This is a genomic window from Gloeotrichia echinulata CP02 (genome assembly GCA_038087035.1).
Classification (GTDB): domain Bacteria; phylum Cyanobacteriota; class Cyanobacteriia; order Cyanobacteriales; family Nostocaceae; genus Gloeotrichia; species Gloeotrichia echinulata.
The window spans coordinates 1,441,196-1,556,538 of sequence record CP051187.1 but is presented as its reverse complement, the minus strand read 5'-3'; the positions used below and the strand labels follow the sequence as shown (position 1 = coordinate 1,556,538).

Annotated in this window: 72 protein-coding genes and 5 pseudogenes (2 of these 77 running past the window's edge); 45 read left to right on the top strand and 32 right to left on the bottom strand. The window is 42.4% G+C overall.

The window, feature by feature from the left end; all coding sequences use genetic code 11:
- A protein-coding gene (locus tag HEQ19_06880) for a bifunctional (p)ppGpp synthetase/guanosine-3',5'-bis(diphosphate) 3'-pyrophosphohydrolase (GenBank protein WYL99290.1) crosses the window boundary here: on the bottom strand, nt 1-263 show its beginning. The gene continues 2,005 nt to the left of window position 1, outside the view; the window shows 263 of its 2,268 coding nt (coding positions 1-263); the start codon lies at nt 261-263; the stop codon falls past the left edge of the window.
- Between the two features lie 301 nt (nt 264-564).
- Between HEQ19_06880 and patD the strand changes: the two genes are divergently transcribed.
- Together patD and HEQ19_06870 are read left to right on the top strand one after the other, a co-directional pair.
- Complete coding sequence (gene patD / locus HEQ19_06875) at nt 565-918, top strand: heterocyst frequency control protein PatD (GenBank protein WYL99289.1); 354 nt, start codon at nt 565-567, stop codon at nt 916-918.
- Between the two features lie 1,029 nt (nt 919-1,947).
- Nucleotides 1,948-2,229, top strand: a pseudogene (locus HEQ19_06870) (phycocyanin subunit beta).
- A gap of 27 nt (nt 2,230-2,256) precedes the next feature.
- Here the strand turns inward: HEQ19_06870 and tnpA are convergent.
- Nucleotides 2,257-2,658, bottom strand: a complete 402-nt coding sequence (gene tnpA / locus HEQ19_06865; protein WYL99288.1) for an IS200/IS605 family transposase — start codon at nt 2,656-2,658, stop codon at nt 2,257-2,259.
- Nucleotides 2,659-2,710: 52 nt separating this feature from the next.
- Between tnpA and HEQ19_06860 the strand changes: the two genes are divergently transcribed.
- The 11 genes and pseudogenes from HEQ19_06860 to HEQ19_06810 all read left to right on the top strand — a co-directional run bounded on the left by HEQ19_06860 (nt 2,711) and on the right by HEQ19_06810 (nt 11,707).
- A complete protein-coding gene (locus tag HEQ19_06860) occupies nt 2,711-3,901 on the top strand; it encodes a transposase (protein ID WYL99287.1) in 1,191 nt (396 codons plus the stop codon).
- A gap of 36 nt (nt 3,902-3,937) precedes the next feature.
- Nucleotides 3,938-4,156: pseudogene (locus HEQ19_06855) on the top strand (phycocyanin subunit alpha).
- 147 nt (nt 4,157-4,303) lie between these two features.
- The gene (locus HEQ19_06850; GenBank protein ID WYL99286.1) at nt 4,304-5,113 is read left to right on the top strand and encodes a phycobilisome linker polypeptide; all 810 of its coding nucleotides are present in this window, start codon (nt 4,304-4,306) and stop codon (nt 5,111-5,113) included.
- 43 nt (nt 5,114-5,156) lie between these two features.
- Nucleotides 5,157-6,029: a phycobilisome linker polypeptide gene (locus tag HEQ19_06845; protein ID WYL99285.1), complete on the top strand. Its 873-nt coding sequence runs from the start codon at nt 5,157-5,159 to the stop codon at nt 6,027-6,029.
- Nucleotides 6,030-6,043: 14 nt separating this feature from the next.
- The gene (locus HEQ19_06840) at nt 6,044-6,280 is read left to right on the top strand and encodes a phycobilisome linker polypeptide (protein WYL99284.1); all 237 of its coding nucleotides are present in this window, start codon (nt 6,044-6,046) and stop codon (nt 6,278-6,280) included.
- A 383-nt stretch (nt 6,281-6,663) separates the two neighbouring features.
- Nucleotides 6,664-7,812, top strand: a complete 1,149-nt coding sequence (locus HEQ19_06835; GenBank protein WYL99283.1) for a transposase — start codon at nt 6,664-6,666, stop codon at nt 7,810-7,812.
- Nucleotides 7,813-7,962: 150 nt separating this feature from the next.
- Entirely contained in the window at nt 7,963-8,169 is a 207-nt protein-coding gene (locus HEQ19_06830; protein ID WYL99282.1) for a hypothetical protein, read from the top strand.
- 475 nt (nt 8,170-8,644) lie between these two features.
- Nucleotides 8,645-9,163, top strand: coding sequence for a phycocyanin subunit beta (locus HEQ19_06825; GenBank protein ID WYL99281.1), 519 nt, complete (start codon nt 8,645-8,647; stop codon nt 9,161-9,163).
- Between the two features lie 92 nt (nt 9,164-9,255).
- Complete coding sequence (gene cpcA, locus HEQ19_06820; protein ID WYL99280.1) at nt 9,256-9,744, top strand: phycocyanin subunit alpha; 489 nt, start codon at nt 9,256-9,258, stop codon at nt 9,742-9,744.
- An 86-nt stretch (nt 9,745-9,830) separates the two neighbouring features.
- Nucleotides 9,831-10,646, top strand: a complete 816-nt coding sequence (locus tag HEQ19_06815; protein ID WYL99279.1) for a HEAT repeat domain-containing protein — start codon at nt 9,831-9,833, stop codon at nt 10,644-10,646.
- Between the two features lie 503 nt (nt 10,647-11,149).
- A complete protein-coding gene (locus HEQ19_06810; protein ID WYL99278.1) occupies nt 11,150-11,707 on the top strand; it encodes a PsbP-related protein in 558 nt (185 codons plus the stop codon).
- 201 nt (nt 11,708-11,908) lie between these two features.
- On the opposite strand, the gene HEQ19_06805 is transcribed toward HEQ19_06810, so the two are convergent.
- The 3 genes from HEQ19_06805 to HEQ19_06795 form a co-directional block, all read right to left on the bottom strand.
- Entirely contained in the window at nt 11,909-13,204 is a 1,296-nt protein-coding gene (locus HEQ19_06805; protein ID WYL99277.1) for a tetratricopeptide repeat-containing serine protease family protein, read from the bottom strand.
- 238 nt (nt 13,205-13,442) lie between these two features.
- On the bottom strand, nt 13,443-14,369 hold the full coding sequence (locus HEQ19_06800) for a serine protease (protein WYL99276.1): 927 nt from the start codon (nt 14,367-14,369) through the stop codon (nt 13,443-13,445).
- Nucleotides 14,370-14,406: 37 nt separating this feature from the next.
- The gene (locus tag HEQ19_06795; GenBank protein WYL99275.1) at nt 14,407-15,012 is read right to left on the bottom strand and encodes a COP23 domain-containing protein; all 606 of its coding nucleotides are present in this window, start codon (nt 15,010-15,012) and stop codon (nt 14,407-14,409) included.
- A gap of 397 nt (nt 15,013-15,409) precedes the next feature.
- Between HEQ19_06795 and HEQ19_06790 the strand changes: the two genes are divergently transcribed.
- Both HEQ19_06790 and HEQ19_06785 read left to right on the top strand, forming a co-directional pair.
- On the top strand, nt 15,410-16,231 hold the full coding sequence (locus HEQ19_06790; GenBank protein WYL99274.1) for a HEAT repeat domain-containing protein: 822 nt from the start codon (nt 15,410-15,412) through the stop codon (nt 16,229-16,231).
- A gap of 111 nt (nt 16,232-16,342) precedes the next feature.
- On the top strand, nt 16,343-16,615 hold the full coding sequence (locus HEQ19_06785; protein ID WYL99273.1) for a hypothetical protein: 273 nt from the start codon (nt 16,343-16,345) through the stop codon (nt 16,613-16,615).
- A 15-nt stretch (nt 16,616-16,630) separates the two neighbouring features.
- On the opposite strand, the gene HEQ19_06780 is transcribed toward HEQ19_06785, so the two are convergent.
- Nucleotides 16,631-16,801: a hypothetical protein gene (locus HEQ19_06780; protein WYL99272.1), complete on the bottom strand. Its 171-nt coding sequence runs from the start codon at nt 16,799-16,801 to the stop codon at nt 16,631-16,633.
- A gap of 84 nt (nt 16,802-16,885) precedes the next feature.
- Here HEQ19_06780 and HEQ19_06775 point away from each other — a divergent pair.
- Nucleotides 16,886-16,996: pseudogene (locus HEQ19_06775) on the top strand ((2Fe-2S) ferredoxin domain-containing protein).
- 55 nt (nt 16,997-17,051) lie between these two features.
- Nucleotides 17,052-17,921: a DUF5331 domain-containing protein gene (locus tag HEQ19_06770; GenBank protein WYL99271.1), complete on the top strand. Its 870-nt coding sequence runs from the start codon at nt 17,052-17,054 to the stop codon at nt 17,919-17,921.
- On the opposite strand, the gene HEQ19_06765 is transcribed toward HEQ19_06770, so the two are convergent.
- Nucleotides 17,867-18,139 (bottom strand): hypothetical protein, encoded by a 273-nt coding sequence (locus tag HEQ19_06765; GenBank protein WYL99270.1) that lies wholly within the window; start codon nt 18,137-18,139, stop codon nt 17,867-17,869. The genes HEQ19_06770 and HEQ19_06765 overlap by 55 nt on opposite strands.
- Nucleotides 18,140-18,155: 16 nt before the next feature.
- A complete protein-coding gene (locus HEQ19_06760; GenBank protein WYL99269.1) occupies nt 18,156-19,166 on the bottom strand; it encodes a folate-binding protein in 1,011 nt (336 codons plus the stop codon).
- 595 nt (nt 19,167-19,761) lie between these two features.
- Between HEQ19_06760 and HEQ19_06755 the strand changes: the two genes are divergently transcribed.
- From HEQ19_06755 to HEQ19_06735, 5 genes are all read left to right on the top strand, one after another.
- Nucleotides 19,762-21,069 carry a DUF3326 domain-containing protein gene (locus HEQ19_06755; GenBank protein ID WYL99268.1) on the top strand — a complete coding sequence of 436 codons (1,308 nt, stop codon included), beginning with the start codon at nt 19,762-19,764 and terminating at the stop codon, nt 21,067-21,069.
- A 207-nt stretch (nt 21,070-21,276) separates the two neighbouring features.
- Nucleotides 21,277-22,644 carry an aminotransferase class I/II-fold pyridoxal phosphate-dependent enzyme gene (locus HEQ19_06750; GenBank protein ID WYL99267.1) on the top strand — a complete coding sequence of 456 codons (1,368 nt, stop codon included), beginning with the start codon at nt 21,277-21,279 and terminating at the stop codon, nt 22,642-22,644.
- Nucleotides 22,637-25,939 (top strand): amino acid adenylation domain-containing protein, encoded by a 3,303-nt coding sequence (locus HEQ19_06745; protein ID WYL99266.1) that lies wholly within the window; start codon nt 22,637-22,639, stop codon nt 25,937-25,939. The genes HEQ19_06750 and HEQ19_06745 overlap by 8 nt, the downstream gene beginning before the upstream one ends.
- A 69-nt stretch (nt 25,940-26,008) precedes the next feature.
- A complete protein-coding gene (locus HEQ19_06740; protein ID WYL99265.1) occupies nt 26,009-26,854 on the top strand; it encodes a class I SAM-dependent methyltransferase in 846 nt (281 codons plus the stop codon).
- Nucleotides 26,855-27,026: 172 nt separating this feature from the next.
- A complete protein-coding gene (locus tag HEQ19_06735; protein ID WYL99264.1) occupies nt 27,027-27,773 on the top strand; it encodes a hypothetical protein in 747 nt (248 codons plus the stop codon).
- On the opposite strand, the gene HEQ19_06730 is transcribed toward HEQ19_06735, so the two are convergent.
- From HEQ19_06730 to HEQ19_06720, 3 genes are all read right to left on the bottom strand, one after another.
- Nucleotides 27,770-29,263, bottom strand: coding sequence for an MATE family efflux transporter (locus HEQ19_06730; protein ID WYL99263.1), 1,494 nt, complete (start codon nt 29,261-29,263; stop codon nt 27,770-27,772). The two genes, HEQ19_06735 and HEQ19_06730, sit on opposite strands and share 4 nt — an antisense overlap.
- Before the next feature lie 494 nt (nt 29,264-29,757).
- Nucleotides 29,758-29,925, bottom strand: a complete 168-nt coding sequence (locus HEQ19_06725) for a hypothetical protein (protein WYL99262.1) — start codon at nt 29,923-29,925, stop codon at nt 29,758-29,760.
- Nucleotide 29,926: 1 nt separating this feature from the next.
- Nucleotides 29,927-30,478, bottom strand: a complete 552-nt coding sequence (locus HEQ19_06720; GenBank protein ID WYL99261.1) for a hypothetical protein — start codon at nt 30,476-30,478, stop codon at nt 29,927-29,929.
- 130 nt (nt 30,479-30,608) lie between these two features.
- Here HEQ19_06720 and HEQ19_06715 point away from each other — a divergent pair, with 130 nt between their 5' ends.
- Genes HEQ19_06715 through HEQ19_06700 form a run of 4 tightly spaced genes read left to right on the top strand, consistent with a single transcriptional unit; the run spans nt 30,609 to nt 34,336 of the window.
- Nucleotides 30,609-31,814, top strand: coding sequence for an ISL3 family transposase (locus tag HEQ19_06715; protein WYL99260.1), 1,206 nt, complete (start codon nt 30,609-30,611; stop codon nt 31,812-31,814).
- Between the two features lie 37 nt (nt 31,815-31,851).
- Entirely contained in the window at nt 31,852-32,337 is a 486-nt protein-coding gene (locus tag HEQ19_06710; protein ID WYM03289.1) for a CHAT domain-containing protein, read from the top strand.
- A 42-nt stretch (nt 32,338-32,379) separates the two neighbouring features.
- Nucleotides 32,380-32,703, top strand: coding sequence for a hypothetical protein (locus HEQ19_06705; GenBank protein ID WYL99259.1), 324 nt, complete (start codon nt 32,380-32,382; stop codon nt 32,701-32,703).
- Complete coding sequence (locus tag HEQ19_06700; protein ID WYL99258.1) at nt 32,675-34,336, top strand: hypothetical protein; 1,662 nt, start codon at nt 32,675-32,677, stop codon at nt 34,334-34,336. Before HEQ19_06705 ends, HEQ19_06700 begins: the two co-directional genes overlap by 29 nt.
- A 154-nt stretch (nt 34,337-34,490) precedes the next feature.
- On the opposite strand, the pseudogene HEQ19_06695 reads toward HEQ19_06700, so the two are convergent.
- Nucleotides 34,491-35,423: pseudogene (locus HEQ19_06695) on the bottom strand (4Fe-4S binding protein).
- Nucleotides 35,424-36,514: 1,091 nt separating this feature from the next.
- The gene (locus HEQ19_06690; GenBank protein WYM03288.2) at nt 36,515-38,281 is read right to left on the bottom strand and encodes an SUMF1/EgtB/PvdO family nonheme iron enzyme; all 1,767 of its coding nucleotides are present in this window, start codon (nt 38,279-38,281) and stop codon (nt 36,515-36,517) included.
- A gap of 947 nt (nt 38,282-39,228) precedes the next feature.
- On the opposite strand from HEQ19_06690, the gene HEQ19_06685 reads away from it, so the two are divergent.
- The gene (locus HEQ19_06685; protein WYL99257.1) at nt 39,229-39,780 is read left to right on the top strand and encodes a hypothetical protein; all 552 of its coding nucleotides are present in this window, start codon (nt 39,229-39,231) and stop codon (nt 39,778-39,780) included.
- 361 nt (nt 39,781-40,141) lie between these two features.
- Here HEQ19_06685 and HEQ19_06680 read toward each other — a convergent pair whose 3' ends face one another.
- Complete coding sequence (locus HEQ19_06680; GenBank protein WYL99256.1) at nt 40,142-44,089, bottom strand: DUF2157 domain-containing protein; 3,948 nt, start codon at nt 44,087-44,089, stop codon at nt 40,142-40,144.
- A gap of 418 nt (nt 44,090-44,507) precedes the next feature.
- The gene (locus HEQ19_06675) at nt 44,508-44,654 is read right to left on the bottom strand and encodes a hypothetical protein (GenBank protein ID WYL99255.1); all 147 of its coding nucleotides are present in this window, start codon (nt 44,652-44,654) and stop codon (nt 44,508-44,510) included.
- Nucleotides 44,655-44,766: 112 nt separating this feature from the next.
- Here HEQ19_06675 and HEQ19_06670 point away from each other — a divergent pair, with 112 nt between their 5' ends.
- The 5 genes from HEQ19_06670 to HEQ19_06650 all read left to right on the top strand — a co-directional run bounded on the left by HEQ19_06670 (nt 44,767) and on the right by HEQ19_06650 (nt 46,596).
- Nucleotides 44,767-45,039 (top strand): BrnT family toxin, encoded by a 273-nt coding sequence (locus tag HEQ19_06670; GenBank protein ID WYL99254.1) that lies wholly within the window; start codon nt 44,767-44,769, stop codon nt 45,037-45,039.
- Entirely contained in the window at nt 45,023-45,286 is a 264-nt protein-coding gene (locus HEQ19_06665; GenBank protein ID WYL99253.1) for a BrnA antitoxin family protein, read from the top strand. The genes HEQ19_06670 and HEQ19_06665 overlap by 17 nt, the downstream gene beginning before the upstream one ends.
- 203 nt (nt 45,287-45,489) lie before the next feature.
- Nucleotides 45,490-45,708 (top strand): hypothetical protein, encoded by a 219-nt coding sequence (locus HEQ19_06660; protein ID WYL99252.1) that lies wholly within the window; start codon nt 45,490-45,492, stop codon nt 45,706-45,708.
- On the top strand, nt 45,696-46,106 hold the full coding sequence (locus tag HEQ19_06655) for a PIN domain-containing protein (GenBank protein WYL99251.1): 411 nt from the start codon (nt 45,696-45,698) through the stop codon (nt 46,104-46,106). The genes HEQ19_06660 and HEQ19_06655 overlap by 13 nt, the downstream gene beginning before the upstream one ends.
- A gap of 262 nt (nt 46,107-46,368) precedes the next feature.
- Nucleotides 46,369-46,596 (top strand): type II toxin-antitoxin system prevent-host-death family antitoxin, encoded by a 228-nt coding sequence (locus HEQ19_06650; protein WYL99250.1) that lies wholly within the window; start codon nt 46,369-46,371, stop codon nt 46,594-46,596.
- Nucleotides 46,597-46,818: 222 nt separating this feature from the next.
- On the opposite strand, the gene HEQ19_06645 is transcribed toward HEQ19_06650, so the two are convergent.
- The 3 genes from HEQ19_06645 to HEQ19_30715 form a co-directional block, all read right to left on the bottom strand.
- Nucleotides 46,819-46,965 carry a hypothetical protein gene (locus HEQ19_06645; protein ID WYL99249.1) on the bottom strand — a complete coding sequence of 49 codons (147 nt, stop codon included), beginning with the start codon at nt 46,963-46,965 and terminating at the stop codon, nt 46,819-46,821.
- A complete protein-coding gene (locus tag HEQ19_06640) occupies nt 46,959-47,183 on the bottom strand; it encodes a hypothetical protein (GenBank protein ID WYL99248.1) in 225 nt (74 codons plus the stop codon). The genes HEQ19_06645 and HEQ19_06640 overlap by 7 nt, the downstream gene beginning before the upstream one ends.
- A gap of 554 nt (nt 47,184-47,737) precedes the next feature.
- Entirely contained in the window at nt 47,738-49,306 is a 1,569-nt protein-coding gene (locus HEQ19_30715; GenBank protein WZI67125.1) for an SUMF1/EgtB/PvdO family nonheme iron enzyme, read from the bottom strand.
- Between the two features lie 520 nt (nt 49,307-49,826).
- Here HEQ19_30715 and HEQ19_06630 point away from each other — a divergent pair.
- Nucleotides 49,827-51,521, top strand: coding sequence for an NAD-binding protein (locus HEQ19_06630; protein WYL99247.1), 1,695 nt, complete (start codon nt 49,827-49,829; stop codon nt 51,519-51,521).
- A 108-nt stretch (nt 51,522-51,629) separates the two neighbouring features.
- Here HEQ19_06630 and HEQ19_06625 read toward each other — a convergent pair whose 3' ends face one another.
- The 4 genes from HEQ19_06625 to HEQ19_06610 form a co-directional block, all read right to left on the bottom strand.
- Nucleotides 51,630-51,872: a type II toxin-antitoxin system HicB family antitoxin gene (locus tag HEQ19_06625; protein ID WYL99246.1), complete on the bottom strand. Its 243-nt coding sequence runs from the start codon at nt 51,870-51,872 to the stop codon at nt 51,630-51,632.
- A 170-nt stretch (nt 51,873-52,042) separates the two neighbouring features.
- A complete protein-coding gene (locus HEQ19_06620) occupies nt 52,043-52,996 on the bottom strand; it encodes a heme o synthase (protein ID WYL99245.1) in 954 nt (317 codons plus the stop codon).
- Nucleotides 52,997-53,235: 239 nt separating this feature from the next.
- Entirely contained in the window at nt 53,236-54,219 is a 984-nt protein-coding gene (locus HEQ19_06615; GenBank protein ID WYL99244.1) for a heme A synthase, read from the bottom strand.
- Nucleotides 54,220-54,357: 138 nt separating this feature from the next.
- Nucleotides 54,358-54,630, bottom strand: a complete 273-nt coding sequence (locus HEQ19_06610) for a hypothetical protein (GenBank protein ID WYL99243.1) — start codon at nt 54,628-54,630, stop codon at nt 54,358-54,360.
- 38 nt (nt 54,631-54,668) lie between these two features.
- Between HEQ19_06610 and HEQ19_06605 the strand changes: the two are divergent.
- From HEQ19_06605 to HEQ19_06585, 5 genes and pseudogenes are all read left to right on the top strand, one after another.
- Nucleotides 54,669-55,962 (top strand): annotated as a pseudogene (locus HEQ19_06605) (transposase).
- A gap of 147 nt (nt 55,963-56,109) precedes the next feature.
- Nucleotides 56,110-57,204 (top strand): cytochrome c oxidase subunit II, encoded by a 1,095-nt coding sequence (locus tag HEQ19_06600; GenBank protein WYL99242.1) that lies wholly within the window; start codon nt 56,110-56,112, stop codon nt 57,202-57,204.
- A gap of 143 nt (nt 57,205-57,347) precedes the next feature.
- Nucleotides 57,348-59,048, top strand: coding sequence for a cytochrome c oxidase subunit I (ctaD, locus tag HEQ19_06595; GenBank protein WYL99241.1), 1,701 nt, complete (start codon nt 57,348-57,350; stop codon nt 59,046-59,048).
- 132 nt (nt 59,049-59,180) lie between these two features.
- A complete protein-coding gene (locus tag HEQ19_06590; protein WYL99240.1) occupies nt 59,181-59,801 on the top strand; it encodes a heme-copper oxidase subunit III in 621 nt (206 codons plus the stop codon).
- 808 nt (nt 59,802-60,609) lie between these two features.
- Nucleotides 60,610-60,756, top strand: a complete 147-nt coding sequence (locus HEQ19_06585; protein WYL99239.1) for a hypothetical protein — start codon at nt 60,610-60,612, stop codon at nt 60,754-60,756.
- Between the two features lie 85 nt (nt 60,757-60,841).
- Here the strand turns inward: HEQ19_06585 and hypB are convergent, their stop codons facing one another.
- The 10 genes from hypB to HEQ19_06535 form a co-directional block, all read right to left on the bottom strand.
- Nucleotides 60,842-61,549 (bottom strand): hydrogenase nickel incorporation protein HypB, encoded by a 708-nt coding sequence (gene hypB, locus HEQ19_06580; protein ID WYL99238.1) that lies wholly within the window; start codon nt 61,547-61,549, stop codon nt 60,842-60,844.
- The gene (hypA, locus tag HEQ19_06575; protein WYL99237.1) at nt 61,533-61,880 is read right to left on the bottom strand and encodes a hydrogenase maturation nickel metallochaperone HypA; all 348 of its coding nucleotides are present in this window, start codon (nt 61,878-61,880) and stop codon (nt 61,533-61,535) included. The genes hypB and hypA overlap by 17 nt, the downstream gene beginning before the upstream one ends.
- Before the next feature lie 18 nt (nt 61,881-61,898).
- On the bottom strand, nt 61,899-63,092 hold the full coding sequence (gene speB, locus HEQ19_06570; protein WYL99236.1) for an agmatinase: 1,194 nt from the start codon (nt 63,090-63,092) through the stop codon (nt 61,899-61,901).
- A 113-nt stretch (nt 63,093-63,205) separates the two neighbouring features.
- Nucleotides 63,206-64,375, bottom strand: coding sequence for a DUF6014 family protein (locus HEQ19_06565; protein ID WYL99235.1), 1,170 nt, complete (start codon nt 64,373-64,375; stop codon nt 63,206-63,208).
- Between the two features lie 130 nt (nt 64,376-64,505).
- The gene (locus HEQ19_06560; GenBank protein ID WYL99234.1) at nt 64,506-66,533 is read right to left on the bottom strand and encodes an ATP-binding cassette domain-containing protein; all 2,028 of its coding nucleotides are present in this window, start codon (nt 66,531-66,533) and stop codon (nt 64,506-64,508) included.
- 368 nt (nt 66,534-66,901) lie between these two features.
- The gene (locus HEQ19_06555) at nt 66,902-67,639 is read right to left on the bottom strand and encodes an SDR family oxidoreductase (GenBank protein ID WYL99233.1); all 738 of its coding nucleotides are present in this window, start codon (nt 67,637-67,639) and stop codon (nt 66,902-66,904) included.
- A gap of 35 nt (nt 67,640-67,674) precedes the next feature.
- Nucleotides 67,675-68,517 carry a class I SAM-dependent methyltransferase gene (locus HEQ19_06550; protein WYM03286.2) on the bottom strand — a complete coding sequence of 281 codons (843 nt, stop codon included), beginning with the start codon at nt 68,515-68,517 and terminating at the stop codon, nt 67,675-67,677.
- A gap of 3 nt (nt 68,518-68,520) precedes the next feature.
- Nucleotides 68,521-72,780, bottom strand: a complete 4,260-nt coding sequence (locus HEQ19_06545; protein WYL99232.1) for an amino acid adenylation domain-containing protein — start codon at nt 72,778-72,780, stop codon at nt 68,521-68,523.
- Between the two features lie 267 nt (nt 72,781-73,047).
- Nucleotides 73,048-87,222, bottom strand: a complete 14,175-nt coding sequence (locus tag HEQ19_06540) for a non-ribosomal peptide synthase/polyketide synthase (GenBank protein WYL99231.1) — start codon at nt 87,220-87,222, stop codon at nt 73,048-73,050.
- The gene (locus HEQ19_06535) at nt 87,212-93,688 is read right to left on the bottom strand and encodes an amino acid adenylation domain-containing protein (GenBank protein ID WZI67124.1); all 6,477 of its coding nucleotides are present in this window, start codon (nt 93,686-93,688) and stop codon (nt 87,212-87,214) included. The genes HEQ19_06540 and HEQ19_06535 overlap by 11 nt, the downstream gene beginning before the upstream one ends.
- A gap of 1,292 nt (nt 93,689-94,980) precedes the next feature.
- On the opposite strand from HEQ19_06535, the gene HEQ19_06530 reads away from it, so the two are divergent.
- The 7 genes from HEQ19_06530 to HEQ19_06500 form a co-directional block, all read left to right on the top strand.
- Complete coding sequence (locus HEQ19_06530) at nt 94,981-96,867, top strand: patatin-like phospholipase family protein (protein ID WYL99230.1); 1,887 nt, start codon at nt 94,981-94,983, stop codon at nt 96,865-96,867.
- Nucleotides 96,868-96,934: 67 nt separating this feature from the next.
- On the top strand, nt 96,935-98,026 hold the full coding sequence (gene leuB, locus HEQ19_06525; GenBank protein ID WYL99229.1) for a 3-isopropylmalate dehydrogenase: 1,092 nt from the start codon (nt 96,935-96,937) through the stop codon (nt 98,024-98,026).
- A complete protein-coding gene (locus HEQ19_06520) occupies nt 98,010-99,719 on the top strand; it encodes an aconitase/3-isopropylmalate dehydratase large subunit family protein (GenBank protein ID WYL99228.1) in 1,710 nt (569 codons plus the stop codon). Before leuB ends, HEQ19_06520 begins: the two co-directional genes overlap by 17 nt.
- An 85-nt stretch (nt 99,720-99,804) precedes the next feature.
- Entirely contained in the window at nt 99,805-100,197 is a 393-nt protein-coding gene (locus HEQ19_06515; GenBank protein ID WYL99227.1) for a hypothetical protein, read from the top strand.
- A 199-nt stretch (nt 100,198-100,396) separates the two neighbouring features.
- Complete coding sequence (locus tag HEQ19_06510) at nt 100,397-106,888, top strand: amino acid adenylation domain-containing protein (GenBank protein WYL99226.1); 6,492 nt, start codon at nt 100,397-100,399, stop codon at nt 106,886-106,888.
- 85 nt (nt 106,889-106,973) lie between these two features.
- Nucleotides 106,974-110,183, top strand: coding sequence for an amino acid adenylation domain-containing protein (locus HEQ19_06505; protein ID WYL99225.1), 3,210 nt, complete (start codon nt 106,974-106,976; stop codon nt 110,181-110,183).
- Between the two features lie 92 nt (nt 110,184-110,275).
- Nucleotides 110,276-115,343: the 5' portion of an amino acid adenylation domain-containing protein gene (locus HEQ19_06500; protein ID WYL99224.1), read on the top strand. It continues 2,630 nt past the right edge of the window; 5,068 of the gene's 7,698 nt are visible here — the first part of the coding sequence; it begins with the start codon at nt 110,276-110,278; its stop codon lies beyond the right edge, outside the window.

Sequence of the window (115,343 nt, the reverse complement as noted above, 5' to 3'; positions counted from 1 at the left end):
GCTATCATAGCAGAACTGCCTCCTAAATCACGTAGCAATCCTGCCACTGCCAGGGGATGAAAAATGTATGGCTCTCCCGATTTGCGATATTGACCTTCATGCAGTTGATAAGCAAATTCAAATGCTCGACCAATCAATGCTGCATCGCTATACCGTCGCTCATCTTCCACTTCGCCACTAGTTCCTGATGACTCGTTTAAACATTTGTGTAGCCATTCCGGAAGTGGAAGATTCATGGTGGAATTGATAACTGTGCTACTCATACAAAAGGGAATAGAGGTGATCGTTGGATTAAGTCAGAGATCAGAGATAGACAAATGACAGCATGGCCTATAAAAGATGCTGTAACTCACAGACGGATAGGAAAGGCTGAATGCGGATAATGCCCGAAATGCCGATGGTAATCATCCAGTGCGAATTTCAAGGTTCATAATTGGGCAAATACATGTCTGGAAAATAAAACCTCAAAGTCCTATTTGAGGCTTCTGGTTCTAAAAACAGGTTAAGAAAGTTTATTGTAGAAGAAAATTTTCTTGACATTAATACTATCTCAACTGGCACTGGATGTCTCTAAATAAAGAAAAATATCAGGCTTTGGCAAACTCCCTAGAGCAATTCCGCTCCGATGTCACCACTACCCAAATAGATGCAACCCAATTACAACGGCGTTTAGCCTCCTTAAAGGAATTATTTCAGGAGCAGATTGTACCAATAGCCGAGTCTAACTCGCACGAACAATCTTATCGGACGGAGATGAGCAAGCAATTGCGCCTATTGGAAATAGACGTAATGTTTTACCAAGGGGCAAGACAAGCTGCTACTGTACAAACTAGACTACAGACCATTGGCGATCGCCTGAGTACTTTAGTCCGGTACTGTGATGCTATCCTGCAGCCAGAAGACGAGACTGGGGTTTAGCCCTGATCTTTTTCTCTGGTTACTTTATCATCTCATTAGTGACTGCTAATGGACACTGACAAATAAAAAATTCCACCCACCCTCAATACTGCGTAGGTTAACTCATATCTCAATACGGTTCAGTTAAGGAAAATTGTAGGTTGGGTTTCGCAAAGCCTCAACCCAACAAACCCGCCAAATGTTGGGTTAGCCTGTGCTTCGCCCCTGCGGGTCTACGTTCCTCAACCCAACCTACATGGGTCTGCTTCCCCTGCTTCCCCTGCTTCCCCCTCCGAATTTTAGATTTTGGATACTTCTCTGCGTTCGCGTAGCGTGTCGTAGACAGAGGCTACGCCAACGACTTCCCTGCGGGACGCTGCGCGAACGCTCAGTACAAGTTTTGGATTTTAGATTTTTGGGGTACCTTGCAGATCTCATGTGTCTGTAAAAATCTCAGGGAACCATCTATCAATCTCAACCAACTTCCCACCACTACGTTTTCAGTGGGGGACTTACGGCGATTTAGTTAACAAATGTAACCAGATGTAACGAGAAATTAAGACTCAAGACAAAAGCAAAATACAAACAATCCTTGATATCACAGGGTTTCAGCATTTGCTTAATATTTTTTAACCAATTATCCGGCAAGAAAATTAAAATTGCACAAAATTTGCACAAACGGATTGCTTTAATCAAATTTAGGTTCAAAAAACCGCTGAACTCTTTGCCCTTGAAGCAGAAGGTTCAGTTTGTGAGAACTTGATCATCAGCCATTTAATTATCTGGACTTGTAAGTCTTAAAAAAATGGTTGTTGTGGATATTAGTAGTATTGATTTATGGCTGTAACCTTAGTGTATCAGAACTAGGTGACAGTGCAAAGATTAAATTACCGTTATTGTCAAGCGAGTTTAACTTGCTGGTGACTGTTCGCCTGTTTACTGATAATAGCGGAATTATATCTCAATCAATCATGCTTATTCAAATCAAGACACAGTTTTTGAACCGAATTTGAATCCACAGCATATTAATAATTATTAGGAGATGTTGGAATGCTTGACGCTTTTACCAAAGTAGTTTCCCAAGCTGATACCCGAGGCTCATACGTCACCGACGCAGAAATCGATGCATTAAAGGATTTGGTAGCTGCTGGTACAAAACGGATGGATGTTGTTAACCGGATTACCGGCAATGCATCCACAATCGTGGCTAATGCAGCACGTTCTTTGTTTGACGAACAACCCCAGTTGATTGCACCTGGTGGTAATGCTTATACCCACCGTCGCATGGCTGCTTGCTTGCGCGATATGGACATCATTCTGCGCTATGTTACCGAAAAAATGGGTAAAAGCCCCGTCCTTCTAGGACGGCTTTAATTGATTCTGTATATATCTTTTTAGTACCTCCAAGGGTGCGTCGCCTACTGAAGAGGCAAAATAAGAAGGACTCCATAAAGCGTCTTTTCCTAGCGGTTTCTTAAATCCCTCTTGTCCATAGCGACGACTCGAAACCCATTTGAGCGCGTTCACTATCTGAGAGATAAACAATTTAGGAGGATATTCAATTAATACGTGTACGTGGTCTACCTCCCCGTTAAGTTCCTGTACTTTGAAATTCATCTTTTCAGATACTTCGCTAAATGACTTTTCAATCAAAGCAAGACTCACGTTGGTGAGTATAGGCAATCGATATTTAGTAACGCAGACCAAGTGAAGTTTTAAGTCTGTAACACTGTGTCTTTCGCGACGAAGATCGCTTGACATTTTTTACAGACCAAGTTATGTTATAGATACAGACAAACTATAACACAAAGCCGTGAAAGCCAGATATAAATACCGATTCTATCCAACAGATCAACAACGAACGAGCCTAGCTCAGTTGTTTGGGTGTGTGCGGGTAGTTTGGAATGATGCTTTGGCTTTGTGCAAACAGTCCGAGAAACTTCCTAGCAATGGGGATCTGCAAAAATTAGTATTAACCCAAAGTAAAAAGACTGAGCAGCGTTCTTGGCTTAGTAGCGTAGCTAGCATTGCGTTGCAGCAATCAGTCGCGGATTTAGGAACTGCTTATAAGAACTTTTTTGATTCCCTAAAAGGCAAAAGAAAAGGCAAGAAACTAGGTAGCCCTAGATTTAAAAAGAAAACGAATCAACAGTCTGCGCGTCTTACTCGTGGCGGTTTCTCTATTAGTAAAGAGGTGGTGTACCTAGCCAAGATTGGAAATGTTAATCCAATTTGGTCTAGGCAATTACCTTGTGAACCTAGCTCAGTTACTATTATTAAAGATTGTGCTAATCGCTATTTTTTAAGTTTTGTGGTTGATATTGAGCCTGTCAGCCTTGATACTAAAAGCCAAACTAGACGCTCCTGCGTCGCTAACGCTGGCGCTATCGGGATTGATTTAGGTATCAAGACTTTTGCGGTAATGAGTAATGGTGAAAAAGCTGAAAGTCCTAGCTATAAAAAGCTTGACAGGAAAATTCGCCAACTACAAAAGAAATTAGCACGACAACATAAAGATTCAAAGCGGCGGGACAAAACCCGGATTCAAATCGCAAAACGTCATAACCAAATCGCCGACACCCGCAGAGACTTTCTGCACAAATTATCAACTAAGATTGTTAGCGAAAACCAAGCTATTGTTTTAGAAGATTTGAATGTGTCTGGGATGGTTAAAAACCGCAAACTTTCAAGAGTAATTAGTTTGCAGGGTTGGCGTGAGTTTCGGACACAATGCGAGGCTAAGTCGGCAAAATATGATAGAACTTTCCATGTCATTAGTCGATGGGAACCAACTAGTCAAGTCTGTTCTGAATGCGGTTTTAAGTGGGGCAAACTTGATTTAAAGGTGCGCCAGATTAAGTGCTTAAATTGCGGGACTGAACATGAGCGCGATGGAAATGCTGCCAAGAATATAGAAAAAGTCGGGATAGGGCATTGCCACGACTCTAAATGCACGTCGAGACGGAGTAAACCTACTTCGGTAGTATCTGTCAATGAAGCGTGAAGAATCCCCGTGCGTTCACGCCGGGGAGTATGTCAATACATTCGCATCGTCACCTACTGTCTAATTGCAGGCGGTACAAGTCCTTTGGATGACTACCTGATTGGTGGTTTGACAGAAATCAACCGTACCTTTGATCTGTCTCCCAGCTGGTACGTTGAAGCTCTCAAGTACATCAAAGCCAATCATGGATTGAGTGGCGATCCTGCTGTAGAAGCAAATTCCTACATTGACTATGCCATCAACGCCCTAAGCTAGGGTTTTCCTTTTGCCCAGAACAACTGAAGGCTGTGAATGCTAATTTTCTAGCATGGGCAGTTTTTTGGGGTTCTGGGCATGTTTTTTATGATTAACAGCGATTGGGGGTTAGGTTTTAAGACCTGTTGAAATTAAGGAAATTCAGTGATGACTAGTTCTACAGCAGCCAGTCAGCTAGGATTTGAGCCATTTGCAAGCACACCTCCTACAGAATTGCGGGCAAATGAGGATGTAAAAGCAGTGATTCTTGCTGCCTACCGTCAAGTGTTTGGCAATGATCACTTGATGGAAAGCGAACGCCTCACCAGTGCAGAATCGTTATTGCAGCAAGGTAACATTACTGTTAGGGATTTTGTCCGGGCCCTGGTGCAATCTGAACTATATCGGCAAAAATTCTTTCACTCTACGCCTCAAGTCCGCTTCATCGAATTGAACTACAAGCATCTGCTTGGTCGTGCTACCTACGATGAAGCAGAGATTGCCTACCATGTCAATCTCTATACGCAAAAAGGATACGAGGCAGAAATCAATTCCTATATTGATTCACTCGAATATCAAGAAAACTTTGGAGAATCGGTTGTTCCCTATTATCGGGGATTTGAAACTCAACCGGGACAAAAAACAGTAGGCTTCAGCCGGATGTTTCAGATCTATCGGGGGTATGCTAATAGTGATCGCGCCCAAGGTAAAAATAAAGCTGCTTGGTTAACCCAAGATCTCGCGTTAAATTTAGCTAGTCCGATTCAAACTCCGAACTTCGGACGGGGACTTGCGGGAACTGTCGCAGGCGATCGCGGACAGCTTTACCGAGTGCGAGTTATGCAAGCAGATAGAGGACGAATCACCCAGATACGACGTAGTATGAGTGAGTATTTGGTAGCATACGACCAACTCTCAGCCACCCTACAACGCCTGAATCAGCGGGGTAGTCGGGTGATCAATATTTCTCCTGCCTGAACCGATCAATTTTGCAACATCAAGTCTACAAGGAGAGCTATTCGTGGCAATTACAACCGCAGCATCTCGTTTAGGAACTACGGCTTTTGAGGGAACACCCCGGGTTGAACTGCGTCCAAATTGGACAGCAGAAGATGCCAAAACTGTCATTTGGGCAGTTTATCGTCAGGTATTAGGCAACGACTACCTGATGCAATCAGAACGTCTCACTAGCTTGGAGTCGTTGCTGGTCAATGGTAAACTCAGTGTCCGGGATTTTGTTCGGGCGGTTGCCAAATCTGAATTATACAAAACCAAATTCCTTTATCCGAATTTTCAAACTCGGGTAATTGAATTGAACATCAAACATTTGCTCGGACGCGCTCCCTACGATGAGTCGGAAGTGATTGAGCATCTCGACCGCTACCAAAATCAAGGCTTCGACGCAGATATCGATTCCTATATCGACTCTGCTGAATATGACGCTTACTTTGGAGATGCGATCGTCCCCTACTACCGTGACTTCGTAACCACAGGAGTAGGTCAGAGAACCGTTGGTTTCACACGGATGTTCCGTCTTTATCGCGGCTATGCTAATAGCGATCGCTCCCAGCTAGCTGGTGCGAATTCTCGTTTAGCAGTGGACCTAGCTAAAAATAGTGCCTCTGCAATTGTCGCTCCTTCCGGTGGCACTGAAGGTTGGGCTTACCTACCCTCCGTCAAAGGAACTGCACCCAGCCGCACTTTTGGCAGATCCTCCCAAGGCTCTACCTCGGGTCTCTACCGAATTGAAGTTACGGCTATCAGTTTGCCTAGATATCCGAAAGTTCGTCGGAGCAATAAAGAGTTCATCGTCCCCTACGAGCAGCTATCCAATACCCTTCAGCAAATTAACAAGCTGGGCGGTAAAGTTGCCAGTATCACTTTAGCACAATAGGAAATAAAACTATCATGTTGGGACAATCCGCATTGACCAGAGCGTCAAATTCAACCTCAGACAATCGCGTTTTTGTCTATGAAGTAGAAGGATTACGGCAGAACGACCAAACTCAGAACAATAGTTATCCGGTTCGCAATAGCGGTACGATTCTGCTGCAAGTCCCCTATAGCCGGATGAATGATGAAATGCGACGCATTACTCGCTTAGGCGCCAAAATTATTGGCATCCGTCCCTTGACTGAAAATTAAACTCCATCTGTATCGGAAAGCTGACCGCAATCCTATATACATCAAGTGGGCGGGGGAAATTTAAATTTTCCCCGCCCGCTTTAATTGGTAAATAATATCTGTAACGATTAACGAAATTGCTTTAATTGCTCAATTAGATGATCGAAATAGGGGGCAAGGGTTTCTTGCTGCTCTGGTTTCACCCGCTTTAAACTAGCAGCTTTGCTGACAGAGCCTCGTAGGGGCGCAAGGCCTTGCGCCCCTACCACCTGGTTTATTGACAGGAAGATGCTGTAGTAGACAAATTCTATTTTCCCATATTTTGGGGCTGATTTGAGTTCAAGTTACCAAAGAAATGGGTTTAAAGCCTCGCCCTTCTAGGGCGACTTTGATATAATATTGCCATGATTACACTAAAGTTTAAGCTGTACGAACACAAAAGGAATAGACACCTGAAACGGATGATCAACGCCGCAGGGATAATCTATAACCATTGTATTGCTCTACATAAACGGTACTATCGCATGTGGAGCAAACACTTAAACTGTGCAAAACTCCAGTCTCATATTGCCAAATTAAGAAAACGGCATCAATTTTGGCAATCAATAGGTTCTCAAGCAGTGCAAGATATCTGTCAACGCATAGAGAAAGCCTACCAATTATTTTTTAAACATAATAAGAAAGGAGTCAGACCACCGAGTTTTAAAAAGGTTAAAAAATACAAATCATTCACGCTTAAACAAGCAGGTTATAAACTCTTAAGTGGGAATAGAATTAAAATTGCCAATCGAGTTTATCAATTTTGGAAATCTAGAGAAGTAGAGGGCAAAATTAAAACATTAACCATTAAACGCACTGCAATAGGTGAGTTATTTATGGTGATTGTAGTTAATAATGAGTTAGAACCAGAAATTAAATCAACGACTGGTAAAATAGCGGGGTTTGATTTCGGATTGAAGACATTTCTAACTTGCTCTGATGGAACTTTAATTGATTCTCCACAATTTCTCAAGCAATCTCTGAATGCTATTAAGAAAGCTAGTAAGAACCACTCCAAAAAGGTAAAACGGTCAAATAATCGTGAAAGAGCTAGAAAGAATTTAGTTCGTCAACATGAAAATGTTTGTAACCGCAGACGTGATTGGTTCTGGAAATTAGCTCATGAATTGACAGACAAGTTTGATGTTTTATGTTTTGAAACCCTAAACCTCAAAGGTATGCAACGTCTTTGGGGTAGAAAAATATCAGATGTAGCTTTTGGAGAATTTATCCAAATATTGTCATGGGTAACTAAAAAGAAAAACAAACAACTTGTTTATATAGATCAATGGTATCCATCTAGTAAAACTTGTTCTCATTGTGGGCATATTTTAGAAAATCTAGATTTATCCATAAGACAGTGGCGTTGTCCGTCTTGTCAATCAATTAATGGACGTGATGAAAACGCCGCGAGAAATATTCAAATGGTTGGGGCATCAACCATTGGGTTAGGTGATGTTAGACTGGCAAGAGCCAGCAATTGCTGTTTGACTCCAGAATCTGGGCCCTTTTAGGGCGGGGAGTATGTCAAAGTATTAGAAATCGTCTACTGCTGCTATGGAACTGCACGGCGTAAATAAACCACCCATCTTAACTGCGGTACTCCCACCAGACCCCTCTTAGCGGTTGACTAAGTATTTTTGTTTGCACAATAGGAGAAAGACATGGCTGAAATTCCCACCGGCGGTCAAATGCTCTGGAAACTAGAAGGGGACGATCGCGTTTTGTACCTGCGGCATAATTCATCGGAGCCGTGGCTTCCCTATGAAGAGTTCCCAGAGTATGTGTTGCCAGATCCGCCGGGATTTTCTAAAGGTATTGCCACCTTTCTCGCACTGCTCAAGAAAAATTGGACAGCAACTAAATCCTGATAACCTAAGTTGCTACTTAGTCCCAGGACTTACACACTAGCCTATTCGTGGAGATCTGGGATAGGGAATAGGGCATTGGTTAATTTTTCCTGCCCTATGCCCTATGCCCTATGCCCCATGCCCCATGCCCCATGCCGAGTAAGTCTCCGACAGGAAAAGACAGGGTAGGCAAAACTCAGGCTGTTAATATTTCTTCATATTTTCTATCATTTTTCGCTTGAGCGTATATTCAAGAATATCTGGCTATAGTGCCGCTAGAGGCAGATAGACGCTACCGAATACTGATTAATCAGTGCTAAGAAGATAAATTCACAGTAATCAGCACAAAAAGGCTGATAAACAAACATTTAAACTCATACCATCATCTGCTTGACAATTTGTAATAAACAAATGATTCAACGATATAGTATAAACAACAAAGAAGAACTTAATAATCCAAGCCATACTCGGCTAAACAAATTAGGAGATTGAGTGTATGTTTGACGCATTTGCAAAAGTAGTCTCCCAAGCTGATGCACGGGGTGAATACCTGAGTCCTTCTCAAATCGATGCTTTGAGTGCTATTGTTGCTGATGGCAACAAGCGGATGGACGTTGTAAACCGCATTACCGGCAATTCTTCCACAATTGTGGCAAATGCAGCTCGTTCTCTGTTTGCAGAACAGCCCCAGTTGATTGCTGCTGGTGGTAATGCTTACACCAGCCGTCGCATGGCTGCTTGTTTACGCGACATGGAAATCATCTTACGCTACATCACCTATGCTATTTTCTCTGGAGATGCCAGCATTCTAGATGATCGCTGCCTCAACGGTTTGAGAGAAACCTATTTGGCTCTAGGAACCCCCGGTGCTTCCGTAGCAGTTGGTGTTCAAAAAATGAAAGATCATGCGATCGCTATTGCTGGCGACAACAATGGTATCACCAGAGGCGATTGTGCCAGCCTAATGTCTGAAGTAGCCAGCTATTTTGATAGAGCGGCTTCTGCAGTTGCGTAAAAGCGCGATTCATCGAATTTTTGCTCAGTTTCAGATAGCTGAAACAATTCCTACAAGCTATTTCAACCAACATTATAGGGAGAAAACCTGACATGAAAACCCCTTTGACCGAAGCAGTAGCTGCTGCTGATTCCCAAGGACGCTTCCTCAGCTCCACCGAAATCCAAACCGCATTTGGTCGTTTCGGCAAAGCTAAAGCAAGTCTAGAAGCTGCAAAAACATTAAGTTCAAAAGCTTCTACCCTGGCTTCTGGTGCTGCTAATGCTGTTTACAGCAAATACCCCTACACCACCACCACCTCTGGTCCTAACTTTGCTTCTACTCAAACTGGCAAAGATAAGTGCGTGCGTGACATCGGTTACTACCTCCGCATGGTTACTTACTGCCTAGTTGTTGGTGGTACAGGTCCATTGGATGACTACTTAATCAGTGGTATCGCTGAAATCAACCGCACCTTTGATCTATCTCCCAGCTGGTATATTGAAGCTCTGAAGTATATCAAAGCTAACCACGGTTTGAGTGGCGACCCCGCTGTTGAAGCAAACTCCTACATCGACTACGCTATCAACGCATTAAGCTAATTCTGACTTGAAAAGACTTTGTGTCTTTGTGCCTTGGTGGTTAAAAGTTAAACCACGAAGACACGAAGACACAAAGATACAAGACTATGGAAAACAAAGCTAATATCCAGGATGATGGTCAATTAACTGTAGAACAAGCGATCGCCAATCTCCAAGGTGAAGATTTGGGATTGCGGGTGTATGCGGCTTGGTGGTTAGGGCGCTTTCGGGTGGATGCTCCAGAAGCCATTGATGTATTAATTACAGCCTTAGAAGACGAAGACGATCGCACCCATGCTGGTGGTTATCCCCTACGACGGAATGCAGCCAGAGCATTGGGGAAATTAGGGGAAAGACGCGCAGTGTCGGCATTAATTCGAGCGTTGGAATGCTCTGATTTCTACGTGCGGGAAGCCGCAGCCCAATCTCTGGAAATGTTAGGCGACTCCTCTTGTATTCCCAGGCTAATCGAGTTACTTAATAATCAAATTCCCGGAACTTTACCCGCACCAGAACCGCCCCAACTTAGTCAACCCTTCGATTCGATTATCGAAGCATTGGGAACCTTGGGGGCTATCGATGCAATTTTGGTGATTCAACCATTTTTAGATCATTTTATTCCCCGGATACAGTATGCTGCAGCGCGGGCAATGTATCAGCTAACGTCATCGAATCAGTATGGCGATCGCCTCACACAAGCACTGGCTAATGACGATTTGCAGCTACGTCGCGCAGTGTTGTCAGATTTGGGGGCGATTGGGTATTTACCAGCAGCGGATGCGATCGCTCAAACTCTGGCAGAAAATAGCCTTAAACTTATTTCCCTCAAGGGTTTATTAGAAAAACAATTGATACTTACTACACCAGGGGATTTATCACCAGGAGCAATCAAAGTGATGCAATTAATGGATGGATTATTATAGCAGCATCTGACATTTATATAACCGTAAACCTAATATCTTAGGACTTACGCACTGTCTAAATTATAGCGGTTCTCAGTTGGATGCAATACAAAATTAGATAGTCGCGTGTAGGGGCACAGCACTGCTGTGCCCTTACGAGTGTATTGGACTCAACCGATAACTGCTATAATCATTGTATGCATTTACCAAAATCCTGAGTTTCACGCTTTGATTAATCATTACTTTGATGGTAAATAGATCCGCGCTATGCAGGGTTTAGCAGTGCTAAACCCCTACGACGAAATGACATTTGTAACTAATACCACGCTATGCAGGTACCACGCTATGCAGGGTTTAGCAGTGCTAAACCCCTAAGACAAAATGACATTTGCAAGCAATACCACTTGACATTAGGTAGCAAAATCCACTTAAAATAACCCTTAAGCAACCAATTCCTGCGAGGGAAATTAAATGCTGGGTCAAAAGCTAGGTGGACGTTACCAAATTATCAAGCAGTTGGGACAATGATGAAAAAATTTGTTGAACTATTTGTTGCTCCACTTGCTGTCGCAGTGATTGGTGGAGTGATTCTCTTGGTTATCCAAACTTCCAAAGAACCACTCTTGCAGTATAAAAATCCTGATTTGAAAGTAGAGATAAAATATCCCCAATCTTGGTCAAAACAAACTCAAAATGGTTTTGGTGAGGTAGCTAGATTCTTTCCCAAGGTTGAAAAACCAACAAATAACTGTCCTGTTGAGATAACAATTAATGTTGATTCTTTAAAGCAGGTACAGTCTTTAGATGAATACAAGGAGGATACAGCTAAGAAGAAAATTGTGGGCAATAATCCCAATTCCCAAGTGACTGATAACTCAAAGGCGAATACTACTTTGTCAAGTTTCAAAGCTTATAAGTTAGTTTATCAACGACAAGACGGGCAATGTAATTTAAAGGTTATGGAAATTGGGACGCTGAGAAATAATCGAGCTTATTATATTACTTATGCGGCTGAAGTTGGGGTATATGACAAGTTTTTGCCCAAGGTGGAAGAAATGGTTACATCATTTGATATTAATTAATTTGTGAAATTGAGTTATATCATGTCAGCTTAATTACTTACTAAACCTGAAGAACCCCACCCCGCCAAAGCTGTGCTAGCTTAATCGTAGGGTGCGTGACGGTTCGATAAATATTGTACGCAGCTTACTTGACTTGTGGCGTCACGCACCATTCTTTAAATATGACACCCAAGTAAGTGCTGATGAATATAGTCCTCATCATCATTCTTGTTGATATTTCTTAATCAAATCCAAAGACTTTTGATACCATACCGTATCTCCCTGCTTTTTAAATAATTCCGCAGCCTTTTGTAGATCGCTAATAGCCCCTTGGTTATCCTCCAATAGTTTGCGGGGAATACTCCTGGCATAGTAAGCAATGGCTAAGTTCGGATTAATTTTGAGGGCTTGGGTATAATCAGCGATCGCACCTTGGTTATCTCCCAATTCTTTGCGGACACTACCCCGGCCATAGTAAGCAGTGTCATAGTTAGGATTAAGACGAATGGCTTGGTTATAATCAGCGATCGCACCTTGCTTATCTCCCAAGTCACTGCGAGCAATACCCCGGTTGTGGTAGGCATAGGCATAGTTGGGATTAATTTTGATAGCTTGGGTGTAATCAGCGATCGCACCTTGGTTATCTCCCAAGTCACTGCGAGCAATACCCCGGTTGTAGTAGGCATCGGCATAGTTGGGATTAATTTTGATAGCTTGGTCATAATCAGCGATCGCTCCTTGCCAGTCACCTTGTTTATACTTTTGATAACCTTGAGTAAAGAACTCTACATCTTTTTTTGAGTTATTAGTATTTCCAGATTGTGGAGGATTTGTTGGCTGAGGAGTTGGCTTAATCGCCACTGGTGGTGCAGACGGTGCAAGACTTAAATAAGTGTTCAACGGAATTCCTAACACCGCAGTACCACCCCCACCAGGATCAGTTTCAGCGCGGCCGTGAATACCAACTAACTTCCCTTCCTCATCTAGTATCGGACCACCACTCATTCCTCCGAAAGCTTGCACTGTATAAAGCAAAGCATAGCCATCTTTGGGGTTTTGTACCCGACCAGAAATTTTCCCATCTAAACTTTGAAAGTTGCGTCCTGCTATATTGGGATAACCAGCAATATAAACATTTTTACCTCCTGTAACTTGGTCAGAGTTTCCTTTTTCTGCTACGCGATAATTTTGGTTACTGCTAAACTGAAACACAGCCAAATCAACATTCCCTAATCGTTTTACTTGGCTATTGTTGATTGTATATTTCCTCCCATCAGAAGTCTGGATAGTGTAGCTACCTTTTTCTTGTACTACATGCCAGCAAGTCACAACAGTATAACTATCACCTTGACGCTCAATAATTATTCCAGAACCAGTATTCGCGCCATCAATGCGAACTGTAATTTCTTGCGCTATAGAATAAACTTGTGAAGCCGTCAACGCCTTAGCGACTAACGGCGACACAATCACAATTGCTGTACCACATAAAACCGCCGCAAGTCCACCAGTAAACCTCATGATTTAACCTCTAATTGCTTGAAAAACAGGCGTTACTGAATACAACTTTTTGCCGCCTCAGTATTGTAGGGTGCGTTAGAACGGAGTTCGTAACGCACCAAATCCTTATAAACGGAGTTCGTAACGCACCAAATCCTTATAAACGGAGTTCGTAACGCACCAAATCCTTATAAACGGAGTTCGTAACGCACCAAATCCTTATAAACGGAGTTCGTAACGCTGTCGCTAACACACCCTACTAAATGCAATTTTTTGCCGCCTCAGCAGCAGCTTGCATTTGCAAAATACTATAGGGAATATACTTATCTTTTTCTGGCTCAAAATCAGATTCTATTGGCATCAATTCAGGATTTTGTTGAGTAATATTTTTTGGTTTTGGCGCAAATTTTGGAGCCAACTGCACCACTGTTTTGATTGGAACTGCCAAACTAGAACTAGTAATTAATTCCTTCAAAGGTTTACAAACCTGTGACCCATCTTTATAGAATTCAGGAGCATCCCACAGAGGATATTTATGTCGCCCATTAATACCCACAATCTCACCCCGATGGTTTAACAAAGGTGCGCCACTCATCCCTTTGCGGATATCATTGGTATAACCAATTTGGTAACCAGCCTCTAATGCTTTGTCGAGTACCAAAGAAACCTGACCGGATGTAAATACAAACCGGGTTGTCTGAGACTCCTCAATCCTCGAAGTAAATCCACCCACAAATACCTTATCTCCAATAGCCAAGCTAGAAGAATCTGCCAAATTTCCCACTTGATAAACAGCACCAGTGCTGCGAAACTGCAACAAACCCAAATCATTACCGTCCCAACTCACATTTTTAACTATCGTAGCTTGGTAAATAAGCCCATCTGGTGTTTGAATTTGATAGGGAGGTTCAGCAGTTCTCAACACATGAGCATTAGTGATAACTGTATAAACCAGTCCTTCATTTTTTAGTAAACTTCCTGAACCCAAGAAATCTTTTGCAAGTACTTTGACGGTAATAGCCTGGGAAATTTGTTGCAATTGTTGCTGACTAAGTTCCTTGCAATTAACCTTTGTACAAAGGTGAGAAATTTGTTTTTGCTTTGGTAAAGCCAAGGCGATTCCAGCAAGACAGGCAAAAAAGAGGAGTAAAGTCCAGGTTCCTTGCAGCAAACATCGCCTATTCATCTGGGGCTGGCTCCATTCATTTGCTGATATGATAAAATTAAAATCTAGGCTGTACAGGTTTTGAATTAGAATCTCCTCCAGCGTTTGCTTCAGTAGAATCTACAAGCCCCTTAACATCAAGGTAGAATTCCCCATCAACGTAGGTAACAAACTCGCTACCACTCAGTTCAATCGGTTTATCTGCTGCTCCCTGGCGGAAATCTATTATCTGTTGCAAGACTTTCCCTGTATCAGTTCCTGGCTTCAGGGTAACTAAAATGTTCTCACTAGAACAAGAACCGCCTTTGCTGTTAGAAATACACAGCACAGGATAACCCTTGAAATTGCTTCTACTAGTAATGTAAATTTCTCCATTGTCGTAGTAGCGCTGAATCCTTTGAGAAACAGTCTGACAACGTTTCTGCGGTGTATATCCCGAACGGCTGAAATCCCTAATTTTCCAGCGAATCATCGGTTCATTTCCCCGTGAGGTACGAACCATTGTTGTTGGTACCCCTTTGTTCTTACCACAGAAAAACTTGTTCCTACTTTGTGCGTGGCTGGGTTGAGTGAAAGATACAGTGCTGGTAAGTGCTACAAGTGAAGTAATGGCAAAATTTGTCGCCATTCCTACTGTTATATGGCGGAGTGAATATTGTTTCATAAATAACAATTAAAATTAGATAATCACTAATCTAGTGTAAAAAATCATACATAAAATTACAAGCTAAAACTGATACAAAGTAGGTAGATTTCGGTTGAACGTTGGCGCGGCTTCAACTTGAATAGGGCACGGCAGTGCCGTGCCCCTACGGGATCTGTGGCAATACCTTTGTCTACGGGCGGGCTTAAGTCCACTCCACAATAAAAGTTGGATGTTTTTTTATTTGGAAGTCCCATAGACCACGCAGTAGGGGCACGGCAGTGCTGTGCCCCTACGGGATCTGTGGCAATACGATTCGGTTAAAAATATTCACAATAAAAGTTATCAAATTAATGGATGAATTATTGTAGCCGCAACAGCGAAAATATAAAAGGTAGAACTATCGCTCCTCTCGCTCATGCCTGATAACCTTGAAACTCTAATTCGTGCAGTAGAAGACGCAGATTCTTCTCTGCTTTTGCAAGCATCTGTAAAAAACCTGGCTGCAACTCATTTAGAAGGAGCCGTTCCCACGTTGATTGCCTCTTTGAGCTATAATAATCCAGGTGCGGCAGTGGCAGCTGTCGATGGGCTAATCCAAATTGGAGAACCCGCAGTACCAGGACTTTTGGAGCTACTCGATCTGCATAACTACACCGCCAGAGCTTGGGCAATCCGTGCCCTAGCAGGAATTGGTGATCCTAGAGGATTAGTTACCTTATTAGGAGCAGCCACCGCTGATTTTGCCCTCAGCGTCCGCCGCGCAGCTGCTAGGGGTCTAGGAATGATGAAGTGGCACTGGTTCCCTGATGACCTTTTGGAAATTGCCCAAGCAGAAGCAATGGATGCTCTGTTATTTGTAGCGCAGGAAGATGATGAGTGGGTGGTACGCTATTCAGCGGTAGTCGGGTTAGAATATCTGGCAGATGCAATTGCCGTAACTTATCCAGAATGGCGATCGCAAATCGAGTCACAGCTTCAGCAAATGGCTATCAAGGACAAAAGTTCGGCAGTGCGTGCCCGTGTCTTGATGGCGCAGCAGCAACTCCAAGCACAGACTGTTACCATTGGCGCTCAAAAGACAGAGGAACAACCCTCACCATTGTCCTCTATGGATTGGCAAAAAATTATGGAGGGTTTATATGGGCGCAAAGGACAAGAGCGGCTGGTGTTAGCAGAAGGCGATCCACGGCGGTATGAAGAACTTGTAGTGGCGATCGCTCATAAAAGTGATGAATAATTTCGTAGTCAGTAGGACTTACGCATTGACAAATTAGATAAATAATGCAGTGAGAGAAATTAGGAAAAAACAGGCGGTACGGTAGGTGGACACAGCCATCGCTACGAACTTGTGTTGGTAACGAAAGTAGTTGTCTTGGTAACGAAAGTAGTTGTCTTGGTAACGAAAGTAGTTGTCTTGGTAACGAAAGTAGTTGTCTTGGTAACGAAAGTAGTTGTCTTGGTAACGAAAGTAGTTGTCTTGGTAACGAAAGTAGTTGTCTTGGTAACGAAACTACTTGTCTTGGTAACGAAACTACTTGTCTTGGTAACGAAACTACTTGTCTTGGTAACGAAACTACTTGTCTTGGTAACGAAACTACTTGTTTTCTTAACCAAGGTATAGCAACCGCCAAAGTGCTTAGGACATTAAATGATGATAAAACCTAGACACAATCAGACTTGTAACCCAGTCCCCAGCGATGCACTGAGCGGTCGTTGTGTCCCCAGCGATGCACTGAGCGGTCGTTGTGTCCCCAGCGATGCACTGAGCGGTCGTTGTGTCCCCTGCTATACTTGTTTTCTTAACCAATCGTTATGCACATAATAGCTAATTTGTACAGTGCATAAGTTCTATTCGGGACTAAAGTGCTGAATTTGAGATCGAACCCGACACTGGTATAGCGGCGTCCAAGTCGGTGAAGTACCTCTATTGGTAGAACAGCATTTGCTAGGTGATCAAAGGGTCAAACAGATGCTTTATTATCGGTTTCATCCCCAGGGATAAGGCCGTTTGAAAATATATACACTGTGTACTCTTGTTCACCGAAGCGAGGCATCCGATGAATATTCAGCAGCTACGTCAATCATTAAAACTGAAGTGGCTGAGTTACTACAAGCAAAATCGTTCCTGGCTGGTCAAAATGCAAATTTGGGGTACTTATGATGGTCTGCGACGTCCATTGTCTGGTTTTATTTTGGCTACTCTATCGATTTTAGAGCCTCAGTTAGATGAAATACTTCTTTTTCTCATGGATTTAAGTAATAATCCTGATAAGATAGTGGCAGCGTTAGGTCTCAACTTTAATCCCGATGAAGAGTTAAGTTTAATCGAATCACAGGATTCTACGAATGTCAACCCAGTTAAGAGCGAGTATCCAGAGGATAAATATATTGAGGACATCTCGTTACCATTGATTGAAGTTGCTACTAGGGTTACTAGTGAGCCTCCAGACGAAACTTTACATCCTAAACAGCTACCAGTAGGATTTCAACCTATAAGCAAACCTGCGTCTTCAGTTACATTAACTCACGGTTGGCTTCGCGATATTGGCTCTGGGCTACGCCATCGTAAACCAGTACCATCAGTGGCAGTTACCATCCAGGAAAATCGGCAATCCCCAGCCAACACAATTCTTTTAGAGAAACCCCGCACCGAGATTCTACATCAACTCAAACCGCTGCGATCGCCTGCATTGCTGACTGAACTCCCCAGCCAAACTAAAACACTACCATCACTTGCCTTGACTATCAAGATTTCCAGCAACGGCAAACCTCAGATATCACTTCCTGTAGCTAACAAAGCTACCAAAAAGAGCAAATCTGTGATATCGCAACCAAAAGACATTCCCCATAAAATTAATCTATCATCTAGTACTCATGCTCGTAGTCTGGCTTCTTGGGTAGATGAGTTTTGCCACGGTTCTGAATAGCACACGTTTTCTTTCTCAGATAAAAAACTCCACCCACGGATCGGAATTTTTGGGCTAGGGGTATGGGGAATACTTACCAATCCCCAATCCCCAATAGTAAGGAGTAATGAGTAATGAGTAATGAGTAATGAGTAAATTAATCCAATCCACAATCCCCAATCCCTGGTAACAGAGCGGAGCCGTTCGCGTAGCGTCCGCACCAGAAGTGCAATCCCCAATCCCCAATCCCCTTGATTATGGGTATTCGTGAGAAACAAAGGGGATTTTTACTATTTCACCCTCGGTTTCTCCAACTTGGACTTTCAAACCAGTACCACCTGCTTTGGTGCGAATATAACCCAGTCCAAAGTAACCATCAGTGGTTTGTGTGTAACTGGTCAGTTTGCCGATTTTTTCATCCCCTGCAGTAATCACTTCTCCTGGTTGTGTAGGGGCGTTGAGTCGAATCCCCCAAAGCTGTTGCTTTACACCCTTATAAGTGTTCAACCGAGCGATGGTTTCTTGCCCAATATAGCAACCTTTGTTAAAAGAAATCGTCTGCCATAACCCTACTTCTAGGGGATTATAATCATCTGTTAATTCCGCATCTGGGGACGGGCGTCCTTGTAATATTCGCAACACTTCCCAAGCGCGATCGCTCAACTCTATTGCCCCTAATTCTAAAATTTGGCTCCACACCTTGTGTTTTTCAGCGGCTGGCAAAATTAGGGTATATCCAGGGGAAGCCAAACCACTACCCACCGCCACTATTACCCCAACCCCCCCTGTGTCCCCCGCGTCAACAGGGGGGATTAGTTGATGATTACCATGAGGTTGTCCAACAATAGCCCCAGCGCCCATTTTTTCGATGATGGCGTCACTTCCTGGACCGATGAGGCTCAAGGTGGCCGTTTCATTAGTTACATCTGTCAATTGCACCTTGTCAGCAAAAAAGATATAACGATCCAGCCATTGCAACAAAAATTCGCGGCGGTTAGGCGAAACCAGCAGCAGCACCGCATCCTCTAGAACGTAGGCGCTGACTAAATCAATCGTGCGGGCGGTGGATGTCACCATCACAGTATCACAGCCTTGCCCTGGCTTGAGACTTTGGAAATCGTTGGTACTTTGATTGTGTAAAAAGCGCAATTTATCATCATCAGAAACACGTATGCGCCCCCAAGTAGAGCGATCGCCTACAGCAACCCCTACTCTGGCTGCTTGGATAGCTGCTGCGTCTTTAGCGTCAATTGCAGATGTTGCCATAGTGATGGAGAGTCGCCCTGTTTCAATGTTGTCGCCTTGAAAATCTTAGCAAATCCTGGTTTGTCGGTTCAATGTGTTTGGGGGTAAGGTGATTGCCGTCAAGGCTGTCTCAATCGCTGCATCTGCCAAAATATGATGAGTAAATCGGTGCAAATAAACCGTACTAGTACTCTGTCAAGATAAAAATGATGGACTGTAGTGCGGGCATCTTGCCCGCGTGAGCGAGACGCTCACACTACCAAAAATCCCTCAAAACAAAATTGACAGACTACTAGCCACGGTCGTCATTTGTCATTGCTAAGGATTTCAGGCATATTTACGTTTCGTAATATAGTAGGACTTACGCACGAACTAGGATTCTAGGTCATTACGTATGCCTAACGGCTCGTAGAGAGCGTAACGACGTAATCGCAAAAGCTGATTTTTCGTCATAAGTGCGTAAGTCTTATATAGTTTGGGTTATTCGCACCGACTTAATTTATTTGTAAAATAGAATACTTTTAAAGAAAAGAAAATGTAAATTTACTGAGATGTGATAATTTTTCCTGAAAATAAGGTATAAATATTTATTGTAGTTAGTCAAGTGGATTGAATTGTGTCAAACGTTATTACCAAAGACTTTGAAATTGTATGTCCTTCCCAGCAACTAATTTGGAGTGAAATCGCTCATCGCATTGAAGAACTTGGACTACCAGGAACACCAATTCGACTAATTTTAACTGGAATTAAGGAACAGAAGTTAGTATTTGAAAGCAGTTTTCTGGAAACAGACAGAAAACCTGTCTGGCCTTCTTTATTAAATATTCGTCCTCGGCAAATTTCTTCAGCTAAACCTTTTGTAGCTGTCAGTATTATCCCCACAGGAGTTCGTGCAGAAATAGGAGGTTTTGCCGGAGATGCAACCCCAAGTGTTAATCTTTTAGCTAAAGCTTGTGATTATTTAGTTGTTAATCCCAACTCAGTTACAGCTTCTGACCTTTATTATGCTAGTGACAATGTTCTTTACCTGGAAGGGAATTTAATTTGTCATTTATTGTTAGGGCATACTACTCTGATTCCGGAAAATCGTACCAATATTGGTGTGATTATCGAGAAAACCCAAGAGAAATATTTGAATAATATTTTCAATGCTATCAATGCTCTGAGAACTGTGGCAGGCATTAATATTGAACCTGTAGTAGTTACAAGTGGTCCTGTAAAAACTGAATGTATTTTTTCTTCCTATGGTCATGCTTCTGGAAGATTTGAAGGCATTGAGCAACTTATGGAGGCATTAGATGTTGTCGCCAAAACGAATACGACTGCTCTTGCTTTTTCCACAACTCTCTCCGTTGAAGAAGAAGTTAAACACAAGTATTTCAAAGGAGAAATCATACCTAATCCTTGGGGAGGAGCAGAGGCGATTCTCACACACATGACAACAAATTTTTATCCTTTCACTGCTGCTCATTCGCCATTATCTGTAGATGAAGATTATAGCCTATTTTCTACTCTAGGAGACCCACGGGATGGAGCAGAATTAATCTCTAATTCATTTCTTTGTTCGACTTTGAAAGGATTAACCCACTCTCCACGCCTGACTAAATACGATACTCCATTGCCATCAGGATGTCAGGGCATTTCTGTAGACAATATCTCAGCAGTGGTAATGCCAGAAAGCACTGTAGGTAATATTCCCTTTTTTAGCGCACTTGAGCAAAATATTCCAGTGATTCTAGTTCGGGATAATTATACGCAGTATGAAGTAACTCCTTCTATTCTGGGAATTGACCACAGTCAGAAGAAAATCTACTACGTCAATAGTTACATGGAAGCTGCTGGGTTACTCCTGGCTTTACGACATGGGATTTTTCCCGAAGCAACAACACGTCCTATATCCCCAATAAAGCCAATTTTTCTCTAATATCTCTAATATTTAATTATTTAATATCTTCAGTACGGAACATTGCTGTACCTATACTATTTGTCAGTAAAATTTACAATCAAGGGAAGAAAATATCCCATTTTGGTAAGTAAATTTATCTGCTCAAAGAAGCGCAGGGGTGTAGGGGCACAGCAAGTTCTCTACTATAGAGCAAGGTAAACTAATGTACGGTCAAACAGTAGACTTATGGAACCCAAAGCGAACTCCATCAATGGCAAATTGTCCACTTATGAGATGATTGCATATCATGAACCAGAAATAAAACTTCGGCTACACACTCCTGCTCATCAAGGAGTTAGAGGGGTATCTGAATATTTTGATGATAGCATCTATGCCTATGATTTACCTTTCTTTAATCGTGACAAATTTGATGATATAGAAAAGCATGTTTCTAATTTATATAAAACTAAGCGTACATTTTTTATTACAGGAGGAGCTACCCAAGGTATTTTAATTGCCTGTAGTTTACTAGCAAGAAAGCACCGGAAAGTAGCGATTGGTATAAATAGTCATCTGTCGATAATTCATGGATTTATCCTCTCAGGAATAGAGCCATTTTTTATTTTGTCGCGTTCGTTAATGCCAACAGATGAAGAAGTTATTCAAGCATTAGAAACAGCAGCAGGAGAAGTAACGGCTCTTTTTTTAACCCATCCGAGTTATGATGGCATCATAACTGACTTAGGCAGAATTTCCCAATACTGTCGAAGTAAAAATATTGAGTTGATGATTGATGAAGCACATGGAACTCATTTTCCTTTTTTAGAGCAGGAAAATTTATCAGCATTGACTCAAAAATGTGATTTAGTTGTTCATAGTCTGCACAAATTTATTGGTAGTCTGGTGCAAACAGCTTTAATTCATTTACCTGAATCCTCAGTCATTACAGAAGAAGAAGTCATCACAGCGCTGTCACTATTTGAAACTACATCACGGAGTAACCTGCTGTTATTAAGTATAGAAGAAGCTATTCAACTGGCTTTTGGAGATCAAAGAAAGTCTCTTTTCCACAAGGCTGCTCGCAATTCATCACAATTGCGATGTCTCCTGAATAATTGGGGAAATACATTAACCTATGATTCCCAGGTACAAGATCCATTAAAGTTATTTTTGTATAGTGATCGCGCTACAGGTGATGAGCTTGGGGAATTACTGTGTGAACTTGGTGTTGATTACGAATACTGCGATCCTAGAGGAGTCCTACTAATTTTCTCATTTCAAAATACTGAAAATGATTTTATGTATGTAGCCAAAGTTCTGCAAGAAATTTACACAACTCTTGCTACTCAAGCACAAGGACAATTATTTGACAAGTATCTTTTAGTTCGCACTCCAGTAATGCGCTGTTCACCAAGAGAGGCTTTTTTTGCATCTACAAGAAAGCAAATTCATTTAGAATCAGCAAAGGGACTAGTGAGTTGCAACAGTATTAAAAAAATTCCCCCCTGTGTTCCCGTTTTAATACCTGGTGAAGAAATCACCGACTGGCATCTTCAGAGGATAGCACCAAATACTGTAGTTGAGGTAATACACCAGAGGTTTACTCATGAATGAGCATTTTAATCATGCAAAAATACTAGTTCCTAATTTACAGCAAGAACTTGATAGCGCACAGCTTCCTACAGAGACAGAACTGCATAAGTTATTAATCGAGTGGAATAACACTCAACGCGATTATCCTCAAGATAAGTGTATTCATGAATTATTTGCAGAGCAGGTAAAACGCACACCAGAAGCTATCGCTGTAGTTTTTGAACAGGAACAACTAACCTACCAAGAACTTAATGCCAAAGCAAATCAGTTAGCACATCACCTGCAAAGCTTGGGCGTTGAGCCAGAAGTACTGGTGGGTATATGTGTAGAGCGTTCCCTAGAAATGGTGGTGGGAATTCTTGGTATCCTCAAAGCAGGTGGTGCTTATGTTCCCCTTGACCCTAGCTATCCTCTAGAACGCTTGGCATTCATACTAGAAGATACTGGCGTTCCAATATTGCTGACCAAAGCGCAGCAGGTAAATCAGCTTCCTCCACACCAGGGATATGTAGTTTGCTTAGATACAGACTGGCAAACGATTGCCTCCCATAGTGAGAAAAATCCCACAAACACGGTGACAGCAGGCAATTTAGCCTACGTCATCTACACATCAGGGTCTACAGGTAAACCCAAGGGCGTGCTAATAGAATACCAGAGCCTGTTAAATCTTGTCTTCTGGCATCAACAAACTTTTTCTGTATCGCCTACAGACCGAGCAACTCAGTTGGCTAGTCCAGCATTTGATGCTTCCGTGTGGGAGTTGTGGCCTTACCTGACAGCAGGAGCAAGTGTTTACATCGCCAATGAACAGACTCGTGTCTCACCTGTGCAGCTTCGTGATTGGTTGGTGTTCAATAAAATTACCATTTGTTTTCTGCCCATACCACTGGCTGAGAGCGTTTTATTGTTGGATTGGCCTGTAGACGTAGCTTTGCGAACTTTGCTAACTGGTGGAGACAAACTCCATAACTATCCTTTACCTTCAGTTCCCTTTGATTTGGTAAATAATTACGGGCCGACAGAGAATACTGTTGTCGCTACTTGCGGTTTTATTCCTGCTCAAGAGCGAACCGACAGGCCACCAGCAATTGGGCGACCAATTACCAACACCCAAATTTATTTGCTAGACGCTCAGTTGCAGCCTGTACCCATTGGCTATCCTGGAGAATTATACATTGGTGGCAAGAGTTTAGCACGGGGCTACCTCAACCGTCCCGATTTGACTAAGGAGAAATTTATTCCTAACCCCTTTAGTCATCAACCAGGTTCGCGCCTCTACAAAACTGGTGACTTAGCTCGCTACCTGCCTGATGGTAACATTGAGTTCTTGGGTCGCATTGACCATCAAGTCAAGATTCGCGGTTTTCGTATTGAATTAGGTGAAATTGAGGCAGCACTGAGGCAATATCCAGAAGTACGAGAAGCAGTTGTGATAGCCAGAGAGGATATTCCTGGTGATAAGCGTCTAGTAGCCTATCTGGTTGAGAACCCACAAAGCAGGGTACTATCACAGCAGAAGCTAATACCGCTCCTCCGCAGTTTTTTACAAGCAAAATTGCCTGGGTATATGGTACCTGATCGCTTCGTCATCTTGGATGCTCTACCCCTCACCCCTAATGGCAAAGTTGATCGCTCCTCGCTACCAATTCCCGATGCTACCAGACCGGAGCAGTCAGAAAATTTTGTCCCACCAAGTACCCCGACTGAAGAAATCCTCACTGCTATTTGGGCTGAAGTTTTAGGATTAGAACAAGTAGGTATTAACGATAACTTTTTTGAATTGGGGGGAAACTCTCTACTAGCCACCTCTATTGTCTCGCGCATTCAGGAAGCCTTTTCTATCAAACTTCCTCCAGATTATCCATTTACAGCACCTACCATAGCTTCAGTTAGTCAGTCTATTGAAAATGTACCCCCAACTGAGTTCAGCAGTATGGCGGTTGACATCCTTCCTCCTCTAGTACCTGTTTTGCGAGAGAAATACATACCATTATCCTTTGCACAACAGTCTGTATGGGAGCTAATGAAGTTGAATCCAAATAGCTATCCTTTCAACTGCCATCTGACTTTACATTTCACGATCCTACCCTCTCCCCAGGTGTTGGAGCAAAGCATTAATGAAATTATCCGTCGTCACGAAATTCTGCGTACTAGTTTTACTATCGTGGCAGGTGAACTCCAACAGGTCGTTGCTCCATCCCTCACCTTACCTTTAAATATAGTAGACTTACAGCATTTACTTCCAGTAGAGCGAGATGCTGAAGTTCAAAGAATTGCTGATCAAGAAGCTCGGCACAAGTTCAACCTAGCATCTGAGCCTCTCATCAAGACAATCTTGCTACAGTTGACTAAAGAGGAGCATCGGCTATTAATCACGATTCACTATCTGATTATAGATGGCTGGTCAATTGGCATCTTGCTTCAGGAGTTAAGAACCCTCTATAGTGCTTTCTCGATTGGTAAGCCTTCTGGTGCGGACGCTACGCGAACACCCTTACCTGAACCGCTTGTGCAGTACGCTGACTTCACTCTCTGGGAGCAAAAGTGGTTAAATGCAGAAGTGCTGGAAAAGCAGCTTGCTTATTGGCAGAAAAAGCTGACTAATATTCCCATCCCACTTAATTTGCTACCCACCAAACAGCCACAGCAAAGCAGTAGCAGCCGATATGCATCTTCATATTCTTTAGAACTACCCCAAAGTCTGGGAGTTGCAATTAAAGCCCTCAGCCGTTCCCAAGGAGTCACCAATTTTGTTATTATCTTGACTGCTTTGAAGATACTCTTGTTTAAATCGAGTGGACAAAGCGAAATTATCGTGATTGGGGAAGCTGCTAATCGCCGAACGCCAATAATTGAAAAAATGATTGGTTGGTTTATTAATTCCCTTTATTTGCACTCCCATGTAGACAACTCGCAAACAGGACTGACTCTTTTAAAACAGGTTAAAGATACAGTTAGTGAAGCGATCGCTCACCAGGATATTCCGGTAGACAATGTGTTTAATAGTATCAGCAAACTCAAAACGCTGCAAACCACATTTGTTAGTATGACTCCGCCAATCCCTTGGCAAGGTGAAATATTCGAGTTAGAACCCATGTCACTTCTGAATGAAGGTGAAGTTTGGGATGAGGAGCAGACTCCTCTAGAAATTTATATTTATTCACCGAATGAAAATTCATCAATCATCAAAATTTTGGGATATTACAGCACAAACTTATTCACCCATGAAAGTATGGAACAGTTTTTTAGGAACTACCAGAAAATTCTTCAGCAGCTTGTTGAATGCCCAGAAATAAAGATTGCTGAATTTGAATGAATCCAGAAAAACCTGGCAATCTCAGATTATGATTTATACTTGAACGTTTACCTAAGGAGATAAGTGCAAATGAGTAGTGTGGAAAACCAGATTTCATCAACTTTTGATAGATTATCGAGTGATTCAGAAGTAGAAAATGTGATCAAAATTTCGGAAATTGAGTCTATCCATTATGATGGCAGACATTACAATCTAGTTTATGAGAATAACTACTTTGATCCCGATTATCTGGTTGCTGACATTCCTTTTTGGATAGACATGGCAAATCAGTATGGTGGTCCGATTTTGGAACTATGTTGCGGTAATGGGCGAGTTGCCGTTACTTTAGCAGAAAATGGTTCGCAGGTGACGGGGATTGATATTTCCGAATCTATGCTAGAGGAAGCAAGAAGAAAATCCTCTCAAGTAGAATGGATACACGGTGATATCCGAAATTTTGACCTTGATAAACAGTTTTCTTTGATCATAATTCCGATTAATTCTATTGGACATATTACCGATTTAGAATCAATTGAAAACTGTTTGAGCATGGTTCGGAAATATTTGCAGCCAGGTGGCAGATTTATTATTGATCTAGAAAATTACTTAAATCAAGATATCCTGGATTTCTTGTTGTCCAAAACCAGAAACTTGTATTCAGTATATGAAGATCCAGACGGAAAAGGTACGGTCGTCGTGACTTATGAAAATGAGTTGGATTGGCCGGGACAGATATGGTATTTAAAGCTTTTTTTCCGATTAATAGGGCAGAAAAAAGAGTTTCTTGAAGAAACAAAAGTTCGATTATATTTCCCAAAAGAGCTAGATATGCTGCTCAAGTATAACGGTTTTACAATTGAGAATCGGTTTGGGGATTATGATCTGACACCTTTCACTTCGCAATCACCCCGACTGATATTAATTTGCCGTTCCTAATTATTTTGTTCATGCTGTATTCCGTGAGATTGTTGCAAATTAATGTTTGCGAATGAATGCAGCATTAACTCATCCCCATAATAAAAAGAAACAATTACCGACTAACATCTTCAAAGGAAGATAAGCCCGATCACAGATAGTTGACAAATGTCATTACGCGACCTAAAAAATAATGTCTAACGAAAACCTTACAGCTTACCCCCAAACAGAACAAGCTTGCCGAGATGAACTGATTCAGGCTACTCTTAACATTGATTCATTTAAGCAGATTCGTCAGCGTTGCTCCTTATCTAGCTGTCACGGTATGTGTTGTAATGAAGGGGCACAAGTCAATGAAGAAACCGCTGAAATTATTAAAAAAGTCGTTGAAGAAGAAGCTGAGTTTTTTAAATCTCTTGGTCTTGACCTACCAAAAGAAGTAATTACAGATTTTGCAGAATATGACGAGTTTCCAATTGATAAATGGGAGTGGAAAGGTTTGGGTTCGATTAAAAAAACCGCGCTAAAGGAGAAACCTTTTTCCAATCTCATCAAAGACTATCCCCCCCATTTCCAAAACACAGCCTGTGTTTTTTTACTTGATGATTCCCACTGCGCCTTACAAGAGCTTTCCATCGCCAAAGGCTTACATCCTTGGCACTATAAACCCGTTACTTGTTGGATTTTCCCCATTTGTATTGCGCCAGCGGAGAATCAACCTGAAATATATTTACCCAGTCCCGAAACCGAACCCTGGTATCTACCAGATGAAGAATATGCAGGTTTCTTCACACAAGTGCCGTGTGGTAAATCTTCTAATTGTGGACAACTAGGCTATATCCTGTTGCAGGAAGAACTGAAATTTTTATCAGAGATTGTGGGTCGGAACTTTGTGCAAGAAATCCAAGATAGAATAACTGACTCTGGTAACAGCGACTAAGAAACCGATTTTAAGACAGGAGTTTGATCATTGTTAATGGATCGACTCTTGTCATCCTCGCTAGATTGGATAATCTCAGCAGTTGAAATATAAAAACGATAAATTAAATACACCGTTGATAGTAAAGTTCCAATCGTTAACCCTAACCACAAACCGACACTTCCCCAATTGAGATAGAAACAAAATAGATAGCCACTTACCATACCAACACACCACTGAATTAGGATGTTAATTATTAAAGGTAAGCCGATATCTTTGATTCCCTGCAACATTCCCATAGCAATCAAATTAAGTCCGTAAGCTATTAAAAAAAGTCCAGCCACTCTCAGTAAAGGGATTGCAGAATTAATTACTATACTATTATCTTCAGCATTTGCTCGTAAAAATATCGCCGTAATCCGATCTGGAAACAGCCATAAAGCAACAGCAATCATACCAATGGCGGCGATACCAATGCTAATTGTTGCTAATCCTGACCTCTTTGCGCCAGTGGGGTCATTCTGACCAATCTTTTGTCCAACCCGCGTCATAGCAGCATAAGAAGTCGCAATTGGCACAATCAAACTTATATCTATTGTTTCTACAGCAATTTCATTTGCTGCTAGCACAGCGCTTCCCATATAGCCACTAAACAAAGCAATCAAAGTAAATAGAAACATAGAAGCTGCGTATTGTAAGCCAATAGGCCAGCCATTTTGCCAAATTTCAGCAAAGACTTCTTTATCGAACCCTAAAGAACTAAATAGCTTGTATTCTCTAAATTCAGGATGGAAACCAAGTATGGTAGCAGCACCCAAGAAATTCATCCAGAAAACAATTGTAGTAGCCCAAGCAATTCCCGCTAATCCCAGGGCTGGCAAGCCTAAGTGACCAAATAGTAAAAGATAGTTAATGGTAATATTGATAGGAACACTAGTCAGGGCGATCGCACTAATTAATTTGGGACGATTGAGAGCAGTAGCAATCTCTTTGAGGATGAAGAACCCCACTGCTGCGGGAAAAGCCCAAACAATGACTCTTAAATAGGTTGCAGTTAGGGATACCGTGTGTTCTTCTTGACCCAGAAATATCAAAATAGAATCTAGATGCCAAATGAGTAACATCATTGGTAAAGATATAGCCACCATTAGCCAGATACCTTGAGCCAGAAGTTGGGAAATGTGATCTATTTTTTTTGCGCCAAACGCTTCAGATGCTAAGGGACTAGCTCCCTCTATAATCCCCATACAGATGAACAATAGGGTATAGAAGGTGATCACCCCCAAAGCACCACCCGCGAGGGATTCAATGCCCAAGAATCCCATCATAACTGTATTGATAAAATTCACAGATGTTTCCGCTAGTTGAATACCTCCCAAAGGCACTGCTAATTTTAGAGTCGCAAAAACTTCTGATAAAAAGTTTGACGGCGATTTGTGTCCATCACTCTCATCTTGCCAGCAATCGAAAGTGGCAAAAACTTCTGATAAAAATTCTGACGGCGATCGCATGAAGTAACCTGTTCCTTACTTATATTCATAGCATATATAATATTAGTATATCTTAACACCAAATATTTCTGAAGATACAGCCTTATAGACACGTTACATGTAACGTGTCGAGAACGTTTTTTGGTTCGTTGATTATTATTATGTTAAGCAAGCAGTATTGCCATCTGTAGGGTGCGTCACCAACGAGAAACCCTGGAAATCGCCAGAAATTATTGATACTGACGCACCCTAATAACTTTGTCCGCACAAAAGATGATAAGTACCGGGAGCAAAATTAATTGTATATTGGCATTGCCTGAAATCCTTGTCACCAGGTCATTCCAGGTTAAATAAATGTTCAATTAATTTGGCGTGATTACTTATATATAACGATCCAGTCATTGCGTGGCTTGAATTGTGTCAACCGTTATTACCGAATGGCACTAATTTAAGCAATTTAAGTTTTGTGTAGCCTTCAGGCTGGAGGCTGGGAATACAACTGGAGCGAGAGCTATCTAAAATGGCTTCCCATCATGGAAGCTGGGAAGCCGCCAGGGCAAAGGGTTATGTCTTAACTTAATGCCATTCTGTTTTTGTTCCAAAGCATTCATCCGCTGCTTTATAGCTTCAGTTGCGGAATTTAAATTGGCTAAAGCTACGTCTATATCCTCGCACTGCGACATATTACCTCCTTATATTATTTGCCAAATTATTTATTTTAGCTGCTGTTTCAGCACATGGCAGACAGCAATATACTGGGTAATAATTTGTTTTACATTCGACTGTACCATCTGGACAATTACCACAAGCAACCGTAAAGGACACAGGACACTTTCCTGTGTCAGAAAATATTATCTGGGCATTATATTTAATTTCAATGATACAGTTTTCATCTGATTTCTGTGGAGGACATTTAACAGATTTATCAATGACAATTGTACTCGGATCGATAGTAGGACCAGTGGTTGTAAAAGTATCCCCACCACAGGGAATACTATTAAATTCCAAATACCCTTTATTTACAATTCGATAATCCTTGACAATTGCAGTCAGTATTTTAAAGTTGTTTGGACTGTAAAAACTTATTTGAAATCCCTCCGGCGAATAATTATCACTGGTTGCTTGTGTTGATCGCGTGATAACATCAATTGGTGAAAATTTACTTTCAAATATTTTGTATGCGCCATCATTGAATTTATATTTAACCTTTGGTTTATCGCCTTGTTGACAATACATATCTGGCTCTAAGTAGCAAATCCTAAAGCAATAGGTAAGCTAGAATAATTATGGTTCTTGGGTACTTAGCGTGCTAAAATGTTAAGATATTTTTTAATAATGTTTAATAAAATAAATTATGAAACGAATAATGACTCAACTCCTAAATTTGCCTGAAGTATTAGTAGAATCAAGCCTACAAGAGGGTCAAGTCCTAATTCTATCAGTAGGTAAAAAAGCGAAAAGTGCATCGTGCCCACACTGTGGTCAAAACTCAAGACATTTACATCAAAATCAAAAATGTTTAGTGAAAGATTTACCGATGGGGGATTTTGAAGTAATACTGAATGTCAATAGACGAAGATTCAAGTGTAAAAAATGCCGAAAAACATTTAATGAAAAGCTAGATTTTCTAGGAGCAAGAAAGAGGTATACATACCGATATGCGGAATATATTATCAAACAAGTGATTAATAGTAATGTAAGTAATGTGGCAAGAAATAATGGACTAACTAATGAAGAAGTCATATCAATGCTTGAAGATGTAGCTAAAAATGTGATGCCAATAGATGTCAAAGATTTAAGAAGATTAGGAATAGATGAAATTAGTTTGGTCAAAGGACAAGGAAAATTTATTGTCGTGCTAGTAGATATAGATTCAGGTAAATTGATAGGTTTAGTAAAAGAAAGAAAACAAATTGAAATCAAAAAAACCATGAGAATGTGGGGAGAAAAAGTTTTGTCACAAATAGAAGAAGTAAGTATTGATATGACAGGCAATTATAAATCTTTAATTGAGAAGATTTGTCCAAACGCCCTTGTAACGGTAGATAGGTTCCATGTTACTAAATTAGTACATGAAGAATTAAATCGAGCTAGGATAGCAGAAAAGAAAATAGCATCTGAGTTAAATGCCCCGGAAAGAAAAAAAGTATTTGAAAGTTTAAAAGGAAATAAATTTACAATTCTAAAAGCCGAGAATAAGCTCACCGAAAAGCAAAAAGATAAATTAAATAGAATTAAACAAGCTTCTCCTTTAATAGCTAGAATGCATTCATTAAAAGAAGATTTTCACAATTTATTTGAAGACAATAAAAATGTGGTAACGGGAACGCTAGAATTAATCAATTGGTTAAAAAAAGCTGAACCATATTATCAAAGAAGTGTGCAGACAATTAAACGGTGGTTTGGAGAAATAGTCGGATATTTTGAACGAAGGACTACCAGTGGAGTAGTAGAAGGAATAAATAATAAACTGAAGTTAATAAAGCGAAGTGGATTTGGATTTAGAAACTTTCGTAATTTTGAGATTAGAGCTTTACTTTCTTGGCATTATCCTATCAATTTAGCACGCTAAGTACGCAAGAGCCCATTTTGTCAGCCATAGTCGAGTCATAGATGGTGGGGAAACGGTCCTCTACTGGGCGAAAGCAGAGAATCAGGTAGACCCAGTGACAGGAACACGGTTAATTGAAAGATTGCGATCGCTCAAAGGCGCTAAAGGGCTACCTCATTTTACCTTTCTCTCGACCTGCGAAAGTGCCAGCCCAGAAGCAGAAGCGGGATTAGGGGGTTTTGGACAAAGATTGGTGCGGGATTTAGGAATGCCGGCAGTTATTGCTATGACTGAGAAAGTCACGGTGAAAACTGCCTTGGCTTTAGGTGCGAAATTTTACGAGCAACTGGGTAAAACTGGGGAGGTGGATATAGCATTACAGGAGGCGGCTGCATCCCTTGCAGAACGCCAGGATATTACTGTTCCTGCCCTATTTAGCCGCTTGGGTGGGCGTCCCCTATTTAGTGACCAACTTGACCGCGATTTGACGAACGCCGAAATTAAATATGGTTTGGTGCGGTTGGAAGGATTGTTAAAAGAGTGATCGCCTATACTACAATCAAAGCTGGAAGCACCAGCAGAAAAGTTGGTTTCTCTGCTCAATACAGATTCTACAGCCTTGAGCAAAGAATTTCGGCGAGAGCGGGAGCAAGCCCTAGAAGATGTTAACAATCTCTGTTTGGAAGTGCTTGACCTCAGTTTTAACGCTGTAGCCTTGGATCGGGAACCACCGATTTACGACGCCAGCTGTCCTTTTTTGGGCTTGTATCCCTTCCGCGTCGAAAATCAGAAGTTTTTCTTTGGTAGAGAAGGCCTCATTATACAATTACAACAAAAGCTAGAAAAAGACAACTTCTTAGCTGTGTTTGGCGCTTCCAGTAGTGGTAAATCAGAGGAATTTACAAGGTAAGGAACTGGAACTGAAAACACCAGGCCTGACTAATTATAATGCAGGGATAACAGGTTTAGTCTTCAGCCCCGATAGCAAAAACTTAGTCTCTGGTAGTGACGACAAAACCGCCATCCTCTGGGATTTAACTGGTAAGAAATTGCAAACCTTCACAGGCCATAAGGCTGGTATCACCAGCGTCGCTTTTAATCTCGACGGTTACAGGCTAGCCTCTGCAAGTCTTGATCGTACCGTGATTATCTGGGATTTCACTGGTAAGAAACTGCAAACCTTGATAGGACATCAGGCTGCTGTCACCAGCATCGCCTTCAGTAACGATGGTAAAACTCTGGCTTCTGCAAGTGACGACCATACTATCAAACTCTGGGATTTAAATGGTGAACATAAGCTCAAAGGACATCGGGATACTATAAATGCAGTGGTATTTAGTCATGATGGTAAAAGTCTGGCATCGGGGAGTGACGACAATACTATCAAACTTTGGGATTTAAAGGGTAATCTCCGCAAAACATTTATTAGTCATCGGTCCGCAGTGAAAAATATAGTCTTTAGTGCCGATGATCAAACTCTGGCTTCTGCAAGTGAAAATAAGAATATCAAACTCTGGGATTTAAACAAGGGTAATCTCCGCAAAACCCTCGAACCTCATCAGGACTCAGTGACAAATATAGTCTTTAGTCCCAATGGTACAACTCTGGGATATGTAAGTAAAGACCATAGGGTAAAACTCTGGGATTTAAACGAGAATCTCCTGAAAAACCTTGAAGATGATCAAGACCAAGTGACAAATATCGCCTTTAGTCCCGATGGTACAACTGTGGCAGTTGTAAGTAAAGACCAGACGGTAAAACTCTGGGATTTAAAGGGTAATCTCCTGACAACCTTCAAAGAGCATAAGGCTGCCGTGAAAAATATAGTCTTTAGTTATGATGGTACAATTGTGGCCTCTGCAAGTGAAGACAACACCGTCATTCTTTGGGATTTAAAGGGCAATCAACTGCATATCTTCAAGATAGATCAGAAAGAAATTACAAGTATAGCTCTCAGTCCCGATAGTAAAACTATTGCCTCTGCAAGCGTTGACAACACGATTAAACTCTGGGACTTACAGGGTAATCTCAAACGCACCCTGATAGGACATGAGGCTGGGGTGAAAAGTATAGCTTTTAGCCCCGACGGCTACACCCTCGCCTCTGGTAGCGCAGACAATAACGTGATTTTATGGGATATCAACGATTTAGATATGGATGCGCTTTTAGATAATCTGATGGTAACTGCTTGCAGTTCGGTTAGGGATTATCTTGATTATAGCTCACAGGTTGAAGAGAGCGATCGCAAGATATGCAATGATATTGGCAATAGGGAATGGGGCATTGGGCATTGGGCATTAATCTGTGGGGGCGCAAGGCCTTGCGCCCCTACCCTATCTGTCCCATTCGACTCGCAATCGCATTGTATCGACTCGCAATCGCATTGTATCGACTCGCAATTGAATTGTATCGACTCGCAATCGCATTGTATCGACTCGCAATTGAATTGTATCGACTCGCAATTGAATTGTATCGACTTGCAATCGCATTGTATCGACTCGCAATTGAATTGTATCGACTCGCAATTGAATTGCAGTGTCTAAGGGACTTCCGATAGGGATTATCTACAATAATACCAATCAACAAATCTTGGCAACACATCGATAATCTGTAGGGGCGCAAGGCCTTGCGCCCCTACCCTATCTGTCCCATTCTTTTTTCAAATTGGTATGAACCACATTTTTAGATTTCATATCCCTAATGAGACAGAATTATCACCCACATACTAATACACAATCCCATCGCTCCTAAATGTTGCCAAAGCATGGCTAGGAATGGTTGGCGAGCAATTTTTTGTGTTAATATTATCGTTAATAACACAGAGAAAATAAGCGTTGCACCTTGCAGAAACTCAATTACCGCTGGGTGCGCTATTAATACTGGTAACTGCTCTCCATTCAAACCAAAGGTAGCAAAGGTAACTGGTAAAATTTGCCCGCCTTCACCCAAACCTAAACGCAGATAATGAGCCAAGTTTCCCCCCAGTACCAATGGTAGATAGCCATAGGCAAGTTCCACAAATGATTTTGGTTTTCGTCCAAATTTCATCAGTTGCATTAACCCGTAGGCTGTAACGGGAATCGCTGCGGGGATAATCAACGCCAGTAGGGATAATCCCAAATGTTGCCAAAATTGGCTTAAATCGAGTTGTAAACCCAACCAAGATTGTAACTCGGTTAAATGATGCAGATATACACCGCCTAAGAGTAAAAATAACAATGCGACTTCGTAACCGTGGGGTACATGGGTTGTCCACAATTCAATTCCTGGGGGACGCAAATTAAACTCAACGGAACGATGGGGACAGGCTTTGAGACAAGTCATGCACAAGACGCAATCTTTATTATCTTCTAACTGGGCTGGGTGAGAATACACCGGACAACCATTGGTTTCCATACCCTCGCCTTTTTGCGGTCCGCCTTTGTAGCATTGATAAGTGGTACAAGTTGCAGAACAGATACCCTGTTGCGCTCTGAGTTCGGTCATCGAGAGTTTAGCAAATAAACCATTCATCCCGCCAATGGGACAGAGGTATCGACACCAAAACCGTCGTTCAAAAATAGCAGAGAATATCATCGCTCCTGCGGTGATTAACAGCAGCAAACAAGCGGAGAGATAGGCTGTATTTTGTGACGTACTCCACACACTCCCCTTTCAGGGTGAGTGTGGGCTTCTCAATGACTCCTCTGTGAGGACATTACTTGAGCTTTGAGGGCGTGCGTCCCACGCGCCTTTATGTTTATAGCCGCATTCAAATCCCTGCAAATACGGTTCTTGCGTACTTAACGTGCTAAATTTTTAATTACAGTCGATAACTTTGTTTTAAAATCAAGGCTTACAGGCGCTTATAGCCAAAATTTTAATCATCAGACCTAAAAGGCAGTAAATAATGGCTGTCATCTTATCCCAGCAAGGAGTTCAAGCTTATTTTTCAACATATTTAGCACGCTAAGTACGCAAGAACCGATTCAATAAGCTCAAACAATATGCAGAGTACGCAGATAAAACAATGACTCAAGTGATAGATGAGCTTATCGATACGTTGCCAAGCATAAAAAATGGCGACTCCGCACTTCGTGCCGCTTCTCTACGAGCGCCGAAGGCTACGCTAACACCGACCAACAACTAAGTCAATCCTGCGGATTGAATTAGTTGTTGGTCAATTCGTCGCCGCCCAAAAATTCATCCCACACTGCCCTTCGGGTCAGATGTGGGGCTTCTTTTTGTTTAAGCTAAACTGGTGCGTTCTTGTAGCCAGGTCACTGTTCCTGTTGATGTCATCTTGGATTCTCTGTGCAGGCTGATGTACAACAAGAATTATCCCTGATTACGGAGCGCCACCGTGGGGAAATCGGCGCTGTGTGGTACAAATTAAGGGCGCAAGGCCTTGCGCCCCTACGATTATTGCGGTGTTGGTTGGATTGTGTTATGATTTATTGGTGTTGCTGATTAATGGGATGATTTTTGTCTCACGCATTCGGCGGAGCCGTTCCCGCAGGGTAGGCGCGAAGGCGCAAAGAGGAAGAGTTTTCAAAGTTGAATTTAAGGATTTCATCCCGTAATTATGCAAGGCTGATTTATTTATCTCGAATATTGATGGTTGGATAATTGGTAGGTTATCCACATCAAATTGCCCAAAAAAATCGACCGCCAGAAGACCAGGGGTTAAAGAAGGGCAAAGATAAACAGGGCAGAGGGCACAACTGCTAAAGGGTAAAGGGCTAGTCAGTCCTCCCGAATGCGCAGACAACACGAAAACCATCAAAGTAGTTGTGGAAGACGCGCTCCGCCCTAACGTTGAGGTAGCGGGACGCGGAACGGCAGAGTTTAGGAAAGTTGAACCAGGAACCGCCCCGCAGTACGGCAAATTGATTATCATTACCAAGCCAAGCCGCAGCATTTATTGGCGCAGCTTCATAATTATCATGCCAATCATCAGCACACCATTCCCAAACATTGCCGTGCATATCATATAGCCCAAAGGAATTTGCTACCTTGAAGCTACCAACATCTGTTGTTTGTTCAGGCGACTTACCTTTAGGTTCAGCACCATAAACGTATGTGCCATTATAGTTCGCTAACTCTGGAGTAATAGTTTGACCAAAGTGGAACGGCGTAGAAGTTCCCGCACGACAGGCGTATTCCCATTCAGCTTCACTGGGCAATCGGTAGTTTCGCCCTGTGGCTTTTGAGAGCCTTTTGCAGAACTCCTCTGCATCATACCACGATATTAGTTCTACAGGTCGGTTGTTTCCTTTAAATTTAGATGGGTCGGGTTCGAGTTCGCGGTTAATTTGAGGAAGTTGAGCCACAGCTTTCCATTGGGCTTGAGTTACGGGATACTTAGCCATGTGGAAAGGTTTGACAGTTACTCGGTGCTGGGGTCGTTCTCTGTCATCGCTTCCCGCTTCTTCTGTGGGTGAACCCATCATAAAATTTCCCCCAGGAATGGCGACCATTTCTAGGGTGACATCCTGTGTGAGTATTTCTGTAAAGTATTCGGCTTGTTTGGTTTCGCGGTTGGTGATTGTTCCCCAGGGGTTGACGGTGACGACATCAAAAGTAAATTTGGGGGTGGAAATCTTTGGAGCAGGATTGAGCTTCGCTAAAATTTCAAAAGCAAAAGCACTCGCATGAGCAGCAGCTATTTCTTGAGAACCTGCGGCATCAGCTTCCTTTTTACCATCAATTAAATCAGAAATGCCGCGAATAATCAATGCGGAAACTTGTTGGTTAGCATGAGCAGCTTCTAGCAAACCCCGTCCTTCCATTTCCACAGCAACGGCGTCATTATAATTATCCCGCAGAAACTGCCAAATACTCGACTGGGTTGAAGCAATCACCTTTTCCCCTGCAGCGATAGGAGCAACTAATACGTTGGGGGATGAATTAGAGGGAGATGTCAATCTTTCGAGCCAGTCTGATTTTCTCGCTTCTGCTTTCGCACGCTGGATCAAATTGTAAGCCGAGGAGCCTACATCCGGTCTGAGTTTAAAGCTGACTTCCACCTTACCAGACTCATAACCGTAAACCTTCGTAGCAGCTACCACATCCCCCAGGTTAACATCCTTGATACCGCCAGCGACGCCCACAAATAGAATCACACTGGGTTTGAAAAAGGCGATCGCTCGTTCTGCTTCCACAGATGCTGATGTATTTCCCGCGCCTATCTCCGCAATTCCCACTTCCCAAAGAGCAAATTCGCCTTGTTCATAAATCGTTCCTTGGGGATGTTCTACCTCCTTGACGTTGTTGAGATGTTTACGCACCGCCAGATATTCAATGCGAATAGCAGTCAGAATAACAACAGAAGGCATATGTAAAATATTGTCTAAAATAAGAGATGTTTTACTATTCTGACGGTTTTGGTTTAATTTAGCACAGTAGGGTGCGTCAGCGGATAATTTATATGTCAATACAGGGATGTTAGGCTCGGATGATATACACTGTAGGGGCACGGCATCCACAATTTTTTCTTGTAATGACAATTTTACTCGTGCCGTGCCCCTACGACAATTTTGCTTAACTTAACGGTTTTTGTTTGATTTGCCACAATAAACTGCGGATAATTTATATGTCAATACAGGGATGTTAGGCTCGGATGATATACACTGTAGGGGCACGGCATCCACAATTTTTGCTTCTAATGACAATTTTATTCGTGCCGTGCCCCTACGACAATTTTGCTTAACTTAACGGTTTTTGTTTGATTTGCCACAATAAACTGCGGATAATTTATATGTCAATACAGGGATGTTAGGCTCGGATGATATACACTGTAGGGGCACGGCATCCACAATTTTTTCTTGTAATGACAATTTTATTCGTGCCGTGCCCCTACGACAATTTTGCTTAACTGAACTGTATTGCACCATAGCCGAAAACAGTATAGTGCGTCAGCGGATAATTTATATGTCAATACAGGGATGTTAGGCTCGGATGATATACACTGTAGGGGCACGGCATCCAAAATTTTTTCTTGTAATGACAATTTTATTCGTGCCGTGCCCCTACGACTGAACTGTATTGATTTATATGTAGGGTGCGTCAGCAGAGAGAAATCTTGGATATCGCCGAAAATCATGGGGACTGACGCACCATAACCGAAAACAGTATGGTGCGTCAGCGGATAATTTATATGTCAATACAGGGATGTTAGGCTCGGATGATATACACTGTAGGGGCACGGCATCCAAAATTTTTGCTTGTAATGACAATTTTATTCGTGCCGTGCCCCTACGACAATTTTGCTTAACTGAACTGTATTGATTTATATGTAGGGTGCGTCAGCAGCGAGAAATCTTGGATATCGCCGAAAATCATGGGGACTGACGCACCATAGCCGAAAACCGTATGGTGCGTCACAAATGAGAAATTGGCGATGAGCCAGAAATTTTTCGCATCTGACGCACCCTACAAATACTAGGAGCATATCATGAGTGACCAGAAATCAATATTAGATGTTTATCTTCAAGAATACGAGAAGCTCAAAGAAGAGCAAGCGCAAAGAATCGGGTTTCGCGATAATCTGCTTTATGTGACGCTCGGAGTATTTGGTGCAGTTGTTTCGTTTGCTGTGGCGAATAAAGCCAATTATTATGCATTACTTGTAATTCCTTGGGTTTCCCTCATCTTGGGTTGGACTTATGTTGTGAATGATGAGAAAATTTCCGCTATTGGTAGATATATTCGCCTGACACTCAGCGAAAAAATTAAGGAACAAACGGGGAATAAAGATGATGAATCGATATTTGGCTGGGAAATAGCACACAGAAGTGATAACCGTCGCCAACGCCGTAAAATAGAACAGTTAATTATTGATGAAATAACTTTTGTGTTTTCGGGTGTTCTTGCATTATTCGCTTTTTGGTTATTAGTATCAAGACCTCCTGTGCTGGTGAATATTCTTGGTGTGATTGAGCTTATACTTTTGGTGATTTTGGGTGTAGAGATTTTCATTTATGCTGATTTAGCCAAGGGGAAATAAACGGTTCGCAACCCTTGGGACATCGGCGCTGTGTGGCACAAATTAAGGGCGCAAGGCCTTGCGCCCCTACCCGCAATTACTCCCTTTCCGGTCTAAGATTACCTATAATTTTCCTTCTTTGCGCCTTCTCTGCGAGACGCTCCGCGAATGCGCCTTTGCGTGAGCTAAAAATTATTTCCCTACGGGACGCTCCGCGAACGGTAATCTTCCAGCGGTTCGGGAGTAATACTCCGCGCTGTGGGGAAATCGGCGCTGTGTGGCACAAATTAAGGGCGCAAGGCCTTGCGCCCCTACACGCAATCAACACTCCGCTTACTCATTACTCATTACTCATTACTCATTACTCATTACTCATTACTCCTTACTCCCATTGGTGAAAACCATCGCTGGTGTTGCGGAGTAAGGATGTGATTTGAGCGCGACGGGTTTCAAAGTTGGCGGCGATGGAAATTAGTATAATGCCAACTAGTAAACCAATTATCCATTTTAAAAAGGGATAGCGTAAGCTGAATATTACTAGTTGATAAATACTCGTGCAGAAAAAGGCGACTGTTCCCACGTAAAGAAAGGCGCGGATTTGTAAAGCTAATCCTGCAAAAATGGCGATGAGGCTGAAGATTCCGGGGATGATGGGTATGTTTTGGTAAAATAAAATTGCCCATCCACAAATTAAACCACTGCCAAAAATCCGTAAACTGTGGCGGATACCTTTAGATTGTGGTAGCGTCAATTGCGGATCTACTTGAGCAATATATAGTAATGATAATCCAATGACTGAGACATACCACAAACTATCGGTGAGGTTTAAGTTAAAAAACCAGTCAAATAGTGCCCAATCAATCAAGGCTACACTAATATAGGTAAATCGGAATTTTTCTCCGACTTTGGCCAGGAAGATGTAGAAACCGGCGACAATTACTAAGCTAATTGGGGAAACTTCCAGTCCAGTTATCCATAAAATTATTAGTGGTAGGATGTATGCGGCGTTTCGCCAAGGTCTGGGAGACCAACCCCATCGTTCCCAGGGTAAGATGTAGAGGAAATAGGCTACCACACAGGCGATCGCACTGTTCCAAGGTAGTAAGTTTTGCGTGAATGATTCCGCTATGGGTAAATCTTTGAGATAAAAACTGAAGATACCAGCTTCTAATAACCCTAGGTAAACCCAAATTTCTGGGGTTATGACGCCCAATATCCTTTGTTCACTGGGATTAAGCAGGTTTTCCCGTCCTTGAAAGATCGCATATTGAATTAAAAATCCTCCAGTTCCTAAACCTGCTATCTGGTTAACTTCTACGGGAAGGATAATGGCTACAATTAATAAGCAGCTACTCCAAGTCCAATGCAGATGGGCGATTCCTTGCAGTTGTTGGGGGGTCAGGCGTAAATAACCTACAAGTATTGGTGATAAAATCCGATAGGCGTACATAATGCTTGTCCCCAGGGCAGACATGGCAATTAATCCATCACCAAATCCTCCCCCTGTGGTCTGTGAGATTTGATAAAATAACAATTCGTAGGCTGAAATTGAGACGCCAATAATTCCCAAGTACAGCAGCGGTTTGAATTCCTGGCGTCTTCGTCCCACACCAATGATAATTAAAGCGACGCCGAGGGAATATAAACCTGTGGAATTGCTAAAGGTGTCTAAGCGGAGGACTATACTCAAGGCAGCATATATCAGTGGGAGAATATGAAAGCTGCTAGGAAACCTTTCTAATTGATATCGTTGGCGCCACCATTCACCCACAAGTTGCGTGATTAACCCCAAGGCGATATTGGCGATCGCTATTTTTATGGTTGAGTGTCCCGCAAATCCCAGCAATTCGGCCATCAACAATTCCCCACACCAACCAATACTATAAAATGCCCAATTTGTGGGTGAACGCCAACTGCGATAAATTATCGCCCCTAATATAATGATCGTCGTAATGAGGTATAATAATCCTGGCGACGTGTGTCCGTCATAAACCAGCAGCGAGTGCATGGTTAAACTCAATAACTCTAGAATACATAATGCGATCGCCCATTTATCACTGGCTGCTGCATAGATATTTGCTAATTCATCCTCTCGCCGCATCAGAACTACACGCCCTAACCATAAACTGAGAATGGCGATCGCCCCAACAATAAACCAACCTCCCAAACTCAGGTGCGGTAAACCAGGTACACCTTCCCACAGCAAAACGCCAATCAAAACCAGTGTAAAGCCTTCGGTGATGAGTGCAAATCCTGGTTTTCGCAAATAGCGCGTATTCCCAAACATCAAAACCGCACCCACACCCAAACCGATTAATCTCGTTTCTGATGGCGGTAAAGTCAGCAATTGACTAATTCCCACAGCCAAAAAACTTAATACACTATTCGCAATTCTCCACTTTCCAGTTGTGCGACTAGCAACACCATAAAGCGCTAAAGGCGTAATCAGCCAAATGATTCCCCATTGACCACCACTCCCAATCACACGAGTCCAGAACGATTCGAGATTTCCCCACAGTAGCAGAAAACTAATCGCAGCTAACCCCAAACCAATATACCATGCACTACGTCCCCAGATACTATTCCTGAGACTAAATCCCCACTCAAGCACCATCAAAGCTAACAAAATACTCGCCCAGATTTGCAGACTCAGAGTTGGTAATAGCCATTCCATCGTCGAGAACAGCGTTAGTATCCCCATGATGTGAGTTAGGTAAATCAGGGGGATGAGGGGTAAATCTCCTCCATGTCGCCTTGTCTGTTGATGAGAGTATCGTTGAGTAACGAAGGCGAGGGTGAGGGTAGAAGAAAGGAAATTGAGCGATCGCAATGTCGGATTAACTAAGGCTATCGTTGTTAAAGCAGTTCCCAAAAACAACGTTAGCAGTTCGCCAAACTTAGCTAATTCTTCCCGTTGCTGACGATGAAAACTATTTGTCAGCGCCACCATCAATATAATATAGGGAAATAAGGCGATACTCAACAACGCCCAAGGTTGATTTTGCGAATTCGTCAGATGGGTTCCCGTGGCGATCGCCCATTCTTGTAACCCAGTCGGTAATAATCGCCAACCCAGCCAAATCGTCTGTAAGCCGACAGCAAAAAATACAACAGAATCAGCATTTCCACTATAACGCTGCACGCGATTTCCGATAAACCACAAGCCTAAGCCGCTCACAGCAATTGCTTGGACAGGATAATTTGTTACCGCCACCGCCCAACCGAGTAAGAGTAAAAAACTGCCGATTGTTTCCCAAATGAGGGAAGAATCTCTGACTCCCCTGTTTGCGAGCAAAGAAGGGCTGGGGGTGAGGTTCATCTGTGCTAACCAAGTCATCAACCAACCGCAAATACCAATAGCTAACCCCAACTTAGTGACATCTACCTGGACAACAAAAATTGCCCGGATTAACAATACCACCAAAGCGTAAATAATGACAGTCGCAGATAAGTTAATATTCCCAGTAATATGAGGATTATCCTCATTTTCATTAAGTGTGGGCTGATTTGTCTGTTGGTAGCGATGGTGATAAACAGTAATCAAAGTTGTGCCTACCATCGCCACATATACGACGATGAGGGGGAAGCTGGGGAATAATTTCCAACCGCAGTGGAGATAACTTAACCCCAGAATATTCACCAGAGGTAATTTATCCAGTGGTGAATTACCGACAAATAACCGATGATTGCAGAGTAAAATTGTGATAGCTGTCAGCGTAGGAATGGCGATCGCCACTGTCAACCAATCTAAAGGATTTTGCCATAGGCGGAAGCTATCCATAGCCCAAAAGTTGACAGGTATTAACAACAGCGTGACAATCAATAATGTCTGCGCCGTCAATCTCAAATTATTTTGCCTACCCGCCCAAAAGCTGAAGCCCCAAAAACTCAAAGTATAAGCTAATAATACCCCATATTGCAAAGAAGCGGGGAATTTCTCCCACTGACTCGCCGCTAGTACCCCAGAAGACACGACAACCAGAAATAAGCCTAAAAACAGTAGCCAACGCACACTTAATTCTGCCCCTAGGGACTGTAACATTGTGGCGATGAAATTGGGTTTGGCTGGTGTTACTGGTTCTTCTGTCACCTGTAACGATTCTACAGCCAACAGTTCCACAGGGTCAAAAAAAGCTACATTATTCACCTGTGGTTGAGGTAGCGCCTGGGTTTGCAATATCACCTGACAGACGAGATCCTTTCGGCATATCTGTCTAACTTGGGCGTCGGATATCAAACCCAAACGCAGCCAGATATCCAGTCCTGCTAATAGCTGAGGATGGTAAGACGGTAGCCTGAGTTCAATTTTCAACGGTGTATCTGGTAACATAGTCCGCAGGCGTATCAGTATATACTTTAATCATCATTGCCTTCCAAGACATTTATGCACTAGCTGTGCCAGTTATTTTACTGAATAATTTTTACTTGTGTTATATCTAAACATAAATTTTCATCGCGAATGAACCATGTAGGGGCGCAAGGCTTTGCGCCCTCACCCACAATCAACACTCCGCTCGTAGTCATCAACGGTGGGGGAAATTCGCGCTGACGGGGCGACAAATTCAGGGCGCAAGGCCTTGCGCCCCTACGAAACACTCTTCATTAGCGCGATCGCGTGATATTGTCGGGTGCGTTAACTGAAAGTGCGATCGCAATCTTGTAGTGCGATGCCTGCGGCGGGCGTAGCCATCGCCTCCTATTATATATCTTGTAGGGTGCGTTAATGAGAGTACGGCACCGTATTGTTGCTAATATTCGGCGTGTAACGCGATCGCTAACACACCCGGAAAAGTGCGATCGCGTAACGCACCAACCCAACCCCAAACAAAGCGATCGCGATCTTGTCGTGCGTAGGCGCAGCCCACCGCAGGTATCGCCGATCTTGTAGGGTGCAAAAACGCTGAGAGTACGGCACCTTATTTTTGTTAATACTTGGTGTGTTACGCCGTGGCTAACACCCCCTACATGAATCTTGACGAGACAATCTGCCATACATATAATATATGTATGGTCTTTGAATATGATCCCAAAAAAGCAAAAACCAATTGGCAAAAGCATGGTGTTTCCTTTGCAGAAGCTGAAATGGTGTTTTTCGATCCCCTTGCCATTCATGATATTGATCCAGATTCGATTACTGAAGAACGTTTCATCGCAGTGGGGATAGGAAACTATGGCTTACCACTGGTCGTTGTTTATACCATGCGCGATGAGGTGATTCGACTGATTTCTGCTCGTAGCGCTACAAAACAGGAGATAAAAGCTTATGAGAAAGGAATATGATTTTTCTAAGGGAAAACGAGGATCTGTAATTCCAACTCATGGAAAAACACGCATTACTATTTATCTAGATGATGAAATTCTAGATAAATTTCGAGAAGAGGCTGAAATGACTGGAATGGGTTATCAGACTCTGATTAATGAGGTTTTAAAGAAATATCTCCAGTCCCCTTGCGATCAACCTCTCACCCAAGAGGATCTACGCCGTATTCTTCGTGAAGAATTATCAGCGCGATCGCCGATCTTGTAGTGCTATGCCTGCGGCGGGCGTAGCCATCGCCTCCCATTATAAATCTTGTAGGGTGCGTTAACGAGAGTACGGCACCTCATACATCCATGAAGTGCGATGCCTACGGCGGGCGTCGCCTACGCGTTCTTGTAGCTTGGGTTGAAGAACGAAACCTAACAAATTACCGTTATAATATTGCAAAGATTGATTCACTCACTCAACCTATGCAATACGAAGCCCTTTATGAAAATGGTCAAATAACGTGGTTAACCGAAAAACCCCCTCTTAAGTCCGCTCGAATTATGATCTCAATTCTAGAAGAGATCCCACCCCAACCCCAAAAACGCCGTCAACCTTCACCCTTGATTGCTGGTAAGGGAAAAACATTAGGAGACTTGGTAAATCCACTTGTTAATGACCAAGATTGGGAATGTCTGAAATAATTATCCTAGATACTCATATCTGGATTTGGTATATTAATCGAGAATTAGATCAATTTCCAACTTCATGGTTAGAAATAATAGAAACAGCCAATCAGGTGGGAATTTCGCCAGTATCCTGTTATGAAGTAGCTGCTTCCCAACAAAGAGGACGTTTATTATTACCAAGTCCGGTGAATCAATGGTTTGAGGAAGCTTTAGAACCTTCAGGAATATCGCTTTTACCCTTGACTGTGGCGATCGCGTCTTGTGCTGTTAATTTATCACCCATTCATCGAGATCCTTTTGACAGAATTATTATCGCCACAGCCATTGAATATCAAGCGAGATTAGCTAGCATTGATGGGTTTTTCCGTCAATATCCAGAACTGACAACTTTGTTAATGATTGAGAATGGGTAGTGCGTAGGAGCAGCCCACCGCAGGTATCGCCTCCAATTGTAACGACTGTCAAAAAAATCCGATACCTGCTTGGGCGTAGCCATCGCCGCTCTTGTAGGGTGCGCCCAAAGCCACCCATAAAGGTGCGTTACGGCGCAAAAGAGCCAAATATGTGTAAATTGACCAAATAAGCGCAAATACGCACAGAATATCACTCAAACAATTAATGTCGTAAAATGGAGATCGGCTGGAATAGTAAAAAACTGAGGCTGGAGATTAAGTGATGAAAACAATCGATATTAACCTAGCCCTTCCTCAAATATCATTATTAATCGAAAAAGCGGTGGATGGCGAAGAAATTATCATCACCAAAAACAATCAACCAATAGTCAAATTAGTTTCCCTACAACCCCTCCCCACACGTCCTCCGCTTTTTGGTAGCGATGTTGGTTTAATTTCCATTACTGATGATTTTGATGAACCTTTAGAAGACTTTAAGGATTATATGTAGTGAAATTATTGTTAGATACCCATAGTTTGATTTGGTTTTTTTCTGGCGATTCTAAATTAAGTAATATTGCCAAAATATACATGGAGAATGTTAAGCATCAAAAATTAATCAGTGAGGTACAGATAATTGTAAGGGCATGGCAGTGCCATGCCCCTACCTGCGTACCTCATTTACCTGAATAACGCTGTAATTCAAAACTCCAGGTTTCAAGATGGAAGAGGTTTAAGTGCATCGCTGATTTTGTAGTGCGATCGCTTGGAAATTGATTTTTGAGAAGATGGGGAGCGATCGCGTGGAAATTGCTTTGATAATGAGTGCGATCGCACAGAGAATTGGGTGATTACCGGATTGGGCGATCGCAATTACCACTCATCTCGTAACGCTCTTTGCATTGCTACTGCATCTCCTTGCCAAGTTAACCGCCCCGCCAAATCAGAAAAATTATAATTGGGGTTTTGAGCTTTGGATGCTACAATTGGATTGAGTACCAACACAACATTCACCTGTCCTGGGCCAAGTTGCGTGGGAATATCAAGCAGCAAGCGCCCTGATGCATCGACGGTTGTTGTAAGTTGAAGGACTTCCATCTGAATCTCAACCTTGGATTTCAATCGGAGCAGAACAGCTTTATTTTAGCGTAGCCCAGAGGTGCGATCGCCAAGTTTCTGATAACGTCAATCGATTTTGGATTTTGGATTTTGGATTTTGGATTGACCCCAACCACAACGAAAATTGTCGTAGGGGCACGGCACGAATAAAATTGTCATTAGAAGAAAAAATTTTGGATGTTCCCGTAAGTGTATATCATTTGGCGAGTCTGTGAACCTAGAATCCCCTCGCCTTTAGGCAGGGGAGTGTCAATGCGGTGTTTGCTGGATTGTGCTATTATTTGTTTATGTCGAATATTGCTCGTTGGATAATTGGTAGTAGTCTGTCAATTTTGTTTTGAGGGATTTTTGGTAGTGTGAGCGTCTCGCTCACGCGGGCAAGATGCCCGCACTACAGTCCATCATTTTTATCTTGACAGAGTAGTAGGTTATCCACATCAAATTGCCCAAAAAAATCGACCGCCACAAGCCCAGGGGTTAAAGAAGGGCAAAGAGAAACAGGGCAGAGGGCACAAGTGCTAAAGGGTAAAGGGCTAGTCACTCCTCCCGAACGCGCAGACAACACGAAAACCACCATAGTTGAGGTGGAAGACGCGCTCCGCCCAATCGTTGTTGTAGCGGGACGCGGAACGGCAGCGCCTAGGATTGACGTCCCAGGAACCCCCCCGCAGTACGGCAAATTGATTATCATTACCAAGCCAAGCTGCACTATCTCTTGGCGCACCTTCATAGTTACCATGCCAATTATCAGCACACCATTCCCAAACATTGCCGTGCATATCATATAGCCCAAAGGCATTTGCTACCTTGAAGCTACCAACGGCTGTTGTTTCTTTACGGTACTTACCTTGATATCCAGCACCATAAACGTATGTGCCATTATAGTTCGCTAACTCTGGGGTAATAGTCTGACCAAAGTGGAACGGCGTAGAAGTTCCCGCACGACAGGCGTATTCCCATTCAGCTTCACTGGGCAATCGGTAGTTTCGCCCTGTCGCTTTTGAGAGCCTTTTGCAGAACTCCTCTGCATCATACCACGATATTGTTTCTACAGGTCGGTTGTTTCCTTTAAATCTAGATGGGTCGGGTTCCAGTTCGCGGTTAATTTGAGGAAGTCGAGCCACAGCTTGCCATTGGGCTTGAGTTACAGGATACTTACCCATGTGGAAAGGTTTGACAGTTACTCGGTGCTGGGGTCGTTCTCTGTCCTTGCTTTCCGCTTCTTCTGTGGGTGAACCCATGATAAAAGTTCCCCTAGGGATTTTGACCATTTCCAGGGTGACACCCCCAAGGAGTTTTTCTGTAAAGTATTCGGCTTCTCGGCTTTCGCGGTTGATGATTATTCCCGATTGGTTGACGGTGACGACATCAAAATCAAAGGGTTGAGTTAAAATCTCTGATTTAGGCTTGTATTTTTCCAGAATCTTAAATGCCAACTCACTAGCATGTTTTGCAGCCATTGGTTGAGAACCCGTTGCATCTGCTGCACTTTTACCATCAATTAAATCAGAAATCCCGCGAATAATCAATGCTGGAACCTTGGGTTCATTTTTACTCACAGCATACAGAAAACCATATCCTTCCATTTCCACAGCAATAGCATCGTTATAATGGTCTTTGACAAATAAAAACTTATTCGAGTTACTCGAAGCAAGCACCGTCTCCCCAGAGGCGATGGGTTTAAACAATATACTGAAGGATTGATGTTGATCTTTAGCTAACCCGATCAAGTCTTTGCCGAAATCATCTGCTTTTAACACCTCTGGTCTAGCAGAATCGCTATTTTCTTCTGCCTTGGCACGCTCATAATAATAAACTTTTGTGGCAACGACGACATCGCCAATCTTCACGTCTTTGATGCCGCCGGCAATGCCGACAAACAGGATAACATCAGGGTGAAAATGGGCGATCGCTCTGTCTGTTTCTAAAGCTGCTGGTATATTTCCCTCGCCAACTTCCGCAATTATCACGTCCCATGTATCATATTCGCCTCGTTGAGATCTATTTCCTAGGGGATGTTCAACATCCTGGAGGTTGGTGAGATGTGTACGCACAGCGCTATATTCGTCGAGAATAGCAGTCAGGATAACGGCAGAAGGCATATCTGAGGATATTATTTAAATAGGAGCTATTTTTCTATTCTGACGGTTTTTGTTTGATTTAACACAGTTGGGGAATCCGCGCTGTGAACGAGAAATTGGGGGCGCAAGGCCTTGCGCCCCTACGATTGGTGGTTATTAACCAATACAGTTCAGTTAAGGAAAATTGTCGTAGGGGCACGGCACGAATAAAATTGTCATTAGAAGAAAAGATTTTGGATGCCGTGCCCCTACACTGTATACCATTGGAGTCTAACTGAACTGTATTGGGTTATCAACGGTGGGGGAATTCGCGCTGAGGGGGCGACAAATTCAGGGCGCAAGGCCTTGCGCCCCTACGATTGGTGGTTATCACGCAACGGTTGGGAAATCCGCGTAGGGGCGCAGTTAATTTGGTGATGTCAGCTACAGTTCTACTCGATGAAAGTGGGCAACAATATAAATTCAGGGAACTCGAAAAAATCAAAACAACCCTTGAAGTAGTTGGCTGTTGACCGTTGACTGCTAACTATCCACATCTCTCATGAAACCCCGAATTATTGTTTGTGGCTTAGGACGTACTGGATATAAAGTTTTTCGGTTGCTCAGACAGCAGGGAGCATTTGTCGTTGGTATTCATCACAAACCCATACCAGGGGAAGCTGACGGTGATGTGATTATTGGCGATGTACATACAGCGGCTACCCTGACAGCAGCGGGAATTCAGCAGGCGCAAACTTTGGTAATCGCCGGCGCTGATGATGAGCGAAATTTGTCTATTATGATGCAGGCGCGGGTGCTGAATCCCCAGATTCGGATTATCAACCGCTTTTATAATACAAGTTTAGCTGAACGTTTGGATCAAACTCTGCCAAATCATTTGAGTATGAGTGTTGTCGGGTTAGCAGCACCAGTATTCACTTTTGCAGATCTGGGAAATCAAGCGATTGGACAAATCAAGCTATTTCAAAAAACCTGGCCAATTCAGGAAGAATATATTGATGAGAACCATCCTTGGCTCGGTCGAAAGTTGAGTGATATGTGGGAAGATCGTTCGCGGATGCTAATTTATTATTTACCTGTAGAAGGTGAGATTGATTTAGTATCTGCAGTGCTGAATGGCAAAGAATTAACAGTAGGCGATCGCTTAATTGTGGGTATCCAACCCCGCATCCGTTCTACTCGCAAATCCTGGATTAGAAAACTGCTGAAAGTCTGTACCAGTCTGCGACAATTTCAAAAACATGCTCAATCAGTAGTAGTGGTGGCGATGATTTTGTTGGTAATTATTTTGCTAGCCACACTCACTTATGTTTCTGGTAATCTCAAGATATCTGTTGTTGATGCTTTATATTTTGCCGTCGGCATGATTACTGGCGCCGGTGGTAATGATAAAGTAGTAGAAAATGCTCCCGTCAGTATTAAGTTATTTACCGTCGTGATGATGTTGGTGGGCGCTGCGGTGATTGGGATTTGGTACGCCATGCTCACCGATTTTATCCTAGGAAGCCGCTTCAAACAATTTTGGGACGCCGCCCGTATTCCCCAGCGACATCATTACATAGTCTGTGGCTTAAGTGGTATCGGCATTAGAATAGTTCAAGAACTCCACGCCAGCGGTCATGAGGTAGTAGTAATTGAAACCGACTCCAATAATAGATTTGTCAACACCGCCCGTGGACTTGGTATTCCCGTTATCCAAGGCGATGCGAGCTTCCGCGCCATCCTCAAAGCCAGCAATATAGATACGGCAACCGCTGTGCTGGCTGTTACCAATAACGATGCAATTAACCTAGAAATTGCCCTGAAAGCCAAAGGATTGGCACCGAGGATACCAGTAATTGTCCATTATGCTGACCCTGATTTTGCCGGTATGGCGCAACAGGTATTTGATTTCGAGGCGGTACTAAGTCCAGCCGAACTAGCAGCCCCAGCATTTGCAGCCGCTGCACTCGGAGGGCGTATTCTTGGTAATGGGATTACAGCCGATAGTCTTTGGGTAGCTTTTGCTACTGTAATTACACCATTACACCCCTTTTGCGGTCAACTGGTGAAAGATGTAGCAATGTCCGCTGATTTCGTGCCTTTATACGTAGAACGAAATAGCGTAAGCTTTCATGGGTGGGATTTACTCGAAACCAATCTCAGTGAAGGAGATATATTATATTTGACAATGCCAGCGAATCGGTTATATCAATTGTGGCGTGAAGAGCGATCGTCCCAAGTGATGGTAAGTTGATTTTCCATTACAGCAGTTTTCAGTTAATTAAAGTGAAACGGTATTACATTGATTCCATTTTTAGGTAACAAATCAAATCCCGCCGATTAATTGATCCAAAAGGTGGCATTAGACAACCTGTTTGCTGGAATTCAGATCAATACCATCAAGTATCGGTAAAGTATGACCTAAACGCAATCCTAAAATAATCCATCCTTCAAGAGTATCTTGCAAATTATCCCGACAAGCTTCCAGTGTTGCAGCATTCGCCCAAACACCAGGACAATCAGGAATTTCGCTATAAAAAGTCCCATCCTCAAGCAACTCATAAGTTGCTTTGTGCATTGCTGTATTTATGTAATGTGTCAACATTTTTATTGATAATTAAATCAAGCTTTTGGATAAAACTACCTATTAATAAAATTCTACTTAAAAACTCCGCGACCCTCTGCGCTTACCTCCGCGACCCTCTGCGTTTAAACATTTCCTTAAACTACGATCGCGCCCACAAAAGGTAACGCGATCGCAATCATTACCCTAACCTAACTAATAAAATGCAGCTGATCAATTGCCGCATTAACTAGATTATGGGTAATAGGTAAACTATCCACCACCATAGCCAGACACAACAGCATCATGTAGGAGATGGAATAGAGAAATAACTCTCTAGCGACAGTCCGATCCTCTGGGTTTTGCAACAAGCGCCAAGACTTGTGAATAAACAATCCTCCCAAAAACAGGGCGATCGCCGCATAAACAATCCCAGTAGCGTGCAAGGGAAACACTAATAACAGTGTGGCAATAACTGTTACCAAGGTGTAATACCAAATCTGTCGCACTGTGGCTGTATCGCCCACAATTACTGGTAGCATTGGTATCCCAACTTTTGCGTAATCATCCCGAATCATCAAAGCTAATGCCCAAAAATGAGGCGGTGTCCAGACAAAGACGATAGCAAAAATTAACCATGCTGCCCAGCTTAAAGTACCCGTAACAGCAGCCCAGCCTACCAGGGCCGGAATTGCCCCAGCAGCCCCACCAATCACAATATTTTGGGTACTGTGGCGTTTCAACCAGTGGGTATAAACTAAGATGTAGAATACAATACCAGAGAATGCTAGCAGGGCGGCTAGGATGTTGGCGAATACTGCAAGTATTGTGAAAGAAAGCACAGCCAGAACAATAGCAAAAATCAGCGCCTCACGCGGCTGTATCTTACCGGAAGGCATGGGACGATGGCGCGTCCGCTCCATTTCATAATCAATATCTCGGTCATAGATACAGTTAATCGTCTGGGCGCTAGCAGCAGCCAAAGTGCCACCAGTAAGAGTTACTAGTAACAGTAATGGGTCTACTTCTCCCTTAGCAGCAATCCACATACTGCCAGCAGTGGTAATCAAAAGCAACGGGATAATACGAGGTTTTGTTAGCTGGTAGTAGCTTTGAATTACCTGTAGAAATGTTTCGTGGTGGCGAGAGACATTAGTCTCAATCATTTTGGCTCTAGTTCCTTATTTTTTAACAACTTCATTGGAAGTCGGCGGGAAAAACTTAATCAACCTTGAGGGTCTAGAGGGAGAGCAGCCGCCGACTTGGGGCATTGGGCATTGGGCATTGGGAACTCTTCCCTATGACGCCACTTGCTAGATGCAGGGGAACCAGTCCACCGCAGTGGCTCTCCCATTCACCATGAACCATGCCCAAAACTCCGATTCGTGGGCGAAGTTTTTGATAGTCAGCCCCCGTTGACCTGTGCTTCTTTCCTTGTAGCAGCTGCTGTGAAATCAGCAGGGTAAGTGTTGATTTCACGGCTAGCAGCCCAGTCGCGGAGTGCTAGAACTGTGAAAGCAACTAAAGCACCCAACAAAGTAGCTCCGATAGCTTGGTGAGAGACGGTGAGCGGCTCGACTTGGAGATGTAATCGGAAAGTAGCAACGCCCAAGAGGATTTGTAAAATTAATAACCCACCAGCCATGTTTGCCAGTCGTCGCAAAGCCGGATGTAGTGCTGGTGTGCGCCAGGAGATGAAGACCACAGCCAAGATTGCCACGGTTGGTGGGACTAAGCCAAAAATATGGCTGTACATTACATTACAAAGTTGAGACGCACCAAAGCATTGGTGAAGTGCCCAACGGGAACCGACCAAAGCACCTAGTAGACTTTGCAGGTAAACTAAAACGCTGGCAGTTAAACCTAACCAAGGTAACTTGCCCACAGTTCCAGTTCCGTGATATGGGGTGAGTGCGGTGCCGATGACCAGTAGGGTGGTGAAAAACAATAACGCCGTTCCTAAGTGAGCGGTAACGATATCAAACCTCAACAATTCGGTGACGGTGAGTCCACCCAAAATGCCTTGAAAGACGATTAAAAACAGGGCAAACGTGGATGCCCAAGGTAGCCAGGTGGGTAAAGCGCGACGATACCACCAGGATAGGCCCACAAGTGCGATCGCGCTGACACCTATCAAGGCTGCATCTAACCTGTGGAACCACTCCAAGAACACCTGGAGGTTCATTTGCTTGGCTGGTACTAATTCCCCGTAGCATAACGGCCAGTCTGGGCAAGCAAGTCCAGCATTCATCACGCGGGTAGCACTGCCGATCGCCATCAAAATCAAGGTGGCTATGCAAATTTTCCACACCAAGCGCCGAATTAATTCCTGGGGTTTTTGCTGCAGGGTTGCCGCTTCATTTTGTTGTTGTAGGACAAATTGGCTCATGGACGATTCCTTATGCCCGCTCTTGAATATTTATCAAAATTCTTTAAGTTGTCAGTCACGACCCATCTCCACCCTAGCTTATACGACCAGGGTTTCTAAATTTGCTTTCACTTATACTTTGAATCACTCTAGCCACTTTTAGCCTAAAGCTTTAGGGATTTTTCCAGTTCTCAACTGTTGATAAATGGCAATTAATTTCACCTTTCTAAATTTTTCCTTAAATTTTTCGATTGATTGAGATTTACTCTTGGCAATATCTGATAAATCTTTTTTACCTAAATCGGAGAGAAGGCTCCCGCCATAATCTTTGATTTGGCGGCGAGATGAATCGAGGGTAAAAAACGAAACGTTCCCCGACCACAACTGGCTGTAAGCCAGTAAGGGAAAGGGAACAGTTGAGTTTTTTGCCAATCCATGTTATAGTTTACGTTAATGTACATGACGTAAATATGCTGGTATTTGAGGCCAAACTTGAGGGAGAAGACGGACAGTATCAAGCGCTTGATGAAGCGATTAGAACTGCCCGTTTTGTTCGCAATGCCAGCCTTAGATACTGGATGGATAACAAGGGTATTGGGCGATACGACCTCAGTAAGTTCTGCGCTGTACTTGCGGCTAATATTGAGTTTCCTTGGGTCGCCAAGCTTAATTCGATGGCTCGTCAAGCTAGTGCTGTTGGCGAAGCCTTCCCGAAGGGTAAGAGCGTGGTCTGCTATTGCTCGGTTTTTTGATAACTGCAAGAAAAATAAGCCAGGAAAAAAGGGATATCCAAAGTTTAAGAAAGAACAAACACATGGTTCTGTTGAGTACAAAACTTGTGGATGGAAACTTTCTGATGACCGCAGGTATATCACTTTTTCTGATGGATTTAAAGCGGGAACTTTCAAACTCTGGGGAACCAGTGACCTGCATTTCTACCACAAGAAACAGTTTAAAAGGGTGCGGGTTGTGCGTCGTGCAGATGGCTATTATTGCCAGTTTTGCATCGACCATAAACGAGTAGAAAAGCGAGAACCAACTGGTAAAACTATTGGTATTGATGTGGGGTTAAACCACTTCTATACAGATAGTAACGGAGAAACAGTCGCCAACCCTAGACATCTTCGTAAAAGTGAAAAGTCCTTGAGGCGTTTGCAACGGCGGATGTCTAAGACTAGAAAAGGTTCTCAAAATAGAATTAAGTTTAGAAATAAACTTGCTCGTAAACACCTCAAAGTAAGTCGCCAGCGTAAAGATTTTGCTGTTAAGACAGCAAGGTGCGTGGTGAAGTCTAACGACCTCGTGGCGTATGTTCGGCGAAGCCGTTGCCGAAGGCTAGATTTGATGGTGCGGAATATGGTGAAAAATCACCGATTGGCTAAGTCGATTAGTGACGCTTCATGGTCGCTGTTTCGTGAATGGGTTGAGTATTTTGGTAAGGTGTTTGGTGTTGTCACGGTTGCTGTGACACCACACTACACCTCACAGAATTGCTCTAATTGTGGAGAGGTTGTCAAAAAGACTCTTAGCACCAGAACTCATATTTGTCCTCATTGTGGGCATACCCAAGATAGGGACTGGAACGCAGCGCGGAACATTTTAGCAAAAGGATTGAGTACGGCGGGTCACGTCGGAACTAACGCCTCTGGAGACATCGACCTCTGTATGGGTGGGGAAACTCCTCCAAGTAAGTCGGGTCGTGGAAAGAGGAAACCCAAAGAGCGATCTTTGGAATCCCCCACTATATTCGGTACTCCGAATTAGTGGTGGGAGGATGTCAATCAAGATTAGTTATGTAGCCAAAAAAATTAATAAAAATTTCAGACCGTTAGACCCAATATCTTATAGGCTGGACTACCTTGGTAAGTGGGCAGCTTTGAGATAACGTAGTAAATTCAGTTTAAGTAAGCCGTGAAAATTCCAAGTTCCATCTGGACATTACTCATTGGCATCGTGCTAACGCTGGTCAGCCTTTGGTACGGTCAAAATCACGGACTGTTGCCTACAGCAGCCACGGATGAAGCCGTCTTAGTGGATGGTCTGTTTAACGCGATGATGATCGTCTCTACAGGGATATTTCTGATAGTAGAAAGTGCCTTGATTTACGCTGCATTTAAATACCGCCGGCGTGCTGGTGACAATGAAGATGGCCCACCAATTGAGGGCAATGTGCCTCTAGAAATCCTCTGGACGGCGATCCCAGCAATTATCGTGATTGGTATTTCTGTTTACAGTTTTGAAGTATATAATGACATTGGCGGCTTCGATCCCCATGCTATCCATGAAGCCCCAATGACTCAGGATGCAATGAAAATGCCTGGGATGGCAATGGCCGCAACTTTAAGCGATACACCACCCAGCAGTGAACCCAGCCTCAGTCAAGAGCAATCTGAGGCACCACTCCCAGAACCAGCTACTGCAGAAGTCGGCAATGCTGATGAAATGTCCGATATGCAGAATCCCCCTGGTGATGAGAGTGTAGCTCCCACCATTAACCCTAGTCCTGAAAAAGCAAGCGAACCACGGGAATTACTCGTCAATATCACTGGTCTACAGTACGCCTGGCTATTCACATACCCAGAAACTGGTATAACTACAGGTGAACTGCATGTTCCCATCGGGCGTCAAGTGCAAATCAATATGACCGCTAGCGATGTGATTCACGCTTTCTGGGTGCCAGAGTTCCGCCTGAAGCAAGATGCGATCCCCGGTAGGCAGAGCGAATTTCGGTTCACACCTAGAAAAGAAGGTGATTATGCCCTGATCTGTGCCGAACTTTGTGGCCCCTACCACGGTGCAATGAGAACCCAAGTAGTCGTTGAGTCAGAGGAAGCGTTTGAGAAATGGATGCAAGAGCAGCTACTTGCTAGCCGCGAAACCCTCAATCAAGCCGTTGCTGTTAACCCAGCCGATCTCACCCCAGATGAATTTCTCGCCCCTTACACCAAGGACATGGGAATTCACCCAGAAATGCTTCATCAGGTTCACGCGGCTCATCAACATTAGTCATTGGTCATTAGTCATTAGTCATTAGTCATTGGTCATTAGTCATTAGTAAAGGACAAATGACAACTGACAACTGACAAAGGACAAAAGACAAAGGACAAAGGACAAAGGACAACTGACAAAGGACAAATGACAAAAGACATATGACACAAGCTCAGTTGCAAGAAACTGCTAATATCCCCGCCCTGAGTGAAGAACCAGGGAAAAGACATTGGCGAGACTATTTTGGCTTCAACACTGACCACAAGGTAATTGGGATTCAATACCTAGTCACTTCGTTTATTTTTTACTGCATTGGCGGTGTGATGGCTGACTTGGTGCGGACAGAACTCCGCACCCCAGATGTAGATTTTGTTACCCCAGAAGTCTATAACAGCCTGTTCACCCTCCACGCCACAATCATGATTTTCTTGTGGATTGTGCCCGCCGGTGCTGGGTTTGCTAATTATCTGATTCCCCTGATGATTGGGGCTAGGGATATGGCATTCCCACGGTTGAATGGTGTAGCTTTTTGGATGATTCCGCCTGCAGGTTTGTTACTCATCGCCAGTCTAGTGGTGGGTGATGCACCTGATGCGGGTTGGACTTCCTACCCTCCCTTGAGTTTGGTTACAGGTGAGGTAGGTGAGGCTATTTGGATTATCAGCGTCTTGCTGTTAGGTACTTCGTCGATTTTGGGGGCGCTGAATTTCCTCGTCACCATTATCAAGATGCGTGTTCCCAGTATGGGGCTTTTCCAAATGCCCTTATTTTGCTGGGCGATGTTATCTACTTCGGCCTTGGTTCTTGTATCAACTCCGGTGTTAGCAGCCGGTTTAATTCTGCTTTCTTTTGATTTATTAGCCGGTACAACATTTTTTAACCCCACTGGTGGCGGTGATCCGGTGGTATACCAGCACATGTTCTGGTTTTACTCCCACCCAGCGGTGTATATCATGATTTTGCCCTTCTTTGGGGCAATTTCCGAAATCATTCCCGTACATTCTCGCAAGCCGATTTTTGGCTATAAAGCGATCGCCTATTCCAGTTTAGCTATTAGCTTTTTAGGGCTGATCGTCTGGGCGCACCACATGTTTACCAGCGGTGTCCCCGGTTGGTTGCGGATGTTCTTTATGATCACTACCATGATCATTGCCGTACCCACAGGAATTAAAATTTTCAGTTGGGTGGCGACGATGTGGGGCGGAAAAATTCGTCTCAACACTCCCATGCTATTTGCTATCGGCTTTGTCGGCACCTTTGTGATCGGCGGAATTAGTGGCGTGATGTTGGCTGCTGTTCCTTTTGATATTCACGTTCATGACACCTATTTTGTGGTAGCCCACCTGCACTATGTCCTTTTTGGTGGTAGTGTGTTAGGGATTTTTGCTGCCATTTATCACTGGTTTCCGAAAATCACCGGACGCATGGTCAACGAATTTTGGGGTAAGGTTCACTTTGCTTTGACTATCGTCGGCCTGAACATGACTTTCTTACCCATGCACAAATTAGGGTTAATGGGTATGAACCGCCGAATTGCCCAATATGACCCCCAATTCACCAGTTTGAATGAAATCTGTACGTATGGCTCTTACATACTTGCAGTTTCGACATTACCCTTCATTGTCAACGCCATTTGGAGTTGGTTGTACGGCGAAAAAGCAGGTAATAATCCTTGGAATGGATTGACCTTAGAGTGGATGACTAGCTCACCTCCTGCGATTGAGAATTTTGAGACACTCCCAGTTCTGGCTACTGGTCCCTATGACTATGGTTTGTCCAAGGCTTTATCTGACCCTAATCCTGTGTTGTCTGCTGGGACGAACTCTGTTTTAACAGCCGAACCTGAGCCAACTCAAGGATAAAAGTCCAGAGTCCAGAGTCCAGAGTCCAAAGTCCAGAGTCAAAATATTAATTCTTGACCCTTGACCCTTAACCCTTGACCCTTGACTCCTTGACTCCTTGACTCTTAACCCTTTCATCTATCTACAAAATTCATGCAAAGTCAAACTATTGACCCAGCTAAAACTGAACTGAATTATCACCATACTGCAGCCGTAGATCATCACGAAGAACATCCAGACCATCGTTTGTTTGGTCTATTTGTTTTTCTGGTGGCTGAAGGTATGATTTTTATGGGGTTGTTCGGCGCTTATTTGGCTTTCCGTTCTACTTTACCTGTCTGGCCTCCTGAAGGTACGCCGGAGTTGGAACTATTGTTACCGAGTTTTAACACTGTGAATCTGATTGCTAGCAGTTTTGTGATGCACAATGCTGATACTGCTATCAAAAAGAATGATACGCGGGGTACGCAAATTTGGTTGGCAATTACGGCGGCGATGGGTGTGATTTTCTTGGTAGGTCAGGTGTATGAATATACACATCTGGAATTTGGTTTAACTACCAATTTGTTTGCTAGTTCCTTTTATGTGTTGACTGGTTTCCACGGTTTACACGTGACTATCGGCGTTTTGGCGATTTTGGCTGTATTGTGGCGATCGCGCCTTCCGGGTCACTACAGTAGCGAAAAGCGTTTCGGTATCGAGGCTGCGGAAATTTATTGGCACTTCGTTGATGTAATTTGGATCATTTTGTTCGGATTGTTGTACATCCTTTGAGTATTAGTAGGGGACCTAGGCCTAGATCCCCTACTCCACCCGAATAACTTATCCAACCCCCGCAAGGGGGTTATTTTTTATACGCATATAATGACAATTAAGTAGTGAACATAAGTAAGTAGGCAGAAATAAACCAAACTATGTTAAGAAAAGTAAACAAGCCTGAAACTCTTACCAATGACCAATGACAAAGGACAAATGACGACCCTCGACCGTACGGTTTATTTGCGCCGACCTACTTAGTGATCACGTGCATTATGAACTAACAGATTTACGAATGCTATGGTATATAGTATAAATTATAGAAATTACAAAGGAGAGTAGAGGATTGTCACTGATATGAAAATAGTTGTAAAAAGCGTGAAACAACGTAAATTCGTTAATACAGATGATATTTTCTTTTCCCAGCATTAAGTTATAAATTGTGATAAATATAACACATAATTGAAAATTATGAATCAAACCTATATAGCAATTTGTGTCGCTATTGCCTTAAGCGCAGTTGGTGTGCTTGGTGATTACTTTCTGAAAAATGCGGTTCTTGCGTACTTAACGTGCTAAATTTTTAATTACAGTCGATAACTTTGTTTTAAAATCAAGGCTTACAGGCGCTTATAGCCAAAATTTTAATCATCAGACCTAAAAGGCAGTAAATAATGGCTGTCATCTTATCCCAGCAAGGATTTCAAGCTTATTTTTCAACATATTTAGCACGCTAAGTACGCAAGAACCACTATTTTTGGAGCATTTTGCTTGTTACGGAAAGCTTTTCAATGGAATAGGCGAGTGGCCACAACAGTGGGCGATTGTGCAAAACAGTCTTGGTGCATCCGACAATAATCGCCTTCGTGGAGAACGGGCTGAGAATTTAGAGCAAGCGATCGCCAACACCAAGGAAGCAAATTGCTCCCAAGATAGTTTTCTACAGATGGGACACCCTCGGACTGCGTCCTAACCGCCTTGGCGTGGGTTGCTAAATGTGATTGGTGTGCCTTTGTTTCAGGGTTTTCAAGGGGGGAATGCTGAGGTGGGGAGGTGGGTCAGATTCTATCAAAAATATGGTTTTCGACCTCTTGACTCGCTGCTGCGCGTCTACGCACCCAATTAAACCAAACTTCTAATCCCTCACCTGTTTTAGTAGAAATAGCAATAATCTCCACATCGGGATTCATCTGGCGGACGTTTGCTTCAATGCGGCTAATATCAATATCTAGATAAGGAGCCAAATCTATTTTTGTAATCAACAAACAATCTGCTGCTTGAAACATAATTGGATATTTCAGTGGTTTATCTTCACCTTCAGTAATACTTAATAAAGCAATTTTGGCATGTTCTCCTACTTCAAATTCAGCCGGACAAACTAAATTACCCACATTTTCTACCAGTAATAAATCAAAGTCCGAAGGATTATATTCCTGCTCCAGTTGATGAATACCGCCTGCTACCATTTGGGAATCCAAATGACAGGAACGACCTGTATTAATTGCAATTACAGGAACACCATATTTCCGCAGGCGTTCTGCATCTAAATCGGTTGTCATATCCCCTTCAATGACAGCGATTTTCAACTCATTACTTAAACTTGCCAAAGTGCGTTCCAGTAGTACTGTTTTTCCAGCACCGGGACTACTCATAATGTTGAAACAAGTAATTCCCCATTGATCAAAATGCGCTCGGTTGTGGTCAGCACCTTGTTGATTAACATGGAGTAAATTAATTCCTAATACCGCGTCAAAGGTTTGATGCATAAGCGTACTCAATCCTATCAATTTTCAACTCTCTACCTGAGCGAATATCCTCCATTGGAGAATTACACTCAGGACAGCCATACTTTAAACCAATTTGCGGTAAATATTCTTGTTGACAAGAATGACAAAAAGCAATCAGTGGTGTTTCTTGAATGTTCAGTTTAACTTTCTCTAAAAAGGTATTGCGTGTTTGCACTTCAAACGCAAATTGTAAACTAGCAGGTTCCACACAAGTGAACTTACCAACAATTAAGTGAACTTGAGAAATTTCTGGTCGCTCAGGTTGGGATTCCCACCAATCTTTTACTGTTAAAATTAGTGCCTTCGTCATGTCAGTTTCGTGCAAAACTCACCTCCATTCCTCAATTAATTGTGGTTCGGCTGCGGGGTGAATATATGTAGCTTTTTGTTTGCGCGGTAATTGACCGGATACAACTAAATGTGCCATCGTATCACAAATTACTCGCGCTGCCATTAATGATGTCATATCGCTAATATCATAAGGCGGTGAAACTTCCACAACTTCCAGTCCACAAACTGGCGCTTTTTGGATAATTTTACCTAACAAATATAGTGCCTCTCGCGGTAACAATCCACCGGGTTCAGGCCAGCCAGTTCCAGGGACAAAGCCAGCATCAATACAGTCAATATCGAAACTGATGTAAACGCAATCTGTACCGTCTAATGCTCTTTCTAGGGCAAAGTTGACGGCTGCATCTAGCCCCATTTCAGTGATGTCTGTTACTGTTAAGATATTCGTAGCTCTTTCTCGACAAACTTTTACACCTTGACGCGGTACTTGCCAGCCACCAATTCCCAATTGTACCAGATTTTTGGCTGGCGCATTTTTTATATTTGTCGCATGAAACCAAGGACAAGTATGCATTCTTTCATCTAAGTCTGTTTCTTGGGTATCTACATGGCGATCAAAGTGAATAATCCCGACTTTTTTATCACCTAAGTGACGACAAATACCGCGAACTGTAGGAAAACCAATAGAATGGTCGCCTCCCATAATTATAGGAAATGCTCCAGAACTAAAGATATGTGCAATACCTTTGGAAATCTGGTCAAAGGACTTTTCATTATTAGCGGGAATAGTGAAAATATCGCCTACATCACAGAGAGTAATCTGCTCACGCAAGTCTACACCCAATTCAAAATTATAGGGTGTGTATAATGCAGAAATTCGGCGGATTCCTTGGGGTCCAAAACGTGTACCTGGTCGATAAGTAGTTCCAGAATCGTGTGGTACGCCGACAACAGCAACGTCATATTCACCAACTTTCCGCACATCTTCTACGTATGGTGCTTTCAAGAAAGTATTAATTCCGGCAAAGTGAGGCAATTCCCCGCGAGAAAAGGTAGGAATTGAGCGATCGCGTATACTTTCGGCGGCTGGTAATCCAAATTCTAGTCCTTTAGAAACCTCCTGTTGCCAACCTGTGAGCGGTAAATTGGCTTCTTTTTCTAGCGCCCGTCCCGCTTGCGTAGAATTTGCCTGAAAATGAAAATTAGGGTCATCAAAAGATTGTTCAGTCATGTTTCGGAAAATGCGATTTTGAGATTTACAACACAAAACTATCGTTCAAGTGAGCCATAACAATTAATTTTCTATTATGGATACGCAACAACGCCAAAAAGACATAAAAATTATTATTGCAACTGTGCCCAAATTCCTTGACAGCGTTCCATAATTAGTCCCTGAAAAATTGATTGAGTTGATGGGTGAATGTCTACTTTGTACAGAGATAAAAGACCTGTAGGACTTTTAAGATTTAACTCTCTTCGGGTAAGACATAATGCTTGCGCTCGATGGAGTTCCACGGCTTGGAGTAAACCTGGATAACTCAAATTACGTAAAGCTAATTGACTATTTTTAGTGAGATATATGGCATCATTTTGAAAAAGATATTCTAAGCTGATAAGGCTAGCATATACATCCACATCTTTTTCTATCCCTCCTAAACGGTGAGCATCTAAGCCAAAGCGAATGCAGAAATTGACAGCTACCAACTTCCCAGCTTCTTGAGCAGGTAAAGTGCAAGCTGCAAACTCAAACCCTAGGCTATCAGATCGCCATTCCTCTACACCAGAATTGGTATAGTTTCGGAAAAGTTTATGCTTTAACTTGAAGTCAAATCCCAAACCACTCGCATGTCCTGCTTCATGAACTTGAGTATCTACGTGGCGATAGCGTTCACCATTGATTTCGTCTTCTAATGGACCTAATAGTAAATTAGCTGTTTCACATTCAAATATTTTTTGGATACATTCGTGGCTGGAACCTAAAAAACGTCGTCGCTGCTCTTTTGCATTGTTTAATGCAGGACCACAAACACTATTAGGAAAACACCATCTATGTGGGACTACAAAGGCTTCACCATTTTCACCACTGACATTACCCCAACTAGCAATCTCGGTAAAGGAAAGGTTTATGGGAATTGGTTGTCCGATTGTGCCAAATTTTGCCCGCACCAGATTTTCTAATTGTTCAATAGATGGTTCTTGGTTATCGTGTATTTTCCCGTAAAGTGCGCTTAACGTCACATGGGGTTGGCTTTGTCGATTTATTTGGTAAGGTGCGATAATTAAGAAATAGCCATTTTTACCAATAAAATCCATATTGATAAAGCCTGCAGACAAGATACTCCAGTCGTTATTTTCTAAAGCATCTGCTGTGTTGAGTAGCCAAGTTGGAGGAAGTTCACAAGAGTTTTCCGCCTGTTGACGCAGTTTTTTGACAGCAATAGCAATTTCATTTCGCTCAATATCTTGGACTATTTGTTTAGTTAATTCTTGTTCATCTACAAAGATGGTTGCCATTTTTTATGCCTCATGATTTGATCAAAGTTTGATGTCGTTATTGCTTTAACTCTTACTCTGTTTATGATTCAAATTTTTGCTCATTTGGGCGAAAGCACCAGAAGTTTTACCTACCAATTATGAGTAACGGCTAAACCTTCACCCATTTCAACACCTTGGGGTTTTTGTTATAGCGGTAGGTAAAGCCGTCCTTAGCAGTAATGGAGTTACCAAGGCTGGCTTTGCTTCTAATACTGCTTAGTGAATAGTCGGTTAATGTCTGCATTTCTTGATGAGATAACCCTTCAATTGTGCCTGTAACTAGTTGTTTTTTTGATTGACTTTGAGATTCATTATGAGGAAAATCATCTATTAGGATTTGAGCATTGTCAGGGGGACTAGTGACAATTTCTTTGGTTTTTTGTCGCCGATAATCCTGTACAGTCAAAAGTTGCCAACTGGAATCTTGTGAGAGTTCCAGAACCCATTGATGATAATTAAATAAACTTTCCCGATGTCCCACACTGATAAATGTTGTTTTTGTTTGTTGTAATTGTTGATATAAATTACCTTCATTTTTCAAATCTAAAGCACTCGTTGCTTCATCTAATATAGTGAACCTAGGATGAGTAACTAACAGTCGTGCAAATGCAAGGCGTTGTTGTTCTCCTAGCGATAATATGTTCTCCCACGGAACTTCTGTATCGAAGCCATCGACTCGAATTAGTAAGTTTTGCAGATTAACTTGTTGCAAAATATCTTTCAGTTCTGCGTCGGGTATTTGACGATTTGTACTAGGATAAAGTAACTGTTCGCGCAAAGTTCCTAAGATTATATAAGGACGTTGCGGCAAAAATAAGACTTCTTCTAAGGGAGGTCTCACCAGACGACCAGTCCCCGCATTCCACAAACCAGCGATCGCTCTCAACAGAGAACTTTTACCTCGACCACTAGGACCAACAATTAATAAACCTTCTCCTGCTTTGACAGAAAGTGATAAGTCTTCAACAATCACCTGCTCATAGTCGGGTGTTTGTAAAGTGACATGCTCAAAAGCCAGATGGTTTTCTTCTACTGTTTTAATGGTACTGACATTCTCTGGTTTTTTAGTCAGTGCTTCTAAAGCATTTGAAAACTCAGTTAAACGGTCAACGTAACTAGAAAATTGTCCATAAGTCCCAAATTCACTGATTAATTGTCCCAAAGCAATAGCAAACAGATTACAAGCTAAAGCGGCTTGTCCCAGTTGTCCAAAATCAATTTCATCTCTAATATATAAAGGTGCGAGTACTAAAAAGGGGAATATTTGGATAATAGATTGATATCCTCTACTAAAAATGTCCGAGCCTCTCTCCCAACTTATCTTGCGTTCAGTATTTTTGAAAATCTGATTAAATCGCTTCCCAATTATATTTGATTCTTGGGTTTCTCCCTGAAAAAAAGCTATTGATTCAGCGTGATTCCTAACATGCGTCAAGGAATAATTGTAGTCAGCTTTAAATACGAGTTCTTCTTGATTAATTTTAGTCAATTCTTGATTTAAGTAAATGGCAATAAAATTACCTATAATTGTATAAGCAAGCAAAATAACCGCAATCTGTTGGGAAATTGACCAGATAATTATGAAAAAAGTCCCCATTTCCAGGACTTTTTCCAGGAAAGTAGCTGAAAAATTCAGAGCATTAGTGGTAACAGGTTCAATTTCTTGGGATAAACGCTGATCTGGGTTATCAATATCTGCTTTAAAGTTAATCTTATAATAAGCACGATTGCTTAAATATTTATCTAAAATCTGATTATTGAGCCATTTGTACCAATCAAGAGCAATTTGTTTTCTGACAAATTTAGAAAATCCTACTAAAAGCGTTACCAAGACAAGTACAACAATATTGACTGATAAGGTGTTAATGAACTTGGAATAATCTTTTTCTTGAATAAGAGTATCGACCAAATAGCGATTAACGAAACTATTAAAAGCCGTCATACCTACAAGCGCGATTATTAGTAATATCAGGAGAATCAGCATTCCCCATGAACGAATCACGTCTGAGAATGCTCTTTCACTTGGCTTTGTTGGATACCAGTAAGGTGCAGCAATCGCTTTTACACCTGCCCAAAATTGAGTAAAATCTGAAAAAGCATTGGTTATGGGTTGAGCTTGAACAACTTGGGTTGGCATATTTTAAAAATAAGTTGAAATCTCTCTTAATTTAATAAATTATGAATGCTGAATTACAGCGATTTTCAGGTAAATGAACCACATTTTTATATCTCACGCATTCTCTACGAGACGCTCCGCGAACGCGCAGCGTCTGTCTTTGCTACGCAACGCTACCGCGAACGACACGCTACGCGAACGCAGAGAAGGCGCATTCGCGGAGCGTCTCGTTCGCGGAGCGTCCCGTAGGGAAGAGAAGGCGCATTCGCGGAGCGTCCCGTAGGGAAGGAAGAAAGAAATACAGATATCGGGGTGTGGTCTAAATACCTGAAAACTGCTGTAATTAAAAAGAATCATTTTTCATAATTCATAATTTGAATAAATTTTGATTACAGCAACGTTACACCGCCATCCACAGGCAAAATAACCCCTGTAACATAGGGATTGGTAATTAAACTTAACACTGCTTGCGCGATTTCTTCAGGTTGACCAAGATGCTCGACAGGTAATGCGGCGATCGCCCATTTTGTCAGGTCTGAGCGTTCAGATTCGCTTTGACTGCTCCAGATACTTGTATCTTCTATCAGTCCAGGTGCAATCACATTAACTCGAATCGGTGCAATTTCTAACGCCAGTGAGCGCCCAAACACCGCAACAGCACCATTTGCTGCAGCGATCGCGGAAATCCCTCCCATTTTTGAAGATTTGAAGATAGTGACACTGGATGTGAGGGTAATAGAGCCGTCAGGCGCTATATTTTTCAACGATCCACGCACAGCCAAGAACGTCCCCCAGAATTTATCCATCGCACCTTGAGCGGTTTGGGTGGTCATCTCTGCTAAAAGCGATCGCGGCATATTTCTGTCTCCCATCGCCGTTACAATCAAATGATCGAAGTTTCCGATCTGCTCAAAAAAAGCATTGACTGCATCCTCATTCAACAGATCAACAGTTTTACCCTCAATTCCCAGAGAAATCAACGCCATCGCCTCATTTAATTTCTCTGCAGATGAGTGGGAAAGTACAACTTTCGCCCCTACTTCTACCATTTTTTTGGCGATCGCCAGATCAATCCCTGAGCTTGTACCAATAATCACCACTTTTTTGCCTGATAGCAACTGAAACATTGTCTTACCTCATCAAATAAAAACAGAACAAAATATCACAGTAAGTTTACTGGCTTCTTTACTGAAACCAACAAATAATCTATAGATGAAGAATCTAGCAAAGCATCTATACCAACCACATTTAAATTATAGGTTTCTTCATCTATTTTTCCTATTTTTAATTCCTCTATCATCGAAGATTTCAAATCTCGGTAGTGTGTTTTCCAGCATTCCTCTGTCGCTTCCACAAATTCTATTGGCTGAAATCCTGCTTGTTGATAAAGACTTTTATAATCTTCAATATCTTTATTTTTGACAATATTTTCAGTTACAATCAAATCACCAAAATACTTTGTAGTGTCGAAAATGAGATCGGCGAGAATCAGATTTCCCCCTGACTTCAATACACGCCAAGCCTCTTTCAGAAACTTCTCCCTTGTATTAAAGTAAAAAGCAGCCTCCACACAGATAATGTTATCAAAAAAATCATCCTCAAATTCCATCTGCACAGCATCCATGCAAATAAACTTGCAGCCTGGCGCATTAACTATACTTCTTTCGATTTGTTTGGTGGAAATATTAATGCCCACAATATCCGCAGGCGAATAATACTTGAGGAGATGACTGGTAGTTGCTCCCAAACCGCAACCAACATCGAGGATATTTCCCTGCTTTCTTGGAATAAATTCTAACAGCTTTTCCATCAGATTAAAACAGGCTTCATGCTGATTTTGAGTATCAGAGTGCCAATAACCCACATTGAAAAACTCTTTTTCACCATAGTAATCTCTAGTCACTGGATGGAAAATTAAACTGTCAAATATACTGATAAATTCGTTTTTATCCATTTTTACTCCCACTTGTTTATATTGGTTTTCATTGTGATCAACCCCACTCATCACTTAGATGTTTGCTTGTGCTTGCTGAATACAAGCTTTCAACTGTTCTGCTAAAACCTTGACATGGGGTTCAACCATAATTGTGATATGGTTTCCTAGGACAAAATGAATATCCACTGGCTCGCTAGAAAACTCACTCCAGCCCAAGGATAAATCCTGTGAAACCTCAGCATTTAAATGACTATTAGGGTCTTCTGGTAGATCCTCATTAGCGCGGAGAATTGTCAACTTACCTGGATAAGGCTGTTTTGGTACATAATCAACCAGACATAAACAGCTATTTTTATAAGCTTGGACGATATTTGTCAACTGGGTAATTTCAGCATTTGGAGGGAGCATATTAGCCATTTTGAAATAGTGTAAAATGTATTTTAGTTGCTCATCCACAGTCAAAGATTGCAGAGTATCATAAGAAATATCCACATTCTTTTCTAAATAAATTTCTATGCCTTTGCTCACTTCAACTAACCACCTCGCATGATCCCAATTAATATAATCAATCAGCATTTGTTTATCTTTATAGGTTGGTGCTGAAGAATCAACTATTGCCAACAAAGCAACTTCCTGTCCCTGGTTACGCAACTGTTGAGCCATTTCAAAAGCTACATTTCCCCCATAAGAATGTCCGCCTAAAAAGTATGGTCCCTGTGGCTGAACAGCTTGCATGGCTTCAATGTAAATACTAGCCATATCCTCAATATGAGTAATCGCACCTAATTCCTGATACAGATTATTTTCAAAACTGTATAACGGTTGATCATCTCCTAAACAACGTCCTAATTGATAGAAGTAAAAAGGTCTCCCCCCTGCACCTGGAACACAGAAGAAAGGTAAGTTTGAACCCTTGGGCTGAATTGCTACCAAACAAGATGGAGAAGAGTCTTCGGATTCTTTTTGGATAATTGCTGCTAACTGTTCTATTGTCGAGTTTTGAAACAGGTCTTTTAAAGCAATATCTTTACCAATCTGCTGCTTAATTTGAGTCATTAAATAGGGAGCTAAAAGAGAATGACCACCCAAATCAAAAAAGTTATCCTGTACCCCAATTTTGTCAACTTTAAGAATATTTGACCAGATTTGCAGCAGTTTCAATTCCAATTGATTACGCACTTCGATAAATCTATCGGAGTTACTGGTGTGAGCAGGTGCTTTCAAGGCGCGGCGGTCTACTTTACCATTAGGAGTAAGTGGTAAAGACTCCAACATCACAAAAGCATTTGGCACCATGTATCCAGGTAGTTTATTGCCAAGAAACTGACGCAGTTCGCTAGTTGTGAGTGTGACATCTTTTTGCGGCACAATATAGGCGACTAACTGCTTACTTCGGCTACGCTCAGTACAAGTCTCACCTGGGGTATCTTCGCGGACAATGACGCAAGATATTTGCACATCCTCATGTTGACTAAGTACGGCTTCAATTTCGCCTAATTCAATGCGGAAGCCACGAATTTTAACTTGATGATCGATGCGTCCCAAGTATTCTATATTCCCATCAGGTAAATAGCGTGCCAAGTCCCCGGTTTTATATAATTTTGAATTATCAAAAGGGTTGGGGATAAATTTCTCTTGGGTTAACTCTGGTCGGTTGAGATAGCCGCGTGCTAAACCTGCGCCACCAATGTGTAACTCTCCTGGTACACCTACGGGAACTGGTTGCAAATACTCGTCTAAGATGTAGACTTGGGTATTAGCAATGGGAGAACCAATGGGGATTGACTCTATAGTTGTCTCAAGTTTTCTAGGGATAGGATAACAACAAGTAAAAGTCGTGCTTTCTGTCGGACCATATCCATTAATGATTTGCGTAAATGGCAGAGTTTCATAAGCTCTATTAACGTGAGCAAGTGAAAGTGCTTCTCCACCAATTAGTAGCTGTTTAATTCCTGATAATGCTTGTGGGTCATCATCAATTATAGAGTTAAATAAAGCAGATGTTAGCCATAAAACAGTAATGCCATGTTTGTGAATTTCCTCACTCAGAGTTTTAGCGGTAGGAATACTTTCTGGGAAAATAACACATTTTCCACCATGCAACAAAGCTCCCCAAATCTCGAATGTGGAAGCATCAAAAGAAATTGGGGCTATCTGAAGAAATCTTTGGTTTGCATCCAAATGAACGTAATTTACTCCAAACAACAGACGATTAACACCACGGTGAACAACTTCCACACCTTTAGGCTGACCTGTAGATCCTGATGTATAAATCACATAAGCCAAGTTAGTAGCTTGTACATCAGCGATAGGCGTAGCGATCGCATTATCCTGACTACATTGAGCAATCACGGGAGAGTCAGTATCCAAACAAACAAGTTTTACTTGATGTTTTTGTAATTTCTCAACTAAATTCTGTTGTGTTAACAGCACTTTTATCTGAGTATCTGCGAGCATAAAACTCAAACGCTCTTGGGGATAATCTGGGTCAAAGGGCACATAAGCCCCACCCGCTTTGAGAATTCCTAAAAGTCCCACAACCATCTCCAAGGAACGCTCTACACAAATACCCACCAACACATCTGCGGACACTCCCAAAGAACGTAAATATTGCGCCAACTGATTAGCGCGACAATTCAACTCATCATAGGTAAGTTGTTGCTCTTCAAATACCACCGCCACAGCATCCGGGTTGCGCTCTACCTGCTCCTCAAACAACTGATGAATGCACAAATCATGGGGATAATCTACTTGAGTATCATTCCACTCCACCAACAATTGATGACGCTGGGCTTCACTTAACAGTGGCAATTCCGAAATTCGCATTTCTTGATTTGCCACAATTGCTTGGAGTAAAATTTGAAAATGTTCCCCTATGCGAGTAATTGTAGTTGCATCAAATAAATCAGAGTTATAGCACCAAACACCCTCCAGACCTCCTGGAATTTCCCAGTAGTTCACTTCCAAGTCAAATCTAGCCCTGACATCAAGTGGTAAGGGCATATTTTGGATAATTAAACCTGACAAATTGCTAGAAGATTGGGGAGTATTCTGGAGAGAAAACAGCACCTGTACCAGGGGATTACGACTCAAATCACGGTCTATCTGCAACTTTTCTACCAACATTTCAAAGGGGAAATCCTGGTGAGCATAGGCTGACAACGTTGTTTGTCGCACTTGCTCGTGGAATTCTCGAAAAGTGGGGTTTCCAGACAGATTACCCCTTAATGCTAGGGTATTAGCAAAAAACCCCATGAGCCGCTCCACACTCTTGCTGTTGCGGTTGGCGATGGGGGAGCCAACCACCAGATCCAACTGACCACTATAACGAGAAATTAAGACCAAAAAACCTGCCAGTAGGGTCATAAACAGCGTAGCGTCTGACTCCTGGCTCAACTGCTTGAGGCGTTGCGTCAGGTCGCGATCCAGTTGAAAACACTCAACCCCACCTTGAAAAGTCTGAACTGGGGGACGGGGATAATCCGTTGACAGTTCCAAGATGGGAGTTAACCCTGCTAATTGTTCTCGCCAGTAATTCAGTTGGCGATCTAGGACTTCACCTGTGAGCCACTGACGTTGCCAAACTGCAAAATCCGCATACTGAATCGGTAATTCAGCTAGAGGGGAGGGTAAACCTTGAGTGAAAGCTTCATATAACTGAGATAATTCACCGAAGAAAATGCTCAATGACCAACCATCGTAGATAATGTGGTGCATCTTCAACAGTAGTATATACGAATAGTGACTCAGTTTCAATAACGTAAACTGTACTAGGGGTTCTCCTGCCAAATCGAAGGGTTTTAATGCAGCAGCCATCGCCATCTGTCGAAATTGCGCCGTTTGTTCTTCTGTCGATAACCCCTGTAAATCCTCAATTTCCAAGGTTACTGTCGAGGGCGGAGCAATTCGCTGGATCGGTTTTCCGTCTACCATTGGAAAAGTAGTTCTTAAGACCTCGTGACGACGAATCAGTTCAGTCAAACTCTGTTCCAGAGCCACTAAATTTAGCGCACCTTCTAGCCGCAGCGCCTCCAACAGATTGTAAGCAGTACTGTCGGGTGATAGCTGGTGCAGAAACCAGAGCCGCTGTTGGGCAAAAGATAGGGGTAAATCTTCATCCCGTGAAACAGGAATAATCGTTAATTCAGCAGTATTAGTAGGGGTTTTACCTTGTTTTAAAAATGCGAGAATTTCAGATTTTCTAGTCCCGATTGCTTGCTTAATTTCTGATGTCATTACTCCCTTGGGAGCCTGATAGTGTAGCTTCTGCTCCTCCAGCCAAACTTTGATATCTAAACTATTTAAATAAGACAAAAATTCTACTACTTTCACTTACCAATTGCCTCCCAAAGCTGTTGTTTAATCAGATTTAAATTGCGCGGATAAGTAGGTCAGCGCAAATAAACCGTACGGTCGAGGGTCGTCATTTGTCCTTTGTCATTGGTCATTGGTAAGAGTTTCAGGCTTGTTTACTTTTCTTAACATAGTTTGGTTTATTTCTGCCTACTTACTTAGAACAAATTCACTTACTGATATTTTTTGATAAGTCAAATATGATTACTATAGAATCCCCCCTACTTTGAAAGGGGGGAAATTTTTCTATAATTCTCCCTCTTCGTAATCTTCTGGGGTTTCGGTAATAGATATTTGACTAACCCCAAGTACCTCAATTATTTGGGCTAAATTGGCGATAGTTGGGTACTCCAGCAAATTTTGTAAGGACAATTCCACCGAGAAAATATCGCGGGAACGAGAGATCACCTGAGTCGCTAATAGAGAATGTCCTCCCAAGGTAAAGAAATTATCCTTAACCCCAATGCGTTCCAATCCCAAAACTTCACTCCAGATTTGTGCCATTTGAGCTTCAATTGGAGTGCAAGGAGAAACAAAGCCAGTGGAAAGATTTCTGGAAGCTGTATCAGGTATTGGGAGGGCGCGACGGTCTACTTTACCATTGGGGGTTAGGGGTAAAGCATTTAGCAGGACAAAAGCTTGCGGAACCATGTAATTGGGTAGCTTTTGTTGGATAAATTCCCGCACTTGCGGCACAAGCTTCTGGACTAACTTACCATACAGGGGATTGTTCGTGTAGTCAGTCCAGGGTTTAGCTGTAATTGTCTCATACTCCCAAAAACTTGGGTATGATTGCATATCAGACACTGGCGTTGAACTGTTACGACTGAATACCACATCAAAGCAACCATCCTGACTACTTTCCCACCAACTGAGGTGGACTGTGTAGCCTAATTCCTCTCCTATCTCCCAAATTTGCTCAGGATTTATCCCCACCCTTGGCTGTTCGGCTAACCGTTGTCGCAGTTCTCCCACCGTCGAAGCACCAGGAGGATTTTCCAACCAGCCTAAAATCTGCAGCGCCTGTTGTAGCCGTTGATTAGGTACATCTCTGATTCCTAACCATTCTAGCTGACCCAACTTTAGCTGATCTTGCAATTGTGTCCACGAAAGTTGGTCAAGTTGCCAATTTAGCCAAGGCACTGCCGTTTTCTCCACATTAGTACCTAGATGCAGAGTGACATCATAGCGGAATTGGGTTAACTCATTTTGAGCATGACCGCGCTTAGGCTGAATTTCCACCCAAGTAATCTGGGGAAAACGTTGTTGCAGAGCAATGAAAAATCTGGGATCAATGAGCAGTTCTTCTTCAGCGGCCACAGTCTGATGTACCTGCTGTTGCCATTGTTCAACGGTTCTGTCAGACTCGGCGCGGGCTAACTGTACGGCTGCATGGTATGGCAAGAGCAAGGGTAAACTGCGGACATCCCCCAGGAATATCTTACCTTGAGAGGCGATCGCTGTCATTGCCCCTTCTAAAACCTGTAACAGATAGTCCACACTGGGAAAATACTGTACTACTGAGTTCACAACCACCGTATCAAAGGCTCCTTGGGGGATACCTTCAAAGTTATCTGCTGTTTTGTGTAGCAAGCGGACATTTTCTAGACCCTGGATCTCCCCACATAATTGCTCCAGATTGCGAATAGTTGCTGAGGAATAATCCGCTCCCCAATATTCTTGACAATGGGGAGCAACGCGAAATAGCAATAACCCACTACCGCAACCAATTTCTAACACTCGCTGCGGTTTCCCTAGCAAAATTCGGCTCACCGTACTCTCAACCCACTCCCGCATTTCTGAATCGGGAATGGCTTTGCCAGTATAACTACTGTTCCAACCACTAATATTGAAGGTGGGGTCATCTGTTGGGGTTTGCTGTTGGCTATAGGATTGTTCATAGAGTTTTTGCCAATCACTAACATACTCGCCTTGCCATTGCGCCAACTGTTCTGGTAAAACTTGACCCTGGAGAGCTGGAACTAAGTAAGCCACCAGACGTTTATCACCAGGGATGTCTTCTCTTGCTACTACGACACTCTCCTGTACTAAGGGATGTTGGCTCGCAACTGCTTCAATTTCACCCAGTTCTATCCGAAAACCCCGAATCTTCACTTGATTGTCGATGCGTCCCAGGTATTCAATCGTCCCATCCGCTAAATAACGAGCTAAATCCCCGGTTTTATACAATTTTGATGAACCAAAGGGATTGGAGATAAATTTCTCTTGGGTTAATTCTGGTCGGTTGAGATAGCCTCTGGCTACCCCGACGCCAGCGATATGTAATTCTCCTGGTACACCAATCGGCACAGGCTGTAACTGGGAGTCTAAAATGTAAACTTGGACGTTGGCAATGGGACTACCAATGGTAACTTTTGGGTCGAAAGGGGTGCATTTTGCCACAGTTGCACAGACGCTTGCTTCTGTCGGTCCATAACCATTAAAGAAATTACGCCCCGCTGACCATTGTTTGATCAGTTCAACAGCACAAGCTTCTCCTGCCACAATTATAGTTTCCAGGGTAGTCAGTTCAACCATAGGCAGAACAGCTAATGCCGAGGGCGGTAGAGTAATATGGGTAATGCCATAATCCTGTAATCGCTCAATTAACGGCGTACCGGGCATTAGAGAGTCTTTGCTTCCCAGATAAAGTGTCCCTCCCGATCCCAAGGACATCAAAATTTCTGATATACAAGCATCAAAACTGAAGGAAGCAAACTGGAGAACGCGACTTTGAGAATGCAAACCAAAAGCCTGAATCTGAGCTTGAGCTAGGTTGCACAATCCGCGATGCTCAACCATTACCCCTTTGGGTTTACCCGTAGAGCCAGAAGTATAAATTACATTGGCTAAGTTAGCAGCAGTGACGATTCCCCTGAGATTTTCTTGACTGTTTTGGGCAATTTGTTGCCAAATTTCATCTAAAAATACAGGTTTGGCTGGATGTTGGGGTAATTTTTCAATGAGTGTCCCTTGGGTCAGCAGTAACGAAACTTGACTGTCCTCTAACATCAAGCTCAGACGTTCTTGGGGATACTCAGGGTCAAGGGGCACGTAAGCACCGCCTGCTTTGAGAATTCCTAAAATTCCCACGAGCATTAAGGGCGATCGCTCTACACAAATCCCCACCAACTGCTCGGTTTCTAGCCCCAAAGACCGCAGGTAATGAGCTAACTGATTAGCGCGATTGTTCAACTGTGCATAGGTCAGTTGTTGATTTCCACAGACTACTGCGACTGCATCGGGAGTCTGTTGTGCCTGTTCTTCTACTAATTGATGAATACACTTGTGGTAGGGATCATCGGTTTGGGTATCATTCCATTCCTTTAATAGTTGGCGATCGCCCTCTGTTAGTAAGGGTAGTAAAGCCACCGATTGTTGGGGATTGTCAACAATTGCCCCTAATAAAGTTACAAAATTTTGCATCATCCGGGCAATAGTTGTCCCATCAAACAAATCCCTGTTGTACGAGCAAAAGCCCCCCAGACCTTCTGGTACTTCCCACAAGTAAAGTTCTAGGTCAACTCGAACCGAGTCCAGTCCTGAAGGCATATCCTCGACCCTGACACCAGGAAAATCCCAAGGCGCAGTTGGCGCATTCTGGAGGGCAAATACCACCTGCGTCAAGGGATTGCGATCCAAGTTCCGCTCCAGTTGCAACTCTTCCACTAACATTTCAAAGGGTAAATCCTGATGCTCGTAGGCGTTTTGGGTAACTTTTCGCACCTGCGCTAGTAAGGCTTCAAAGCTCGGTTCTGGGGAAAGATCGAATCTTAGCGCCAGAGTATTGACAAAAAAGCCAATTAATGGTTCGATTTCTTGGCGATTGCGATTAGCGATCGGTGAGCCAACCACCAAATCTGTTTGTCTACTGTAGCGAGACAGTAACACCACAAAACTCGCCAGCAGTGTCATAAACAGAGTGCTTCCAGACTTTTGAGAGAGCTTTTTCAGCTGCTGCGTTAGCTGGCTATCTAGTTGCAGTCGCTCTGTACCGCCTCGGAAAGTTTGTATAGCTGGGCGGGGGCGGTCTGTGGGTAATTCTAATAGAGGTGGCGCACCTGTTAACTGTTGCTTCCAGTAGCTTAATTGACGTTCTAATACTTGATTTGTCAGCCACTGACGCTGCCAGACAGCGAAGTCGGCATACTGTATAGATAATTCTGGTAATTCAACAGAACTACCTATTGCAAAAGCTTGGTAGTAAGCCGATACCTCACCGATCAAAATGCCTATCGACCAACCATCAGCTGCAATATGGTGAATCGCTAGTAGCAATACATACTCGTCGGGCGCAACTTGCCAAAGCTTGACTCGCAGCACTGAACCATTAGCCAAATCGAAGGGTTTGCAGACTTCTTCTTTTACCAGTTGCTCGACTTGTTTGATGGGGTCTGTCTCATTTTGTAAATCCACCACTGGTAAGGTGATGGTCATACTGGGTGCGATCGCCTGCACCGGCTTATTATCCTTAATCTTAAACTGAGTCCGCAGAGGTTCATGGCGTTGCGCGATCGCCGCAAAAGCTTGCTCTAAAGCTTTGACATTGAGATTCCCCACCAGCCGCATGGTGAAATCTATTGTGTAAGCACTACTTTCACCTTCCAACTGATTCATAAACCACAGGCGTTCCTGTGCCCACGATAGAGGTATGTCTCTGTCTCGGTCAACAGGTGCCATTGCTGGCACCGTCAAACCTGAACCAGTTTCTAGCTGACTTGATATCACCTCACTTAACTGGGCAACTGTCGGTGATTCAAAGATATAACGCAACGGTAACGAAATCTTAAAAGCTTCCTGCAAGCGAGAAATTACCTGAGTTGCTAGTAAAGAATGTCCTCCAAGTTCAAAGAAGTTATCGTCAATGCCTACTTGCTCTAACCTCAGCACTTGAGTCCAAATGAGTGCTAATTTTTCCTCAATGGGGTTACGGGGTGCAACAAATTTGTCTGCTATTTCACTGTGTAAATCTGGTGCTGGTAGGGCGCGGCGGTCTATTTTTCCATTTGGTGTTATCGGTAAAGACTCCAGGATTACAAAAGCCTGGGGTATCATGTAGCTTGGGAGTTTATTGCCAATAAACTGACGCAGTTCGCTAGTTGTGAGTGTGACATCTTTTTGCGGCACAATATAGGCGACTAACTGCTTACTTCGGCTACGCTCAGTACAAGTCTCACCTGGGGTATCTTCGCGGACAATAACGCAAGATATTTGCACATCCTCATGTTGACTAAGTACGGCTTCAATTTCGCCTAATTCAATGCGGAAGCCCCGCACCTTAACTTGATTATCGATGCGTCCCAAGTATTCTATATTGCCATCAGGTAAATAGCGTGCTAAATCCCCAGTTTTATATAATTTTGAATTGTCAAACGGATTGGGGATGAATTTCTCTTGGGTTAATTCTGGACGGTTAAAGTAGCCTCGTGCTAATCCCGCACCACCAATGTGCAATTCTCCTGGCACACCAACGGGAACTGGCTGTAAGTGTGAGTCTAAGATGTAGATTTGCGCGTTGGCGATTGGACGACCGATGGATATTTTCTGATCAGCATCAGTACATTTTGCTACTGTAGCACAGACACTGGCTTCTGTCGGACCATAAGCATTGAAGAAATTTCTTCCCACAGACCATTGTTTTATCAGTTCAGCAGAACAAGCTTCTCCACCGACAATTATTGTTTGCAACGCCGGGAGTTCTTCCGTCGGGAGAACTGCCAGTGCTGATGGTGGTAGGGTGACATGGGTAATGCAATAATTGCGTAATCGCTCAATTAACGGCATACCCGGTAATAAAGAGTCTTTTGTTCCTAAGTAAAGTGTTGCCCCTGATCCCAGAGCCATGACAACTTCCCAGATAGAAGCATCAAAACTGAAGGAGGCAAACTGGAGAACGCGACTATCAGAATGCAAACCAAAAGTTTGCATCTGAGCTTGAGCTAGGTTGCATAATCCCTTATGCTCAACCATTACACCTTTAGGTTTACCTGTTGAACCGGAAGTGTAAATTACATTCGCTAGATGAAAAGCCGTCACCCCACTGGTAGGATTATCTTGATTATTCTGGACAATTTTTTCCCAGACCTGATCCAAACAAACTACCTGCGCTTGATGCGATTGTAATTTGTCCAGGAGTGACTGTTGGGTTAATAGTACCTTCACCTGGGCATCTTCAAGGATAAAGCTCAAACGCTCTTGGGGATACTCAGGGTCAAGTGGTACATAAGCTCCACCCGCTTTGAGAATTGCAAGTAGTCCCACGATCATTTCTAAAGAACGCTCTACACACAACCCTACCAGTACATCTGCGGACACTCCCAAAGAACGTAAATATTCCGCCAACTGATTAGCGCGACAATTCAACTCATCATAGGTAAGTTGTTGCTCTTCAAATACCACCGCCACAGCATCGGGTGTCCTCAAACACTGCTCCTCAAACAATTGATGGATACACTTATCTTGGGGATAATCTACTTGAGTATCATTCCACTCAATTAATAATTGCTGCTGCTCAACTGCTGTCAACAGAGGTAATTGGGAAATCCGCTCAAAGGGATTCGCTACAATTCCCTCAAGTAGTGTCACAAAATGACTCGCCATCCGCTCGATGGTGCTGCTATCAAACAAATCAGTGTTATATTCCCACACTCCCACCAGTCCAGTACCTGTGTTCTCCATTGCTAAGGTAAGATCAAACTTGGCAGTTGTGCTTTCTACAACCAATGGACTAACAGTTAAGCCAGTCAGTTCTACTTGAGAGTTAGGCGCATTCTGGAACACAAATGCCACCTGGAACAGGGGTGTATGGCTGAGGTTTCTTTGGGGCTGTAATGCTTCCACCAGCATTTCAAACGGCAAATCCTGATGGGCGTAGGCGGACAGCGCCATTTCCCGAACACGCACCAGTAACGATGAGAAACTAGGATCTGCCGATAAATCAGTCCGCATCACTAAAGTATTGACAAAAAAGCCAATTAACCCTTCTATTTCGCTGTGATTGCGGTTAGCAATTGGTGTCCCCACCAAAATATCTGATTGTCCGGTATAGCGGTAAAGTAATGTATCAAACCCTGCCAACAGCGTCATGAACAAAGTTACTCCTTGTTGCTGACTCAGTTGCATTAAGCCTTGAGTTAATTCCACAGAAAGTGCAAACTCTTGATACGCGCCAACGAATTTTTGCACAGCAGGTCTGGGTCTGTCGGTGGGAAGCGACAATAAAGCTGGTGCATCTTTTAGTTGTTGTTTCCAGTAACTCAATTGGCTTTGCAGTACCTCCCCGACTAACCACTGTCTTTGCCAAATTGCAAAATCGGCGTACTGAATCGGTAGTGGTGCGGCATTGGCAGGCTGACCTTGAGCATAAGCATTGTAAAATGTTGCCAGTTCCTGAATAAACACACCCATTGACCATTCATCACTGACAATGTGGTGCATACAAATTAACAATATGTGTTCTGTCTCAGACAGCACGACTAATGTTGCTCTCAGTAGGGAACCGCTTGCCAAGTCAAAGGGTTGAATAGCCTGTGTAATTGCCAATTCCTGTGCAGATGTTTCTTGCTCAAATCTTGGCAGATGTTGCAATTCAATTACTGATAGTTTCCAATTCCTGACTGTTTGAATGATTTGAGTTGGTTGTCCATTAATGGTGATGAAGTTGGTGCGTAACGCTTCGTGGCGATGAATAATTTCTTCTAAGCTTTGTTCTAGGGCTGCAACTTCGAGAAATCCTGTTAGACGCAAAGCTAAGGGTATGTTGTATAAGGAACTGTTGGGCTGTAACTGGTCTAAAAACCATAAACGTTGTTGGGCAAATGACAGCGATAATTCTGCATTCTCTCCCCTTGGTAAAATTGGTGGTACTGTTATTTCTAAGTTTTGTCGCTGTGATTGCCCAATAAGATGAGCTAATTGGGCAACTGTCGCTGCTGCAAACAGGCTTCGCAATGGTAGTTCTACTTGGAAGTTGGAACGGATGCGGGATACCAGTTGCGTTGCGAGTAGGGAGTGTCCCCCAATTTCAAAGAAATTATCATGAATGCCGACTTGCTCCACTTTCAAGACTTGCGCCCAAATCTGTGCCAGCATTTCTTCGGTGGGGGTGCGTGGGGGAACATATTTGTCTGTTCTGTTGCTGGATAAATCGGGTGCTGGTAGGGCGCGACGGTCTACTTTGCGATTTGGTGTTAGGGGTAGAGAGTCCAGGAATACGAAGGCCTGGGGCACCATGTAAAGAGGCAGATTCCTAGAGAGGAACTGACGCAGTTCGCTAATTGTGGGTATTTTTTCGGAATGTGGTACTACGTAGGCAACTAAATATTTACTTCGGCTACGCTCAGTACAAGTACTTCGGCTACGCTCAGTACAAGTCTCTCCTGGGGTATCCTCGCGGATGATCACACAAGATGTCTGCACATCAATATATTGGTTTAGTACCGCCTCAATTTCTCCCAACTCGATGCGGAATCCCCGAATTTTTACTTGATTGTCGATGCGTCCAAAGCACTCAATGTTACCATCTGGCAAATAGCGGGCTAAATCTCCGGTTTTATAAAGTCGGGAACTGGGGACTGGGGACTGGGAATTAGGCAGAATTTCAGCCCCGCTGCTGGGGCTGAAGGGGTTGGGAATAAATTTTTCCTCCGTCAGTTCTGGGCGGTTGAGATAACCCCTGGCTAAACGAACACCACACAGGTGCAGTTCACCTTTGACTCCCACGGGTACGGGTTGCAGATGACGGTCAAGGATGTAGGCTTGTGTATTGGCAATGGGACGACCAATCAGCACTGAGTTGGCTGTTTCTGATTGGGGATGGAGTAGGTCATGAACTATGGCGGTTACAGATGCTTCGGTTGGACCGTAGACATTGAGACAATTGACGCGATCGCCTACTACTTGTCGCCATATTGTCACTGTTTCTGGGAGAACTGCATCCCCACCCACAGCCACTAACCGCAGACTTGGCGGTACAGTTGCATTGTCTTGAGATACCGCCACTGCCCATTCATGCCAATAGGCTGGAGTAATATTTAAGACGCTGAGACTTTCTTGGGCAATAAATTGGGCAAAACTGGCAAAGTCAGGGAACATTTGTGTGGGTCTTAATACCACCGTTGCGCCTTTGTACCAAGTGGGGAAGATTTCTTCCGCCGCTACATCAAAGCTGAAGGAAGCAAATTGCAAGACGCGATCGCCGCTAGTTAGACCAAATACTTCACTAATTGCACTGCTATGGTTAACTAAAGCTGCGTGAGTCAGCATTACGCCTTTGGGTTTGCCGGTAGACCCAGAAGTGTACAATAGACAAGCTAAGTTTTCTGGTTTGACCTCACTGACCGGATTTACTTGACTTTGATTCGTCAGCATCTCAGATTCTGTATCCAAGACAATGACTTTTACTCCTTGTACTGGTAGAGAAGTGAGTAATTTTTGCTGTGTGATCAGCACAGAGAATTGTGAATCCTCAGATATGTCAGCTAAACGCTGCTGGGGATAATCAGGGTCTAGGGGCACATAACCGCCACCGGCTTTGAGGATAGCTAATAATGTCACGATGATGGATAGCGATCGCTCTAAATAAATCCCCACCAAAACTTCTGGTCTGACACCTAAAGATTGTAGGTGGTGTGCTAATTGATTGGCTTGGGTGTTCAACTCACCATAAGTTAATTGTTGATTTTCAAATATTACTGCTACTGCATCTGGGGTAAACTTAACCTTCTCTTCAAACAACTGATGGATACATTTATCTTCGGGATAATCGGCTTGAGTATCGTTCCATTCTACAAATAACTGCTGTTGCTCAACTGCTGTTAGCATTGGCAATTGGTCAATTCGCTCTTGGGGATTCGCTACAATTGCTTCCAGCATTGTGACAAAATGACCCTTCATTCGCTCGATGGTGCTATGGTCAAACAAGTCGGTGTTGTACTCCCACACTCCCACTAGTCCATTACCTGTGTTCTGCATTCCTAATGTAAGATCAAATTTTGCCGTTGCGCTTTCTATTGGCAATGGACTGACAGTTAACCCAGTCAACTCTACGGTCGATAGGGGATCATTTTGGAGGAGAAAATCTACCTGAAACAGTGGTGCATGGCTGAGGTCTCGTTCTGGCTGCAATACTTCCACCAACATTTCAAAGGGTAAATCCTGATGAGCATAAGCATCCATTGCCATCAACCGAACACGAGTGAGTAATTCTGCAAAACTGGGATTACCTGATAAATCAGTCCGTAAAACTAAAGTATTGACAAAAAAGCCAATTAACCCTTCTATTTCACTGCGATTGCGGTTAGCAATTGGTGTCCCCACTAAAATATCTGATTGTTCTGTGTAGCGATAAAGTAGGGTATCAAAGGCTGCCAACAACATCATGAACAACGTCACCCCTTGTTCCTGACTCAGCTTTGTCAGTTTTTTAGTTAACTCAACAGAGAGTGCAAACTCATGATATGCGCCGGCGAAGGTTTGCACCGCAGGTCTGGGTCGGTCTGTGGGGAGTGATAATAGGGCTGGTGCATCTTTTAGTTGTTGTTGCCAATAATTCAATTGGTTTTGTAATACATCCCCGACTAACCACTGTCTCTGCCAAATTGCAAAGTCGGCGTACTGAATCGGTAATGGTGCGAGATTGGCAGGCTGACCTATTGAATAAGCATTGTACAGTGTTGCTAGTTCTTGGACAAACACACCCATAGACCAGCCATCAGAGACAATATGGTGCATACACACTAAAAATAGATGCTCTGTCACAGACAGCAATACTAATGTCGCTCTCACTAATGCTTGTTTTTCTAGATCAAAGGGTTGCAGAGCTTGTTGTTGCACTAATTGCTGTGCAGCTATTTCTTGTTCGGTTACTTCGACTTCGCTCAGTACAAGTGTCGATAAATGTCTCAAGTCAACAACTGATAGTGTCCAATTTGTTGCTGTTTGAATGATTTGTCTTGGTTGTCCATCAACTGTAATTAAATTGGTGCGTAAGGCTTCATGGCGATGAATAATTTCTTGTAAGCTTTGTTCTAAGGCTGCTTGATTGAGAGTTCCTACTAGACGCAAAGCTATGGGTATGTTGTATAAGGAACTGTTCGGCTCGAACTGGTCTAAAAACCACAGCCTATTTTGAGCAAATGATAATAGTAATTCTGCATTCTCTGCCCTTGGTAAGATGGGTGGGGAAGTTAGTTCTAAGTCTTGTTGTTGTAAATGCTGAATCGATAGCGTCAATTCGGCTATTGTCGGTGCAGCAAACAACTCCCGCAATGGTAGTTCCACTTGGAAAATGTTGCGGATCTGTGAAACCAGTTGTGTTGCTAGGAGTGAATGTCCTCCGGAGGTAAAGAAGTTATCTTCTATCCCCACTTGCTCTACTTTCAGCACTTGCGCCCAAATTTGTGCCAGTATTTCCTCAACTGGAGTGCGCGGGGCTACATATTTGTGTTTGAGTTCGCTGTGTAAATCTGGTGTGGGTAAAGCGCGGTGGTCGATTTTACCATTGGGAGTTAGTGGCAGAGAGTCTAAAATGACGAAAGCATTAGGTACCATATATTCTGGTAGCTTGGCTTTTAGGAATTGTCGCAGTTCAGTAACTGTCGGTGTCACCTCTTTTTGTGGCACGATGTAAGCAACTAGGCGTTTATCCCCGGTTATATCTTCGCGGACAATGACGCAAGATGCTTGGACATCGCCTAGTTGACTTAGTACTGCTTCAATTTCTCCCAATTCAATGCGGAAGCCACGAATTTTTACCTGATTGTCTATGCGTCCCAGGTATTCAATGTTGCCATCTGGTAAATAACGGGCTAAGTCCCCAGTTTTATATAATTTTGAATTTTGTACGTCTTTGGCGTTTCTGTAGGGTATTTTAAATTTTGAATTGTCAAAGGGATTGGGGATAAATTTCTCTTGTGTCAATTCAGGTCGGTTGAGGTAGCCTCGTGCTAACCCCGCACCACCGATGTGCAATTCTCCTGGTACACCAACGGGAACTAGTTGCAGATATTCGTCTAAGATGTAGATTTGCGCGTTGGCGATTGGACGACCGATGGGCGGTTTTCTTCCATTGGGTTGACAAATTGCTATCGTCGCTGCAACCGTAGACTCCGTAGGTCCATAGGCGTTGAAAAAACGCCGTCCCGTTCCCCACCGTTCTACTAATTCTGCTGAGGAAGCTTCACCACCAACGCTTAGATATTGCAAATCGGGTAAGGTCGCTTGAGGTAAGACAGACAACGCCGAAGGAGATAAAAAACTATGGGAAATCTTGTGAGCAGCTAAAAAGTCAACCAAGACTTGACTTGGTAACAAGGTTTCAATGTTTGGAAGATATAAGCAAGCACCACTGATGAAGGTAGTAGCAATTTCAGCAACAGATAGATCAAAGCTAAAAGACCCAAACTGAAGCAAACGGCTTTGAGATTGAACTTGAAAAGTTTTGCACCAAGCCAAGCTTAAATTTACCAGTGCCTGATGTTCAATCATTACACCTTTAGGTCGTCCTGTCGAACCAGAGGTGTAGATGACGTAAGCTAAATTATTAGGTGTACTTTGAGGATTGGGATTATCGGTTAACTCCGAACTAAAACTTTCCTGATCTAAACAAATTACTTGGTAGGGATTTTGCTGTTCAGCTATGGGTAATTGGTCTAGGAGGAAACTTTGGGTGAGTAATACCGATGTCCCAGAATCTTTTAGCATGAACTGAATCCGCTTTTGTGGATACTCTGGGTCAAGCGGCACATAAGCTCCACCCGCCTTGAAAATGGCTAGTATTCCCACGATCATCTCTAGCGATCGCTCTACACAAATACCCACCAATACATCTGCTCCCACTCCCAATGAGCGCAAGTAATGTGCCAACTGGTTAGCGCGACAATTCAACTCATCATAGGTAAGTTGTTGATTCTCAAACACCACCGCCACTGCATCTGGAGTCCTCAAACACTGCTCCTCAAATAACTGATGGATACACTTATCTTGGGGATAGTCTACTTGTGTATCATTCCACTCTACCAATAACTGCTGCTGCTCAACTTCTGTCAGCAGAGGTAATTGGGAAATCCGCTCAAAGGGATTCGCTACAATTCCCTCAAGTAGTGTCACAAAATGACTCGCCATCCGCTCGATAGTGCCTGTATCAAACAAGTCAGTGTTATACTCCCACACACCAACCAATCCAGTACCTGTACTGAGCGTAGTCGAAGTACCTGTGTTCTCCATTGCTAAGGTAAGATCACACTTGGCAGTTACACTTTCTACTATCAATGGACTAACGGTTAATCCAGTCAACTCTACTTGAGAGTTAGGAGCATTCTGAAGGCCAAACACTACCTGAAACAGCGGTGTATAGCTGAGATCCCGTTCTGGCTGCAATGCCTCAACTAGCATTTCAAAAGGTAAGTCCTGATGAGAGTATGCATCCATTGCCATTAACCGAACACGAGTGAGTAATTCCCTAAAGCTAGGATTGCCTTCCAAGTTGGTACGCATCACCAAGGTATTGACAAAAAAGCCAATTAATGATTCTATTTCACCGTAATTGCGGTTTGCTATAGGAGACCCTACCACAATGTCTGCCACGCCTGTGTAGCGGTAAAGTAGGGTATCAAATGCTGCCAACAATGTCATGAATAGTGTTACTCCCTGCTCCTGACTCAGTTTTGTCAACTTTTGAGTTAACTCAACTGAAAGGGCAAACTTTTGATGTGCGCCTACGAAGGTTTGCACAGCAGGTCTGGGTCTGTCTGTGGGTAGCGATAATAAAGCTGGTGCATCTTTTAGTTGTTTTTGCCAGTAACTCAATTGGCTTTGCAGCAAATCCCCTTGCAACAACTCTCTTTGCCAAATTGCAAAATCTGCGTATTGAATTGCTAATGGCTCTAACGGTGTTCGCTGACCTATTGAATAAGCATTGTACAGTGCCGCTAGTTCTTGGAAAAACACTCCCATTGACCAGCCATCACTGACAATGTGGTGCATACACACTAATAGTAAGTTTTCTGTCTCGGATAGTACGACTAATGTCGCTCTGACTAACGATTCACTTGCTAAATCAAAGGGTTGAATTGATTGTTTTTGTGCCAATTGCTGTGCAGCACTTTCTTGTTCGGTTACTTCGACTTCGCTCAGTACAAGTGTAGATAAATGCTGCAAGTCAACAACTGATACTGTCCAATTTATTTCTGTTTGAATGATTTGTGCTGGTTGTCCATCAATTGTAATGAAATTGGTGCGTAAGGCTTCGTGGCGATCAATAATTTCTTTTAAGCTTTGTTCTAAGGCTGCTCGATTGAGAGTTCCTACTAGACGCAAAGCTAAGGGTATGTTGTATAAGGAACTGTTGGCATCGAACTGGTCTAAAAACCACAAACGCTGTTGAGCATAAGATAGTGGTAATTCTTCATTCTTATTTTGCATTCTTTTTCCTTGGTAAGATGGGTGGTACTTTTAGTTCTATGTTTTGTTGCTGTAACTGCTGAATCGATTGCGCTAATTCAGCAACTGTCGGTGCAGCAAATAAACTACGCAACGGTAGTTCTACTTTGAAGTTAGTGCGGATGCGGGAAACCAATTGCGTTGCTAGTAGGGAGTGTCCGCCGAAGGTAAAGAAGTTATCATGAATACCCACTTGCTCTACTTTGAGGATTTGTGTCCAAACTTGCGCCAGAATTTCCTCAATTGGCGTGCGTGGAGCTACGTATTTGTCTTCTCGTTGACTGTGTAAATCTGGTATTGGCAAAGCGCGCCGGTCTATTTTGCCGTTGGATGTGAGGGGTAAAAACTCCAAGATGACTATTGCATTTGGTATCATGTAATCTGGCAGCTTTTCCTTGAGGAAGCTACGCAGTTCTGCTGTTGTGAGAGATTGTTCCACTTGCGGTACTACATAAGCTACCACACGTTTGTCGCCCGGTTCATCCTCCCTGACTACCACCACACTTTCCCAAACGGCTGGATGTTGTGCCAGTAATGCTTCAATTTCGCCCAACTCAATGCGGAAGCCGCGAATCTTCACTTGCTGGTCAATTCGTCCTAAATACTCTAACTCGCCATTGGGCAAATAACGGGCTAAGTCTCCTGTTCTATAAAGGCGTCCTCCCCTGTTATTTGGGAAGGGGTTGGAGATAAACCGTTGTGCTGTCAGTTCCTCACGATGGAGATAGCCACTCGTCACCCCCTCACCACCAACGTACATCTCGCCGGGAACTCCAATCGGTACTGGTTGTAAATGCTGGTCTAGCACATACACTTGTAAGTCGGGAATTGGACGACCAATGACACTAGCTGTGCGATTTAAATCGTCTTGGCTCAATGGACGATAAGTTACGTGTACAGTGGTTTCCGTAATCCCGTACATATTCACTAACTGAGGTTTCATGTCGCCGTGGCGCTCAAACCAAGGTTGCAAACTCAAGAGTTCCAGAGCTTCTCCACCAAAAATTACGAGACGGAGGTTCAAATTGCTAATTCCGATTGACTGTTCTGCTTGAATTAATTGGCGGAAGGCTGAAGGCGTTTGATTGAGAATTGTGACTTGCTCTTGAGATAATAATTTATAGAAAGATTCAGGCGATCGCGTCAACAGATAGGGCACTACTACCAGTCGTCCACCATAAAGCAATGCACCCCAAATTTCCCAAACAGAGAAGTCGAATGCATATGAGTGGAACATTGTCCACACATCTTGAGAGTTAAATTTATACCAAGAGTTGGTGGCGGCAAACAGACGAGTTACATGATGGTGGTTGACTAAAACACCTTTAGGCTGACCTGTAGAACCTGAAGTGTAGATGACGTATGCCAGATTAATCGATGTGGCAGTATTTACAGGGTTGGAGTTGCTGTTTTGAGTAATTTTTTCCCAGTCGGTGTCTAAGCAGACAAGCTGTGCAGTATGCGCTGGTAGCTTGTTGACTAATTCCTGTTGGGTCAGTAGCACCGAAACTTGAGCATCTTCTAAAATAAAACTCAACCGCTTTTGTGGATACTCAGGGTCAAGCGGAACATAAGCCCCACCCGCCTTGAGAATACCAAGTAATCCCACAATCATCTCCAAGGAGCGCTCTACACAAATACCCACCAGCACATCTGTTCCTACTCCCAATGACCGCAAGTAATGCGCCAACTGATTAGCTCGACAATTTAATTGCTCATAGGTAAGTTGTTGATTTTCAAACACCACCGCCACTGCATCTGGAGTCCGTTCTACCTGCTCTTCAAATAACTGATGAATACACTGATCAACAGGATAATTTACCTGAGTATTATTCCACTCAATTAATAACTGCTGCCGCTCAACTTCTGTTAACAAAGGTAATTGGGAAATCTGTGACAGAGGATTAGCAACAATTGACGAAAGTAGTGTCACAAAATGACCAGTCATCCGCTCAATAGTGCTGGCATCAAACAAGTCAGTATTGTACTCCCACACCCCCACCAATCCAGTACCTGTACTGAGCGTAGTCGAAGTACCTGTGTTCTCCATTACTAAGGTAATATCAAACTTTGCCGTTGCACCTTGTATTGGCAATGAACTAATACTTAACCCACTCAACTCTACTTCTGACAGGTAAGGATTCTGGAGGGCAAACATCACCTGAAATAGGGGTGTATGACTAAGGTCTCGTTCTGGCTGCAATGCTTCCACCAACATTTCCAACGGCAAATTCTGATGAGCATAGGCGGATAAAGCCATAGACCGAACACGAGTGAGTAACGATAAGAAACTAGGATTTTCCGATAAATTACTCCGCATCACTAAAGTATTGACAAAGAAGCCAATTAACCCTTCTATTTCACTGCGATCGCGGTTAGCAATTGGAGTCCCCACCAAAATGTCTTCTGTTCCTGTGTAGCGATAAAGTAATACATCATAAGCTGCCAACAGCGTCATAAACAGAGTACAACCTTGTTGCTGACTCAGTTGCATTAACCCTTGAGTTAATTCCACAGAAAGAGCAAAATCTTGATATGCGCCTGCAAAGGTTTGCACAGCTGGTCTGGGTCGGTCTGTGGGAAGCACTAACAGGGCTGGTGCATCTTTTAGTTGTTGAAGCCAGTAAGAAAGTTGCCTTTGCAGTACATCCCCGACTAACCACTTTCTTTGCCAAATTGCAAAATCTGCGTACTGAATCGGTAGTAGTGCGAGATTGGCAGGCTGACCTATTAAATAAGCATTATACAATGCTGCTAGTTCCTGAACAAACACACCCATTGACCAGCCATCAGAGACAATGTGATGCATACACAGTAACAATATGTGTTCTGTCTCGGACAACACTACTAATGTCGCTCTAACTAATGTTTGTTTAGCCAGATCAAAGGGTTCAATAACTTGTTCTTGTGCTAATTGTTGTGCAGCTATTTGTTGTTCGCTTATCGATAAATGCCTGAAGTTAACAACTGATACTGTCCAAGAAGTTGCTGTTTGAATGATTTGTAAAGGCTTGCCATCAACTGTAATGAAATTGGTGCGTAACGCTTCGTGACGATGAATAATTTCTTCTAAGCTTTGTTCCAAGGCTGCTTGATTGAGATTTCCAACCAGACGCAAAGCTATGGGGATATTATATAAGGCACTGTTCGGCTGTAACTGGTCTAAAAACCACAAACGCTGTTGGGCATAAGACAAGGGTAATTCTGCATTCTCTGCCCTTGGTAAAATGGGTGGGGAAGTCAGTTCTAACTCTTGTTGCTGCAATCGTTGAATATGTGGCGACAATTCAGCAACTGTCGGTGCAGCAAATAAACTACGCAATGGTAGTTCTACTTTGAAGCTGGTGCGGATGCGGGAAACCAATTGGGTTGCTAGTAGTGAGTGTCCGCCGAAGGTAAAGAAGTTATCATGAATGCCTACAAGCTCTAGTTTGAGGACTTGTGCCCAAATTAGTGACAGGATTTCTTCGGTGGGGGTGCGGGGAGCTACGTATTTGTCCGTTCCTTGACCCTGTAAATCGGGAACAGGTAAAGCGCCACGGTTTATCTTACCGTTAGGCGTTAAGGGGAGGGAATCCAGCATCACAAAGATATTGGGAACCATGTAATCTGGGAGTTTTGTCTTGAGGAATTGCGGTAATTCACTAACAGTACAAGTCATCTGGGAAGACGGCACAATATAGCCCACTAGACGTTTATTCCCATTGTCTTCACGGGCGATAACACAAGCTACCTGTACATCATCCCTTTGGTTCAGTACCGCTTCAATTTCGCCCAACTCAATGCGGAAACCACGTATTTTTACTTGATTATCAATGCGTCCCAAGTATTCGATATTGCCATCTGGCAAATAACGGGCTAAGTCCCCGGTTTTGTAGATACGGGAACCAGGGTAGGTGCCAAAGGGCTTGGGTATGAATTTTTCTTGTGTTAACTCTAGTCGGTTGAGGTAGCCTCTGGCTAATCCGGCTCCACCTATATGCAATTCTCCTGGTACACCTATGGGTAATGGTTGTAAATTTTGGTCAAGGATATAAAGTTGGGTATTGGAAATTGGGCGACCAATGGGGACAATTTGTGCATATATCTCCCGCTGACAATTCCAGAACGTTGCATCGATACAAGTTTCCGTAGGTCCGTAGAGATTGTGTAAATTCACATCTAGCTTGCTTAACAAGCCTTCAACCAGAGCCACTGGTAAGACTTCACCTCCACAGAAGACGTGTTTGAGGGAGTGACAAGTTTCGATTCCTCCCTGCTCTAAAAGCATTTGTAACAAAGATGGGACAAGTTGAACAATCGTTACCTGCTGTTGGGCAATTAACCTTAACAGATAAGCACTATCAGTATGACCTCCTGGTTTAGCTATTAACAACTGTCCACCGGCTAATAATGGAGCGTAGAATTCCCAAACTGACGCATCAAAGCCAAAGGGAGTTTTTTGCAATACTTTGTCTTTTTCAGTCAGGGGGAATGTTGCTTGCATCCAGGACATATGGTTGCAAAGGTTACTGTGAGAGAGCATTACCCCCTTGGGTGTGCCAGTAGAGCCAGAGGTATAAATCACATAAGCTAAGTTACCAGGTTGCACCTCAGTGATTGGACTCTCCTGACTAGATTCACAGATCAGCAGCCAGTCGGTGTCTAAGCAGACGACAGACGCCTGATGTTCAGGTAATTTCTCAACTAAATGCTGTTGTGTCAACAACACTTTCACCTGAGCATCTTCCAACATAAAACTCAACCGCTTTTGTGGATACTCAGGGTCAATTGGTACATAAGCCCCACCCGCCTTGAGAATACCAAGTAATCCCACAATCATCTCCAAGGAGCGCTCTACACAAATCCCCACCAGCACATCCGCACCCACACCCAAAGATTGCAAGTAATAGGCTAATTGGTTAGCACGACAATTCAATTGCTGGTAAGTCAGTTGTTGATTTTCAAATACTACTGCTACAGCATCTGGAGTACGTTCTACCTGCGACTCAAACAACTGATGGATACACTTATCACAGGGGTAATCAGCTTGAGTATTGTTCCACTCAACCAATAATTGCTGCCGCTCAACTTCTGTTAACATTGGTAATTGGGAAATCCTCTCTTGAGGATTAGCTACAATACCTTCAAGCAAGGTCACAAAATGCTCTGCCATGCGTGTGATTGTCGTCGCCTCAAACAAGTCAGTATTGTATTGCCAGGATACCTGGAATACTCCTTTAGCTTCTTTCACTAGTAAAGTCAGATCGAAGTCTGCACCTCGTTGTCCGGCACCTACGTCCAAGTATGGCTCCATTTGAAGCACTGCTTCTTGACTGTGCAATGAATTCTCTCTTGGTTCACACCAACCTTGTACTTGCCAAGTGAAATTAACTTGACACAAAGGAGAACGACTTGGATCTCGTTGTTGCTGAAGTTGTTCTGCTAAGAGAGAAAAAGGATAGTCTTGATTCTTTTGGGCTTGTTTTACCTTGTTGCTGACTTGAGCGAGAAATTCTTGGAATGTGAAGTTTTCCCCTACAGAAGCCCGTAAGACGATCAGATTAGCGAAGTAGCCAACAGTGCCTTTAAACTTTCCACCCCACCGACCTCTCATCGGGCTTCCTATGAGGATGTCTGTTTGATTGGTGTAGCGATAAAGTTGCACATAAAATGCTGTAAGTAGAACCTTATAAAGACTTGTTCCAGAAGCTAGAGATAAATTATTAAGTTTTTGAATTAACTGTTCATCTAGCTTTGAAATATGTGCTGCTCCTTGAAAAGTCTGTACGGTCGGGCGGGTTTTGTCTGGAAGCAAATTCAAAATTGGCAATTCCCCAGCTAATTGTTCTTGCCAATATTGCCAAAGTTTTTCTCCCCTGTAACCCGATAACATTTCTGACTGCCAGTGGACAAACTCCCCATAAGATTTATTATTAGTTAAATAATCTTCAACTGCCTCTGTCTGCTCTTGACTAACTTGCTCAACTTCAGCAGCATACAAAGCTTGAAATTCATTCAGCAATAAATCAATAGACCACATATCACCTGCAATGTGGTGCATTGTTAGCAATAGAATGTGTTCTTTTGCTGACCTAGTAAATAGATTAACCCTCAAAACTGAATCTTGTTCTAGGTTAAAATGGCGGTCAGTTTCAGCATAAATTTTCTCTTTTAAGTAATCTTCGCTCCAATTATTGGCATCTATAACCTCAACATTAAATTTCTGTTGTTGATTAACTTGCTGAATGGGTTGGCCTTCATGACTGGTATATGTGGTTCTGAGTATAGGATGATGTGCAAAAATTTTTTCCCATACACGATTTACAGCATCAATATTTAAATGTGAATTAATTTTTACCGTAATAAATATATTATAAGCAACACTCTCTGGCGCCATTTGGTAGATAAACCACATGGCTTCTTGTCCATATGACAGGGGGTAACTTGTTTTTGCAATTCCGTTCATATGAGTTCCCTTTTGCTGCGTTTTTTATAGATAGCTTTGACAATGGCTTCAATTCCATATCACACTAGAGTATCCCCCACAACCGTCAAAAGACCAAGCAGGGGTATTACCCTCTGATGCAACCGTTAGAATCACGAGAATTATGCTAGTAAGACCCATAATAGCGAGTTTTTTCACGATTTCGTCCATTGTAGTTACCTAAAATGCTTACGTCTGAGTTCAAACATTGATCATTGTATAAGAATTTGCCCTCATTTGATAGTTACTTAATAAAGTGTCTTGAGGGATACATTGATTCTGCAGAATATTTAGCAATTTTCTTGAGGACTTACGCACTGTACAAATTAATCTATGACTTTACCAAAATTAGGTCGGTTCAGGCTTTGATTAATCATTATTTTAATGGTAAATAAGTAGGTCGGCGCAAAAAAAAACCGTAGTAGTGAACGCGCAAAGCTTCTGGGACAGGAGATGGACGTCCGGAGTCAAAAGTCATTGGTAAGGATTTGGGGCGGATTTACGTTTCGCAATATAGCTCTGTTTATTCCCGCCGACTTACTTCTATCTGCTACTACAATAGCATTGTTCTCTGTGAGTGGGACTAAAACAAACAAACATTTTGGGTTTTAAACCTATGTCATTGGGTGAAGTCTCCTGTAGCCGCGATTTCTAATCGCTCAGAAAAGTATGAATTTAAACTTCTCAAACACCCTCTAACTAAGTCAGCATAAAAAAATCAACCAAAGTCAGAAAAGAGCTTATAAATCAATCGTTACATGGTTTTTACAAAACTCAACATACCTATCCCATTGGTAAGGATTTGGGGCATATTTACGTTTCCTAATATAGTTAGGGTTATTCCCGCCTACCTACTTATTAGTTGATTGAATGTTTAGAAATTAAATGTTTAGAAATACTTATATATTACATAGTCTTTTCATCAAAAAATTACGTCATTTTATAGTATTTACAACTCATCTTAGATATATAAACATGTACCGTTAGATAGATAATTCTTGCGTACTTAACGTGCTAAATTTTAAATTACAGTCGATAACTTTGTTTTAAAATCAAGGCTTACAGGCGCTTATAGCCAAAATTTTAATCATCAGACCTAAAAGGCAGTAAATAATGGCTGTCATCTTATCCCAGCAAGGAGTTCAAGCTTATTTTTCAACATATTTAGCACGCTAAGTACGCAAGAACCTATTTACTGATAGATAAAAATAAATTATGTATCTAGCTAGTTCGTTGATTAATTACGAATTATACTATTAGGAGATGAAAATGTTGTGACAAATCAAGTAAATACCCAATCAGTTCTGACATTTGATGGTGAAGATGACTACATAAATTTTGGCAAGAATGATATTGGTGGTGTGTTTGCTCAGGGGAGTTCAGTCTTTACGATTTCCGGGTGGGTGAATCCGCATCAACTCACGAATCAAGCAACTACATATGGAGTACACAATGTATTCTTCGCCCGTTCTTCAGACCGATACAGTGATAATTTTGAATTTGGCATTAGTGAAGAAGGTAATCTAGATGTATACATTGATGAAAATGTTGACAATGTTATTAAAACATTTGGCAATGGAGAATTAACTATCGGACAATGGCACTTTTTTGCTATTGTTTTTAATAGCGGTCAACTGAGCATATATCTTGATGAACATGAATATACTGGGTCTTTGACAGGTTCTTCTTTGAACAAAGCAACTAGTCCTATCACCCTGGGGGGGACTTTACACAATAATGTATACTTTACAGGACAGTTAGCAAATATTAGCGTCTGGAATTATCCTTGTACTCAAGACCAAATCCAACAGCATCGCTCTAGTCCTCTAGTCGGAAATGAACCAGGATTAGTAGCCTACTGGAGATTAAACGAAGGACAAGGAACAACTGTCCAAGACCAAAGTGGAAATACCCATAATGGAACCTTGTATGGTAATCCCCGTTGGGATTTAGCACAACTTCCATTTGCGATCGCACAATCATCCCATGAGGGCGAGATAGCCGCAATCTCCCAAACTACCGAATACCCAATTTTAGACAATATTCAACAACAGGAACAAGCGCAAATATTAGCTCAAGAGGAATCGAAAAAAACTATGAATAATACAGCAAATCCCAAATATAAAATACTTGCTATTGATGGCGGTGGGATTCGGGGTATTATCCCCGCCATCATCTTGGCTGAAATTGAAAAGCGGACACAAAAACAGATTTTTAGTTTGTTCGATTTAATTTCAGGTAGTTCCAGCGGAGGAATTCTCGCACTCGGATTAACTAAACCGCGATTAGATTTAGCAGTATCTGATAGCCCACCCGTCGCCCAATACAGCGCTGAAGAACTTCTGCAAATATATTTGGAATATGGGGCTGAGATATTTTACGAGCCATTCTGGGAACAAGTACTCGGTCAGCTAGAGGATATATTCATCCAACCAAAATATTCTTCCGATGGGAGAGAAGAAATTATCAAGCAATATTTTGGCGATAGCTCCTTAGAAAATAATCTCAAAGAAGTTTTCGTGACCAGCTACGATATCGAGCAACGAATTCCGATATTTTTTACTAATAAGCTGGAAAAACAACAGACCGAATCGAAAAAGTTTCGCAAGTTATGCTCAGGTTTTACACTCACAGATGCAGCATTAGCAACTAGTGCAACTCCGACTTATTTTGCTCCCTATCGCGTTTCTAGTTCCCATAATACCAACGGCTTCTATACATTAGTGGATGGGGGATTAGTCGCAAATAATCCCGCTAATTTGGCTATTTTAGAGGCGCAAATTAGTAGACAAGAAAACCAACAAGCCCTGAATATAGAGGATATCTTAGTAGTATCCTTGGGTACTGGCTCCCTGACGAGTGTCTACCCTTATGACGAAGTGAAAAATTGGGGACTATTGCAATGGGCAAAACCGCTGTTAAATATAGTGCTTGACGGTGGGAGTGAAGTAGTCGCTGGAGAATTAGAACGGTTGTTTGAGGCTACTAATAAAGGTCATAAAACTTCTTATTATCGGTTTCAAACCTTCTTGAAAAGTGAACTCGAAGATATCGATAATGCCAAACCAGAAAATCTACGCCAATTACAAGTTTTAGCTAATATACTGATTCAAGAAAAAAATCAAGAAATCGATGAATTATGTAGTCTTTTGTTAAGCTAAGGACTTCCAAAATAAAAAAATATCCCATATGTAGGGTGCGTCTCGCAATTATTGGAGTTATGGAAAAATGGGGTATTTAAATAAGCGGTCTTATCGGATCGTCGCTATACCTGGAGAAGGGATTGGTCCGGAAGTTGTAGAGGCTTCTTTAACCATTTTGCAACGGGTGGCTCAACTAGAAGGATTTACCTTAGAGGTAGACTATGGCTGGCTAGGAGCAACTGCGTTGGAGCAATTTGGTAGTTACTTTCCAACAGCCACAGTCCAACGGTGTGAAGGAGCAGATGGGATTCTATTTGGTGCGGTTAACCAAGGGGGACTGCTAGAACTCCGAAAGCACTTCGACTTTTTTTGCAATCTGCGCCCCATTCGGATTGTTAACAGTTTGCTGCATAAATCTAGTTTGCGACCAGAAAAAGTTCAAGGACTCGATATGCTCATCGTTCGAGAACTGGTCAGTGGGATTTATTTTGGTCCATCTGGACGCTCCTTAGATGAGCAAGGAGCTTATGGTTATCATACCATGCGCTATGGCGATGCAGAGATTCGGCGGATTGCTCGTAAAGCCTTACAGCAAGCCCAAAAGCGTCGAGGATTACTCACCGTAGCCCACAAAGAAAACGCCTTACCTCATTTACCCTGGACTCGTTTAGTACAAGAAGAAGCCACAGAGTTTCCTGGCGTTGTCGTCGAACCAATGTTAGTAGATAACTTAGCTATGCAAATGGTTCTAAATCCGCAACGGTTTGATGTAATTTTGGCGGGGAATATGTTTGGAGATATTCTCAGTGATATTGGCGGTGCATTAGTTGGTTCCATCGGCTTATTAGGATCAGCCAGTATTAACCCTAATGGATTTGGCTTATACGAAGCTATTCATGGTACAGCCTGTGACATTGCAGGTAAAGGTATTGCTAATCCCCTCGGCACCCTAGAAGCGTGTATTTTAATGCTTCAACAATGGGGAGAAGAGCAAGCTGCAGGGAGGATGATTGCAGCGCAAAATCAAATTTTAGTCAAGGGATACCGCACAGCCGATTTATCTCCCGAAAAAGCCGAAATTTTGGTCAATACTCAAACCTTAGTTGAGCTTTTGTTAGCAGAACTTTCCACCGTGCAAAATTCTGAATCAGGAGTGTTTTATGAGTCATATAAATAACGTTTTGTACCTGGGAGATGATATCAATACCGATGATATTATTCCTGCCAATCGAGTAACAATAGACGACCCTGAACACTTAAAACAGTATGCTTTAGAACATGTTATTGGAGCAGGAGAACTGCTAAAATATAATGTGATTGAAGCTGGAGAAAATTTTGGGTGTGGTTCCAGTCGAGAAATTGCCCCCATTGCCCTGCAAGCTGCTGGAATTGAGAAAATTCGGGCGCGATCCTTCGCGGAAATTTTTTATCGTAATAGCATCAATATTGGACTGTCCCTAGAAATTTTGGGGGAACAACAGCAGAATCCAGTAGTTGATGCGATCGCCGCAGCAGGTGGGCTGATGTCTTTTAATCAGCTGCGTCGTCAGGGTAAAATTACGATTCCTCCTAGTCTGACCCCAAGCCGACCCATGACTTTAGTCGAAAAACTTTTGGCTAAAGCTTCTGGTAATTCCTACGTCCAGCCAGGAGAAGTGGTGTTTACCCAGGTTGATTTAGCCCTATCTCATGATGCAGTAGCCGCGCCTGTAGCTAAGACATTTTATCAACACTATGGAGCAGAAGCAAAGTTGTGGGACTCCCAAAAAGTGGTTTTGGTAGCCGATCACTTTATCCAAGTCAATGACATCCGTGTTGATCACAAAACTGATGTCATGTATCAAGAGATGGTGGAATTTGCTAAAATTCAAGGATGCCACTTATTTGATGTGGTTTCCCCAGGGGAAGCAGCGGGGATTTGTCATGTTCTTCTCCCAGAAAAAGGATTTGTTCGTCCAGGAATGGTGATTGCTGGTACAGATTCCCATACCTGCACCTATGGTGCATTGGGAGCCTTTTCCACCGGGGTCGGCACCACTGATATGGCAAATATTTATGCTACAGGGGATATGTGGATTCGTGTTCCCCAAACCCTAGTATTCGAGTTGTCTGGAACCCTGGCTCCTCACATCAGTGCCAAAGATATTATCCTGTTTATCTTGGGGAAAATCGGTTGTGCTGGTGCTACCAGTAAGGTAATGGAGTTTAGAGGGTCAATCCTCACACAACTACCCTTTGATGAACGATTGACCTTAGCCAATATGGCTATTGAGTGTGGTGCAATATGTGGCTTGATTGTTTCTGATCAGGTAACTCGTGAATATGTGAAAAAACGTAGCGATCAAGAATTTATAGAAATTATTGGTGATGCGGATGCTGAGGTAGAAAAAATTTATAATTTTGATCTTACTGATTTAGAACCGCAAGTTGCACGCCCCCCGAAACCAGATCAAGTATTGGCTATTAGTCAATTAGAAGAAATTGCGATTACCAAAGCCTTTATTGGCTCCTGTACGGGAGGTAAACTCTACGATTTGGCTCAAGCTGCTGAAGTTTTGAAAGGTCGTCATCTGGCAACAGGCGTTAGTTTGTATATTGTACCTGCTTCTGTAGAAATTCGTGAAAAAGCCCAAGAGTTAGGTTATATTGATATTTTTGCACAAGCAGGGGCACAGATTCTCAAGTCAGGTTGTGGGGCTTGTATTAATTCTGGAATTGGGGTTTTAGCAAAAGCAGAAACGGGGATTTATGCAACCAATCGCAATTTTAAAGGACGCAGCGGCGATCCAACAGGTAAAAACTATTTAGCCTCTCCCAGAACGGTGGCTATCTCAGCCGTCAAAGGAAAAATTAGTCATGATCTTGATTAAAGATTAAACTATCAAATAAGGGTGAAGAGATCTAATATCCTGAATAAGATTGTCAGCAAAAGTATCAAAATTTTAGGTAATTACAATGGACGAAATCGTTAAAAAATTGGCTGGTCTGGGTCTTCCTGGCATAATTCTCGTCGTTTTAGCAGTTTCATCAGCAGGTAGTAATGCTGCTATTGTTGCTACCCTCACAGCCGTGGGAGGACCCTTTGGTATCCTCGGAGGTATAGGTCTGCTTGGTCTGACAACAGTTGTCGGCGATACTGTAGCGGGTTATGGAATTGAAGCTATTCTCAAGGCCATATATACAGAACGTAGCAAAACCGAATCTGTCAGATTTCTGCTCAAAGAAATTAAAGATTTACCCATTTCAGACGACCTAAAACTCAAACTGAAAAATCACCTCAGTCCCGAAGCCAACACTTCTGCTGAAGCACCAGCAGAACCAAGGGAAGTGGAAATTGTCGAGGAATAATTTCTGGATTTACCCATCTGTCACAATGAACATATATTGTCTGGTGTGTCAGATATCAAAAATCTGTTGTTCATCACCAAATTCTCAAATCTGACGCACACGACTCCTGAGAAAAGAAAATGGCCTCTGAGTCCTATTTCACAGAATTAAACCTTCAAAGGCCATTATTTATAATCATCATCATCAAAATATCTAGCTTATGTTGAAACAATGTATTCATCAGTTATTTGAAGCCCAGGTGGCGCGAACTCCGCAAGCCATAGCTGTGGAATTTGGAAACAAGCAACTGACATACCAAGAATTAAATATTAAAGCTAACCAATTGGCGCATCATTTGCAAAAGTTGGGGGTAGGGGCTGAGGTACTAGTGGGAATTTGCGTTGAGCGCTCCCTAGAGATGATTGTCGGTTTGTTGGGAATTCTCAAAGCTGGAGGAGCATATCTTCCCCTAGATCCTGTCTATCCAGCCGAACGCTTGAACTACATGGTGCAAGATGCTCAAATTTCGGTGTTGCTTACCCAACAAAAATTATCTACTTTAATACCTGAATATTCAGGGACAATTATTTATTTAGATAGCCAGCAAGATGAAATTTTTAACGAGAGCATACACAATGTTGTTAATAAAGTAGAACCCAATCATCTAGCTTATGTAATTTACACATCAGGGTCAACGGGAAAACCCAAAGGGGTAATGATTGAACATCAATCATTGGTAAACTTTAACCAGATAGCAATCGCTCAATATAAAATCTCTGCGTGCGATAGAGTTCTTCAGTTTAGCTCGATGAGTTTTGATGTATTCGTAGAAGAAATCTATCCCTGCTTGAGTTGTGGTGCAACTTTAGTGCTACGAACTGAGGAAATGATCAATTCCGTCGCCTCATTTGTACAGCAATCTCAAGATTGGCAAATAACCCTATGGGATTTACCCACAGCTTACTGGCATTTGTTAGTAAATGAATTAACTATTAGTCAAATAGCATTACCCGCATCATTACGCTTGGTAATTATTGGCGGAGAACGGGTACTACCAGAAAAAGTTAGAATGTGGCTCAAGTATGTGGGGGATTTCCCTGAGTTAATTAATAGCTACGGTCCCACTGAAACAACGGTTGAAGCGACTATTTGCTCTTTATCTAATTTGAATACAATTCAACTAGAAAGAACAGAAATTCCTATTGGTAAACCGATAGGCGATAATATCCAAATTTATGTCTTAGATCAAAACCTGCAACCAGTTCCGACTGAAACAATAGGAGAAATATACATCGGGGGTGCTGGACTAGCACGAGGGTATTTGAACCGCCCAGAATTGACCACAGAAAAATTTATTAAAAATCACTTTAACAATTCAAAATTATATAAAACTGGTGATTTAGGGCGATATTTACCAGACGGGAATCTAGAATTTTTAGGACGCATTGATAATCAGATAAAATTTAACGGCTTCCGAATTGAATTAGAAGAAATTGAATCCCTCCTCAATCAACACCCCCAAGTCTCACAAAGCATAGTTATTCTTCGTGAAGATGCTCCTGGAAACAAACGTCTAGTAGCTTATGTTGTCTACCATCAAAGGACGGAGATTAACTCCACAACTCTGCAAAGCTTCCTGAAAAACCAGCTACCTAGTTACATGGTGCCAAGTGTCTTTGTTTCTTTAGACACTTTACCCCTCAATCCCAATGGGAAAATTGATCGCCAAGCACTTCCCATACCTGATATTCAAGAAACCTTTATTGCACCGCGTAATTTACAAGAAGAAACTCTTGCCCAAATTTGGAGTAAGGTTTTTGGTGTGGAACAGATTGGCATTGATGATAATTTTTTCCAACTAGGTGGACATTCGCTAATCGCCACGCAAATTGTGTCTCGGATACGGGATGTTTTTCAAGTTGAATTATCTTTTAGACAACTGTTTGAAAACCCGACAATTAACGACTTAATTAAGGTAATTATCCAGCAACAGCAATTACAACAGTCATCACCCATAGCCAAAATTACGCCAATTCCTAGAGAAGGTTATTTACCTGTTTCTTTTGCCCAAGAACGGGTATATTTCATTGAGCAATTAGCCCCCTCCATGACTGCTTACCAATTTCAAGAGAGTTTGCGGATTAGGGGAAATTTAAATATACCTATCCTGGAGGAAAGTCTCAGCGAAATTTTGCGTCGTCATGAAATATTCCGGACTACGTTCCCGGCGGTAGAGGGAAAGCTGGTACAAGTAATTCACCCTCCCAAATCTGTGAAATTACCAATTATTGACCTGCAACATCTTCCTAAATCAGAGCAGGAAACGGAATTAGAGAGATTAACAGAAATTGCGGTTCAAAAGCCTTTTGATATTAGTCAATTACCCTTAATTCGTTGGGAATTATTAAAGTTAAGCAACCAAGAACATGTATTAGTTCATGTTGAACATCACATGGTTCATGATGGTTGGTCATTCAATTTATTTTTGCGAGAATTATTAACATTATATCAAGCCTTTTCTGAAGGAAAACCGTCACCCCTAGCTGAACCCGCACTCCAGTTTGCAGATTTTGCCAATTGGCAAAGACAATGGGTGTTAACAGAGCCAGCACAAGCCCAACTGAACTATTGGCAACAAAAATTAACTGGTAGTCCCCCTTTATTAGAATTACCATTAGATCGCCCACGACCAGTAGAGCAAACCTACCAAGGTGGAATGCTGCGGATGGAACTTCCCCTCGATGTCTGCGAAGCCCTGAGAAATATGGGTCGTCAAGAAGGGGTGACGTTATTTATGAGTATGTTTGCGGTTTTCGTGACCATGCTCTACCGCTACACAGGAGAAGAAGACCTTTGCGTGGGATCTGGAGTCGCTAATCGTCGTTGGCGGGAGACAGAAGGGTTAATTGGCATGATTGTCAATAACATCGTCCTACGCACAGATGTTTCTGGCAACCCCACCTTTCGAGAGCTTCTGGCTCAAGTGCGTAATGTTACCTTGGAAGGTTACGCCAACGAAGATTTACCCTTTGATAAGGTCGTAGAGGCACTTAAACCAGAAAGAAATCTCAGTTACAATCCTCTATTTCAGGTGATGTTCAGCTTCCATGATGCTCTTTTACCTAATTTGAATCTACCTGGGTTGAGTATTAAACAGCATGAGGCACTCAACAATAAATCAGCCAAATTCGATCTTGATGTTGTTGTTATGCCTCGTTTTGAACAACGAGTAGGGCGCAATTCCCAAGAAGAAGTCAAAGGAATAGAAACAGAGGGCATAACTCTTGTTTGGGAATATAACAGTGACCTATTTAATGCTGCCACCATTGAGCGGATGATGGGTGAATATCAAACATTATTAGAAGGGATTTTAGCTAACCCTAATCAGCGAATTTCCCAATACACCCTACTAACAAAAGAGCAGCAGCATCAATTATTAGTTGACTGGAACGAGACTAAAAAAGCTTATCCCGCCAAGAAATGTATTCAACAATTATTTGAAGAACAGGTAGCCAAAACTCCAGATGCAGTAGCAGTAATATTTGAGGAGCAAAAACTTACATATCGGGAATTAAATGAACAAGCTAACCAACTTGCTTATTACCTAAAAAAGTTAGGAGTAAAACCCGATGTATTAGTCGGAATCTGCATTGAGCGCTCCTTAAATATGGTAGTGGCACTATTAGGAATTCTCAAAGCTGGGGGTGCTTATGTACCCTTAGACCCTGCCTATCCAGCCGAACGATTGAGCGATATAGTTAATGATGCTCAACTACCGATTTTGGTAACGATGGAGCAATGGGCAAGCATAGAAGCCGATCATCATCTGGAAATAGTTTGTTTAGATGCCCAAAAGGCTTTAATTTCTACTCAAAATCGAGAAAATCCTGACCATGAAGTAGCAGCTAATAACTTAGCCTATGTTATCTATACATCAGGTTCCACAGGCAAACCCAAAGGGGTGCTAATTGAACACCATTCCTTGGTTAATTTTACTCAAACAGCCTTCGCCGAATATCAACTGAAACCAAAGGATAGGGTTCTCCAATTTGCCTCAATTAGTTTTGATGCTGCTGCAGAAGAAATCTATCCTTGTTTAAGTTGTGGTGGAACTCTAGTGCTGCGTACTCAGGAAATGTTGCAGTCTGTCTCAGCATTTATACAGCAGTCCCAAGATTGGGAATTAACAGTATGGGATTTACCAACAGCTTATTGGCATTTGCTAGTGCATGAATTAGCCAGTGGTAATTTATCATTACCTAAATCATTACGACTGGTAATTATTGGTGGAGAACGAGTCCTAGCAGAAAAAGTAGAAATGTGGCATCAATTGGTGGGACATTATCCTCAGTTGGTTAATAGTTATGGACCGACTGAAACAACTGTAGTTGCCACTTTATCCCCATTATTAGATAATGTTCTCAATCGTCAGGAAATTGCGATTGGAAAACCTATTAGTAATGTGCAGGTATATGTATTAGATAAATACTTGCAACCTGTCCCCATCGGAGTACCGGGTGAACTTCATATTGGCGGTGCGGGTGTGGCGCGGGGTTATTTGAATCTTCCAGAATTGACTACAGAAAAATTTATTCCCAATCCTTTTGAGAAGATAGAAGAAAGTAGATTATACAAAACTGGGGATTTAGTCCGTTATCGACCTGATGGGAATCTCGAATATCTGGGGCGGATGGATTCTCAGGTAAAAATTCGTGGTTTTAGGATTGAACTTGGTGAGATTGAAACAATTTTAAATCAACATTCCCTGGTGCAGCAAGCTGTCGTGATTGCTCGTGAAGACATTCCTGGAAATAAGCGTCTCGTCGCCTACATTATTAGCAATCAAGAACAATTCCAATTTGATGAAATCCGCCAATTTCTCAAACAGAAGTTACCCCCATACATGGTTCCTTCTGCCTTCGTCTCATTAGATCAACTACCAATGACTCCTAATGGTAAAGTAGACTATCGTGCTTTACCTATCCCAGATACTTCTGACAAAAATTTAGAGGTAGGATTTGTTGTTCCTCGGACTCCCACAGAAGAGAAATTAGCAGCAATTTGGGCTGAAGTCTTGAGACAAACAAATATCAGCATTCACGACAATTTCTTTGAATTAGGTGGTGACTCTATCATCAGTATTCAGATGATTTCTAGAGCCAATCAAGCAGGATTACAACTAACTCCAAAACAACTATTTCAGTATCAAACAATTGCTGAGTTAGCCACTGTTGTAGGCACAACCCGTAAAATCAAAGCTAATCAGGGTTTAGTCACAGGTTCAGTGCCGCTAATACCTATCCAGCATTGGTTTTTTGAGCAGAGTTTACCGGATGCTCATTACTTTAACCAGTCAGCTTTGTTAGAGATTCCATCAGGAACAAAACCGGACTTATTAAAACAAGCGGTGCAACAATTATTATGGCATCACGATGCTTTGAGATCGCGCTTTGTACCCGAAAGCTATCCTCCGAAACATATTATTGATGCACCCCTAGAAACAGTTCCTTTCACCATTGTTGATTTCTCAGAAATTTCTCCCCAAGCACAACAAACTGCAATTAAAACTAAAGAGGCTGAACTTCAAGCTAGTCTCAATTTGTCATCAGGAGAAATTGTCAGAGTTGCGTTGTTTAACCTGGGAATCAATCAACCAAGTCAACTCCTATTTGTGATTCATCACCTAGTGGTAGATGGCATTTCCTGGCGAATTTTGCTGGAAGATTTAGCAACAGCCTATCAGCAACTTGTCCGGGGTAAAGCAATCAATTTACCAGCGAAAACTACTTCTTTTCAAGAGTGGGCACATCAGCTAAAAGCATATAGTCAATCAGAAACATTAGGCAGAGAAATTGATTACTGGTTATCTCAGTTTGAGGGAAATAGTGCTTCTTTGCCAATAGATTACCCCCTAGAAAAAGAAAGCAATGCCTTAACATCAAGTAATTCTGTTACCCTGTTTTTGAATGAAGATGAAACCCGCGCCCTGCTGCAAGATGTCCCCTCGGCTTACAATACACAAATTAACGATATTTTATTGACTGCTTTAGTCCAAAGTTTTAGCCAATGGACAGGGGAGAAATCCTTAATTGTTGATTTAGAAGGACATGGACGAGAAGACTTATTTGAAGATGTAGATTTGTCCCGTACCGTCGGTTGGTTTACGACTTTATTCCCGGTGAAATTAGAAGTGAGTTCTGTTAATCAGTTAGAAGAAACTTTAAAATTAGTTAAAGAACAACTGCGTCGCCTACCTAAACATGGTATTGGTTATGGTATCTGGCGATATTTACATCTAGATGGGGAAATTCACAGTAAATTCCCTAATTTACCCTCAGCAGAAGTAAGTTTAAATTATTTAGGTCAATTTGACCAAGTACTTTCTGCATCGGCGATGTTGGGAGCCGTTAAAGAGTGGAAATCAGAGCAAAGTAGGAGAGGAAATCGCAGCCATATATTGGCAATAAGCGGATTAATTCAGTCAGGAAAGCTAGAAATGGACTTTGCTTATAGCGAGAAAATTCACAAGCGAGATACCATTGAAAAGTTAGCTTTAGGATTTATGGAAGTATTAAGAAGCCTGATTATTCACTGTCAATCAAAAGAATCACCAGGCTATACGCCTTCTGATTTTTCAGCAGCTAAACTCAATCAGAAACAGCTTGATAAATTCCTAGCCAAAATCAGCAATAACAACACAAAGAATAAATAAAAATATCCCATTCCCAATCCCCAATCCCCAATCCCCAATCCCTGGTCACTGAGCGGAGCCGAAGTGCAATCCCCAAGAGGTAATTATGCAAAATATCGCAGACCTTTATGAACTTTCACCGATGCAACAAGGGATGTTGTTTCATACCATTTATGAGCCAAAATCGGAAGTTTATTTTGAGCAGTTGCTTTGCATTGTCTCTGGGGAATTGAATTTTTCTGCTTTCCAGCAAGCTTGGGAAAAGGTTGTGGCGCGACACCCAGTTTTACGCAGTTCATTTTATTGGGAGGAGATAGAAAAGCCCTTGCAAATGGTGAGTAAACAGGTGGATATTCCGTGGGTGAAACTGGATTGGCGGAATTTAACACACGATGAACAAAAACAGCATTTAGAGGATTTTTTGTCAGGCGATCGCCAAAAGGGATTTGATCTGAGTGTTGCTCCCCTAATGCGCTTTACCATCATTGAGCTAAAAGAGCAGACCTACCAATTTATTTGGAGTCATCATCATATACTTTTTGATGGCTGGTCGATGCAGATTATCCTCAAAGAAGTTTTAGCTTTCTATGAAGCGCATCAGCGAGGCGAACAATTACACCTCATACCATCAGTCCCTTATCGAGAATATATTGATTGGTTACAAAAACAGGACATTTCTAAAGCAAAGAGCTTTTGGAAACAAACTCTCCAGGGCTTTGAAACTCCTACTTTTCTGGGAGAAAACAGAGAAGAAGGAATATATAATGAGCAACATTTCCAATTATCTCAAACCGTAACCGAAAAATTGCAATATGCGGCTCGACAGCACCATTTAACTTTGAATAATTTGGTACAAGGAGCATGGGCGTTACTACTTTCCCGCTACAGTGGAGAAACGGATGTAGTTTTTGGTGCGACTGTATCGGGTCGTCCACCGACACTTGAAAAAGTAGACTCGATGGTGGGGCTTTTAATCAACACCCTCCCTATAAGACTACAAGTTAGTGGAACAACGGAATTATTACCCTGGCTGAAGCAATTACAAGCCCAAGCATTTGAGCAGGAACAGTATGCTTATTTTTCCCTAGCAGAAATTCAACAAATGAGTGATATTCCGACCGGGATGTCACTCTTTGAAAGTATTTTAGTATTGGAAAATTATCCGCTAGATTCGGCTGAAAATGCAACCAGAAAAACTTTAGAATTTAGTCATTTTCGTTGTATTGAACGCACTAATTATCCTCTGACGGTAGTGGTTAATCCTGAATCACAATTGTCTGGCAGAATGATTTATGATAGCAGTCGCTTCGAGAAACAGACAATTGCCCGCATGATTGGACATTTCCAAACATTGCTATCAGGAATAGCAGCTAATTTACAACAATATATTTCTCAATTATCTTTATGCAGTGCAGATGAAGAAAAACAATTAATTCTGCTAGAAAATCAACAACAAATAGATTCTATTAATTACAAATGTATTCATATTTTATTTGAAGAACAGGTAGAAAAAACTCCCGATACTATAGCAGTTGTTTATCAAAAGCAACATTTAACATATCGGGAGTTGAATAATCGCGCTAATCAATTAGCCCATTATTTAAAATCATTAGGAGTTAGACCCGAAGTTCGAGTCGGAATTTGTGTCGAACGTTCCCTAGAAATGGTAATCGGAATACTCGCTATTCTCAAAGCTGGTGGCGCTTATGTTCCCCTAGATCCCGCTTATCCTTGCGAAAGACTGGCGTTGATGTTAGAAGATGCACAAACACCCATTTTGCTAACACAAACCCATGTATACGATAAGCTACCAATCCATAATCAAACCGTAGTTAATCTTGACTCAGATTGGGAAAAAATTGCCCAACAGAGGGAAGACAATTTACACAGTGAAGTTAATCCAGAAAATTTAGCTTATATCATTTATACGTCTGGCTCAACGGGAACGCCAAAAGGCACAGAAGTTCCCCATCGTAGCTTGATTGGTTTTATGTTTGGGGTCGATTATATCCACCTTGATGCAGAACAAATTTGGCTACAACATTCATCGATTTCTTGGGATGCACTAACCCTAGAACTTTGGACACCATTGCTTTACGGTGGGCGTTGTGTACTTTATCCAGAAAAGATTCCGACACCATTCGGCTTAAGTCAGATTATTCAAGAACAAAAAGTTAACATCCTCTGGCTAACTTCCGCCTTCTTCAATGTGATGATTGATACAATGCCAGAAGGTTTGTTAGGCGTTAAACAATTGTTAATTGGCGGAGAATCTCTTTCTGTAGATCATGTTCGTCGTGCCTTAAAATTATTACCAGAAACGCAGATAATTAATGGCTATGGTCCTTCAGAATGTACAGTTTTTACCTGTTGTTATCCAATTCCCAAAGAACTTGCTGAAAATCTCCATTCAATTCCTATTGGAAAACCCATTGGCGATAGGACAGTTTACATACTAGATGAGAATTTACATAGAGTTCCCATTGGCGTTACTGGGGAACTCTATGTAGGTGGGGCGAGTGTTGCTAGAGGTTACTTAAATCAATCAATATTAACCCGTGAAAGATTTATTCCTAATCCTTTTGTTGAGGGAGATACCCTTTACAAAACCGGAGATTTAGTCCGCCGTCTTCCTGATGGAAATCTGGAATTTATCGGTCGATTTGATACACAAGTTAAGATTCGCGGTTTTCGCATTGAATTAGTAGAAATTGAAGCGATTTTAATTCAACATCCTGACATCCAACAAGTGGTAGTGATGGCGCGGGAAGATGAATTAGGGAAGAAACTTTTAGTAGCGTATCTGGTTGCACAAGATAATTCACTAACTCCTGTTACCTTGCGAAATTTAATCAAGAAAAAGTTACCAGATTATATGATTCCTACTGCTTTCGTATTTCTGGAAGCATTACCCCTAACTCCTAATGGTAAAATCAATCGCCGTGCTTTACCTGCTCCTGATACTACGCAAAGAAATCTAGAGGTTGATTTTGTTGCTCCTCGCACGGCTACTGAGCAAGAATTAGCCACTATTTGGGCGGAAGTTCTTAAAGTCAAACAGGTGGGAATTCACGATAACTTTTTTGAGTTAGGAGGACATTCGTTACTTGCTACTCAAGTGATTTCTCGACTGAGAGAAGCCTTTTCTCTAGAATTTCCTCTGCGTTATTTGTTTGAAAATTCAACCATTGCTGAACTGAGTCAAACAGTAATTGCTCAACAGATTGAACAAGCAGAAAATGAAGCCCTAGCACAGATTTTAGGGGAAGTTGATCAATTATCAGATGAAGAAGTGACGCAGCAATTGCTTTCTTGAGTATTAAATTAGTATTCCTTTTTATTTCTCTGTGTTCTCTGTGTCTCTGTGGTTCAATTCAAAAAAAATAATTTCCGACAACAATAAGTATTATGAGCGATCTACTAAAACGTCTTGAAAATCTTTCACCAGAAAAACGAGAATTAGTCCTACAAAAACTGAAAAAACAACAGCAATCTCCACTCCTCACACCCATATCGCGAGAACAACCTCTTCCTCTCTCCTTTGCTCAACAAAGACTGTGGTTTCTCGACCAACTAGAAGGCGAAAATTGTGTCTATAACATCCCGTTTTTCTGGCAAATTAACGGATTTTTGAATATACTTGCTTTAGAACAAGCCATCACAGCAATTATTCAACGTCATGAAGTCTTACGCACCACATTCTGTGTTGTCGATGGGTCGCCAATACAGGTGATTCACGCTCATCCTCAACTGACAATGCAAGTGCTAGACTGGCGAGAATTGACAGAAAAAGACCAGTTAAGCAAAGCGCAGCAGTTAGCCACAGAAGAATTACAACAGCCCTTTGACTTATCAAACCCACCTTTGCTGCGGGTAAAATTGTTGAAACTGGCTGACCAATCCCATTTACTGTTGCTTGTCATCCATCATATCGTTTGTGATGGCTGGTCAATCGAGATATTCCGCCGGGAATTATTAACTCTTTATACCACATTTTGTGCCCAAGAACCATCTCCTCTACCCGAATTATCGCTGCAATATGCAGATTTCGCCCATTGGCAAAGACAATGGTTACAGGGAGAAGTACTGCAAACCCAACTTAATTACTGGCAAAAACAATTAGCTGAAGTCCCACCTCTGTTAGAATTACCCACAGACAAACCACGCCCATCAGTGCAAAGCTTTAGGGGACGTAGTGAATTTTTGCAACTCAATCAAGATTTAACACAGAAGCTAAAACGCTTGAGTCAGGAGTTAGGAACTACCCTGTTTATGACTTTACTGACAGTATTTACGCTGTTACTGTCGCGCTACAGTGGACAAGAGGATATTGTTGTTGGTTCGGCGATCGCCAATCGCAACCGTTGTGAAATAGAACCACTGATTGGCTTTTTTGTTAATACCCTAGCTTTGCGTACCAACCTACAAGGGAATCCCACTTTTAAAGAATTACTTGAACGAGTCAAGCAAGTAACTCTGGATGCTTATGACCATCAAGATTTACCTTTTGAGAAACTGGTTGATCAACTGGGATTAGAGCGCTCGCTTTCTCATCATCCTCTATTTCAAGTTGCTTTTGGCTTAGAAAGTGGAATCAAAGATAAATTAGAAACCAATGGATTAACTTTGACCTCTTTTAGTTGGGAAAACACCACGACTTTGTTTGATTTGTCGCTGATTTTTCGCGAAATTCCTCAAGGGTTAATAGCAGAATGGGAATATGCAACTGATTTGTTTGAAGCTCAAACTATCCAACGGATGGTACAACATTTTGAAGTGCTGCTGAAGCAAATTATTGCTCATCCGAACCAACCAATCAATAATCTATCCTTGCTGACAGAGGATGAACGTCAGCAACTACAACACTGGAATCAAACTCAAACTGATTATCCCCAAGATAAAACTTTAGTTGACCTATTTGAAGCACAAGTTACTTTAAACCCTAATAATATTGCTTTGGTGTTTGAATCCCAAAGTTTAACTTATCAACAACTTAATCAAAAAGCTAATCAATTAGCTCATTATTTAATTCAAAATTACCAAATTCAGCCAGATACTTTAATTGGTATCTCTGTTGAACGGTCTTTAGAAATGATAATTGGTGTACTCGGTATCCTCAAAGCAGGTGCTGCTTATGTACCGATTGACCCGAATTATCCCCAAGAACGGATTGAGTTCATGTTGGAAGATTCTGGGATATCGGTGTTACTAACTCAAAGTTTCCTATTAGATAAATTACCCTCATTTGAATTGGTACACCCACTTCAGGTAATTTGTTTAGATGACGAAACTTTTACCGCAGGGTCAAAAGAAAATCCCAGTCCCAAAACTACGCCTGATAATTTAGCTTATATAATATATACTTCTGGTTCAACGGGACAACCTAAAGGGGTGATGATTGAGCATCGCCCAATTGTCAATTTAGCTTTAGCCTGGGCTAAAATTTTTGAAGTTCAATCCCAAAGCCGTCTGCTTCAGTTTGGTTCTTTTAGTTTCGATTTGTCTATTGGTGAAATTGCGACTACCTTTGTCACAGGTGCTTGCTTGTATCTTGGTAAAAAAGAAAGCTTGTTACCCAGTCAAGTCTTAGTTGACTTCTTAACTCATCACAAGATTTCCCATAGTTTTTTATCTCCTTCCGCCTTATCAATCTTACCTCAAGCGACCTTACCAGATTTGCAATGTCTAACCGTTGGTGGTGAGGCTTGTCCAGCAGAATTGGTGGAACAGTGGGGAAAAACACGAAGTTTCTTTAACTGTTATGGTCCGACGGAATCGACGGTTATTGTCAGTATATCTCGTTGTGAACCGAATGGCAAAAAGCCCTCTATCGGTCAACCTATAGCTAATAACAGTATATACATTTTAAATGCTCACAATCAACCATTACCACCAGGTATTCCTGGAGAATTGTGTATCGCTGGGGTTGGTTTAGCACGGGGTTATCTTAATCGTCCCCAAACTACCGCCCAAAAATTTATTGAAGTAGAATTATTTGGTAAAATCGAGCGAATTTATAAAACTGGTGATTTAGCAAGATGGGGTAATGATGGCAATTTAGAATACCTAGGACGCATTGATGAGCAAGTTAAATTACGGGGCTTTAGAATCGAACTTGGTGAAATTGAATCACTCTTATTGCAACATCCATTAGTTAAAGAAGCTGTTGTAATTTTATATAAAACTGATAATAATCCCAGATTATTAGGCTATATCACAGAGGCAGAAGAATCCGTCAATTTAGAGGGTGAAATTAAGGAATACCTGAAAAATCGCCTGCCGAATTATATGATTCCTAGCCAGATTATAGTGTTAAACCAGTTACCTCTTACTCCCAACGGTAAACTAGATCGTAGAGCATTACCAACACCAAACATAGCCACCTCATCTCACTTGGAAATTCTCGTAACTCCCACAGAAGAACTACTGGCTATTTTATGGCAAGGTTTATTAAAAGTTAACTCTGTTGGTCGCCTTGACAACTTCTTTGAATTGGGTGGACATTCCCTGTTAGCTACTCAATTAGTTACCCGAATTCGTGATAGTTTCGGTGTAGAATTACCTGTCCGCAAGATATTTGAGCAAAGCGTTTTGTCTGAGTTAGCGAGGGAAATTGACGCTAGGGGCACAAGGACTATAACCCCTAATATCACACTACAGCCAGAAAATCAACCCAAAACTCTGTCCTTTGCTCAATCAAGACTTTGGTTTATCGCCCAGCTTGAAGGTACAGGAACCTCAGCTACCTACAATATGCCGATCGCATTCCAATTTGACGGCAACCTAAATGTAGAGGCTTTGCGGTTAAGTTTAACTTATTTGCTGCAACGTCATACAAGTTTACGCAGTTATTTCCCTCCCTTGGAGGGAGAACCGCAAGTAGTAGTGAAAAATGTAGAAGATATCGAAGTGCTGGCGATTGCAGACTTACAAGCACTCGATCAAAAGACCCAAGGGGAAACTGTACAACGGTTAGCCGATACCCATGCTCAAGAACCCTTTGACTTAAATACTGGACCGTTATTCAAAGCCAAACTGCTACAACTGAGCCAACAGAAAAATGTGCTACTGATTAATATACACCATATTATCAGTGATGGCTGGTCAATGGGTGTGTTTAAGCGGGAATGGGAACAGGCTTATGCTGCTTTTGCTGCAGGGGATACTCCCAATTTGTCACCCTTGCCAATTCAGTATAGCGATTATGCAGCTTGGCAGCGCAATTGGTTACAAGGGGATATCTTAGAAAATCAGGAAAATTACTGGAAACAACAACTCAATGATGCACCCCGCTTGCTTACCTTACCTACTGACCATCCCCGTCCCGCACAACAAAGTTACCAAGGTGGACACGAGGAATATTGTTTGAGCAGGGAACTGACGCAGCAACTCAAAATCGTCAGTCAAAAACACGGTGTGAGTTTGTTTATGACCCTGTTGACCGCTTTTAATATTTTACTCTCGCGTTACAGCCGTCAAGAGGATTTATGTGTGGGTACGGCGATCGCTAACCGCACCCATAGCGACACAGAAGGGTTAATCGGCTTTTTTGTCAATACTTTAGTATTGCGGAGTAAAATCCAGCCAGAGCAAAGCTTTAGCGAGTTACTCCCACAAACTCGCCAAACTTGCTTAGATGCTTACGCTCATCAAGACATTCCCTTTGAGTATTTAGTAGAACAATTACAACCAGAGCGTAGTCTCAGCCATAACCCCTTATTCCAAGTGATGATGGTGTTGCAAAACACTCAAGAAGCCGGTAAAAATGTTAGTTTACCAGGGCTGGAGCTTCACTACTTAGAGCAAAATTATCCCTTTGCTAAATTTGACCTAACACTTGACCTTTGCGAAAATGGCAACCAACTATACTGTACGTGGGAATATGCCACAGATTTATTTGAGAGAGAAACAATTCAACGCATGGCGAGACACTTTGAAGTCTTGCTGACAGCAATTACCCAAAATCCCCAACAGCCTATCAGTAAATTGCCCTTGATGACAAGAGCAGAAATCCAGCAATTGCGAAGTTGGAATCAAACCGACATCGATTATCCCCAAAATCAGACATTGATGACTCTGTTTGAACAACAGGTAGCACAAACCCCCGATAAAATTGCGGTGGTGTTTGAAGATCAAAGCCTGAGTTATCAACAACTCAACCAAAAAGCTAATCAGCTGGCGCATTATTTGTTAGAACTCAAAACAGAGCAACAATTACCTGATAATCCATTGATTGCGATTTGTGTGGAGCGATCGCTATCAATGATCATTGGCTTGTTTGGTATTCTTAAAGCGGGTGGAGCTTATGTACCAATTGATCCGAATTATCCCCAAGAACGCATTCATTTAATGCTCGCAGATAGTAATGTTTCTGTATTACTAACAACAAACCCCATCAAAAAGCAACTTCCCCTAGAAAAATTAAAAAATTCCTGTCAACTCCTATTTCTCGATGCACAAACATGGGTTGATCAGC

Bases quoted from the DNA above. Each gene is read 5' to 3' on its own strand.
- patD (WYL99289.1), top strand. From the start codon at position 565: ATGTCTCTAAATAAAGAAAAATATCAGGCTTTGGCAAACTCCCTAGAG.
- tnpA (WYL99288.1), bottom strand. From the start codon at position 2,658: ATGTCAAGCGATCTTCGTCGCGAAAGACACAGTGTTACAGACTTAAAA.
- HEQ19_06850 (WYL99286.1), top strand. From the start codon at position 4,304: ATGACTAGTTCTACAGCAGCCAGTCAGCTAGGATTTGAGCCATTTGCA.
- HEQ19_06840 (WYL99284.1), top strand. From the start codon at position 6,044: ATGTTGGGACAATCCGCATTGACCAGAGCGTCAAATTCAACCTCAGAC.
- HEQ19_06835 (WYL99283.1), top strand. From the start codon at position 6,664: ATGATTACACTAAAGTTTAAGCTGTACGAACACAAAAGGAATAGACAC.
- HEQ19_06830 (WYL99282.1), top strand. From the start codon at position 7,963: ATGGCTGAAATTCCCACCGGCGGTCAAATGCTCTGGAAACTAGAAGGG.
- HEQ19_06825 (WYL99281.1), top strand. From the start codon at position 8,645: ATGTTTGACGCATTTGCAAAAGTAGTCTCCCAAGCTGATGCACGGGGT.
- cpcA (WYL99280.1), top strand. From the start codon at position 9,256: ATGAAAACCCCTTTGACCGAAGCAGTAGCTGCTGCTGATTCCCAAGGA.
- HEQ19_06815 (WYL99279.1), top strand. From the start codon at position 9,831: ATGGAAAACAAAGCTAATATCCAGGATGATGGTCAATTAACTGTAGAA.
- HEQ19_06810 (WYL99278.1), top strand. From the start codon at position 11,150: ATGATGAAAAAATTTGTTGAACTATTTGTTGCTCCACTTGCTGTCGCA.
- HEQ19_06805 (WYL99277.1), bottom strand. From the start codon at position 13,204: ATGAGGTTTACTGGTGGACTTGCGGCGGTTTTATGTGGTACAGCAATT.
- HEQ19_06800 (WYL99276.1), bottom strand. From the start codon at position 14,369: ATGAATAGGCGATGTTTGCTGCAAGGAACCTGGACTTTACTCCTCTTT.
- HEQ19_06795 (WYL99275.1), bottom strand. From the start codon at position 15,012: ATGAAACAATATTCACTCCGCCATATAACAGTAGGAATGGCGACAAAT.
- HEQ19_06790 (WYL99274.1), top strand. From the start codon at position 15,410: ATGCCTGATAACCTTGAAACTCTAATTCGTGCAGTAGAAGACGCAGAT.
- HEQ19_06770 (WYL99271.1), top strand. From the start codon at position 17,052: ATGAATATTCAGCAGCTACGTCAATCATTAAAACTGAAGTGGCTGAGT.
- HEQ19_06760 (WYL99269.1), bottom strand. From the start codon at position 19,166: ATGGCAACATCTGCAATTGACGCTAAAGACGCAGCAGCTATCCAAGCA.
- HEQ19_06750 (WYL99267.1), top strand. From the start codon at position 21,277: ATGGAACCCAAAGCGAACTCCATCAATGGCAAATTGTCCACTTATGAG.
- HEQ19_06745 (WYL99266.1), top strand. From the start codon at position 22,637: ATGAATGAGCATTTTAATCATGCAAAAATACTAGTTCCTAATTTACAG.
- HEQ19_06740 (WYL99265.1), top strand. From the start codon at position 26,009: ATGAGTAGTGTGGAAAACCAGATTTCATCAACTTTTGATAGATTATCG.
- HEQ19_06735 (WYL99264.1), top strand. From the start codon at position 27,027: ATGTCTAACGAAAACCTTACAGCTTACCCCCAAACAGAACAAGCTTGC.
- HEQ19_06730 (WYL99263.1), bottom strand. From the start codon at position 29,263: ATGCGATCGCCGTCAGAATTTTTATCAGAAGTTTTTGCCACTTTCGAT.
- HEQ19_06725 (WYL99262.1), bottom strand. From the start codon at position 29,925: ATGTCGCAGTGCGAGGATATAGACGTAGCTTTAGCCAATTTAAATTCC.
- HEQ19_06720 (WYL99261.1), bottom strand. From the start codon at position 30,478: ATGTATTGTCAACAAGGCGATAAACCAAAGGTTAAATATAAATTCAAT.
- HEQ19_06715 (WYL99260.1), top strand. From the start codon at position 30,609: ATGACTCAACTCCTAAATTTGCCTGAAGTATTAGTAGAATCAAGCCTA.
- HEQ19_06685 (WYL99257.1), top strand. From the start codon at position 39,229: ATGAGTGACCAGAAATCAATATTAGATGTTTATCTTCAAGAATACGAG.
- HEQ19_06680 (WYL99256.1), bottom strand. From the start codon at position 44,089: ATGTTACCAGATACACCGTTGAAAATTGAACTCAGGCTACCGTCTTAC.
- HEQ19_06670 (WYL99254.1), top strand. From the start codon at position 44,767: ATGGTCTTTGAATATGATCCCAAAAAAGCAAAAACCAATTGGCAAAAG.
- HEQ19_06665 (WYL99253.1), top strand. From the start codon at position 45,023: ATGAGAAAGGAATATGATTTTTCTAAGGGAAAACGAGGATCTGTAATT.
- HEQ19_06660 (WYL99252.1), top strand. From the start codon at position 45,490: ATGCAATACGAAGCCCTTTATGAAAATGGTCAAATAACGTGGTTAACC.
- HEQ19_06655 (WYL99251.1), top strand. From the start codon at position 45,696: ATGTCTGAAATAATTATCCTAGATACTCATATCTGGATTTGGTATATT.
- HEQ19_06650 (WYL99250.1), top strand. From the start codon at position 46,369: ATGAAAACAATCGATATTAACCTAGCCCTTCCTCAAATATCATTATTA.
- HEQ19_06640 (WYL99248.1), bottom strand. From the start codon at position 47,183: ATGGAAGTCCTTCAACTTACAACAACCGTCGATGCATCAGGGCGCTTG.
- HEQ19_30715 (WZI67125.1), bottom strand. From the start codon at position 49,306: ATGCCTTCTGCCGTTATCCTGACTGCTATTCTCGACGAATATAGCGCT.
- HEQ19_06630 (WYL99247.1), top strand. From the start codon at position 49,827: ATGAAACCCCGAATTATTGTTTGTGGCTTAGGACGTACTGGATATAAA.
- HEQ19_06625 (WYL99246.1), bottom strand. From the start codon at position 51,872: ATGTTGACACATTACATAAATACAGCAATGCACAAAGCAACTTATGAG.
- HEQ19_06620 (WYL99245.1), bottom strand. From the start codon at position 52,996: ATGATTGAGACTAATGTCTCTCGCCACCACGAAACATTTCTACAGGTA.
- HEQ19_06615 (WYL99244.1), bottom strand. From the start codon at position 54,219: ATGAGCCAATTTGTCCTACAACAACAAAATGAAGCGGCAACCCTGCAG.
- ctaD (WYL99241.1), top strand. From the start codon at position 57,348: ATGACACAAGCTCAGTTGCAAGAAACTGCTAATATCCCCGCCCTGAGT.
- HEQ19_06590 (WYL99240.1), top strand. From the start codon at position 59,181: ATGCAAAGTCAAACTATTGACCCAGCTAAAACTGAACTGAATTATCAC.
- hypB (WYL99238.1), bottom strand. From the start codon at position 61,549: ATGCATCAAACCTTTGACGCGGTATTAGGAATTAATTTACTCCATGTT.
- hypA (WYL99237.1), bottom strand. From the start codon at position 61,880: ATGACGAAGGCACTAATTTTAACAGTAAAAGATTGGTGGGAATCCCAA.
- speB (WYL99236.1), bottom strand. From the start codon at position 63,092: ATGACTGAACAATCTTTTGATGACCCTAATTTTCATTTTCAGGCAAAT.
- HEQ19_06565 (WYL99235.1), bottom strand. From the start codon at position 64,375: ATGGCAACCATCTTTGTAGATGAACAAGAATTAACTAAACAAATAGTC.
- HEQ19_06560 (WYL99234.1), bottom strand. From the start codon at position 66,533: ATGCCAACCCAAGTTGTTCAAGCTCAACCCATAACCAATGCTTTTTCA.
- HEQ19_06555 (WYL99233.1), bottom strand. From the start codon at position 67,639: ATGTTTCAGTTGCTATCAGGCAAAAAAGTGGTGATTATTGGTACAAGC.
- HEQ19_06550 (WYM03286.2), bottom strand. From the start codon at position 68,517: ATGAGTGGGGTTGATCACAATGAAAACCAATATAAACAAGTGGGAGTA.
- HEQ19_06540 (WYL99231.1), bottom strand. From the start codon at position 87,222: ATGCAAAATAAGAATGAAGAATTACCACTATCTTATGCTCAACAGCGT.
- HEQ19_06535 (WZI67124.1), bottom strand. From the start codon at position 93,688: ATGAACGGAATTGCAAAAACAAGTTACCCCCTGTCATATGGACAAGAA.
- leuB (WYL99229.1), top strand. From the start codon at position 96,935: ATGGGGTATTTAAATAAGCGGTCTTATCGGATCGTCGCTATACCTGGA.
- HEQ19_06520 (WYL99228.1), top strand. From the start codon at position 98,010: ATGAGTCATATAAATAACGTTTTGTACCTGGGAGATGATATCAATACC.
- HEQ19_06515 (WYL99227.1), top strand. From the start codon at position 99,805: ATGGACGAAATCGTTAAAAAATTGGCTGGTCTGGGTCTTCCTGGCATA.
- HEQ19_06510 (WYL99226.1), top strand. From the start codon at position 100,397: ATGTTGAAACAATGTATTCATCAGTTATTTGAAGCCCAGGTGGCGCGA.
- HEQ19_06505 (WYL99225.1), top strand. From the start codon at position 106,974: ATGCAAAATATCGCAGACCTTTATGAACTTTCACCGATGCAACAAGGG.